Annotated in this window: 111 protein-coding genes and 4 tRNA genes (2 of these 115 cut by a window edge); 65 read left to right on the top strand and 50 right to left on the bottom strand. The window is 58.0% G+C overall.

Annotated features, from left to right (window positions below; genetic code table 11):
• The 4 genes from ACR0NM_RS11575 to ACR0NM_RS11560 all read left to right on the top strand — a co-directional run.
• Positions 1-910, top strand: partial view of an ABC transporter permease gene (locus ACR0NM_RS11575; protein ID WP_480614800.1) — the 3' end only. It extends 1,154 nt beyond the left edge of the window; only the last 910 of its 2,064 coding nucleotides appear in the window; the start codon falls outside the window, past its left edge; the stop codon is at positions 908-910.
• A gap of 105 nt (positions 911-1,015) precedes the next feature.
• Entirely contained in the window at positions 1,016-1,681 is a 666-nt protein-coding gene (locus tag ACR0NM_RS11570) for an NnrU family protein (RefSeq protein ID WP_480614798.1), read from the top strand.
• A 72-nt stretch (positions 1,682-1,753) separates the two neighbouring features.
• On the top strand, positions 1,754-2,290 hold the full coding sequence (locus ACR0NM_RS11565; protein WP_480614795.1) for a DUF2478 domain-containing protein: 537 nt from the start codon (positions 1,754-1,756) through the stop codon (positions 2,288-2,290).
• A 158-nt stretch (positions 2,291-2,448) separates the two neighbouring features.
• Positions 2,449-3,921, top strand: a complete 1,473-nt coding sequence (locus tag ACR0NM_RS11560; protein WP_480614792.1) for an ArnT family glycosyltransferase — start codon at positions 2,449-2,451, stop codon at positions 3,919-3,921.
• Between the two features lie 86 nt (positions 3,922-4,007).
• Here the strand turns inward: ACR0NM_RS11560 and ACR0NM_RS11555 are convergent.
• Positions 4,008-4,091 (bottom strand) — tRNA-Tyr (locus ACR0NM_RS11555).
• Positions 4,092-4,207: 116 nt separating this feature from the next.
• Between ACR0NM_RS11555 and rlmB the strand changes: the two genes are divergently transcribed.
• The 5 genes from rlmB (at position 4,208) to ACR0NM_RS11530 (ending at position 7,115) form a co-directional block, all read left to right on the top strand.
• A complete protein-coding gene (gene rlmB / locus ACR0NM_RS11550; RefSeq protein WP_170512293.1) occupies positions 4,208-4,981 on the top strand; it encodes a 23S rRNA (guanosine(2251)-2'-O)-methyltransferase RlmB in 774 nt (257 codons plus the stop codon).
• Between the two features lie 12 nt (positions 4,982-4,993).
• A complete protein-coding gene (locus ACR0NM_RS11545; RefSeq protein ID WP_255612144.1) occupies positions 4,994-5,269 on the top strand; it encodes a hypothetical protein in 276 nt (91 codons plus the stop codon).
• A 169-nt stretch (positions 5,270-5,438) separates the two neighbouring features.
• Positions 5,439-5,816, top strand: a complete 378-nt coding sequence (locus ACR0NM_RS11540; RefSeq protein WP_480614789.1) for a YHS domain-containing (seleno)protein — start codon at positions 5,439-5,441, stop codon at positions 5,814-5,816.
• Positions 5,817-6,107: 291 nt separating this feature from the next.
• A complete protein-coding gene (locus tag ACR0NM_RS11535) occupies positions 6,108-6,578 on the top strand; it encodes a CoA-binding protein (RefSeq protein ID WP_170392089.1) in 471 nt (156 codons plus the stop codon).
• A 120-nt stretch (positions 6,579-6,698) separates the two neighbouring features.
• Positions 6,699-7,115: a VOC family protein gene (locus ACR0NM_RS11530; RefSeq protein WP_170392087.1), complete on the top strand. Its 417-nt coding sequence runs from the start codon at positions 6,699-6,701 to the stop codon at positions 7,113-7,115.
• A gap of 53 nt (positions 7,116-7,168) precedes the next feature.
• Here ACR0NM_RS11530 and ACR0NM_RS11525 read toward each other — a convergent pair whose 3' ends face one another.
• The 3 genes from ACR0NM_RS11525 to hisF form a co-directional block, all read right to left on the bottom strand.
• Positions 7,169-7,717, bottom strand: coding sequence for a hypothetical protein (locus ACR0NM_RS11525; RefSeq protein ID WP_480586685.1), 549 nt, complete (start codon positions 7,715-7,717; stop codon positions 7,169-7,171).
• A 69-nt stretch (positions 7,718-7,786) separates the two neighbouring features.
• Positions 7,787-8,104 carry a phosphoribosyl-ATP diphosphatase gene (locus ACR0NM_RS11520; protein ID WP_223116789.1) on the bottom strand — a complete coding sequence of 106 codons (318 nt, stop codon included), beginning with the start codon at positions 8,102-8,104 and terminating at the stop codon, positions 7,787-7,789.
• A complete protein-coding gene (gene hisF / locus ACR0NM_RS11515) occupies positions 8,101-8,862 on the bottom strand; it encodes an imidazole glycerol phosphate synthase subunit HisF (protein ID WP_480614786.1) in 762 nt (253 codons plus the stop codon). Before hisF ends, ACR0NM_RS11520 begins: the two co-directional genes overlap by 4 nt.
• Positions 8,863-8,982: 120 nt before the next feature.
• On the opposite strand from hisF, the gene ACR0NM_RS11510 reads away from it, so the two are divergent.
• Entirely contained in the window at positions 8,983-9,429 is a 447-nt protein-coding gene (locus ACR0NM_RS11510; protein WP_480439179.1) for a DUF302 domain-containing protein, read from the top strand.
• A 1-nt stretch (position 9,430) separates the two neighbouring features.
• Here ACR0NM_RS11510 and hisA read toward each other — a convergent pair whose 3' ends face one another.
• The gene (gene hisA / locus ACR0NM_RS11505; RefSeq protein WP_480614783.1) at positions 9,431-10,150 is read right to left on the bottom strand and encodes a 1-(5-phosphoribosyl)-5-[(5-phosphoribosylamino)methylideneamino]imidazole-4-carboxamide isomerase; all 720 of its coding nucleotides are present in this window, start codon (positions 10,148-10,150) and stop codon (positions 9,431-9,433) included.
• Between the two features lie 134 nt (positions 10,151-10,284).
• Between hisA and ACR0NM_RS11500 the strand changes: the two genes are divergently transcribed.
• Complete coding sequence (locus ACR0NM_RS11500) at positions 10,285-10,686, top strand: DUF2147 domain-containing protein (protein ID WP_480614780.1); 402 nt, start codon at positions 10,285-10,287, stop codon at positions 10,684-10,686.
• 3 nt (positions 10,687-10,689) lie between these two features.
• On the opposite strand, the gene hisH is transcribed toward ACR0NM_RS11500, so the two are convergent.
• Together hisH and hisB are read right to left on the bottom strand one after the other, a co-directional pair.
• Entirely contained in the window at positions 10,690-11,328 is a 639-nt protein-coding gene (gene hisH / locus ACR0NM_RS11495) for an imidazole glycerol phosphate synthase subunit HisH (RefSeq protein ID WP_170401427.1), read from the bottom strand.
• Positions 11,329-11,916 (bottom strand): imidazoleglycerol-phosphate dehydratase HisB, encoded by a 588-nt coding sequence (gene hisB / locus ACR0NM_RS11490; RefSeq protein ID WP_170374919.1) that lies wholly within the window; start codon positions 11,914-11,916, stop codon positions 11,329-11,331.
• 153 nt (positions 11,917-12,069) lie between these two features.
• On the opposite strand from hisB, the gene ACR0NM_RS11485 reads away from it, so the two are divergent.
• Entirely contained in the window at positions 12,070-12,309 is a 240-nt protein-coding gene (locus ACR0NM_RS11485) for an Lrp/AsnC family transcriptional regulator (protein WP_170325761.1), read from the top strand.
• On the opposite strand, the gene ACR0NM_RS11480 is transcribed toward ACR0NM_RS11485, so the two are convergent.
• The 3 genes from ACR0NM_RS11480 to ACR0NM_RS11470 all read right to left on the bottom strand — a co-directional run bounded on the left by ACR0NM_RS11480 (position 12,306) and on the right by ACR0NM_RS11470 (position 13,440).
• Positions 12,306-13,172 (bottom strand): GNAT family N-acetyltransferase, encoded by an 867-nt coding sequence (locus ACR0NM_RS11480; protein WP_170512318.1) that lies wholly within the window; start codon positions 13,170-13,172, stop codon positions 12,306-12,308. The two genes, ACR0NM_RS11485 and ACR0NM_RS11480, sit on opposite strands and share 4 nt — an antisense overlap.
• Positions 13,173-13,257: 85 nt before the next feature.
• Positions 13,258-13,332 (bottom strand) — tRNA-Gly (locus tag ACR0NM_RS11475).
• A gap of 33 nt (positions 13,333-13,365) precedes the next feature.
• Positions 13,366-13,440 (bottom strand) — tRNA-Gly (locus ACR0NM_RS11470).
• Between the two features lie 119 nt (positions 13,441-13,559).
• Here ACR0NM_RS11470 and ACR0NM_RS11465 point away from each other — a divergent pair.
• Positions 13,560-13,742: a hypothetical protein gene (locus ACR0NM_RS11465; protein ID WP_170512283.1), complete on the top strand. Its 183-nt coding sequence runs from the start codon at positions 13,560-13,562 to the stop codon at positions 13,740-13,742.
• A 6-nt stretch (positions 13,743-13,748) separates the two neighbouring features.
• Here ACR0NM_RS11465 and ACR0NM_RS11460 read toward each other — a convergent pair whose 3' ends face one another.
• Complete coding sequence (locus ACR0NM_RS11460) at positions 13,749-14,132, bottom strand: MAPEG family protein (RefSeq protein WP_170401416.1); 384 nt, start codon at positions 14,130-14,132, stop codon at positions 13,749-13,751.
• Positions 14,133-14,203: 71 nt separating this feature from the next.
• Positions 14,204-17,641 (bottom strand): pyruvate carboxylase, encoded by a 3,438-nt coding sequence (locus ACR0NM_RS11455; RefSeq protein WP_480614777.1) that lies wholly within the window; start codon positions 17,639-17,641, stop codon positions 14,204-14,206.
• 293 nt (positions 17,642-17,934) lie between these two features.
• Here ACR0NM_RS11455 and ACR0NM_RS11450 point away from each other — a divergent pair, with 293 nt between their 5' ends.
• Positions 17,935-20,349 (top strand): ATP-dependent helicase, encoded by a 2,415-nt coding sequence (locus ACR0NM_RS11450; protein ID WP_480614774.1) that lies wholly within the window; start codon positions 17,935-17,937, stop codon positions 20,347-20,349.
• Positions 20,350-20,352: 3 nt separating this feature from the next.
• On the opposite strand, the gene ACR0NM_RS11445 is transcribed toward ACR0NM_RS11450, so the two are convergent.
• A complete protein-coding gene (locus ACR0NM_RS11445; RefSeq protein WP_170401405.1) occupies positions 20,353-20,643 on the bottom strand; it encodes a DUF1330 domain-containing protein in 291 nt (96 codons plus the stop codon).
• 374 nt (positions 20,644-21,017) lie between these two features.
• Positions 21,018-21,242: a DUF1127 domain-containing protein gene (locus ACR0NM_RS11440; RefSeq protein WP_170392061.1), complete on the bottom strand. Its 225-nt coding sequence runs from the start codon at positions 21,240-21,242 to the stop codon at positions 21,018-21,020.
• 900 nt (positions 21,243-22,142) lie between these two features.
• Between ACR0NM_RS11440 and mraZ the strand changes: the two genes are divergently transcribed.
• The 10 genes from mraZ to ACR0NM_RS11390 all read left to right on the top strand — a co-directional run bounded on the left by mraZ (position 22,143) and on the right by ACR0NM_RS11390 (position 32,215).
• Positions 22,143-22,646 (top strand): division/cell wall cluster transcriptional repressor MraZ, encoded by a 504-nt coding sequence (gene mraZ / locus ACR0NM_RS11435; RefSeq protein WP_170401403.1) that lies wholly within the window; start codon positions 22,143-22,145, stop codon positions 22,644-22,646.
• A gap of 4 nt (positions 22,647-22,650) precedes the next feature.
• Positions 22,651-23,643 carry a 16S rRNA (cytosine(1402)-N(4))-methyltransferase RsmH gene (gene rsmH, locus ACR0NM_RS11430; RefSeq protein ID WP_480615123.1) on the top strand — a complete coding sequence of 331 codons (993 nt, stop codon included), beginning with the start codon at positions 22,651-22,653 and terminating at the stop codon, positions 23,641-23,643.
• Positions 23,640-24,008, top strand: a complete 369-nt coding sequence (gene ftsL, locus ACR0NM_RS11425) for a cell division protein FtsL (protein ID WP_170392057.1) — start codon at positions 23,640-23,642, stop codon at positions 24,006-24,008. The genes rsmH and ftsL overlap by 4 nt, the downstream gene beginning before the upstream one ends.
• Entirely contained in the window at positions 24,005-25,792 is a 1,788-nt protein-coding gene (locus ACR0NM_RS11420) for a peptidoglycan D,D-transpeptidase FtsI family protein (RefSeq protein WP_170392055.1), read from the top strand. Before ftsL ends, ACR0NM_RS11420 begins: the two co-directional genes overlap by 4 nt.
• Before the next feature lie 22 nt (positions 25,793-25,814).
• Positions 25,815-27,296: a UDP-N-acetylmuramoyl-L-alanyl-D-glutamate--2,6-diaminopimelate ligase gene (locus ACR0NM_RS11415; protein WP_480614771.1), complete on the top strand. Its 1,482-nt coding sequence runs from the start codon at positions 25,815-25,817 to the stop codon at positions 27,294-27,296.
• On the top strand, positions 27,293-28,711 hold the full coding sequence (locus ACR0NM_RS11410) for a UDP-N-acetylmuramoyl-tripeptide--D-alanyl-D-alanine ligase (RefSeq protein WP_480614769.1): 1,419 nt from the start codon (positions 27,293-27,295) through the stop codon (positions 28,709-28,711). Before ACR0NM_RS11415 ends, ACR0NM_RS11410 begins: the two co-directional genes overlap by 4 nt.
• A complete protein-coding gene (mraY, locus tag ACR0NM_RS11405) occupies positions 28,711-29,793 on the top strand; it encodes a phospho-N-acetylmuramoyl-pentapeptide-transferase (protein WP_480614766.1) in 1,083 nt (360 codons plus the stop codon). The genes ACR0NM_RS11410 and mraY overlap by 1 nt, the downstream gene beginning before the upstream one ends.
• Positions 29,790-30,320 carry an AAA family ATPase gene (locus ACR0NM_RS11400; protein WP_480614764.1) on the top strand — a complete coding sequence of 177 codons (531 nt, stop codon included), beginning with the start codon at positions 29,790-29,792 and terminating at the stop codon, positions 30,318-30,320. Before mraY ends, ACR0NM_RS11400 begins: the two co-directional genes overlap by 4 nt.
• 13 nt (positions 30,321-30,333) lie before the next feature.
• Positions 30,334-31,728 carry a UDP-N-acetylmuramoyl-L-alanine--D-glutamate ligase gene (gene murD, locus ACR0NM_RS11395; protein ID WP_170625497.1) on the top strand — a complete coding sequence of 465 codons (1,395 nt, stop codon included), beginning with the start codon at positions 30,334-30,336 and terminating at the stop codon, positions 31,726-31,728.
• Between the two features lie 112 nt (positions 31,729-31,840).
• Positions 31,841-32,215 carry a glycine zipper family protein gene (locus tag ACR0NM_RS11390; RefSeq protein ID WP_255611713.1) on the top strand — a complete coding sequence of 125 codons (375 nt, stop codon included), beginning with the start codon at positions 31,841-31,843 and terminating at the stop codon, positions 32,213-32,215.
• Here ACR0NM_RS11390 and ACR0NM_RS11385 read toward each other — a convergent pair.
• Positions 32,212-33,390: a BaiN/RdsA family NAD(P)/FAD-dependent oxidoreductase gene (locus ACR0NM_RS11385; RefSeq protein ID WP_480614761.1), complete on the bottom strand. Its 1,179-nt coding sequence runs from the start codon at positions 33,388-33,390 to the stop codon at positions 32,212-32,214. The genes ACR0NM_RS11390 and ACR0NM_RS11385 overlap by 4 nt on opposite strands.
• A gap of 194 nt (positions 33,391-33,584) precedes the next feature.
• On the opposite strand from ACR0NM_RS11385, the gene ACR0NM_RS11380 reads away from it, so the two are divergent.
• From ACR0NM_RS11380 to ACR0NM_RS11300, 17 genes are all read left to right on the top strand, one after another.
• Entirely contained in the window at positions 33,585-33,920 is a 336-nt protein-coding gene (locus tag ACR0NM_RS11380; RefSeq protein WP_170392042.1) for a cupin domain-containing protein, read from the top strand.
• Positions 33,921-34,172: 252 nt separating this feature from the next.
• A complete protein-coding gene (gene ftsW / locus ACR0NM_RS11375) occupies positions 34,173-35,336 on the top strand; it encodes a putative lipid II flippase FtsW (protein ID WP_170392040.1) in 1,164 nt (387 codons plus the stop codon).
• Entirely contained in the window at positions 35,336-36,433 is a 1,098-nt protein-coding gene (locus tag ACR0NM_RS11370; protein ID WP_480614758.1) for a UDP-N-acetylglucosamine--N-acetylmuramyl-(pentapeptide) pyrophosphoryl-undecaprenol N-acetylglucosamine transferase, read from the top strand. Before ftsW ends, ACR0NM_RS11370 begins: the two co-directional genes overlap by 1 nt.
• The gene (gene murC, locus ACR0NM_RS11365; protein ID WP_480614755.1) at positions 36,430-37,836 is read left to right on the top strand and encodes a UDP-N-acetylmuramate--L-alanine ligase; all 1,407 of its coding nucleotides are present in this window, start codon (positions 36,430-36,432) and stop codon (positions 37,834-37,836) included. The genes ACR0NM_RS11370 and murC overlap by 4 nt, the downstream gene beginning before the upstream one ends.
• Before the next feature lie 4 nt (positions 37,837-37,840).
• A complete protein-coding gene (locus ACR0NM_RS11360; RefSeq protein ID WP_170512262.1) occupies positions 37,841-38,089 on the top strand; it encodes a DUF2484 family protein in 249 nt (82 codons plus the stop codon).
• Positions 38,086-38,352, top strand: a complete 267-nt coding sequence (locus ACR0NM_RS11355) for a DUF2484 family protein (RefSeq protein WP_170625286.1) — start codon at positions 38,086-38,088, stop codon at positions 38,350-38,352. The genes ACR0NM_RS11360 and ACR0NM_RS11355 overlap by 4 nt, the downstream gene beginning before the upstream one ends.
• A gap of 23 nt (positions 38,353-38,375) precedes the next feature.
• Positions 38,376-38,669 (top strand): hypothetical protein, encoded by a 294-nt coding sequence (locus ACR0NM_RS11350; protein ID WP_170392030.1) that lies wholly within the window; start codon positions 38,376-38,378, stop codon positions 38,667-38,669.
• Complete coding sequence (gene murB / locus ACR0NM_RS11345; protein WP_480614752.1) at positions 38,666-39,592, top strand: UDP-N-acetylmuramate dehydrogenase; 927 nt, start codon at positions 38,666-38,668, stop codon at positions 39,590-39,592. Before ACR0NM_RS11350 ends, murB begins: the two co-directional genes overlap by 4 nt.
• 108 nt (positions 39,593-39,700) lie before the next feature.
• Positions 39,701-40,618 (top strand): D-alanine--D-alanine ligase, encoded by a 918-nt coding sequence (locus tag ACR0NM_RS11340; RefSeq protein ID WP_480614749.1) that lies wholly within the window; start codon positions 39,701-39,703, stop codon positions 40,616-40,618.
• Positions 40,606-41,610, top strand: coding sequence for a cell division protein FtsQ/DivIB (locus ACR0NM_RS11335; RefSeq protein WP_170732913.1), 1,005 nt, complete (start codon positions 40,606-40,608; stop codon positions 41,608-41,610). The genes ACR0NM_RS11340 and ACR0NM_RS11335 overlap by 13 nt, the downstream gene beginning before the upstream one ends.
• Positions 41,611-41,618: 8 nt before the next feature.
• On the top strand, positions 41,619-42,953 hold the full coding sequence (gene ftsA / locus ACR0NM_RS11330) for a cell division protein FtsA (protein ID WP_170392023.1): 1,335 nt from the start codon (positions 41,619-41,621) through the stop codon (positions 42,951-42,953).
• Positions 42,940-43,359, top strand: a complete 420-nt coding sequence (locus ACR0NM_RS11325) for a hypothetical protein (protein WP_170392021.1) — start codon at positions 42,940-42,942, stop codon at positions 43,357-43,359. The genes ftsA and ACR0NM_RS11325 overlap by 14 nt, the downstream gene beginning before the upstream one ends.
• Before the next feature lie 348 nt (positions 43,360-43,707).
• Positions 43,708-45,309 carry a cell division protein FtsZ gene (gene ftsZ / locus ACR0NM_RS11320; protein WP_170818750.1) on the top strand — a complete coding sequence of 534 codons (1,602 nt, stop codon included), beginning with the start codon at positions 43,708-43,710 and terminating at the stop codon, positions 45,307-45,309.
• Positions 45,310-45,523: 214 nt separating this feature from the next.
• Positions 45,524-46,444: a UDP-3-O-acyl-N-acetylglucosamine deacetylase gene (gene lpxC / locus ACR0NM_RS11315; RefSeq protein ID WP_170392017.1), complete on the top strand. Its 921-nt coding sequence runs from the start codon at positions 45,524-45,526 to the stop codon at positions 46,442-46,444.
• A 126-nt stretch (positions 46,445-46,570) separates the two neighbouring features.
• Complete coding sequence (locus ACR0NM_RS11310) at positions 46,571-47,434, top strand: outer membrane protein assembly factor BamD (RefSeq protein ID WP_170392015.1); 864 nt, start codon at positions 46,571-46,573, stop codon at positions 47,432-47,434.
• 36 nt (positions 47,435-47,470) lie between these two features.
• A complete protein-coding gene (gene recN, locus ACR0NM_RS11305; protein WP_480614746.1) occupies positions 47,471-49,120 on the top strand; it encodes a DNA repair protein RecN in 1,650 nt (549 codons plus the stop codon).
• A gap of 92 nt (positions 49,121-49,212) precedes the next feature.
• On the top strand, positions 49,213-50,898 hold the full coding sequence (locus ACR0NM_RS11300; RefSeq protein ID WP_170392011.1) for a chloride channel protein: 1,686 nt from the start codon (positions 49,213-49,215) through the stop codon (positions 50,896-50,898).
• On the opposite strand, the gene ACR0NM_RS11295 is transcribed toward ACR0NM_RS11300, so the two are convergent.
• Positions 50,899-52,269, bottom strand: coding sequence for a DUF3179 domain-containing protein (locus ACR0NM_RS11295; protein ID WP_480614744.1), 1,371 nt, complete (start codon positions 52,267-52,269; stop codon positions 50,899-50,901).
• Between the two features lie 190 nt (positions 52,270-52,459).
• Here ACR0NM_RS11295 and speB point away from each other — a divergent pair, with 190 nt between their 5' ends.
• Positions 52,460-53,431, top strand: coding sequence for an agmatinase (gene speB, locus ACR0NM_RS11290; protein ID WP_480614741.1), 972 nt, complete (start codon positions 52,460-52,462; stop codon positions 53,429-53,431).
• A gap of 30 nt (positions 53,432-53,461) precedes the next feature.
• Here the strand turns inward: speB and ACR0NM_RS11285 are convergent, their stop codons facing one another.
• The 8 genes from ACR0NM_RS11285 to ACR0NM_RS11250 all read right to left on the bottom strand — a co-directional run bounded on the left by ACR0NM_RS11285 (position 53,462) and on the right by ACR0NM_RS11250 (position 62,726).
• Positions 53,462-54,682 (bottom strand): aminopeptidase P family protein, encoded by a 1,221-nt coding sequence (locus tag ACR0NM_RS11285; protein ID WP_480614738.1) that lies wholly within the window; start codon positions 54,680-54,682, stop codon positions 53,462-53,464.
• Positions 54,683-54,842: 160 nt separating this feature from the next.
• Positions 54,843-56,054: an ABC transporter permease gene (locus ACR0NM_RS11280; RefSeq protein ID WP_170392003.1), complete on the bottom strand. Its 1,212-nt coding sequence runs from the start codon at positions 56,052-56,054 to the stop codon at positions 54,843-54,845.
• A gap of 5 nt (positions 56,055-56,059) precedes the next feature.
• Positions 56,060-57,334 (bottom strand): ABC transporter permease, encoded by a 1,275-nt coding sequence (locus tag ACR0NM_RS11275; protein ID WP_170392001.1) that lies wholly within the window; start codon positions 57,332-57,334, stop codon positions 56,060-56,062.
• A gap of 70 nt (positions 57,335-57,404) precedes the next feature.
• Entirely contained in the window at positions 57,405-58,496 is a 1,092-nt protein-coding gene (locus ACR0NM_RS11270) for an extracellular solute-binding protein (RefSeq protein WP_170391999.1), read from the bottom strand.
• Between the two features lie 101 nt (positions 58,497-58,597).
• Positions 58,598-59,698, bottom strand: a complete 1,101-nt coding sequence (locus tag ACR0NM_RS11265; RefSeq protein ID WP_170401347.1) for an ABC transporter ATP-binding protein — start codon at positions 59,696-59,698, stop codon at positions 58,598-58,600.
• Positions 59,699-59,830: 132 nt separating this feature from the next.
• Positions 59,831-60,544: an aspartate racemase/maleate isomerase family protein gene (locus ACR0NM_RS11260; RefSeq protein WP_170391994.1), complete on the bottom strand. Its 714-nt coding sequence runs from the start codon at positions 60,542-60,544 to the stop codon at positions 59,831-59,833.
• Positions 60,541-61,686, bottom strand: a complete 1,146-nt coding sequence (locus ACR0NM_RS11255) for a M24 family metallopeptidase (protein WP_170391992.1) — start codon at positions 61,684-61,686, stop codon at positions 60,541-60,543. The genes ACR0NM_RS11260 and ACR0NM_RS11255 overlap by 4 nt, the downstream gene beginning before the upstream one ends.
• Positions 61,683-62,726 carry a pyridoxal-phosphate dependent enzyme gene (locus ACR0NM_RS11250; RefSeq protein WP_480614736.1) on the bottom strand — a complete coding sequence of 348 codons (1,044 nt, stop codon included), beginning with the start codon at positions 62,724-62,726 and terminating at the stop codon, positions 61,683-61,685. Before ACR0NM_RS11250 ends, ACR0NM_RS11255 begins: the two co-directional genes overlap by 4 nt.
• Positions 62,727-62,929: 203 nt before the next feature.
• On the opposite strand from ACR0NM_RS11250, the gene ACR0NM_RS11245 reads away from it, so the two are divergent.
• Positions 62,930-63,015, top strand: a tRNA-Leu gene (locus ACR0NM_RS11245).
• An 8-nt stretch (positions 63,016-63,023) separates the two neighbouring features.
• Here ACR0NM_RS11245 and ACR0NM_RS11240 read toward each other — a convergent pair.
• Complete coding sequence (locus ACR0NM_RS11240) at positions 63,024-63,521, bottom strand: hypothetical protein (RefSeq protein ID WP_480614734.1); 498 nt, start codon at positions 63,519-63,521, stop codon at positions 63,024-63,026.
• The gene (locus ACR0NM_RS11235; protein ID WP_480567185.1) at positions 63,514-64,275 is read right to left on the bottom strand and encodes a helix-turn-helix transcriptional regulator; all 762 of its coding nucleotides are present in this window, start codon (positions 64,273-64,275) and stop codon (positions 63,514-63,516) included. Before ACR0NM_RS11235 ends, ACR0NM_RS11240 begins: the two co-directional genes overlap by 8 nt.
• Before the next feature lie 613 nt (positions 64,276-64,888).
• Between ACR0NM_RS11235 and ACR0NM_RS11230 the strand changes: the two genes are divergently transcribed.
• The 6 genes from ACR0NM_RS11230 to ACR0NM_RS11205 all read left to right on the top strand — a co-directional run bounded on the left by ACR0NM_RS11230 (position 64,889) and on the right by ACR0NM_RS11205 (position 73,832).
• A complete protein-coding gene (locus ACR0NM_RS11230; RefSeq protein ID WP_480614731.1) occupies positions 64,889-67,336 on the top strand; it encodes a beta strand repeat-containing protein in 2,448 nt (815 codons plus the stop codon).
• A gap of 128 nt (positions 67,337-67,464) precedes the next feature.
• Positions 67,465-69,411 carry a type I secretion protein gene (locus tag ACR0NM_RS11225; RefSeq protein WP_480614728.1) on the top strand — a complete coding sequence of 649 codons (1,947 nt, stop codon included), beginning with the start codon at positions 67,465-67,467 and terminating at the stop codon, positions 69,409-69,411.
• Between the two features lie 36 nt (positions 69,412-69,447).
• Entirely contained in the window at positions 69,448-71,754 is a 2,307-nt protein-coding gene (locus tag ACR0NM_RS11220) for a type I secretion system permease/ATPase (protein WP_480614725.1), read from the top strand.
• A 3-nt stretch (positions 71,755-71,757) separates the two neighbouring features.
• A complete protein-coding gene (locus ACR0NM_RS11215; RefSeq protein ID WP_170391969.1) occupies positions 71,758-73,098 on the top strand; it encodes an HlyD family type I secretion periplasmic adaptor subunit in 1,341 nt (446 codons plus the stop codon).
• A gap of 72 nt (positions 73,099-73,170) precedes the next feature.
• Positions 73,171-73,563, top strand: coding sequence for a rhodanese-like domain-containing protein (locus tag ACR0NM_RS11210; RefSeq protein ID WP_480614722.1), 393 nt, complete (start codon positions 73,171-73,173; stop codon positions 73,561-73,563).
• A gap of 83 nt (positions 73,564-73,646) precedes the next feature.
• Positions 73,647-73,832, top strand: a complete 186-nt coding sequence (locus ACR0NM_RS11205; protein WP_170391965.1) for a hypothetical protein — start codon at positions 73,647-73,649, stop codon at positions 73,830-73,832.
• Here the strand turns inward: ACR0NM_RS11205 and ACR0NM_RS11200 are convergent, their stop codons facing one another.
• Complete coding sequence (locus ACR0NM_RS11200; RefSeq protein WP_170391963.1) at positions 73,833-74,591, bottom strand: alpha/beta fold hydrolase; 759 nt, start codon at positions 74,589-74,591, stop codon at positions 73,833-73,835. It lies immediately after the preceding gene.
• 89 nt (positions 74,592-74,680) lie between these two features.
• On the opposite strand from ACR0NM_RS11200, the gene ACR0NM_RS11195 reads away from it, so the two are divergent.
• Entirely contained in the window at positions 74,681-75,055 is a 375-nt protein-coding gene (locus ACR0NM_RS11195; protein WP_170391953.1) for a hypothetical protein, read from the top strand.
• A 68-nt stretch (positions 75,056-75,123) separates the two neighbouring features.
• Here the strand turns inward: ACR0NM_RS11195 and glyA are convergent, their stop codons facing one another.
• Entirely contained in the window at positions 75,124-76,419 is a 1,296-nt protein-coding gene (gene glyA / locus ACR0NM_RS11190) for a serine hydroxymethyltransferase (RefSeq protein WP_170648058.1), read from the bottom strand.
• Between the two features lie 168 nt (positions 76,420-76,587).
• Here glyA and ACR0NM_RS11185 point away from each other — a divergent pair, with 168 nt between their 5' ends.
• Positions 76,588-77,349 (top strand): NAD kinase, encoded by a 762-nt coding sequence (locus ACR0NM_RS11185; protein ID WP_170391948.1) that lies wholly within the window; start codon positions 76,588-76,590, stop codon positions 77,347-77,349.
• Positions 77,350-77,620: 271 nt separating this feature from the next.
• Here the strand turns inward: ACR0NM_RS11185 and ACR0NM_RS11180 are convergent, their stop codons facing one another.
• From ACR0NM_RS11180 to ACR0NM_RS11170, 3 genes are all read right to left on the bottom strand, one after another.
• Complete coding sequence (locus ACR0NM_RS11180) at positions 77,621-79,060, bottom strand: amidase family protein (protein WP_480614719.1); 1,440 nt, start codon at positions 79,058-79,060, stop codon at positions 77,621-77,623.
• A 180-nt stretch (positions 79,061-79,240) separates the two neighbouring features.
• On the bottom strand, positions 79,241-81,130 hold the full coding sequence (prpE, locus tag ACR0NM_RS11175) for a propionate-CoA ligase PrpE (protein WP_170594802.1): 1,890 nt from the start codon (positions 81,128-81,130) through the stop codon (positions 79,241-79,243).
• A gap of 287 nt (positions 81,131-81,417) precedes the next feature.
• Positions 81,418-83,691, bottom strand: a complete 2,274-nt coding sequence (locus ACR0NM_RS11170; RefSeq protein WP_480614716.1) for an NADP-dependent malic enzyme — start codon at positions 83,689-83,691, stop codon at positions 81,418-81,420.
• 61 nt (positions 83,692-83,752) lie between these two features.
• Between ACR0NM_RS11170 and ACR0NM_RS11165 the strand changes: the two genes are divergently transcribed.
• From ACR0NM_RS11165 to upp, 7 genes are all read left to right on the top strand, one after another.
• Positions 83,753-84,592: a hypothetical protein gene (locus ACR0NM_RS11165; RefSeq protein WP_480614713.1), complete on the top strand. Its 840-nt coding sequence runs from the start codon at positions 83,753-83,755 to the stop codon at positions 84,590-84,592.
• Positions 84,555-85,658: a cupin domain-containing protein gene (locus ACR0NM_RS11160; RefSeq protein WP_480614710.1), complete on the top strand. Its 1,104-nt coding sequence runs from the start codon at positions 84,555-84,557 to the stop codon at positions 85,656-85,658. The genes ACR0NM_RS11165 and ACR0NM_RS11160 overlap by 38 nt, the downstream gene beginning before the upstream one ends.
• Positions 85,659-85,762: 104 nt before the next feature.
• Entirely contained in the window at positions 85,763-86,155 is a 393-nt protein-coding gene (locus ACR0NM_RS11155; RefSeq protein ID WP_170391936.1) for a cytidine deaminase, read from the top strand.
• Positions 86,156-86,159: 4 nt separating this feature from the next.
• Positions 86,160-87,467 (top strand): thymidine phosphorylase, encoded by a 1,308-nt coding sequence (locus tag ACR0NM_RS11150; protein ID WP_480615121.1) that lies wholly within the window; start codon positions 86,160-86,162, stop codon positions 87,465-87,467.
• Positions 87,464-88,675 (top strand): phosphopentomutase, encoded by a 1,212-nt coding sequence (locus tag ACR0NM_RS11145; protein ID WP_480614707.1) that lies wholly within the window; start codon positions 87,464-87,466, stop codon positions 88,673-88,675. The genes ACR0NM_RS11150 and ACR0NM_RS11145 overlap by 4 nt, the downstream gene beginning before the upstream one ends.
• Positions 88,672-89,658, top strand: coding sequence for an adenosine deaminase (locus ACR0NM_RS11140; protein ID WP_480567173.1), 987 nt, complete (start codon positions 88,672-88,674; stop codon positions 89,656-89,658). The genes ACR0NM_RS11145 and ACR0NM_RS11140 overlap by 4 nt, the downstream gene beginning before the upstream one ends.
• Entirely contained in the window at positions 89,655-90,287 is a 633-nt protein-coding gene (gene upp / locus ACR0NM_RS11135) for a uracil phosphoribosyltransferase (RefSeq protein ID WP_170391930.1), read from the top strand. Before ACR0NM_RS11140 ends, upp begins: the two co-directional genes overlap by 4 nt.
• 3 nt (positions 90,288-90,290) lie before the next feature.
• Here the strand turns inward: upp and ACR0NM_RS11130 are convergent, their stop codons facing one another.
• Complete coding sequence (locus ACR0NM_RS11130) at positions 90,291-91,304, bottom strand: hypothetical protein (RefSeq protein WP_480614704.1); 1,014 nt, start codon at positions 91,302-91,304, stop codon at positions 90,291-90,293.
• Between the two features lie 147 nt (positions 91,305-91,451).
• Between ACR0NM_RS11130 and ACR0NM_RS11125 the strand changes: the two genes are divergently transcribed.
• Positions 91,452-92,390 (top strand): DMT family transporter, encoded by a 939-nt coding sequence (locus ACR0NM_RS11125; RefSeq protein ID WP_170625316.1) that lies wholly within the window; start codon positions 91,452-91,454, stop codon positions 92,388-92,390.
• Between the two features lie 209 nt (positions 92,391-92,599).
• Positions 92,600-93,376 (top strand): Hint domain-containing protein, encoded by a 777-nt coding sequence (locus ACR0NM_RS11120; RefSeq protein WP_255611709.1) that lies wholly within the window; start codon positions 92,600-92,602, stop codon positions 93,374-93,376.
• 53 nt (positions 93,377-93,429) lie between these two features.
• Here the strand turns inward: ACR0NM_RS11120 and ACR0NM_RS11115 are convergent, their stop codons facing one another.
• The 8 genes from ACR0NM_RS11115 to ACR0NM_RS11080 form a co-directional block, all read right to left on the bottom strand.
• On the bottom strand, positions 93,430-95,631 hold the full coding sequence (locus ACR0NM_RS11115) for a 3-hydroxyacyl-CoA dehydrogenase NAD-binding domain-containing protein (RefSeq protein ID WP_480614701.1): 2,202 nt from the start codon (positions 95,629-95,631) through the stop codon (positions 93,430-93,432).
• On the bottom strand, positions 95,624-96,112 hold the full coding sequence (locus tag ACR0NM_RS11110; protein WP_170420894.1) for a cupin domain-containing protein: 489 nt from the start codon (positions 96,110-96,112) through the stop codon (positions 95,624-95,626). The genes ACR0NM_RS11115 and ACR0NM_RS11110 overlap by 8 nt, the downstream gene beginning before the upstream one ends.
• Positions 96,112-97,323, bottom strand: a complete 1,212-nt coding sequence (locus ACR0NM_RS11105) for an acetyl-CoA C-acetyltransferase (RefSeq protein WP_170420896.1) — start codon at positions 97,321-97,323, stop codon at positions 96,112-96,114. Before ACR0NM_RS11105 ends, ACR0NM_RS11110 begins: the two co-directional genes overlap by 1 nt.
• A gap of 12 nt (positions 97,324-97,335) precedes the next feature.
• Entirely contained in the window at positions 97,336-97,974 is a 639-nt protein-coding gene (locus ACR0NM_RS11100; RefSeq protein ID WP_170420898.1) for a glutathione S-transferase, read from the bottom strand.
• A 31-nt stretch (positions 97,975-98,005) separates the two neighbouring features.
• Positions 98,006-98,218, bottom strand: coding sequence for a hypothetical protein (locus ACR0NM_RS11095; RefSeq protein ID WP_170391916.1), 213 nt, complete (start codon positions 98,216-98,218; stop codon positions 98,006-98,008).
• A 53-nt stretch (positions 98,219-98,271) separates the two neighbouring features.
• Positions 98,272-100,053 carry an acyl-CoA dehydrogenase C-terminal domain-containing protein gene (locus tag ACR0NM_RS11090; protein WP_170512231.1) on the bottom strand — a complete coding sequence of 594 codons (1,782 nt, stop codon included), beginning with the start codon at positions 100,051-100,053 and terminating at the stop codon, positions 98,272-98,274.
• A gap of 38 nt (positions 100,054-100,091) precedes the next feature.
• Positions 100,092-100,493 carry a MerR family transcriptional regulator gene (locus ACR0NM_RS11085; RefSeq protein WP_039536426.1) on the bottom strand — a complete coding sequence of 134 codons (402 nt, stop codon included), beginning with the start codon at positions 100,491-100,493 and terminating at the stop codon, positions 100,092-100,094.
• Between the two features lie 172 nt (positions 100,494-100,665).
• Positions 100,666-101,034: a MerR family transcriptional regulator gene (locus tag ACR0NM_RS11080; protein ID WP_170391912.1), complete on the bottom strand. Its 369-nt coding sequence runs from the start codon at positions 101,032-101,034 to the stop codon at positions 100,666-100,668.
• A gap of 117 nt (positions 101,035-101,151) precedes the next feature.
• On the opposite strand from ACR0NM_RS11080, the gene ACR0NM_RS11075 reads away from it, so the two are divergent.
• From ACR0NM_RS11075 to ACR0NM_RS11065, 3 genes are read left to right on the top strand one after another with little or no spacing between them, the layout of a single operon-like run.
• Complete coding sequence (locus ACR0NM_RS11075) at positions 101,152-101,571, top strand: PaaI family thioesterase (protein ID WP_010438901.1); 420 nt, start codon at positions 101,152-101,154, stop codon at positions 101,569-101,571.
• Between the two features lies 1 nt (position 101,572).
• Positions 101,573-102,091: a PaaI family thioesterase gene (locus ACR0NM_RS11070; RefSeq protein WP_170625319.1), complete on the top strand. Its 519-nt coding sequence runs from the start codon at positions 101,573-101,575 to the stop codon at positions 102,089-102,091.
• A 2-nt stretch (positions 102,092-102,093) separates the two neighbouring features.
• Positions 102,094-103,410 carry an MATE family efflux transporter gene (locus tag ACR0NM_RS11065; protein ID WP_170391909.1) on the top strand — a complete coding sequence of 439 codons (1,317 nt, stop codon included), beginning with the start codon at positions 102,094-102,096 and terminating at the stop codon, positions 103,408-103,410.
• Here ACR0NM_RS11065 and arsC read toward each other — a convergent pair.
• Genes arsC through ACR0NM_RS11045 form a run of 4 tightly spaced genes read right to left on the bottom strand, consistent with a single transcriptional unit; the run spans position 103,407 to position 105,566 of the window.
• Positions 103,407-103,748 carry an arsenate reductase (glutaredoxin) gene (gene arsC, locus ACR0NM_RS11060; protein ID WP_170420902.1) on the bottom strand — a complete coding sequence of 114 codons (342 nt, stop codon included), beginning with the start codon at positions 103,746-103,748 and terminating at the stop codon, positions 103,407-103,409. The two genes, ACR0NM_RS11065 and arsC, sit on opposite strands and share 4 nt — an antisense overlap.
• Positions 103,745-104,803 carry a quinone-dependent dihydroorotate dehydrogenase gene (locus ACR0NM_RS11055; RefSeq protein ID WP_170594833.1) on the bottom strand — a complete coding sequence of 353 codons (1,059 nt, stop codon included), beginning with the start codon at positions 104,801-104,803 and terminating at the stop codon, positions 103,745-103,747. Before ACR0NM_RS11055 ends, arsC begins: the two co-directional genes overlap by 4 nt.
• Positions 104,800-105,231: a DUF1330 domain-containing protein gene (locus ACR0NM_RS11050; protein ID WP_170420906.1), complete on the bottom strand. Its 432-nt coding sequence runs from the start codon at positions 105,229-105,231 to the stop codon at positions 104,800-104,802. Before ACR0NM_RS11050 ends, ACR0NM_RS11055 begins: the two co-directional genes overlap by 4 nt.
• Positions 105,228-105,566, bottom strand: coding sequence for a DUF952 domain-containing protein (locus ACR0NM_RS11045; RefSeq protein WP_480614698.1), 339 nt, complete (start codon positions 105,564-105,566; stop codon positions 105,228-105,230). Before ACR0NM_RS11045 ends, ACR0NM_RS11050 begins: the two co-directional genes overlap by 4 nt.
• Before the next feature lie 108 nt (positions 105,567-105,674).
• Here ACR0NM_RS11045 and ACR0NM_RS11040 point away from each other — a divergent pair, with 108 nt between their 5' ends.
• Positions 105,675-107,258: a bifunctional metallophosphatase/5'-nucleotidase gene (locus ACR0NM_RS11040; RefSeq protein ID WP_170732881.1), complete on the top strand. Its 1,584-nt coding sequence runs from the start codon at positions 105,675-105,677 to the stop codon at positions 107,256-107,258.
• Positions 107,259-107,310: 52 nt separating this feature from the next.
• Here ACR0NM_RS11040 and ACR0NM_RS11035 read toward each other — a convergent pair whose 3' ends face one another.
• Positions 107,311-108,963, bottom strand: a complete 1,653-nt coding sequence (locus ACR0NM_RS11035; protein ID WP_480614695.1) for a tetratricopeptide repeat-containing sulfotransferase family protein — start codon at positions 108,961-108,963, stop codon at positions 107,311-107,313.
• Positions 108,964-109,114: 151 nt separating this feature from the next.
• Between ACR0NM_RS11035 and mnmH the strand changes: the two genes are divergently transcribed.
• On the top strand, positions 109,115-110,167 hold the full coding sequence (gene mnmH, locus ACR0NM_RS11030) for a tRNA 2-selenouridine(34) synthase MnmH (RefSeq protein WP_480614692.1): 1,053 nt from the start codon (positions 109,115-109,117) through the stop codon (positions 110,165-110,167).
• On the opposite strand, the gene selD is transcribed toward mnmH, so the two are convergent.
• The 5 genes in view from selD to ACR0NM_RS11005 are tightly spaced (at most 7 nt apart) and all read right to left on the bottom strand, a layout consistent with a single transcriptional unit that may run on beyond the window.
• Entirely contained in the window at positions 110,158-112,317 is a 2,160-nt protein-coding gene (gene selD, locus ACR0NM_RS11025) for a selenide, water dikinase SelD (RefSeq protein WP_480614690.1), read from the bottom strand. The two genes, mnmH and selD, sit on opposite strands and share 10 nt — an antisense overlap.
• A 5-nt stretch (positions 112,318-112,322) precedes the next feature.
• A complete protein-coding gene (locus ACR0NM_RS11020; protein WP_170401276.1) occupies positions 112,323-112,709 on the bottom strand; it encodes a Na+/H+ antiporter subunit G in 387 nt (128 codons plus the stop codon).
• A gap of 7 nt (positions 112,710-112,716) precedes the next feature.
• Positions 112,717-112,986 carry a K+/H+ antiporter subunit F gene (locus tag ACR0NM_RS11015; RefSeq protein WP_170391889.1) on the bottom strand — a complete coding sequence of 90 codons (270 nt, stop codon included), beginning with the start codon at positions 112,984-112,986 and terminating at the stop codon, positions 112,717-112,719.
• On the bottom strand, positions 112,983-113,480 hold the full coding sequence (locus ACR0NM_RS11010) for a Na+/H+ antiporter subunit E (RefSeq protein WP_170392908.1): 498 nt from the start codon (positions 113,478-113,480) through the stop codon (positions 112,983-112,985). Before ACR0NM_RS11010 ends, ACR0NM_RS11015 begins: the two co-directional genes overlap by 4 nt.
• On the bottom strand, positions 113,480-113,633 hold the 3' end of the coding sequence (locus tag ACR0NM_RS11005; protein WP_480614687.1) for a monovalent cation/H+ antiporter subunit D. 1,385 nt of this gene lie beyond the right edge of the window; the window shows 154 of its 1,539 coding nt (coding positions 1,386-1,539); its start codon lies off the right edge, out of view; it ends in the stop codon at positions 113,480-113,482. Before ACR0NM_RS11005 ends, ACR0NM_RS11010 begins: the two co-directional genes overlap by 1 nt.

Here is a 113,633-nt window from a genome sequence, read left to right as displayed (position 1 = left end):
CTTCTATGTGTTGTTGCCCTTGCGGATCGGTCTGGACCAGGCTGTACTACCGTTCACCTGGGGGTTCCAGTGGACCCCGAGCATGAGCTGGGGTCTGTTCGCCGCTGGTGCGGCTATCGCTCTGCTGATGGCATGGCGCGGGCATCTGACCGGTGGACTGATCGTTCTTATCCTGATCGGAATGCTGGAAACCGGCATATCAAACCTGCCTTGGCCGTTTGTCCTGACGGGCGCGGCTGCGCTGGGTTGGGTCGCGGGTGGCTGGCGTCTTGCGGCGCTGTCGGTTGGGCTGCTGTGTACCATCCTCGTTTCAGGCCTGTGGGAGCGGGCACTCCTGTCGCTCTACCTCAGCGGTGCCGCAGTGTTTTCCTGCGCAGTGGTCGGAGGGATGATCGGTCTTGCCAGCGCAGTTTGGGGGCCGGTCTGGAAAGTGGTTCGCCCGATCTGTGATATGCTGCAGACGATCCCACTGTTTGTGTTCCTGATCCCAGTTCTGATGGTGTTTCAGATCGGTGAGTTCTCGGCCTTCCTAGCGATCTGCGCCTACGCCATCGTCCCGATGATCCGCTACACGCGACACGGGCTGGTCAACACACCCGAGGAAATGATGGAAGCCGCAATCTCCAGCGGCGCGACCGAGTGGCAGATCATGCGCGACGTCCGCGCGCCCTATGCCGCACCGACCATCCTACTGGGGCTGAACCAGACCATCCTCTATGCCTTCGCCATGCTGGTGATAGCGGCACTGATCGGGACAACCGGTCTGGGCCAGTCGATTTATCTGGCGCTGGGGCAGGCGGATGTGGGGCTTGGCATCTCGGCCGGTGCCGCCATGGCGATTTTAGCACTGATCGCTGATCGTATGGTGCAGGGTTTTGCCGAGGAACGCCGCAAGGCGCTGGGCCTGTAAGACAGGGCAGGGGCGGGTAACCGCCCCTTTGCCCTCACTTGATTTCGGACAAAGACCAGCGCGCTGTCACGGCCTAAACCGGGCGCAACACGTTCGGAGATTACGATGACTGGTTGGGGCCTCTTCCTCGCAGCACTTGCCACATTCCTTCTTAGCCACATGATTCCAGCACGCCCAGCAGTGCGCGGCTGGCTGATCGGTACGATGGGAAAGCGCGCATATTTCGCCAGCTATTCAATGATTTCGCTAGCAGTTTTGGCCTGGTTGATCATCGCCGCCGCAAATGCACCCTATGTCGAAGTGATCCCGCCGCTTCCAATCTTTCGCTGGGTGCCTTTGCTGGTCATGCCTATAGTCTGCTGGTTGGCCATTGCGGGCCTGTCGATCCGGAACCCGTTCTCATTCGGAGGGCTGGGGCACCGTCCGTTCGATCCCGAAAACCCTGGAATCCTGCACACGACGCGTCATCCGATACTTGCGGCGTTGATGCTATGGGCTTTGGCACATCTGTTGGCCAATGGAAGCCTGTCGCATGTCATCTTGTTCGGCTTGTTTGCTGGCTTTGCGGTGATGGGCATGGCGCTCATTGATCACCGCACCGCGCGCAATTTGGGGACGGAATGGGTACGCCTTTCCCACAATACCGCGCGCCTGTCACTTCGCGCACCCCGCCCTTGGCCCAGACTTTGGGTCTGGTTGACTGCTTTGGCTTCTTACGCGGTTCTCCTCCACTTGCACGCATCGGTGATCGGGCTTTCTCCGTTGCCTTAATGGATGAAGGTGGTCGGACAAGCCGACGCGTGCTATCTGAAACGTCATCGACTGAAATTTGAGGTCCAAAAAATGCATCTGGCCTATGTAACGACAACCGATCGCGGTGCGACTGACCGCCTGCTTAGCGAATTTGCGGATGGTCTTGTGCAGGCCGGAACAACGATTGCCGGGGTTGTGCAGACCAACACCGAATGTGCCGACGGATACAAATGCGATATGGATCTGAAAGTCATGCCGACCGGGGAAACCATTCGCATCTCACAATCCCTTGGCAAGAACGCTCGGGGTTGCCGTCTGGATCCGGCTGAATTGGAACGGGCCGTCGGCCTCGTGACGCGGTCGCTTGAGGATGGCCCTCAATTGCTGATCATCAACAAGTTCGGAAAGCACGAGGCGGACGGGCGGGGCTTTCGCCCAATTATCGCCGACGCACTAGAGCGTGAGATTCCCGTCTTGGTGGGCGTCAACCAGTTGAATATTGAAAAGTTTCAGGAATTCGCCGGCGGCATAGCCGAGGCGCTTGGCCCCGATGTCAGCAGCCTGACTGAGTGGTTTGACAAAATATCCCAAACCGACGTGCAACACGCCGCGGCATCTGGCGGCTGAAGCCCAGGCATCCATCTGCTGAGCCGCGCGCATTGTTTCACGCGCCCAACTGCCGCAAAAATGGTGGACTTGAGCCCACACATCGGGTCTAGCTTCGGTCAAAGTTGCAATCCGGCGGCCAGATATCCTGGGCGAGTGCCGACGAAATGGGCTTATCCATGATCGAAGATCAGTGCGCCTCAGATGAGCGATCTCTGGAAGCCGCTTGCGGAGTCGATGACCCGGCAGCGAAGCAATCCCGTCTCGATGGGTTGATGTCGACAGATCGCTTCTGGTTAAGCATAGTCACGGCTTACTTTCTGCTTCATGTCGTATTGCGAGTTGCAACCGGCGGCGCGCTTGGTCTGGATGAGGCTGAGATACTTCTTGATGCGCGCCGCCTGGAATGGGGCTACGGCCCGCAACTGCCACTTTATGCCTGGCTGCAATGGGGCATCTTTCAGATCACCGGTCCCGGCATATTAGGGCTGTCACTGCTGAAGAACGGGATGCTGCTGGCGACGGTTGTCGCGCTGTACCTGACCATACGAACCCGTCATGCGCCACTGTGGGCAGGGCTGTCGGTCCTGTCACTTCTGATGCTCTATCAGTTTAGTTGGGAGGCGCAACGCGCGCTGACGCATACCGTTCTGGCCAATCTCTGCTCGGTTCTGACCTTCGCGGTGATTTGGGGGCTAATTCGCAAACCGACGACTTGGGGATTCGTCTTGCTGGGCGTAGTCGTGGCAATGGGAAGTTTGTCAAAATACAACTATGCGATCGCGCTGCTGGCCATGTTGCTGGCGGCTTTCAGTGCATCTGAGACGCGCAAGCCTCTCTGGTCGCCTCGACTGCTGCTTTCGTTGGGTGTCGCCGCATTGCTTGTCACACCACCGATGCTATGGGTTCTGAACAATCCCGAACACGCATTTGCAAGCGCGCGCAAGTTGGACATGAGCAGCGATGGCCCAACCACATTGATCGCGCTGCAAGGCTTGGTTGAGCTGGCCTTGGCGTCGGCTGGGTTTGTATCGCTCTTGCTGATCGTACTGGGCGTCCTTTGGTCGATCTATCTCAGGCAAGGGGTGGCCGCCAAAGGCGATGATCTGTGGCGATTGATGACGCGTACACTGGTCTGGGCGTTGTTACTTATGGCGGCTGTAGTGCTTGTGAGCGGAAGCACCAACGTAAAGGATCGCTGGCTGCAACCGATTTTGATTTATGCCGGCCCCGTACTGTGTTTGTGGCTACTACCCAGAACAGGTCGTAAAGGCGTAAACCGATTTGCTCAGGTCAGCGCCGTTCTAGCGGTGTTTATCGGACTGGCGATGCTGCATCACAATCTGGCAGGGGATGCCAAACGTGCGGCCCCTTTCGCTACTTTGACCTCTGAGATAATCGCGCAAACAACGCCCGAAAGTGCAATTGTTGCTGACAATTGGATTTCCGGAAACATGGCCTATTTTGCGCCCAATCATCCTGTTTACAGCGATCGGGACCCGCGCGCGCCAAATGCTGCTCTTCGGGTTTGGGAATCGGCTCGAAATGTCCCGAAGGACGTCGACCCAGCACAGGTGAAAACCTTGGTTGCGCCATACCGCTTTGACAACAACGAAGAGATGACGCTGTCATTTGGACCTGTGACGCAATAGCGCGGGGACCATGGCAACTGACAGCGCGCGGTGCAATCAAACAGATATCGGCCTGAACGAATGGCCCAAATTTATCGGTGAGTAAGTGGTGGGCGACCCTGGAATCGAACCAGGCGTGCGTCTCCGCGAGGGAGTTACAGTCCCCTGCCACACCTTGCGGCCTGTCGCCCACTGTCAGGCGTTGCACCTGACGTGGAGGCGTGATTACTAGCGCGTCTAAAGGGCGTCAACAGGAAAATACCGCTTTGACGCAGGAAACCGAATTCCCGGCCCGGAGGCCCGTATTATGAAGAAACCAAAGTGGGTCGTTGAGAAGGAACAGGCGCGCAAAGCGGCTGCGGCAGAAACCGTCTGGCTGTTCGGTTTACACGCCGTACGCGACGCGCTGATGAACCCGAAACGGCAGAAGCTGCGCCTGATTGTGACGCGCAATGCCCGCGACAAACTGCTGGAAGCTATTGAATTTGCGGAGATTGTACCCGAGATGGTTGATCCGCGAAAATTCACCGCACCGATTGATCCGGGATCGGTTCATCAGGGCGCGGCACTTGAGGTCAAGCCGCTGGAATGGGGTGGGCTTGCCGACAATTGTATTGGGCAGGAAAACCCACGTGTGCTGCTGCTGGACCGGGTGACAGACCCACATAACGTCGGGGCGATTCTACGCTCGGCAGAAGTGCTGGGCGCCAGCGCCGTCATTGGCACCCGCCACCATTCAGCGCCCGAGACCGGCGCTTTGGCAAAAACTGCCAGCGGCGCGTTGGAACGACAACCCTATCTACGCGTGCGCAATTTGGCCGATACGATCATCGAGCTGCAGAACATGGGGTATTTAGTCCTGGGTCTGGATGGTGAGGCCGAACAGACGATAGAAGCCACGCTGGGTGACAAGCGTGATCGCCCGGTGGCGCTGGTGCTTGGGGCCGAGGGGCCTGGGTTGCGGCAGAAAACCAAAGAAACCGTCGATCAATTGGTAAAAATTGACGCGGCGGGGGGATTTGGTTCTCTAAACGTCTCAAATGCCGCGGCTATCGCACTATATGCATCCAAACCCAGATGACAGGAGGCCCCCATATCCACTCCACATAAAATTGCCACCTGCTGCTATTGCGGTACCCGTGCCGCATTGGTGCTTCGGGGAAAGCAACAGCACGAGCTGAGTTGCGCAAGCTGCGGCGCACCCCTGCATAATCTCAAAATGGTGCCAAAAGCCAAACTGGCAGATCGGCCGATCAAAAGTTACCAGCCGGCACAGAAGCACAAAAAATACAAAAAGAAGAAAAAGCGGGGCCTGTTCTCAAAGGTGTTGGACGAAGCCTGGGACGTGATCGAAGACGTTTTCGATTAACAACCGCACGCCCGTTCACATCGGCGTCATGGGGGTTTCAGATACGGTTTGAAATATGCATCTTGAAGCCCTCTAACCGCAATCCAGTGAATCACCTATGTTGTCTCGACGTTCCTTCTTGATCAGTCTCTCTTGTACCCCGTTTGCCTCTGTCGTCGGTGCGCAGGAAATGCCCATATTCTACGTGGACGATGGGATGGCGGTCTCAGGCTATGATGCGGTTTCTTATTTCAAGGCTGGAGCACCAGAGTTGGGTCAGCCCGACATAGCGCTGATGTGGAAGGGTGCGATCTGGCGGTTTGCGTCAGAGGAAAATCGCGATCGATTTGAACGCAATCCGCGCGCCTATGCCCCGCAGTTTGGTGGTTACTGCGCCTATGCGATGGCGAAAGGTCTGCTAAGCAGTACCGATCCCATGGCATGGCAGATTGTGGATGGGCGGTTATATCTGACCCACTCGGAAGCGATCGAACGTATCTGGGAACGCGATGTCACCAATTACATCCGCGAGGCCGAGGGGCATTGGCCTGCGGTTCTTTACCAATAAAGCCTATTGCTCTTGGCTTAAGATCGGCGCGCGGCTTATGTAACGAGCCGTTCTGACCATGATCGCCGAAGGAAATGCGCACGGTTTCATTCGGCGGCATTCCGCCTTTTGTGATGTGTCATCACAAAAATGCGCGCGACCTCTTTTTTTTAGAAAACTCATGCTTAAATGTCACAGTGACCGCGGAATGGAACTGCCGCGGGTCATTTCACTGTCCCTCGTTCCAACAACTGGCGCTCAGGAGTTTCCTGGGCGCTTTTTTCTTTGCATGCGCTTGCTTATGGTGTGCTCATGAATGACTACTCCGACGATGTTCTGACCCAAATCCTTAGGCGCACCAAAGTGGTTGCGGTGGTTGGGGTTTCTATGAACCCGGTGCGGCCCAGCTACTACGTCGCGCGTTATCTGTCGCTCAAGGGATATCGGGTGATACCGGTCAATCCGGGCCATGCAGGCAAGATGCTGTTTGGCCAAACGGTGCAGGCTTCGCTGTCCGATATTCCCGAGCCCGTCGATATGGTTGACATCTTTCGCCGTTCCGAGGCTGTGCCACCCATTGTCGACGAGGCGCTGGATGCGTTTCCCGACTTGCGCACCATCTGGATGCAGATCGGAGTTGAGCATGCCGAGGCCGCTGCCAAAGCGCAGGCCCGCGATATCGACGTAGTCATGAACCGCTGCCCCAAGATCGAATATCAGCGCCTGTTTGGCGAACTGCGTATGGGTGGGTTTGCGACTGGAGTGATTTCGTCCAAGCTGTGACAGCCCTGACGGTTGTGTCTACGCCCCGGCCTGAATTGAACAGAAATGGTGCATTTGTTGAGGGCGAGGTCCAATTGACCTATACCCATTCAGCAAACCAATAAGACAGGACCATGCGGAATGATTGCTTATGTGACTGTTGGTGTTGACGATATCACGCGTGCCGAGCGGTTTTATTCGGCGTTCCTGCCCGCCCTTGGTTATGCGTTGGAGCGGTATCACGGAGACTTGAGCTATGCGCTGCCAGTGCCGCCGGGGCAATCCCCGGTTCAGCCCGAGTTCTATGTAAAATCACCCTTTGATGGAGGCGCGGCTTCGGCTGGCAACGGGTCCATGGTGGCGTTTGAGGCGCGCACCCAACAGCAGGTTCGCGACCTTCACGCCGCTGCGCTTGCCGCAGGCGGGTCTGACGAAGGCCAGCCGGGCTTTCGCGCCTCGTATGGTCCGAATTTCTATGTCGGCTATCTGCGCGATCCTCAGGGCAACAAAATCGCGCTGTTTTCCAGCAATCCAAACGAGCCGGGGCGCGACGGGTAACGCTTTCGTCGGGTCGCTATGGCGCTTCGATCACTGCCCGCAGAAGCTCAGTCTCACGGGCTGGATGTTTGTTCCTGTCGCCGCTTTTCCAGAACCACTTCGCGTGGAACCCACTCGTAACGGGTGTCCTCAACCAGGGGCGACCAGAATAGCACTCCGCCATAGCGCCAGGGATCCAAGACAACGCCTTCGTACATGCTCTCTCCCTTGCGGCTGATAATGGCAGTGCTGTGGTCGATGCGGAACGGGTTATCCGCGTTGGCGATGGCGCGGTGCATTTCCAGAGTGCGGAACTGCTCCTGATCCAGTCGCCGCTCAATATCTTCAGCCCAGTGCCAGCACAGACCACGCGGACGCAGACCCTTGTTGACCTTGGCGTTGTGGATAAGCGGAGGGTCGGTGATCTCGTATTCCTGCGCCAGTTGCGCAGTATAGGCATAGGCGATGCGGGCGGCGCGGGTGGCCTCTTCCGGGTCGATATCGGGGCCGAGGCTTTGGATTTCAGCCGCCAGCCGCTGGACCTCATCTCCGGAAGACGGGGGAGGGGTGGCACAGGCGGCGAGGGTGGCAAGCGCTGCCGCGAACACCAAAGCTCTGATCATCTGCGCGTCCTTTGCCTCAATGCACCCGAAGCCGCAGTATAGCGGGCCGGGTCATCGCACGAAACCCGCTTAGTCTTTTGGTCGGGATGCCTTTTCCGTGATGCCGCTGGTGCCCTGTCGACGGGCCAGTTCGCCGAGCACATCATCCAGCGCAACATCGCGCGCAGCCAGCATCACTAGCAGGTGATAAAGCACATCAGCCGCCTCGGAGGTCAGTTTTTCCCTGTCCCCTTTGGCGGCTTCGATGATTGCCTCAATGGCTTCTTCGCCGAATTTCTCGGCACATTTCTCGGGGCCTTTGGCCAACAGCTTGGCGGTCCAGCTGCTGTCTGGATCTGCCCCTTTACGGGCCTCAATCGTAGCCGCCAGATCGTGCAAAATACTCATGTCAGCCTCATCGGTATGCCAGCGGCGGCCATATGCTCTTTGGCCTCGTGGATGGTGTATTCGCCGAAATGGAAGATCGAGGCGGCAAGCACCGCGCTGGCCCCACCTTTGGTCACACCTTCGACAAGATGGTCCAGATTGCCTACGCCCCCGCTGGCGATGACCGGCACTTCCACCGCGTCACTGATCGCTCGGGTCAGGGGCAGGTTGAACCCGGCCTTGGTGCCATCGCGATCCATCGAGGTTAGCAGGATTTCACCTGCGCCCTTTGAAACGACGGTTTTGGCAAATTCAACGGCGTCGATGCCTGTTGGTTTGCGTCCGCCATGGGTGAAAATCTCCCACTTGCCGGGGCTGACCGTCTTGGCGTCAATGGCGCAGACAATGCACTGGCTGCCGAACTGATCCGCTGCTTCGGCGATGACGTCCGGATTCGCGACGGCGGCCGAGTTAAAGCTGACCTTATCAGCCCCCGCCAGCAACAGGGCCCGCACGTCATCTTTGATGCGCACGCCACCACCTACAGTCAGAGGCACAAAGCACTGCTCTGCCGTGCGTTGGACCACATCGAACATCGTGCCGCGGTTCTCATGCGTCGCATGGATGTCCAGAAAGCAGATCTCATCCGCTCCGGCGGCGTCGTATGCCTTGGCCGATTCCACGGGGTCACCAGCATCGCGCAGGCCAACGAAATTCACACCTTTGACCACACGGCCATCGGCGACATCCAAACAGGGAATGATGCGGGTTTTCAGCATGGGCTTTCCTTTGCTCGGGGCACCTGTACCGGCAAAGCCCCGCCGATGCCAGACTTGTGATTGTGATCTGTCGCGAAGCCATGGAAATTAGGGGTGAAATTTATGAAAAGGATTACGCAGATGCGACAACTTCTTTTGGCTTCAATTCTCACATTCGGAGGCGCCCTGTCCGCCATGGCTGACGACATCATCAAAGTGGAAACCAACAAATCCGTGGCCGAGGCGCTGGACGCGCTGGAAGCCGCCGTGGGCAATGCGGGCGCTACCGTGTTTGCCCGCGTGGATCACGCGGCGGGGGCGGAAAAGGTCGGAACGCCTATCCCGGCCAATCAGGTGCTGATATTCGGCAACCCGGCTCTGGGCACTCCCGCCATGCAGATCGACCCGCGCGCGGGGCTGTTCTTGCCGCTGAAGGTGCAGGCCTACGAAGACGCAAATGGACAGGTCTGGCTGGCTTATGAAGACCCGAAAGAGACGATGGACGAGCTCGACGAGGTCGAGAAATCCCCTGTCATTGAAAAGATGCGCGGTGCTCTGGCGAAACTGACTGCCGCAGCTGCTCAATAACTCAGTTCAGGGCGCGAATGGCCTCTTTCAGGTCAATCGCGCCATCATATAGCGCGCGGCCAGAAATTGCGCCGTTCAGCGCGACACCGCAATCGCGCAAGGCGATCAGGTCGTCCAGCGAGCTGACACCGCCCGAGGCAATTACCGGAATCGAAACCGCCTGCGCGAGCGCCGCCGTGGCTTCGATATTCGGACCCTGCATCGCACCGTCGCGGTTGATGTCTGTATAGATGATCGCTGCCACGCCAGCGTCCTCGAAACTGTGCGCCAGATCGGTGACCTGTACGTCGGTCTCTTCGGCCCAGCCCTTGGTGGCAACCATGCCGTTTCGTGCATCTATTCCGACGGCTACCTTGCCCGGGAAGGCTTTGGCAGCTTCGCGCACCAGATCTGGGTTTTCGACTGCAACGGTGCCCAGAATCACCCGCGCCAGACCTTTCTCGATCCAGGTTTCGATCGTGGCCAAATCGCGGATGCCGCCGCCTAGCTGCGCGGGCACGTCACAGGCTTTCAGAATTGCCTCAACGGGTGCCGCATTAACAGGCTCCCCGGCAAAAGCACCGTTCAGATCAACCAGATGCAGCCACTCGCAACCAGCCTCGACAAAGGCGCGGGCCTGCGCAGCAGGGTCTTCGTTAAAGACCGTCGCCTTATCCATTTCACCACGCAGCAGGCGCACGGCGTTGCCGTCTTTCAGATCGATGGCGGGGTAGAGGATCATGTCGGGCGGCCCTATATCACTGTTACACGCGCGGGATATCGCACAGGCAGGGCAGGGGCGCAACGCGACGCTAAGTCATTCTTGCCCGGTGCCGAACGGCAGGTCAGACTGACCGGAAAGACAGGGAGATAACCATGAAGAAATATTCTCTTGCAGCGGTCTTCGCTGCGATGGCCACCACCGCCTTTGCAGCCGATCCGGTAGACGGGCTGTGGAAGACCGCTCCGGGTGACACGGGCGGCTATTTGCATGTGTCGATTTCGGAATGTGGCAGCGCCATCTGCGGCACTATCGACAGCGCATTTGATGCCCAAGGTAACCAACAGCTGGAGTACGAAAACCTTGGCAAGCAGATCATCTGGGACATGATCCCCGAGGGCAACGGCAGCTATGACGACGGCAAAATCTGGGCCCCGGATCGCGACAAAACCTATAGCTCGAAAATGACGCTGGACAGCCAGAACAAACTGACCGTTAAGGGATGTGCCGTTGGGGGTCTGGTCTGCCGGGGTCAGGTCTGGACACGGGTTCAGTAAATCTCAGGGCTTCCAGGTCAGGAAATTGCCGATCATCCGCAGGCCAACGTCTTGGCTTTTCTCAGGGTGAAACTGCATCCCAACCATAGTGTCGCGGCCAATCACGGCCGTGACCTCTTGCCCGTAGTCCACATAGGCCAGCCGTTGCGCCGGATCCATCACCCGGAAGTGGTAGGAGTGCACAAAATAGGCGTGATCGCCTGATTTTATCCCGTCAAAGACCGGATGGTCGCTTTCCAGAATCAGATCGTTCCAGCCCATATGTGGCACCTTGAGCGCGCTGTCCGAGGGCTCGATCTTCACAACATCACCTGCGACCCAGCCCAGACCGTCGGTCTCAGCATATTCATGGCCCTTGGTCGCCATCAGCTGCATTCCGACGCAGATGCCCAGAAACGGGCGGCCTTTCTGCTCAACGGCTTCTACCATAGCGTCATAGATGCCTTTGTGGCCGCGCAACTCGGCGGCGCATGCCGGGAAAGCGCCATCACCGGGCAGAACCAATCGATCAGCCCGCGCGACAACATCTGCATCCGATGTCACGACGACCTCGCCCGCATCCAGTTCGCGGGCCATCCGTTGAAACGCCTTCTCCGCCGAGTGCAGGTTACCGCTCTCGTAGTCAATGATGGCTGTCAGCATCTACAGCGCGCCCTTAGTCGAGGGAATCGCATCCGCCTTGCGTGGGTCGGTTTCGACCGCATCGCGCAAAGCACGGGCAACGGCCTTGAAGGCGGCCTCGGCAATGTGGTGGCTGTTGAAGCCATGCAACTGATCAATATGCAGGGTGATCCCGCCATGGGTGCTGAGCGCCTGAAAGAACTCGCGCACCAGCTCGGTGTCGAACGTGCCGATCTTTTGCGTCGGCAGGTCCACATTCCAGATTAGGAACGGACGAGCCGACAAGTCCAGCGCACAGCGTACTTGTGCGTCATCCATGGGCAGATGGCACTCGCCATAGCGGCGAATACCCTTCTTGTCCCCTAGCGCCTGCGTCAGCGCCTGACCCAGCGCGATTCCGGTATCCTCGACCGTGTGGTGGTCGTCGATGTGATAATCACCCTTGGCCCGGATCGTCATGTCGATCAGCGAATGGCGCGCCAACTGGTCCAGCATGTGATCAAAGAACCCGACACCGGTCTGGTTGTCATACTGGCCGGTGCCGTCCAGATTGACCTCGACCGAGATCTCGGTTTCGGCGGTCTGACGACTGATCTTAGCGCTGCGCATGGGCGAATTCCTTTTGCTACAGGGCGCTTATAGACGCGGATGAACGGCCTATCCAGACCGCTTTAAGCCTTCGCTGCAAACTGTTGCAGGGGATTGCACCTGGGCGCGGCCCGTGCCAGCCTGCGGGCAACACGAACCAACAAGGCCCGGCCCATGTCCACCTGCGTTTTCATCCAGATCCGTTGTAAACCCGGCACCACTTACAAAGTCGCCGAAGAGATCGCGCTGCGTGAAATCCATTCCGAATTGTATTCCACAAGCGGCGAATACGACCTGCTGCTGAAGCTCTACATCCCCGAAACCGAGGATGTGGGCCATTTCATCAACGAAAACCTGCTGGTGATTCCCAATATCGAACGCTCGCTGACCACGATGACGTTCAAGGCGTTCTAGCCCAGTTCAAACGTCGTGATGCCATATATCCGGTCAAGGTCGATGTCTGGCGCGTGACTGGAATACATGCGCCCCGTTTCAAATACCTTGGTCAGCCCCAACTGTTTGGCCAATTCCATGGCTTGTGCGTTTGGATTAGGCTTGTCGATGAATACCTCGGCCTTTGCCTGATCGGCGGGTAGCGTCGTCAGAAGGGAAACCAAAAGCGCCTGCGCGATTTGTGGATTGTTGGCAAACAGAGGCCCGACCTTGTACCCGCTCAGGCAGCGCCGCAACGTTGCATAGCCTTTGATCCGCCCATTTTCCTCAAACACCCGCGAAACGTGGCTGGGTGCCTCCAACCAGCCGCGCAAGAACGTGTCGCGCGCGGCGGGGAACAGGCCTCGGTCATACGACTTTAGATCATCGGTTAGTGCGTTGATTGGACGAACCCGAGTGTCCTCCACGCGACCCAGGGCATCCAGGATGCCGCCGACGGTGCCCGCGAATCGATAATTGTCATACGCCAGTTCAAAACCGAATTTCCGATAGTTGTCCTGCTGTTCGACCACACCATCCATGCCCATGTTACGATCCTGGCAATGTGCCTTGACCGCTTCGGCGACCTGCAATCCGTATCCCGAGCCGCGAAACTCGGGACGCACGATGTAGAAGCCAAGAAATGCGTAGGCATCATCGTAGTTCACGGCGGATGCGGACGCGATCATCTGGCCGTCCAGGAAACCGCCCTTGAATCCTTCGGGGTCCGAACTGCGAAAACAGACCGCGTCGTGCAGCCCGGGGTTCCAGCCTTCCTGTCCCGCCCAATCTACAGCGGTTTGAAGTTCGTCTGCTGTTAAGGCGCGAATGACGTAATCGGGCATATCCGCATCTCCGTCGTAATTTCATGTGCAGCAAAGATGCCGTAGCAATCGCGAAAGAACCAGCATGTTCGGAGAGTTTGGTATCTGGAGCGGGCGAGGCGATTCGAACGCCCGACCCTAACCTTGGCAAGGTTATGCTCTACCCCTGAGCTACGCCCGCATCAGATACTTATATGGTCCGTAGACCTCTCAATGGAGCGGGCGAGGCGATTCGAACGCCCGACCCTAACCTTGGCAAGGTTATGCTCTACCCCTGAGCTACGCCCGCGCCGTTGAGTGAGGAGGGATGTATAAATTCCCACACGAGGCTGCAAGCGGAAAAACACAAAAAACAGCAAAAAATCTTTCGACGGAAATTCGGGGCTGCGGTGTTCAAGAGATATAGCAATGAACGAAATAAGGGATTGGGCAGAGGAAATGAAAGATATTGCAGACATTAAAATGGCGGCATTGGCGGCGCTGATTGTTCTTACCACCGTGATCTACAGTCAGAGCGATGAAACACTGGCAGAGGCGCAGCCTAGCCTCCCGCATGCTCCTTTGATCGAGACGCAGGTTTTGACGGGCTAAACGTTCTCATACAGCCAGAACAAGATTCGCCATGGCCGCCAGCAATATGGCCGTAAAGGTCAGACCCATTCCGATCTGGCGCAGGATGATGATCTGTGGGGTCTTGCCAAAACCATAAGCGTGCAGAAGCCTGCCCGCCAAAAGTAACATCCCCAGCAGGTTCACAAGCCAGCCGCCAGCATCTTGCAGTTCGACCATGGCGATAAGCAGCAAAGCAAAGGGAGCGTATTCGGCGCAGTTCGCATGCGTTCGCATTGCCTTGATCATGGCCTTGTCGCCATGATCCCCGACCGATATTTTGCCCACCCGGCGTTGCCGAATGACATTCACGCTGAGTGCGACGTACAGAAATGCGATCAACGCGGCGTAGATCGGGGTGATGGTCAGCATGCGGCCTCCTGATGTTGAAAGGGCCGCCCGGTTCCCCGAACGGCCCTTATTAGCTTAGAAGGCTAAACCGGTTATTCCAGTTCGACCAGCAGATCCTTGGCGTCGATTTGACCTCCGGGCTGGACGTGAACGGCCTTGACCACCGCGTCGCGCTCGGCGTGGATACCTGTTTCCATCTTCATCGCTTCGATGGTCAGCAGCAGATCGCCTTCTTTGACTTCTTGACCTGTGACAGCGGCAACAGTTGCAACGACACCCGGCATTGGCGCGCCGATATGGTTGGGGTTACCAACTTCGGCCTTTGGCCGCTGAGCGGTTGATGCTTTCACCAAACGGTTCGGCACGCGGATCACGCGGGGCTGACCGTTGAGTTCGAAGAACACGCGAACCTCGCCATTCTCGTCCGTCTCGCCGATGGCCTGACAGCGAATCTCCAGCGTCTTGCCGGGATCGATCTCGGCGGTGATCTCCTCGCCCGGCTCCATGCCGTAAAAGAAGGTACGCGTGGGGAGGGTACGGACCGGGCCATAAGTGCGGTGACGGCCCATATAGTCGAGGAACACCTTGGGATACATCAGATATCCGTTCAGGTCCTCGTCATCGATCTCTTTGCCCTCAAGCTGTTTGGACAAATCAGCTCGCGTGGCCTCGAGATCGACCGCTTCGACATGCTTGCCGGGGCGTTCGGTGTTGGGGGCCTCGTCCTTCAGGACCTTCTGGATGATTGTATCGGGGAACCCGCCCGGAGGCTGACCCAGATTGCCGCGCATCATGTCCACCACCGAGTCGGGGAAGGCGACATCAGTGTTCGGGTCTTCGACCTGCGCACGGGTCATGTTCTGGCTGACCATCATCAGCGCCATGTCACCGACCACCTTGGACGACGGCGTCACCTTGACGATATCGCCGAACATCTGGTTCACGTCCGCATACATCTGAGCAACCTCGTGCCAGCGTTCTTCCAGTCCAAGCGAACGCGCCTGTGCCTTGAGGTTGGTAAACTGACCACCAGGCATTTCGTGCAGATATACCTCGGAGGCCGGGGCCTGCAGGCTGGACTCGAAGGCTGCGTAATGGGCACGCACCGCCTCGAAATAGTCGCTGATCTCGCGGATGGCCTTGATGTCCAGCCCGGTGTCTCGCTCTGTATGGCGCAACGCCTCGACCACGGTGCCGAGCGTTGCCTGAGAGGTGTTGCCGCTGAAACTGTCCATCGCGCAATCCACCGCGTCCACGCCGGCCTCGGAGGCGGCCAGAATGGTGGCGCTTGCAATGCCTGCGGTGTCGTGCGTGTGGAAATGGATCGGCAGACCGACCTCTTCCTTCAGCGCCCGGATTAGGATCTTGGCGGAGGCCGGTTTCAGAAGCCCCGCCATATCCTTCAGGCCCAGCACATGTGCGCCCGCGTCACGCAGCTCCTTGGCCATGCCGACATAGTATTTGAGGTCATACTTGGCGCGGTCCGGGTCCAGAATATCGCCGGTATAGCAAACGGTGCCTTCACAGATCTTGTTGTTTTCGATCACCGCGTCCATGGCGACGCGCATGTTCTCGACCCAGTTCAGCGAATCGAACACGCGGAACACGTCGACACCCTTGGCCGCCTGACGCACAAACTCCTGCACCACGTTATCGGGATAGTTGGTATAGCCAACCCCGTTCGCCCCGCGCAGCAGCATCTGGGTCATCAGGTTCGGCATCGCCTCACGCAGATCACGCAGGCGCTGCCAAGGGCATTCCTGCAGGAAGCGATAGGCGACATCGAAGGTAGCACCGCCCCAGCATTCGACGCTGAATAGCTGCGGCAAGTTCGCAGCATAGCTGGGTGCTACTTTGATCATATCGATCGAGCGCATCCGGGTTGCCAGCAGCGATTGGTGCCCGTCGCGCATGGTGGTGTCGGTGATCAGCAGCTGACGCTGCGCCTTCATCCAGTCAGCCACCGCCTGCGGGCCTTTTTGCTCCAGCAGGTTGCGGGTGCCCATCTGCGGTTCGGCCTTGGGCGCGGGGGGCCTGGCCTCTTTCAGGTCGGGGCGCGGCATCGGGCGATCCTTGGTTTCGGGATGCCCGTTCACAGTGATGTCGGCGATATAGTTCAGAACCTTGGTGCCCCGGTCGCGGCGCTTCTTGAACTGGAACAGGTCCGGTGTCTCATCGATGAACTTGGTGGTGTATTCATTCGACAGGAAAGTCGGGTGCTTTAGCAGGTTTTCGACAAATGCGATGTTGGTGGAAACACCGCGCACACGGAATTCCCGCAGCGCACGGTCCATCCGTGCAATCGCCTTTTCTGGCGTTGGGGCCCAAGCGGTCACCTTGGTCAGCAGAGAGTCATAATACCGCGTGATCACCCCGCCTGCATAAGCGGTGCCGCCATCCAGGCGAATGCCCATGCCGGTGGCCGAGCGATAGGCGGTGATGCGGCCATAGTCGGGGATGAAGTTGTTTAGTGGGTCCTCGGTGGTCACGCGGGTCTGCAGCGCGTGGCCGTTCAGGCGAATGTCGGACTGCGTGGCCTTGCCGGTGGCCTCGGTCAGGGTCTTGCCCTCGGCGATCAGGATCTGAGCCTGCACGATGTCGATGCCGGTGACTTCCTCGGTGACGGTGTGTTCCACCTGCACGCGCGGGTTCACTTCGATGAAGTAGAACTTGCTGGTGTTCATATCCATCAGGAACTCGACGGTGCCCGCGCATTCATAGTTCACATGGGCGCAGATACGGCGGCCCAGCTCGCAGATTTCGGCGCGCTGTTCTTCAGTCAGGTACGGGGCAGGCGCGCGTTCTACGACCTTCTGGTTGCGGCGCTGGACCGAACAATCGCGTTCATAGAGGTGGTATATCTCACCGTGCTTATCGCCGAGAATCTGTACCTCAACATGGCGGGCACGGGTGATCATCTTTTCCAGATAGCCCTCACCGTTGCCAAAGGCGGCCTCGGCTTCGCGGCGGCCTTCCAGCACTTTCTCTTCCAGCTCATCCTCGGACAGGATCGGGCGCATCCCGCGTCCGCCACCGCCCCAAGACGCTTTCAGCATCAGCGGATAGCCGATCTCGGCTGCCTCGGCCTTGATGGCTGCCATGTCGTCACCCAACACCTCGGTCGCCGGGATAACCGGAACGTCGGCGGCAATTGCCACTTTCCGAGCGCTGGCCTTGTCGCCAAGCGCGCGCATGGTCTCGGCCTTGGGTCCGATGAAGGTGATGCCGTTCTGAACGCAGGCATCCACGAAATCCGGGTTTTCGGACAGCAAACCGTAACCAGGGTGGATCGCATCTGCGCCGCTTTCTTTGGCCACCCGGATGATCTCGTCAATCGACAGATACGCCGCAACCGGTCCCAGATCTGCGCCAATGCGATAGGCCTCATCCGCCTTGAACCGGTGCAGGCCCAACTTGTCCTCCTCGGCGAAGACCGCGACGGTGCGCTTGCCCATCTCGTTGGCTGCCCGCATCACACGGATGGCAATCTCGCCGCGATTGGCAATCAGGATTTTCTTGAAGTCTGTCATTTCAGGTCCCGGTCTTAATGGCTGTGGCCTTGTGCATAGGCGGACAATACGGCCACGTACATATGTAGTTCTGGGTAGAACCGGCATGTTAACGCTCGCAAACGCCGCCCTTTTGCGCAAACTTATTGCACATGCTGCATTGCGGCATCAATCCCTCGTAGAAAAGAGCAGATTATGCCCGTTTCCCCGAATATCTTCGCTGCGCCCTTTGGAGGGATGATTCTATTTGATTTGAGCGAACAAGCCGTGAACAAACCCTTTCCCTCCGCGCCCATCCGACGTAGTTTAGAGCCATGAGCAGTTTTGACGAATTGGACGCCTTCGAAGGCGCATCGCTGTCGGCGCGGGCGATGCCTGCGACCTCGGCTGAGTACCTCAACGATCTCAACCCGGCGCAGCGCGAAGCGGTTGAGCGGCTGGATGGTCCGGTGCTGATGTTGGCTGGTGCGGGCACGGGCAAAACAAAAGCTCTGACCGCTCGGATCACCCATCTGCTCAGGACACATAGGGTGCGCGAGAATGAGATTCTGGCGGTGACCTTCACCAATAAGGCCGCGCGAGAGATGAAAGAGCGGGTAGGGCGGATGCTGGGCCGACCCGCTGAGGGGATGCCGTGGCTTGGCACCTTCCACGCAATTTGCGTCAAGCTGCTGCGTCGCCATGCGGAACTGGTCGATCTGAAATCGAACTTCACAATTTTGGACACTGACGATCAGAAACGGCTGCTGAAACAGCTGACTCAAGCCGCCAACATTGACGACAAGCGCTGGCCCGCTCGGATGCTGGCCGGGATCATCGATGACTGGAAAAACCGAGCGCTGACGCCCGACAAGGTGCCTGCTGCGGATGCGGGGGCCTATAATCACAAGGGCATCGAGCTTTATGCCCAATACCAGACCCGCCTACGCGAGCTGAATGCGGTGGATTTCGGCGACCTGTTGCTGCACATGGTCACGATTTTCCAAACCCACCCGGACGTGCTGGAGCAATACCAGCGCTGGTTCCGTTACATCCTTGTGGACGAGTATCAGGATACCAACGTCGCCCAATATCTCTGGCTTCGTCTGCTTGCAGGGGGCCACAAGAACATCTGTTGCGTCGGCGATGACGATCAGTCGATCTATGGCTGGCGCGGGGCCGAGGTGGGCAACATTCTGCGGTTCGAAAAGGACTTCCCTGGCGCCTTCGTGGTCCGGCTGGAACAGAACTACCGCTCGACCCCGCATATTCTGGCCGCTGCGTCCAACGTCATTCGTGGCAATGAAAGCCGCTTGGGCAAAGAGCTTTGGACCAACCGCGAAGAGGGTGAAAAGGTCCGACTGATCGGCCATTGGGATGGCGAGGAAGAAGCGCGTTGGATCGGGGAAGAGATCGACGCGATGCAGGGCGGTACACGCGGCGTGCGGCCGATGAACCTCGATGAGATGGCGATCCTCGTACGGGCCTCACACCAGATGCGGGCGTTTGAGGATCGGTTTTTAACCATCGGTCTGCCTTACAAGGTGATCGGCGGCCCTCGATTCTATGAGCGGATGGAGATTCGCGATGCCATGGCCTATTTCCGGCTGGTGGTCAGCCCCGAAGATGATCTGGCCTTCGAGCGGATCGTAAACACGCCCAAACGCGGCCTTGGCGACAAGGCGCAACAGACTATTCAGCTGACGGCGCGGAAGCATGGGGTGTCGCTGGTAGAAGGCGCTCGGATTGTCGTTGAAGAAAAACTGATCGGCGCGAGAGGTGTCAAAGCGCTGCGCGAACTGATCGACGGGTTGGCGCGGTGGAATGCGATGACACGTGGGCCTCGGATCGAGGTCGATGATGACACGGTCATAGATGATGGTGTGTCGCCGATCCGCTATGGTGCGCCTGAGCATACGCATATCGAATTGGCACAGATCGTTTTGGACGAATCGGGTTACACCGCGCATTGGCAGAATGAAAAGACCCCCGAGGCACCCGGGCGGCTTGAGAATCTTAAGGAACTGGTCAACCAGCTTGATAATTTCGAGAATCTGCAAGGGTTTTTAGAACATGTCAGTCTGGTGATGGACAATGAGCAGGACAGCGACGGGGCCAAGGTCTCGATCATGACCTTGCACGCGGCCAAGGGGCTGGAGTTTCCGGCGGTGTTTCTTCCGGGGTGGGAGGATGGGTTGTTCCCGTCTCAGCGCTCAATGGATGAATCTCCTCGCAGTGGTTTGGAAGAAGAGCGGCGGCTGGCTTATGTGGGCATCACGCGTGCCGAAGAGGTCTGCACGATTTCTTGGGCTGACAGTCGAGTGATTTACGGTCGAAGGGAAGACAGGTTTAAGTCCCGATTCATAGATGAACTAAAAGGGGGCTTCAGCGTTGAATCGGGTGAGCACTTTGAAGATGTCACGCCTCCAAGCCTTTATGGTGGATATACTTCTCAAAACATCGAAACCCGCGCGGCTGAGGCAAATGTCTATAATTCTCCCGGCTGGAAGCGGATGCAGGCGCGACAGGGGCAGTACGGGATGTCTCAGCCGAAAGAAAGCCGGAACACGGTGATTGATGCAACTGCGGTCGCCAGCTTCACGTTGGGTGAACGCGTGTTTCACCTGAAATTCGGTTATGGCGCAGTGATCGGCATCGAGGGCGATAAGGTTGAGGTCGATTTTGACAAGGCGGGGAAGAAGAAAGTGGTCTCGCGCTTTCTGACCAACAAGGATGACGTGCCGTTCTGAAGCTTACAACCCTTCGACCAGCACAAGATTCGCCGTCGCCGTTTTTTGCCTGATCTTGGCCAATTCGACATAGTCCGGATCGTCCTTCCACGCGTTTGCGGCAGCCATATCCGGAAACTCCATCAGGACGATCCCATCTTCTTCCCAACTGCCTTCGATCACTTCAACGGGTTTTGAGGATACGGTCAGAAGCCTTCCGCCATGCCGGTCAAAGATCGGCATGAATCCTTCGAGGTATTTCTGGTACCCATCCGGGTCATGAATGGAAATCTGGGCGATGAAATAAGCGGCCACGGGAGACTCCTGACAAATCGTTCACGACCCCAGCCTACATCTTGTGCGCAAAAAACGAAAAACGGCGGTTCCCAGGGAGGAGGAGGGGAACCGCCGTTCTTTTCTACATCAGGGCAGGGAGGAGGAAGCCCCGATGTATCCGAACCCGGGTTTGATCCCGGTATGAGGAAGACGCGGCGACGTCAGGGAGGAGGAAGACGTCGCCGCGCGCTTTCAACATCGAGGCAGGGAGGAGGAGAGCCCCGATGTATCAGGTTCCGGCGGTCAGGGCCGGTATTAGGTGCGGCAACGTCAGGGAGGAGGAGAGACGCTGCCGCTGAAATACAGGTCCGAAAGGGAGGAAGACGGACCTGATCTCGGTGTTCTTGTTGCGCTTACCGCGCGATCTGCTCTTCGGTGGCCTGTTGGGCCAGCCGGCGGATCATCGAGCGGTGCAAGCCAAGATCAGCCAATTCCCGATCTGACAGTCCCGACAATTCGTTGACTGTCTGACGGTACAGGCGATAACGAGCAACCCGGGTTTTTACGGTCTCAACCAGCGTTGAGATTCCATTTGCCGGTGTGCCTTTCAGAGCCGTTTGTGTGCTTGCGACTGCCATCTTCATGATCCGTTCATTCTTACTGTTGCCGGCATCGTCCGGCGTTTGCTTGAGACTGAAGATAGGCAAATGCTGCGATTGCACAATAGTTCGCGTCGTCAATGCTGCTATGCAGCAAATGCATGGATTGGCAGGATAATCCGGTACGCCCCAATAATCGCCTTTAAAATACTGGTTTTCACGTGTGGTTGACGTTTCGTGTGTCCAGACCCTGTGATGGTGACCGCTTATCTATTGAGCGGAATTGGTGTTTGTTTGGGCATGTTGTGTCAACTCAAGAGGGGCAAATCTTCTCACGGCAGGTCCGGCGTCTGGGGTGATGGTGCTATGGGAAAGCATGGGGCGACTATGGGAAAGGCCCTGTAAAGGGACCGCGATTCGTCCTCTTCGGCTGTCATTCATGAGTGTCTGCGCCAAATAATCCATAATTCTGAAAATTATTGGGAATTCATGGGAGGAATAATTTAGGCGTCAATTCTTACATATTTAGTGTTGGTGAGCATCAGGGGCACAATTTGTGGCATATTTGATCCAAGTTTCGATTGTATTAGTCTTGATCTGAAGCCTGCATCAGGCCTCCATATGCAAATTTCCTATTGATTTCCATGAATTCCCATGGCATCCCTTGTGTACCCGATGAGGGCGAGGACAGTTAAGGGGCGCCAAACGACCCCGAACCAAAAATACAAAAACAGGTTTCATACAGGCATCTCGCTTTCATCACTTAACAGATCCGGCGCGCGGGCGAGCAGACATCCCCCCAGGTGGCGCGCGCAGCTGGACATCCCGCAAAGCGGGTCAATGCGGCGGGTTGATCAGTGGCAGCAGATCAACCCGCCGTTTTACTTCCGGGGGGAACGTGAATTTTGAGGTGGGGCGCAAGCGAAAGGGACAGTCGTCTTGGCGCGCAGGTTTAGAGGCGAAAGCCAGCATAAGGTGGATACGAAGGGCAGGGTCTCGATCCCGGCCTCGTTTCGTCGTGTGCTTGAGGCCTCGGACCCCAGCTGGCAACCCGGTGACAATCCTGAACTCGTGATTGTCTATGGCGACCACCGCCGCAAATACCTTGAATGTTACACCATGGAAGCGATCGACGAGGTGGATGCCAAGATCGATGCGCTGCCACGTGGCTCGATGCAGCGTCGGATGCTTCAGCGGATGTTCCATGGCCAGTCCTTCCCGACCAATGTGGACGAAACGGGTCGTTTGGTGCTGCCCGCAAAGCTGCGCAACAAGATCGACCTTGAAAACGAGGCGTTCTTTATCGCCGCCGGTGATACCTTCCAGATCTGGAAGCCCGAGACATACGAGGCCGAAGAACTGGCCACCACCGAGGAATGGCTGGACGATCTGCCAGATGACTTCGATCCGATGCAGTATCTCGATGGCATCGGGGATGGGTGACGGCATGGCCGGCGCTCAGACCTCATCGAACAAACCTCATATCCCCGTTCTTCTGCGCCCGTTGTTGGCCGCCGTGGCGCCGGTATCCGGTGCCTGGCTGGACGGCACATTCGGCGCAGGCGGCTATACTCGCGCGTTGCTGGAGGCCGGGGCCGAGAAAGTCATTGGCGTCGATCGCGACCCGCTGGCCTTTGAAATGGCCGCAGACTGGGCTGGGGAATACGGTGACCGGCTGGTGATGCAGCAGGGCGTGTTCTCTCGCATGGATGATTATGCACAGGATCTGGACGGCGTGGTGCTGGATCTTGGTGTCTCATCCATGCAGTTGGATCAGGCTGAACGCGGTTTTTCCTTCATGAAAGACGGTCCGTTGGACATGCGGATGAGCCAAGATGGTGAAAGCGCAGCTGATCTGGTGAATACGGCAACCGAGACGCAATTGGCCGACATCCTGTTCCATTTCGGTGAGGAACGCGCCAGTCGTCGTATAGCAAAGGCCATCGTCAAGGCGCGGGCCGAAGAACCGATCACAACAACTCTGCGGCTGGTCGAGATTATCGAATCCTGCCTGCCGCGCCCCAAACCGGGCCAATCGCACCCGGCGACGCGCAGTTTTCAGGGGCTACGGATCGCGGTGAACGCAGAATACGAAGAACTGTTTCAGGGGCTTATGGCCGCCGAGCGCGCTTTGAAGCCGGGGGGGCAACTGGCCGTTGTGACTTTCCATTCCATAGAAGACCGGATGGTGAAGCGGTTCTTCCAATCGCGCGCGGGCAAAACCGGACGCGCCAACCGTTATGCGCCTGAGATGGAGCAGGAGAAGCCGCAATTCACACTCAAGACCCGCAAGGCCGTTGGGCCGGATGAGCAGGAACTTGAAGAAAACCCACGTGCACGCTCGGCAAAATTGCGTGTCGCGATAAGAACGGATGCCCCGGCAGGGGAAATTGAGGCCCGGGCCATCGGCATGCCGCAATTGGGGGGAAGGGCAAGATGAAGAGTATTCTGTATGTGTTGACTGCACTATCCGTGTTCGGGCTGGCGCTTTGGGCTTATCAAGAGAACTACCGCACGCAGCAGGTGCTGAAGGAAACGCAGTCGCTGCAAGGCCAGATTGGTATGGCGCAGGCGCGACTCGCCGTGCTGAATGCTGAATGGGCCTATCTAAACCGGCCTGATCGTTTGCGTGAGCTGGCGGACTTGAATTTCGAACGTCTCAGCTTGCTGCCTCTGCGGGCCGAGCAGTTTGGTCGCGCCGATCAGATTTCCTATGGTGAGGACCCGGATCTGCCCATCGTCGACCCGCTTGAAATACAGGACGTCACTGACATTCAGGCACTGATCGAGGTGCAGGTCCCATGACCCGTACACCACTTCGCCCTCTGGCCCGAATCCTCGACGCCCGTGCAAAGGGTGAAAACCCCAAGGCGATTGAGCGAGAGAACATCCGCAAACGCCACGAAGACATGAAAGACCGCGCCCGCGCGCGCGCCGAGGGCCGCCTGTTGGTGTTGGGTCTTTTCTTCTTTTGCGCCTTTTCGGTCGTAGGCTTTCGTATGGGCGTTCTGGCGACATCCGAGGCGCAAGAACCATTGGCAAGTGCGCCGGGGGCCTCCATCGCCATGCAGCGCGCCAATATCGTGGATCGCGAAGGCCGTATTCTGGCGACCAATCTGGACACCTATTCTGTCTATGCGCAGCCACCGCTGATGATTGACCCGATCGCCGCAGCCGAGCAACTGGTCGCTATTTTCCCTGATCTGGAAAAAGAGCGTTTGGTCAAAGACTTCACCGGTAAGCGAAAATTCCTGTGGATCAAGAAGCGCATCTCGCCCGAGCAGAAGCAGGCGGTGCATGACATCGGTGATCCCGGCATCCTGTTCGGCCCGCGCGAAATGCGGCTATATCCCAATGGCAGACTCGCGGCGCATATTCTGGGCGGCTCGGGCTTTGGCCGCGAAGGTGTCAGCGCAGCCGAGGTGATCGGCGTAGCTGGCGTCGAAAAACAGTTCGACGGCTATCTGCGCGACCCGGCCAACGGCAACAAGCCGCTGCAACTGTCGCTGGATCTGACCGTTCAAGCGGCGGTAGAACAGGTGCTTTATGGTGGCATGAAGATCATGAACGCCAAAGGAGCCTCGGCGGTTTTGATGAACGCCCATACGGGCGAGGTCGTCTCGGCCGCGTCGTTGCCGTCTTTTGACCCCAATGACCGTCCGCGCCCCCCGACCTCGGGCTTTGATCCCTCGGACAGCCCGCTGTTCAATCGCTATGTACAGGGTGTCTATGAGCTGGGTTCGGTGTTCAAGATCTTCACCGCCGCGCAGGCGGTGCAGCTGGGTCTGGTGAACTCCAACACCATCATTGACACTTCCGGCCCGATGAAAATCGGGCGCTTCCCGATTGGCGAGTTTAACGGCAAGAATTATGGTGAGATCAGTGTCTCGGATGTAATCAAGTACAGCTCGAACCGAGGCACCGGGCGGCTGGCCTTGCAAATCGGGGCCGACCGGCAACAGGATTTTCTGAACGCGCTAGGCATGTTCGACCCAACGCCATTCGAGATTGTCGAGGCCAAGGGCGGGCAACCGCTCAAGCCCAAGAAATGGGGTGAGTTGAGCACCGTGACGATTTCTTATGGCCACGGCCTTTCGACCAGCCCCATGCATCTGGCCGCTGGTTACGCAGCGATTGCCAATGGCGGGTACTATGTCAGCCCCACGATCCTGCGTCGCAATGGCCCGCAATACGGCCCTCGCGTGATGTCCGAAAACACCGCCAAGCAGGCGCAAAATATGCTACGCAAAGTGGTCACGGATGGCACCGCCAGCTTTGGTGATGTCAAAGGGTACGACGTGGCGGGAAAAACCGGTACTGCCGATAAACCCAAGCCGCGTGGCGGGTACTATGAGGACAAGGTGATTGCCACCTTCGCCACCATCTTCCCGGCTTATGATCCGAAATATGTGCTAATCGTCACGCTGGATGAACCGTCCATCGTGGCCTATGGCGAAAAGCGCCGCACGGCGGGTTGGACTGCCGTTCCCGTTGCTGCCGAACTGATTGGACGGGTGGCGCCGCTATTGGGTCTCAGACCCCGGCTTGAGCCTGAGGCGCGCGCTGCTATAACGCTGACCTCAAATTAGGCTGTCCAGCGAAAGGTGGGTCATGGGCAATCGGTCAAAGAAACTCAGCGAACTGGCCCTGACCGCACGGGGAGGGGCCAATCCCGAAATCACCGGTCTGGCTGTTGACAGCCGCGAGGTCAAAGACGGTTTCCTCTTTGCAGCCCTTCCCGGCACCCGAGTCCATGGTGGAGACTTCATCCAATACGCCTTGCGCATGGGGGCCGCCGCGATCCTGACGGACGCGAAAGGGGCCGAGATCGCCACCGACGAACTGGCCGCATCCGATGCTGCGCTGATCGTCACGGAAGACCCCCGTCAGGCACTGGCAGGGGCCGCCGCCCTATGGTTTGGCGCGCAACCGCAGACTATCGTGGCGGTCACCGGCACCAATGGAAAAACCTCGGTCGCCAGTTTCGTCCGCCAGATCTGGACCGAGCTTGAACTTGCCGCCGTCAACCTAGGCACCACCGGGGTCGAGGGCGCATGGACTGCGCCGCTGGCCCATACAACACCCGAGCCGGTCACTCTGCACCGCTGTCTCGCCGAAGCTGCCGAAAATGGCGTGACCCATGCGGCGATGGAGGCCTCCTCGCACGGGCTTGAACAGCGTCGCTTGGACGGGGTGCATCTGACCGCTGCCGGTTTCTCGAATTTCACGCAGGATCATCTGGACTATCACGACACGTTCGAGGCCTATTTCGCAGCCAAGGCGGGTCTGTTTGATCGTGTGCTGCCCGAAGACGGGGTCGCTGTGGTCAACCTTGGTGATCCCAAGGGTGCTGAGATGCGCAAGATCGCCGAGGCACGCGGCCAGAATATAATCACCGTGGGCCCTGAGGGTTCTGATCTTTGTCTGCTGAATCAACGCTTTGACGCGACCGGGCAGGATTTGCGCTTTTCATGGAAAGGCAAGGCCTATCAAGCCCGCCTGAATCTGATCGGCGGCTTTCAGGCCGAGAACGTTTTGCTGGCTTGCGGATTGGTCATCGCGGCGGGCGAGGACCCCGACCGCGTGTTCGATACCTTGCCGCACCTGATCACCGTGCGCGGGCGGATGCAGCTGGCTGCCACACGCGACAACGGCGCGGCGGTGTTTGTCGATTACGCTCATACGCCGGATGCCGTGGCCACTGCACTGAAGGCGATGCGCCCGCATGTCATGGGACGTCTGATCGCCATTGTTGGTGCAGGCGGTGACCGAGACGCCACTAAACGCCCATTGATGGGGCGGTCCGCTGCTGAAAACGCCGATGTGGTCTTTGTTACCGATGACAACCCACGCAGCGAAGACCCGGCCACCATCCGCGGTGCTGTCATGTTGGGCGCACCCGAAGCCACGGAAGTCGGGGACCGGGCCGAGGCCATCCTGCGCGGCATCGACGCGCTGCAACCGGGCGACGCTCTGCTGATTGCGGGCAAGGGACACGAAACCGGCCAGATCGTCGGAGATCAGGTCCTGCCCTTTGACGATGTGGAACAGGCCAGTATCAGCGTTGCCGCGCTGGACGGGAGGGTCGCATGACGCTCTGGACCGCAGCCGAGGCCGCAAAGGCCACCAACGGGCGCGCCACCACCGATTGGCAGGTGAACGGCGTCTCCATCGACACGCGCACCCTGCAGCCGGGTGACCTGTTCGTTGCGTTGAAGGCTGCCCGCGACGGCCATGATTTCGTCGCCCAAGCGCTTGAAAAAGGCGCAGGCGCAGCGCTTGTGTCGCATATTCCCGAAGGCGTGCCCGAAGATGCACCGCTGTTGATCGTCGACGATGTGCAGACGGGTCTAGAGGCGTTGGGGCAGGCGGCTCGCGCCCGGACAGGTGCGCGCGTGGTGGGGGTGACTGGCAGCGTGGGTAAGACCTCGACCAAGGAAATGCTGGCCAGCATTCTGGAGACGCAAGGCAAAACTCATGCCAGCGTCGCCAGCTACAATAACCATTGGGGCGTGCCTTTGACGCTGGCGCGAATGCCGCGCGACACCGAGTTCGCGGTGATCGAGATCGGCATGAATCATCCGGGCGAAATCGCTCCGCTGGCGCGTCAGGCGCAACCGCATGTGGGGCTGGTGACCACAGTAGCCGCCGTCCACCTCGAAGCCTTCGACTCGGTTGCGGGTATTGCATTTGAAAAAGCTGCGATCTTCGACGGGCTGGCCGAGGGCGGCACCGCTATCGTCAACGCCGATATCGAACACGCGGGCATCTTGCGCGACTGCGCCGCTGCGCATGGTGCAAGGATCGTCGAATTTGGCCACAAGGCGCGGGACTATGCCCTTACCAACGTGCTCCAAGGCCCTGACTCGGTGCGGGGACACGGTATTGTCGGCGGCGCAGACATCACATTCGATGTCCAATCCGCGGGAACTCACTTTGCTATGAATGCGCTGGGCGCTCTGGCGGCCTGTGTCGCGCTGGGGGTCGATCTGGATCAGGCGATTGCCGGTCTGCGCGGCTGGTCTCCGGTCAAAGGGCGCGGTGTGCGCGAGGTGATCGCGCTGCCAGATGGCGGGCAGATTGAACTGCTCGATGACAGCTACAACGCCAATCCAACCTCGATGGAGGCCGCTCTCGACGTGCTGTCTACGTCGGCGGGCAAACGCAAGATCGCGTTTCTGGGCGACATGAAAGAGCTTGGTGCGCAAGAGCAGGCGATGCACGCCGCCATGGCCGAGGTGCCTGCGATGGCGCATGTCGATCAGGTTCATTGCATCGGCCCGTTGATGCAAGCGCTGCATCAGGCTCTGCCCGAGGGCAAGCGCGGGTTGTGGACGGAAACCAGCGATGAGTTGGCCGCCCATCTGCCGGAATTGATCCGTAGCGGCGATGTAGTGATGGCCAAGGGCTCCCTCAGCATGGCTCTGGCGCAGATCGTTGACGGTCTGCGGCAAATGGGGCATGGCAGCGCGCCAGAGAGCCGCCGTATTGTAAGAAAGGTTTTGTAATGCTCTATTGGTTAACCGCCCTGTCGGACGGAGGGGATTTCTGGAACCTCTTCCGCTATATCACCTTCCGGGCAGGGGGCGCCTTTCTGACTGCGCTGATCTTTGGGTTTTTGTTCGGAAAACCCTTGATCAACGTATTGCGCAAACGGCAAGGCAAAGGTCAACCGATCCGCGATGACGGCCCCGAGGCGCATCTGTCCAAGGCTGGAACCCCTACCATGGGCGGGCTGCTGATCGTGGGTGCGCTGGTCACCTCGACCCTGATCTGGGCGCGCTGGGACAATCCATATGTCTGGATGGTACTGTTCGTGACGCTGGCCTATGCGGCCATCGGCTTTGCGGACGATTATGCCAAGGTCTCAAAGCAGAACACTAAGGGCGTTTCCGGTAAGATGCGGTTGGCGCTGGGAATCATCATTGCCGTGCTGGCGTCACTCTGGGCGACGCTGCACCATCCCACCGATTTGCAAAACCAGCTGGCTCTGCCGGTGTTCAAGGATACGCTGATCAATCTTGGCCTTTTCTATATCCCTTTTGCGGTGATCGTCATTGTGGGTGCGGCCAACGCGGTGAACCTGACAGATGGTCTGGACGGGCTGGCGATCATGCCCGCGATGATCGCGGCCTCGACCCTTGGTGTGATTGCCTATGCGGTTGGGCGGGTCGACTTCACCGAGTATCTTGATGTTCACTATGTGCCTGGCACCGGTGAAATCTTCATCTTCACTTCAGCGCTGTTTGGTGCGGGGCTGGGATTCCTGTGGTACAACGCCCCTCCGGCGGCGGTTTTCATGGGTGATACCGGATCACTGGCTCTGGGCGGTGCGCTGGGCGCGATCGCCGTGGCTACCAAACACGAGTTGGTATTGGCAGTCGTGGGCGGGCTGTTCGTGGTTGAAGCTTTAAGTGTGATCATCCAGGTCCTTTATTTCAAACGGACCGGAAAGCGCGTGTTCCTGATGGCACCGATCCATCACCATTATGAGAAAAAGGGCTGGGCTGAACCCACCATCGTGATCCGGTTCTGGATCATTTCACTGATCTTAGCGATGATCGGGCTGGCGACGCTGAAAGTCAGATGAGCCCACGTTGCATCGTGCTTTCTGGATGCTCCGGTGGTGGCAAATCAACACTGCTGGAGGAGATGGCCCGACGCGGATATTCAACAGTTTCCGAGCCGGGTCGTCGTGTCATTGCCGAGGAAAGACAAGGTGGTGGTCGCGCTCTGCCTTGGGTCAACTCCGAGGTATTCTGCCGCAGGATCATTGAACTTGCGATATCTGACTTCAGCAATGCCAAAGATGATCTTGTGCTATTTGATCGTTCGGCATTGGACGCGCTGATTTGGTTTGATCGAACCGGTACACCGTTGGAGACCAAAGTGCGTGAACAGATACTGCACTTGGGCTACGACTCATGCGTGTTTCTCTTTCCTCCTTGGCCTGAGATATTCGAACAGGATGATGACCGGCGGCACAACTTGGCCGCAGCTATTGCGGAATACGATGCTTTGTGCGACCGGTTACCAGACTATGGGTTCGTAATAGAAAACGTTCCAAAAGGGCCGGTCTCTTGGCGGGCGGACTGGCTGGAAGCGCGGCTCGGATAGAAGGTGTATGGCAATGATCCCGGTCAAAGGGTTTTCAGGGCAGAAAGTAGCGGTTCTGGGGCTAGGTCGGTCGGGTCTGACCACCGCACGAGCGCTGCGCGCTGGCAGGGCTGAGCCGATCTGCTGGGATGACAACCCCGCCGCGCGTGAAGCGGCAGAGGTCGAGGGATTCTCGTGTGTCGATCTGCGCCGCCACGGGGCGTTTGACGATATTGCCGCACTAATTGTCTCGCCCGGCATCCCTCATCTCTACCCCGCGCCGAACCCGGTTGTGGCCGCTGCGTTGGCAGCCGGAGTTCCGGTCGACAATGATATAGGTCTGTTCTTTCGCTCTTTCGCAGGCCCTGAATGGAACAACTACGACATCCCACCGCGCGTCATCGCGGTGACGGGATCGAATGGCAAATCAACCACCGCTGCGTTGATCCACCATATCCTGACCGAGTCCGGACGCGACTCGCAACTGGCGGGCAACATTGGGCGCGGCGTGCTGGACATCGACCCAGGTGGCGATGGATCTGTCGTGGTACTGGAGCTATCGAGCTACCAAACCGAACTGGCCCGCGCACTGACGCCGGATGTGGCGGTTTTCACCAATCTTTCACCTGATCACTTGGATCGACATGGTGGAATGGGTGGTTACTTTGCCGCCAAACGTCGCCTGTTCGCCGAAGGAGGCCCAGACCGCGCAGTGATCGGGATAGATGAGGCCGAGGGCGCGTTTCTGGCCGGGCAACTGGCCGAGGGACCGTCAGATGACCGGGTGATCCGCGTCTCGGTGGCGCGCAAGCTGACCGGGTCGGGTTGGCAGGTCTTTGCCCGCAAGGGTTTCCTGTCGGAATACCGCAAGGGCCGTCAGGCCGGATCGATCGACCTGCGTGAGATCAAGGGCCTGCCCGGCGCGCATAATCACCAGAACGCCTGCGCCGCCTATGCCGCCTGCCGTTCGCTGGGCCTTGCTCCGCGCGTGATCGAAGACGCGCTGCACAGCTTCCCGGGTCTGCCGCACCGCAGTCAGATCATCGCCGAGGCGGACGGCGTGACCTATGTGAATGACTCGAAAGCCACCAACGTAGATAGCGCCCTCAAAGCCTTGAGCGCGTTCAAGAAGATACGTTGGATCTGTGGCGGGCTTGAGAAAGAAGGCGGGCTTGAGGCGCTGAACGGGGCAGGGGACCACGTAATCAAGGCCTACGTCATCGGGCGTGAGGCGGCGAGCTTTGCAATGCAGTTGCAGGCCGATGCGCAAGTCTGCACCACTATGGAAGCGGCGGTTATGCAGGCCATGGCCGATGCGCAGCCCGGTGAAACCGTTCTATTGGCACCTGCTGCGGCCAGTTTCGACCAGTATGACAACTTCGAACAACGTGGCGATGACTTCGTGGTTCAGGTTAAAAAACGCCTCTGAAAGCAATGCGTTTGCAATAGATCGCCGGTTCGGCGAAGCTGTGGGCCTATCTGCTTGACGCACTGCCTGCATTGGTTTTTGCCTTCAGGAAATTCAACACGAGGTCATGAATATGCCAAACCGTAAACTTCTTCTGGTCGTTCCAGCGCTGCTGGCTGCTGCGGCTTGCACCAATACCGGGGCCAACTATCAGCCCGTGATCGATGGCCCGGTAGGCCCTAACTACAACTCGGACCTGTATCAGTGCCAGCAACTTGCAGCCTCGCAGGCCAGCGTTGACGGATCGACCGCAGGTAATGCCGCAATCGGCGCTGCAGGTGCTGCAGCCGTCACCGGCATCGTTCAGGACAGCAGCGACAACCTGGGTCGCGCCGCCGTTGCCGGTGCGTTGGTTGGTGCAGGCGCTGACGTGATCAACAAGAACCAGAACAAGGAAGTCATCGTGCGCAACTGTATGCGCGGACGGGGTTACAACGTCGTAGGCTAACGGCTTGCGATGGCACTTCCGGCGGCGTGGCCCGAGGACCACGCCCATTGGAAGTTGTAACCGCCAAGCCAGCCGGTGACATCCACCGCTTCACCAATGACATAGAGGCCGGGGACATCCCTGGCCTCCATGGTTTTGGACGACAGCCCGTCAGTGTCGATTCCGCCCAGAGTGACCTCGGCGGTGCGATAGCCCTCGGTGCCCGACGGCGTAAGCCGCCAGTTGGACAATGCGGCGATCAGTTCCGACAGCGCCGTGTCGGACTGATCCGCAAGATTGCCCTTCATCGGGATATGGTGTGCGAGGTATTCCACCAGACGCGTGGGCAGGTGGCGTGCCAATTCGGTGGTCAGCGCCTTGCGCCCAACAGCCTGCCGCTGATCGCGAAGCAGATCGTATAAAGGCAAATCGGGGATCAGGTTGACCCATATTGCCTCACCCTCGCGCCAGTACGAAGACAATTGCAGTACCGAAGGACCGCTCAACCCGCGATGGGTGAACAACAAAGCCTCGTCGAAACTGCTGCGCTCGTTTGATAGTCGAGCGGGCAGGGAGACGCCGGACAGATCCTTGAACCGACCGTCCGAGAAGGTGAACGGCACCAGCGCCGCCCGTGTCTCGGTTATCTGCAGCCCGAATTGCTGCGCGATGTCATAGGCCAACCCCGTTGCGTCCATTTTGGGGATCGATTTGCCACCCGTGGCCAGAACCAGATTGCGACAGGTCAGAGGGATGTGCTTGCCATCGCGTTCGACATCCAAAGCGAAACCGCTTTCGGTTTTGCGCAAGTTGCGCAGCGACGTCTGCACCCAGAGCTCGGCCTCGGCCTTGACCATTTCATTCAGCAGCATCTGGACGATCTGTTTCGAAGACCCGTCGCAGAACAATTGCCCAAGCGTTTTTTCATGCCATGCAATGCCATGGCGATCGACCAGCTCGATGAAGTCCCACTGTGTATATCGCGCCAGCGCTGATTTGCTGAAATGCGGATTCTGAGACAGGAAATTGCCCGGTCCCGCATACATATTGGTGAAATTGCATCGTCCACCACCCGAGATGCGGATCTTTTCTCCGGGAGCTTTTGCATGGTCGATCACCAGCGCCTGGCCACCGCAATGGGCTGCGCACATCATGCCGGCCGCGCCAGCACCGAGGATGATCGTCTCGAAATCCATATGCTGCGCATGGCGTGGATTGTGAGCGATGGCAAGAGCGCAAACCAAAAACGGTGTAGGTTTGGCCTTCAGAATTTCTCAGCGGCACTTGGGTTTGTGCCATATGGTATGTGGATTTTTAGTCGTAGTGCATTCTGACATGCTAGGCTCTGTGCTAATGCTTGCCGGTTAGATCCATTTAAAGGGATAAAAATATGCGCTTTCCAAACTTCATTACAGACTTTCCAAGACTAGACGTGCCATTTCCCGAAGACGTCGTGCAGACGGCAGTCATTCGATCTGATGCTGGTTTGGTCGCCTTCTTTACTTTTCTTAAAGAAATGGAACTCCCACTACATTCTCATGGTGCCCAATGGGGTACGGTGGTGGAAGGAGAAATTGAACTCACCATTGGCGGAGAGACGAAAGTTTATCTACCCGGCGACAGTTATTCGATACCAGCCGGAGTGGAGCATGGCGGGCGCATCAAGGCGGGTTCCCGAGTGATCGATGTGTTTGAAGAGCCTGACAGATACCCCATCAAAGACTGACGATTTACTTTTTAAACAATGACGTTGGGCGCGGTTGATATTCCGATGAACTTAAGCCGTGTCTCAACTGGCCTTCGATCAGAACAGGCAGCTTGCGCTGCTTGAATGCATGCGCGTTTGTCAACGTCGGCTCATTGTTCCGGAATTCCAGTTCTGCCTGTCATTCTGCTAGCCCAAATGTAAAAATCCCTGTAGACTCTCAATCAGATCCCGAAAACGGGACGTTAACGAGGCAGATAGTGGCGGTATCTCATGACTGAGATGGTGTATGGCGCGGTCCAGGACCAGCGCGGAGAACCGATTCTTCCGAAGTGGTGGCGAACGATTGATCGCTGGACGATGTCCTGCGTCCTGATCCTGTTTGTCATCGGGCTTTTGCTGGGGCTAGCCTCGTCGCCGCCACTAGCGGGGCGTAACGGGTTCGATCCTTTTCACTATGTAGAACGTCAGGCGATCTTTGGCGGGCTGGCGCTGGTCGCGATGCTGCTGACCTCAATGATGTCGCCGACACTGGTGCGGCGGCTGGCGATTCTGGGCTTTCTGGCCTCGTTCGTGGCGCTGGCCTTCCTGCCGGTCTTCGGTACAGACTTTGGCAAAGGCGCGGTGCGCTGGTATTCGCTGGGTTTTGCCTCGTTGCAGCCATCCGAGTTCCTCAAGCCCGGTTTTGTCGTGGTGGCCGCATGGCTGTTGGCCGCATCACAGGAAATCAACGGCCCGCCGGGGCGGTTGTGGTCCTTTGCACTGTGTATGTCCATCGTGGCAATGCTGGTGATGCAGCCCGATTTCGGGCAGGCCTGCCTTATCCTTTTTGGTTGGGGTGTGATGTATTTTGTCGCCGGAGCCCCGATGCTATTGCTGGTCGGAATGGCCGGAGCCGTGGTTCTGGGCGGAATGTTCGCCTATTCCAATTCCGAGCACTTTGCCCGTCGTATCGATGGTTTTCTTAATCAGGAACTCGATCCCACCACCCAGCTTGGGTATGCCACCAATGCCATCCGCGAAGGCGGTCTGTTTGGCGTCGGCGTGGGTGAGGGGCAGGTCAAGTGGTCTCTGCCTGATGCGCATACGGATTTCATCATCGCGGTCGCGGCCGAAGAATACGGGCTGATTCTGGTGCTGATTATCATCGCACTGTACTCGCTGATCGTTGTGCGTTCGCTGCTGCGGCTGATGCGCGAACGCGACATGTTCATCCGTCTGGCTGGCACTGGTCTGGCCTGCATGTTCGGCGTGCAGGCTATGATCAACATGGGCGTCGCCGTGCGTCTTCTGCCCGCCAAGGGCATGACGCTGCCGTTTGTCAGTTATGGCGGATCGTCCCTGATTGCTGGCGGCATCGCGGTTGGCATGTTGCTGGCCTTCACCCGAACCCGCCCGCAGGGCGAGCTGGGCGACATTCTGCGCGGACGAGGCTGATGGGCAAACCTTATCTACTAATCGCAGCAGGTGGCACCGGGGGCCACATGTTCCCCGCGCAGGCGTTGGCCGAGGCGATGCTGCAGAAAGGCTGGCGTGTGCGCCTGTCCACCGACCCGCGCGGAGCGCGCTATACCGGTGCGTTCCCTGCAGACGTCGAGATTGTCGAGGCATCCTCGGCCACCTTCGCCCGAGGCGGTTTGGCGGCCAAGATGTTGGTTGGACCCAAGATTGCTGCTGGAGTCACTAGCATGGCTGCGCAGATGATGCGTGACAAGCCGGATGTGGTGGTGGGCTTTGGCGGCTATCCGTCGATACCGGCGCTGGGCGCGGCCATCCTGCTGAAGCTGCCGCGTATGATCCATGAACAAAATGGCGTTCTGGGCCGGGTAAACCAACTGTTTGCCACGCGTGTGGCTCAAGTGGCCTGTGGTGTCTGGCCCACCGATCTGCCTGAAGGGTCCAAGGGCATACACACTGGTAACCCGGTTCGCGCCTCCGTTCTTGAACGCGCTGCTGCCCCCTATATCCCGCCTGGGGAGTACCCGATGTCCGTCCTGGTGATGGGCGGCTCTCAGGGCGCACGTATCCTCAGTGACGTGGTGCCGGGGGCCATCGCTGCGCTGCCTGAATATCTGCGCGGGTATATCCGCGTCTCGCATCAGGCCCGCGATGAGGATGGTGAACGGGTCAAGGCCTTTTACGCCGATCACGGCATACGCGCCGATGTACAGCCTTTCTTTGACGACGTACCTCGCCGTATGTCCGACGCGCAGCTGGTTGTCAGCCGGTCGGGTGCCTCCAGTATCGCCGACATTTCCGTGATTGGCCGCCCGTCGATTTTGATCCCGCTTGCCACGGCTGCCGGAGATCATCAAACAGCCAATGCGCGTGGATTGGTTCAGGCAGGCGGTGCGATCATGATCCCCGAAAACGCCCTTGACGTTCCCGCGCTGACAGAGCAGATGACCACGGTTCTCACCAACCCCGAAGCCGCACAGCAAATGGCCCATGCCGCGCTATCGGTCGGGGCACCGGACGCCACCGAGCGTCTGGTCGCCCTTGTCGAGCAACTGGCGCAGAAGGAGACCTCATGAATCCAGCAACCAAACTGCCGCAGGACGTTGGACCGATCCACTTCGTGGGCATCGGCGGGATCGGGATGTCGGGCATCGCCGAGGTGCTTTTGAACCTGGGCTACCGAGTGCAGGGGTCGGACCTGAAAACCTCGAAGATTACTGATCGGCTGGCCGCGCTTGGGGCCGAGATTTTCGAGGGCCAGCGCGCCGAAAACCTTAAGAATGCCGCCGTCGTTGTCGTCTCGACCGCGATCAAACCGGGCAATCCGGAATTGGATGAAGCACGCGCGCAGGGCCTGCCGGTGGTGCGCCGCGCCGACATGCTGGCCGAACTCATGCGGCTGCGCTCGAATATTGCCATTGCCGGAACCCACGGAAAAACGACTACGACCACAATGATGGCCGAATTGATGGTTGCCGGCGATTTCGACCCCACCGTCATCAATGGCGGCATCATCCACGCCTATGGCAGCAACGCCCGCATGGGGCAGGGCGAATGGATGGTGGTTGAAGCGGATGAGAGCGACGGCTCGTTCAATCGGCTGCCCGCAACCATTGCCATTGTCACCAATATAGACCCCGAGCATATGGAGCATTGGGGTGATTTCGACAAACTGCGCGACGGGTTTTTCGAATTCGTCTCGAACCTCCCTTTTTATGGCCTGGCCGTCTGCTGCACCGATCATGCTGAGGTTCAGGCTCTGGTCGGTCGCATCTCGGACCGTCGCGTGCGCACCTATGGTTTCAACGCTCAGGCCGATGTGCGTGCCGAGAACCTGACCTACAAAGGCGGCGTTGCCCATTTCGACATCCATTTGCGCTACGAAGACACGGTGATCGAAGGTTGCACCTTGCCAATGCCCGGCGACCACAATGTCTCTAATGCGCTGAGCGCCGTGGCCGTGGCCCGTCATCTGGGCATGAAGGCCAGTGAAATCCGCGATGCGCTGGCCAATTTCGGCGGCGTCAACCGCCGCTTTACCAAGGTCGGCGAAATTAACGGCGTCACCATCATCGACGATTACGGCCACCACCCGGTCGAAATCGCCGCCGTTCTCAAGGCCGCACGTCAGGCCACCGAGGGCCGCGTCATCGCCGTCCACCAGCCTCACCGCTATTCCCGCCTGTCCGACCTGTTCGACGATTTCTGCACCTGCTTCAACGACGCCGACGTGGTCGCTATTGCGGAGGTCTTTGCTGCAGGCGAAGATCCGATCGAAGGTGCCAGCCGTGACGATCTTGTGCAGGGCCTGATCCGCCACGGCCACCGCCACGCGCGCGCGATCTTGAACGAAGAAGACCTGGCCCGCCTTGTCCGTGAACAGGCCCGCCCGGGCGATATGGTTGTCTGCCTCGGCGCAGGTACGATCAGTACCTGGGCCAACGGTTTGCCTGACCGGTTAATCGCCAAAGCGAGCTAACCTCGTGGCGCTATCGCTCATACTCGCCTGCGTCTGGGTCTTCGCTTCCACCATTGTGGCGATGCTGCCGATGCACCTGCAATTCCCGCCGGGTGTTGTACTGTTTGCCAGCGCGCCTGCTCTGATTCTGTGGCTGAGTTTAGACTATGGCTGGTTCGTCGGAATCCTGGCTGCTGGCGGTTTTGTTTCGATGTACCGCAACCCGATCCGCTACTACTGGCGCAAGTGGACGGGTAAAGAGGTGTCGGAATGAACTGGTCGATTGCGCTTGCCGGTCTGTGGGGTGTTGTCGCCAACGTGTTGGCGATGTTGCCCAGCAAGGACAACCATTGGCGGCGCGCCTATTTCCTGATCGCCGTTGGCGTCCCTATCCTAGGCTATGTCACCTATGAAAATGGTCCATGGATCGGGCTGCTGGTTCTGGCGGCAGGTATGTCAGTTCTGCGTTGGCCGGTGATTTACCTCACCCGTTGGACAAAGACGAAAATGCAGGGCATGAAGGCGGCGAACAAGTAACTGGCCATTTTCAGGAGGCCCCCATGGTCGACATCGCCACTTTCGCCTATTTGCCGCTGATTACCCTGATCCTCGGGACGCTTGCGGGTTTTGTCGCCGCGCGCTGGATCGGCCTCAAGGCACTGCTGTGGCTGATCGGGCTGACCTCGGCCCTTGGTCTGGTATTGATCATAATGCTGGCCAGTGTCGGCACCGGGGAAGAGGAACAGGCGTTCGGCCCCTTCGTCTGGCTGACCGGTGCGGTCCTGCCCTTCCTGTTTGCGGTGATCATGGGTGGAGTAGGCGGGCGCAGCCTTGCATCCCGGGAAGGCGCATGAGCGGACTGCCCGACGTCCGTGGCCGCCTGTCCGCGGCGCGTTCTCTTTCCGAACTCACCTGGCTGCGCGTCGGCGGACCAGCGGATTATCTGTTTCAACCCGCCGATACCGAAGACCTTCAGTCGTTTCTGCGTGATCTGCCTGCGGATGTTCCCATCTTTCCTATGGGTGTCGGATCCAATCTGATCGTCCGTGATGGTGGTCTGCGGGCGGTGGTGATCCGATTGGGGCGCGGGTTCAATGGTATCTCGGTCGACGGCAATACCGTCAGCGCGGGTGCCGCCGCACTGGATGCGCATGTGGCGCGTAAAGCAGCGGATGGAGGTGTGGACCTGACTTTCCTGCGCACGATACCCGGGTCGATCGGCGGGGCCGTGCGCATGAACGCGGGCTGTTACGGCAGCTATACGGCGGATGTGCTGCAAAAGGCTACCGTAGTCACCCGCGCCGGAGAGATCGTGGACCTGACCCCGCAAGACTTCAGCTTCCGCTATCGCCAGTCCGACCTGCCCGAAGGCGCGGTGCTGATCTCGGCGACGTTTCAAGGCCCCTCAGGCGATCCGGCTGAGCTGCACGCTCGCATGGAGGCGCAGCTAAAAAAGCGCGACGAAACTCAACCCACCAAGGACCGCAGCGCCGGGTCGACCTTCCGTAATCCAGCCGGGTTCTCGTCGACTGGGCGCGCGGACGATGTGCATGACCTCAAGGCGTGGAAAGTGATCGATGACGCGGGTATGCGCGGGGCCACAAAAGGTGGCGCGCAGATGAGTCCCAAACACTCGAATTTCATGATCAATACAGGCGACGCCACCGCCGCAGACCTCGAAGGTCTGGGCGAAGAGGTGCGAAAAAAGGTTTACGAAACAAGCGGCATCACGCTAGAGTGGGAAATCATGCGGGTCGGCGATCCGCTGGAAGAATAAAGCCCCGACCGTCAGACCATAACAGGCAAATTAGGACGACGGATCAAAGGCATAAACGCAGTACGGACCACCACATAAGGTCCGGGGACATTGAGGCGCACATTGGGTATGTCGAGCAGGACAAACCCCAAAGTGGCGGTGTTGATGGGCGGCCCCTCGGCAGAACGCGAGGTGTCTCTCAGCTCTGGGCGCGAATGCGCAGCCGCTCTTGTGGGTGAAGGCTTTGAAGTGGTCGAACTGGACGCAGGTCCGGACCTTGTTGCTCGCCTTGCCGATATCCAACCCGATGTGGTGTTCAACGCCCTGCATGGACGCTGGGGCGAGGATGGCTGTGTGCAGGGGCTACTGGAATGGATGCGCATTCCTTACACGCATTCCGGTGTGCTGGCTTCGGCCCTTGCAATGGACAAGCAACGCAGCAAAGAGGTCTACGCCGCCGAAGGATTACCCATCGTACCCAGCCTGATCGTTCCCAAGGTCGAGGTGGTCGAGGTCCATGTGATGGAGCCGCCCTATGTGGCCAAGCCCAACAACGAAGGTTCCAGCGTCGGCATCTATATCGTGCATGAAAATGCCAACGGCCCGCCGCAACTGGACGAGGCGATGCCTGATCAGGTGATGGTCGAGAAATACGTCGCGGGCCGTGAACTGACCGTGACCGTGATGGGCGATCGCGCCCTGACGGTGACCGAGATCATGACCGATGGCGGTTGGTACGATTATGATGCCAAGTACAAGCCCGGCGGCTCGTGGCATGTGCTGCCCGCCGAGATCCCGCAGGATATCTTTGACCGCTGCATGGACTATGCGGTTAAGGCGCATAATGCGCTGGGGTGTCGCGGCGTGTCCCGCACCGATTACCGCTGGGATGACAGCAAGGGTGCCGACGGGTTGTTTCTGCTGGAAACCAACACCCAGCCTGGCATGACGCCGACTTCGCTGGTACCCGAACAGGCCGAGCATCTTGGCATCAGTTTCGGCCAGCTCTGCGCCTGGATGGTGGAGGACGCCTCATGCGACCGCTGACCGCCACCCGCGCGCCGGTGATTCACCGGACCAAACCGTTGGCGGGGCCGGATGCCGATTTCACCGCCGCGCCAAGGCCCGAGCCCAAAACCGAACCTAAGCTGCATTTGCGCGGGGCGCGTCTTTTTGGCCGCGCGCGCAACGTGGACCCCGCGCCCTCGCGCCTCAGCTACCGCTTTCAGCGCTGGATGCTCACCCCCGGCATCCGGCGCGGGCTAAAAATTGGCCTGCCGGTTCTGACCGTCGTTGGTTTGGTGGGTGGCTTCTTTGCCGCCGAAGAACGTCGTGAGGCGGTCAGCACCTATATCGCCGACATCAAGACCTCGATCCAGGAGCGCCCCGAATTCATGGTCAACCTGATGGCCATCGACGGGGCAGGAACCGCACTGTCTGAGGATATCCGCGAGATCGTGCCGCTCGATTTCCCGCTCAGTTCGTGGGATCTGGATGTGGAGTTGATCCGCGACACCATCACCGGGCTTGACCCGGTGAAATCGGCAACCGTACGCATTCGCCCTGGCGGGATTCTTCAGGTTGATGTGGTCGAACGCCAGCCGGTCATCGTCTGGCGCACCCGAGACGGGATCGAGCTATTGGATGAAACCGGAGCTCATGTCGACCGTGTTTCAGCACGCGCCGATCACGCAGCCCTGCCACTGATCGCAGGGAAGGGCGCGAACAAACATGTCCCCGAGGCGCTGCAAATCCTGACCACAGCCCGCAGCTTGGGCGAACGCGTGCGCGGTTTGGTGCGCGTTGGCGAACGGCGCTGGGATCTGGTGCTGGATCGAAACCAGCGCATCATGTTGCCGACCGAACGTCCGGCGCGCGCGCTGGAACGCGTGTTGGCGGTGAACGAGGTGCAGGACCTTCTGGAACGTGACGTGGCCGTGGTCGACATGCGACTGGGGCAGCGACCGACCATCCGAATGAACAAAACGGCCAGCGAAGACTGGTGGAACACAAAAGTAGATGTGAGTAGCGGGCAGTAACGACCATGATGACCGATCTTTATCAGTCCCAACGCGCCATGCGGCAGATGCGCCGGCAGGCGATGCAACGCGGCGTCGTCGCCATTCTGGATGTGGGCAGCTCCAAAATCGCCTGCCTTGTCCTGCGCTTCGACGGGACCGGGCGGTTGTCCGAGGATAACTCGATCGGCTCGATGGCCGGACAAACCGGTTTCCGGGTCATTGGCGCTGCGACCACCCGTTCGCGCGGGGTGCAGTTCGGCGAGGTTACCGCGATGCAGGAAACCGAGCGCGCCATCCGCACCGCGCTGCAGGCGGCGCAGAAGATGGCCGATATCCGCGTCGATCACGTGATTGCATCCTTCTCAGGGGCGAACCCGCGTTCCTACGGGCTGGATGCGCAGGTTGATCTGGAAGGCCAATTGGTTACCGAAGCCGAGGTCGGTCGTGTCCTGAACGCCTGCGACGTGCCCGATTACGGCGAAGGGCGCGAGGTACTGCATGCGCAACCGGTGAATTTCGCGCTCGACAACCGCTCGGGACTAATCGATCCGCGTGGGCAGTTGGGGCAGAGCCTTGCAGTGGATATGCACATGCTAACCGTCGATGCGGTGGCGATCCAGAACATCGTCCGCTGTATCAAGCGCTGCGATCTGGAGCTGGCGGGGATTGCGAACTCGGCCTATGTCTCGGGCATTTCCGCATTGGTCGAGGACGAACAGGAGTTGGGCGCGGCCTGTATCGATCTGGGCGGCGGCACCACCAGCATCTCGATCTTCATGAAGAAACACATGATCTATGCCGATTGCGTGCGCATGGGCGGGGATCACGTGACCAGCGACATTTCGATGGGCCTCGGCGTGCCCGCAGCGGTGGCCGAACGGATCAAGACCTTCAACGGCGGCGTTCACGCGACCGGAGCCGATGATCGCGACCTGATCGACATCGGTGGCGATACTGGCGATTGGGAGCATGACCGCCGTACCGTCAGCCGTGCCGAGTTGATCGGCATCATGCGCCCCCGCGTCGAGGAGATTCTCGAAGAGGTGCGTACTCGTCTGGACGCTGCCGGTTTCGACCACCTGCCAAGCCAGCAGATCGTTCTGACTGGTGGTGGCAGCCAGATCATGGGGCTAGACGGGCTTGCCAGCCGGATTCTGGGTCAGCGTGTTCGTTTGGGCCGCCCGCTGCGTGTTCATGGCCTGCCGCAATCCGCGACCGGGCCCGGTTTTTCTTCGGCAGTGGGGCTTAGCCTGTTTGCGGCGCATCCTCAGGACGAATGGTGGGATTTTGAGATCCCGGTCGACACCTATGCCGCGCGCCCGTTCAAGCGCGCCGTGCGCTGGTTCCGTGACAATTGGTAATGCCCTGCGTGGTGCAGCCGTTGGCGCGGCCCTTGGACCCGCTGCGGCCCCGGCTCAAACCCTGATTACGCCAGAGGCGTTTCTGAGCGCCGTCGTTGGCAAAACGATCACCTTCCATGAAATCCGAAGCGGTATGTTGGTCGGAACTGAGGAATTTCTCAGCCCGACTCTCTCGGTCTGGCGGATGGAGGGGCGGGGCTGTGTCTATGGCCAGATCACCACGCCAAATGGCCAGATCTGTTTTCTGTACGATGATGCGCCCGATGGCCTGCCAGTCTGCTGGTGGCCCTACCTGTACAATGACCGGTTGATGGTGCGGCTGGCGCGCTTCGTCGGCAGCGAAATGCAAGAGGTCCGTAGCATCTCTGAAGATGGCCTGAATTGCCCAAGTGCCCCGGTAGGCTAAAGAAATCAGTTGCGGCAACTGCCAAATTGCCGCAAAATAAGGCTCAAGGCCCGGCAGAGGCCCAGCGGCAGGACATTGAGCAGTTTTCCGCGACCAAACGAGTGACTAAAAGTTTTACACCCCCCTCAAGGTGGGCGGGGTCTTTCCGTGTGTAGTAGCGCATGAGTCCTTCGCCGCAACATGTCGCGGTAACAGCGAAATGCCGCTGTTTGCTGCCTTATTTCCTCCATATTTTGTGGATTCGTGCGATTTTTCTGGTGACGTTTCCGAAATGACACAGTAAAATCGACTGTGGATAGGTCAGAAAAACCGCATTTTGCGGCAACATAAAAAACAGGCGGACAGAGCATGACATTAAATCTTTCGATGCCCGGGCACGACGAACTCAAGCCTCGGATTACCGTATTTGGCGTTGGCGGCGCTGGGGGCAATGCTGTCGACAACATGATTGAAAAACAGTTGGACGGCGTAGAATTTGTCGTCGCCAACACAGACGCACAGGCGCTGCAGCAAAGCCGTTCGTCGGCGCGGGTGCAGCTGGGCGTCAAAGTCACCGAAGGGTTAGGTGCAGGTGCGCGTCCGACCGTGGGTGCTGCAGCAGCTGAAGAAAGCATCGAACAGATCGTCGATCACCTAGCGGGTGCGCATATGTGCTTTATCACCGCCGGCATGGGTGGCGGCACAGGCACCGGCGCAGCCCCGATCATCGCGCAGGCAGCGCGGGAGCTGGGTGTCCTGACCGTTGGCGTTGTCACCAAGCCCTTCCAGTTCGAAGGCGCCAAGCGTATGCGTCAGGCCGAAGACGGCGTTGATGCGCTGCAGAAAGTCGTTGACACGCTGATCATCATTCCGAACCAGAACCTGTTCCGTCTGGCCAACGAAAAGACCACGTTTACCGAGGCGTTCTCGATGGCCGACGATGTCCTGTATCAGGGCGTCAAAGGCGTAACCGACCTGATGGTGCGTCCGGGTCTGATCAACCTCGACTTCGCCGACGTTCGAGCCGTGATGGACGAGATGGGCAAGGCGATGATGGGCACAGGCGAAGCGACCGGTGAAGATCGCGCCATTCAGGCAGCCGAGAAGGCCATTGCCAACCCGCTGTTGGACGAAATCAGCCTCAAGGGTGCCAAGGGTGTGCTAATCAACATCACCGGTGCGCACGACCTGACCCTGTTCGAACTGGACGAGGCCGCCAACCGCATCCGCGAGGAAGTGGACCCCGAGGCCAATATCATTGTCGGTTCGACCCTGGACACCGAGATGGAAGGCGGCATGCGCGTTTCAGTCGTTGCCACCGGTATCGATGCCAGCGAGAAAAGCGAAGATGTACCGGTCGCCCGCCGTTCGATGTCGGCTCCGCTGACACGCTCGGTTTCGGCAGAAGACTCCACGCCTGAACAAATCGCGGCAGATGAGGCCCCGGCTGAGGACAACATTGCGCCCACGCTGTTCGAGTCCATCGAAGATGTCGAGTTCAATGAAGGCTGGCAAGACGAACAACCCGCTGCCGAGCAGGACGATGACGGGCTGCCTCCGCCCGCCTATCAGCCTCAGGTGGCGCAGTTCGAACCGCAACCCGAAGTCGAAGAGACAGTCGACTCCTACGACGCACCGCGTGCCCAGACCCCCGGCACACCGTCTGCGGAAGCGATGCAGCGGTTGCAGGCCGCAGTTCAGAAAGTACCTTCGAACCGGCTGCGTCCGACGCCTGAGGCACCTCGCGAACCGGCCCCTCAGCCGCAGCAAGCGACCGAGGATCGCCCGCGTTTTGGCTTCAACCGATTGATTGACCGGATGACCGGCCATGCGGCCGATACGCCCGCTCAACCGGTACGCCAACAGCCTGCGATGCGGTCGGTTGACGCAACGGCACCTGTTCAGGATGAAGCCGATCCTGATCAGGAGCGCATCGAAATTCCCGCCTTCCTAAGGCGTCAGGCCAACTGATCGCGGTAACAAAATCATCCCGAAGGGCCGCCATCGCGCGGCCCTTTTTTGTGGAAACACAAAGTGTTGAGCTGGTGTAAGCAGGGATTTGCCGATGTGTCACATTCATGTTTCATTCGGTTGCAAAAGGTGAGTTGAGCCTTAACGCCCCCTTCCTTAGTTGAGGGTGCAACACAGCCCCTGATAGGCTGGACACAACTCACCGAGGCTCACATTGCAACATACGCTCAAATCTTCAGTCACGTTTGTGGGCACTGGGCTGCATAGCGGCAAGCCTGCGACGATGGTTCTGAAGCCTGCAGCGGCAGGTCATGGAATCTGGTTCAAACGGACTGATATCGAGCTGGGCAATGCGTTGATCCCCGCTATCTATGATGTTGTTGAGCGGACGCCTCTTTGCACACGATTGGTTAACGATGCGAATGTGTCGGTATCGACTGTGGAACACATCATGGCGGCACTTGCCGGATGTGGTGTGCATAATGCACTGATTGAAATCGACGGTCCCGAAGTCCCGATCATGGATGGCTCGTCCGTGGCCTTTGTTCAGGGCATCATGGCCAAAGGCGTTCGTCGTCAGGCCAGTCCGGTACTGGCTTATGAGGTGCTTAAACCCATCTCAGTTGAACGCGAAGGCGCAAAGGCATCGATCGCGCCTGCGGAAGGTCTGGAGATCGAGTTCCACATTGATTTCGAAGATGACGCCATTGGCAGCCAGACAAAGGTTTTGGACATGCGCAATGGTTCGTTTGCGCGTGAACTCTGCGACAGTCGCACGTTTTGCCGCCGCACAGATGTTGAAGCGATGCGTGAAAACGGATTGGCCTTGGGCGGCACATTGGACAATGCGGTAGTCGTACAGGGCGACGAAGTCCTGACCCCGGGTGGCTTCCGTCACACGGATGAAGCGGTGCGCCACAAAATGCTGGACGCTCTGGGTGATCTCTATCTTGCAGGCGGTCCGATTCTGGGGCGCTTTGTCGGCGAGAAGTCGGGGCATTCGATGACCAACACATTGCTGCGCAAACTGTTCGAAACACCGGGCGCTGTGCGTCCGATCCTTTGTACCCCTGAACAAGCCGCGCGTCTGCCCGGCCAGGGCCTTGTGCGGAGCGAAATCCCGCAGGTTGCGTGATCTGATCAACTCTGACGACATTTGCGCCATGAGGGTGGATAAGGCGTTTTGCACTGGAATTTTATGTGCTAGACCAAGGCCCGATCGGGGGTAATTCCCGCTAAGTAGACGACAAGGATGGGCGGAATGGTTGGCAGCAAAGCGGCAGTCAGAATCGCAGGTGCGCTTCTTCTGGCAGCAACTTTGACGGCATGTGGCAATGCCGGAGGTCTGTTTGGTAACCGTGGGGCAGACCGCAGCCAAAACCTCGAAGGTTTCACGCCTGAACAGATTTACACCCGCGGTGAATACGAGCTGTCGCAGAATCGCTCGGACGACGCGGCTTGGTATTTCTCTGAAGTAGAGCGGCTTTATCCTTATTCCGATTGGGCGAAACGTGCGCTGATCATGCAGGCGTTCTCATTCCATTCGGACCAGAACTATGAAGAAAGCCGCGCCGCCGCGCAGCGCTATATCGATTTCTATCCCACTGACGAAGACGCCGCCTATGCCCAGTATCTTCTGGCGCTCAGCTACTATGATCAGATCGACGAAGTGGGTCGTGATCAGGGGCTGACCTTTCAGGCACTGCAGGCGCTGCGCACGGTGATCGAAGTCTACCCAGACAGTGAGTATGCCACATCTGCCGTACTGAAATTCGACCTTGCCTTCGACCATCTGGCTGGCAAAGAGATGGAGATCGGGCGCTATTATCTGCGTCAGGATCACTTCACTGCGGCGATCAATCGATTCCGCGTGGTGGTCGAGGATTTTCAGACCACATCTCATACCGCCGAGGCGCTCTATCGCCTGATCGAGGCGTATCTGGCGCTGGGACTGGTGGACGAGGCGCAGACCGCGGGTGCGATTCTGGGTTACAACTATCAGTCCTCAGAATGGTACGACGCGGGGTACACGTTGCTGACGTCGCGTGGTCTCGATCTAAAGAGCCGAGGTAACAATTGGCTCAGCACGATCTATCGCCAGACCGTCAAGGGTGAGTGGTTGTAACGGCCATGGCTAAAGGCTTGGGACGCTAAAGACCCGATGCTGCGCGCCCTTGATATCCGCGACATGCTGATCATCGACCGGCTGGAGCTGACGTTTCAGCCGGGCTTGAATGCTTTGACCGGTGAAACCGGCGCGGGCAAGTCGATCTTGCTGGATTCGCTGGGCTTTGTGCTGGGCTGGCGCGGGCGCGCCGAGCTGGTTCGTCAGGGGGCCGCGCAGGGCGAAGTTGTGGCCGAGTTTGAACTGCGTGACGATCACCCTGCCCATTCGATTCTGGCCGAGGCGGGTCTGCCCGGTGGCGAGGAGCTGATCCTGCGCCGCGTCAACACCGCCGAGGGACGTAAGACTGCATGGGTCAATGACCGCCGTTGTTCGGGCGAAGTGTTACGGGCGCTGTCGGATACTCTGATCGAACTGCACGGCCAACATGATGACCGAGGCCTGCTGAATCCACGCGGGCATCGCGCAATGCTGGATGCCTATGCCGGGGCAGGGGATCAGTTGGCCGCCGTGCGTGCCGCATGGGGCCAGATGTCCATCGCCCGCAAAGCTCTGGCGCAGACTGAGGCAGCGCTGGAGGCTATGCGTGCCGAAGAAGAGTTCCTGCGTCATTCCGTTGCCGAGTTGGATCAGCTTGACCCGCAGCCGGGCGAGGATGCAGATCTCGACGCCCGCCGCCGCATGATGCAAGGGGCCGAGCGGATTCGCGATGACGTGGCCCGTGCCTTTGCCTTGCTGGACGGCGACGGGGCCGAGGGCGCGATGGCCGATGCCGTGCGCTGGCTGGAAGGCGTGTCGGACAATGCGGGTGGCCAGTTGGAAGGCCCCATTGCAGCGCTGGGTCGCGCCCTGATCGAACTGGGCGAGGCGCAGGATGGGGTCAACGCCTGTCTGCAAGCGCTCGATTTCAACCCAGCGGAACTGGAACAGGCCGAGGAACGCCTCTTTGCCATTCGCGCGCTGGCACGGAAACACGATGTGGCCCCCGATGATCTGGGCACCTTCGCCGATACCTTGCGCGACCGCCTGAACCGGCTGGATGCAGGTGACGCCGACCTCAGCAACAAACGCGCTGCTGTGGACGCGGCACAAGCTGCGTATGACAACGCGGCCACCGCACTCGGCGAAACGCGCCATAAGGCCGCCAGTGCGTTGGACACCGCAGTAATGGCTGAACTAGCGCCCCTGAAAATGGAACGCGCCGTGTTCCGAACCGAGGTCACCGCGACCGACGCAGGCCCCGAAGGCATCGACGCGGTGGCCTTCACCGTCGCCACCAACCCGGGGGCGCCGTCAGGGCCGCTCAACAAAATCGCCTCGGGCGGCGAGCTCAGCCGCTTTCTGCTGGCGCTTAAGGTCTGCCTAACGGGCGAAGACAGTGCCCGCACGATGATCTTTGACGAGATTGACCGCGGTGTCGGCGGTGCCACGGCGGACGCGGTGGGCCGCCGTCTGGCCGCACTCGCGCAGGGCGGGCAGGTGCTGGTCGTCACCCACTCGCCGCAAGTGGCCGCACGGGCGGCGCATCACTGGCGGGTGCAGAAACAGGTCACCGGCGATCAGACCCTGTCCACCGTGATCCCGCTGGCCGACCCCGACCGCGTCGACGAAATCGCCCGGATGGTCGCAGGCGACACCATTACGGATGAGGCACGCGCCGCTGCCCGTGCCCTGTTGGATGCATGACGCGTATTCTGTGAGCATCTTGTCGTGAACCGACTTTTCTAAGGCGCGCGCGTGGCTTACTAAGGGTCAGGCGACCACCCCAACGAGGGCCAATGACCCAATCGACCCGCACCGTGCTGCGCAATCAGCTCAATCAAGCCCTCTCGGCGCTGCGGGATGCATGGCGGGTAATGCTTCATCGTGGCCCCAGCCAGATTCAGTTCTGGTTTATCGCTCTGGTCATCGGGATCGCTGCAGGCTTCATGGCGCTGGGATTCCGGATGGCGATCTCGTCGTTGCAGGCTTATCTCTACAACACCGAAGATATCCTATTCCTGCACAGCCATGCTGAGAAGCTGCATTGGCTCTGGATTTTCCTTACACCTGTGGTCGGCGGGTTGGTCGTCGGGATCATCCTGAACAGGTACACCGATGATGGCCGTGTGCGTTCGGTAGCTGATGTGATCGAGGGTGCGGCCATCACTGATGGACGGGTCGAAAAGAAGGCCGGTATCGCATCTTTTTTCGCTTCGCTGATCACGCTCAGCTCAGGCGGATCCACGGGGCGGGAAGGACCTGTTGTGCATATGGCCGGGGTCATCTCGACTTGGGTCAGCGACCGTATCCACGCCGACGGCATCACCGGGCGCGACCTATTGGGTTGCGCTGTGGCCGCTGCTGTTTCGGCCAGTTTCAACGCCCCTATCGCCGGGGCCTTGTTTGCGCTTGAGGTTGTGTTGCGCCACTTCGCCGTTCATGCCTTTGCGCCCATTGTCATCGCCTCGGTCGCGGGGACCGTGATCAACCGGCTGGCTTATGGTGACGTGACCGAATTCACGCTGGATACGCCCGGGTCGTTGCAATTCTATGTCGAGCTGCCCGCCTTCCTGATCCTAGGCCTGATTTGCGGGCTGGTCTCGCTGCTGTTGATGCGATCGATCTTCTTTGCCGAGGATATCGGCACGCATATCCAAAACCGCTTGTCTCTGCCGCGCTGGCTGCGCCCCGGTGTTTCGGGCGCGATGCTCGGCCTGTTGGCGGTCTGGTTTCCGCACATCATCGGCGTGGGATACGAAACCACGATCCGTGCCTTGACCGGGGACCTCGTGCTGACGACCGCGATCCTGTTCGCGGTCATCAAGACCGTCGCAGTGGCGATTACCATGGGCGGTCGCATGGGTGGTGGTGTGTTTTCCCCGTCATTGATGATCGGAGCGCTGACCGGGTTGGCCTTCGGCCTGATCGCCACCGGATTGCTGCCAGATGTGTCAGGCACCCATACGCTCTATGCCTTTGCCGGGATGGGCGCGGTGGCTGCCGCGGTGCTGGGCGCACCAATCTCGACCACGCTCATCGTGTTTGAATTGACCGGAGACTGGCAGATCGGCCTCGCCGTGATGGTTTCGGTCTCGATGTCCACTGCGCTGGCCTCGCGCCTTGTGGACCGGTCCTTCTTCCTGACCCAGCTGGAACGACGCAATGTGCACCTTGCCGCCGGGCCGCAGGCCTACTTGCTGGCAATGCTGCGCGCAGGCGCAGTAATGCGCCCGCTGGGGGACGCGCGTTCGATCTCCAAGGAAGACGCGCAGGCATTGATCGAACAAGGCCTATGCGTCAAGGCCAGCGCCACGCTTGAGGCCGCGATGCCATATTTCGACCGCGATGACATCCCTTGCATCCCGGTGGTGATCATCGACAAGGACGGCTGTGAAAACCCCGTTGGCGCGCTCTATCACATCGACGCGCTGAAAGCTTACAACCGCGCGCTGGCCGCCACAGCGGCCGAGGAACATTCTTGATCAGCGTCCGTAAACGCTGGCTGCGTCGCCCAGATAATTGTCCCAGGCAAACCAATACGAGATATGTCCCGCGACGCGCGGCAACTCTGCGCCATCCGGGCCAATCAGTGCCTCTTCGGTGACGCGCCACTTGTTGCCCGTTTCGTCCAGCAGCCCGCCATCGGTGGTCGCGCGGAACTGGCGCGACCCACGCTCGTAGGCGCGCACGCTGCGCTTGTCCGGGTCGCCCATCAGCATCAGTGCCCGCCCGCCAATCGCATCGTTGATCACCGGCTTGCCCTTGAACGCGTCCAACGGCCACGCCCGCGCCGCGCCGAACTGGCGCACGGCGAACACGTAGTCCTTCTGGCGATGCCTACTTTGATCGACCAAGGCCGGGAACATCAGATCGGGTGAGGCAAAGTAATCGCGATACACAACGCCCGAGCCATAGTTGCGCCGATGACCGGTGCTGAGCGACAGCACCTGCGTATCCGGATGCGACGCCTTCCAGCTGTCCCAGCGGGTGATCACCACAGGACGCTGCTTCAGCTCGATCCCACTGTTGACCAGCGGTCCGACCACGGGCTTACCTGTGTACTGGTTCCATAACGAATGCGTCTCACGGTCGAACATCAATTTGTTCGACCGATACAGGAACCCGGACGAGCCAAATACAAACGGCTTCCGCCGCCCCTCGACCTGCGTTTCAAACAAAATCCCCGATCCGCACAGCGTACAATAGGCCAGTGCTACCGGAACGCCTCCGATCACCTCGTTGAACATCTCGTGCCAGCCCATGATGCGCAGCGGATAAGCGCGTACATCGCCGTTGATCGAGACGCCAAAGACCAGATCGTCGTCTTTCATGTATTCCGCCCGCGCCGCCGGGATCAGCTTGGGATTGTCCAGCGAAGGGATACCGTCCTTGAGCACACCACCCCAACTGATCTCTTCCAGCCGAATCTTCATCTTGTCGCGTTGCAAATATTCGGGTTTCAGGAAAACATCGAAGTTCTGATCGATGCCCAAAAGAACTTCGCGTTTGAACGGTATCAAAGATGGATGAGGTACAATCTGAGCGTTCCGTTCTTGCCATAGCATCCATTCGAACCAGTCTGTGCCGTGGCGCGCGCCGCTCAACGCTTCCATGACTTTGGCAATGTCTCGCTCTCGCCGTCTGCCATAGCGCATCGCCGTCAAAAGAGCGGGCACAACGTCCGGGTTGCCGCGCTCGGTCAGGAACGCCATCCCGGCTTCGAAATCGGTCCGACTGCCATACAAAGTTGAACGTACGGCATCGTAAACAGGGTCATCCTGCGCCCAAAGAGCGCGAGGTGCTACAGCGCTTGCCCCCAACAGGCCGACAAAGCTGCGACGTGGAATCGACATGGCATCCTCCGATCGGGTTCATATTCGATCTTGCCTGCAAAGCAGATCACATACACGCAACACTCGCGTGAGTGGCTCGAAATACTGAAGCTGCACGCCGGGCATCTCGACATTGGTCCATCCTGAGCACAAGATGCTGCTGCGATTGATGTCATCGAACGTGACAGTGGCAATGAAAAAGGAAATACCCATGCAAGACCATGGTTATAAGGCGGGGCGACTAAACCTGCCTTTTGTCGGCATCTCAACCTTCGCCAAATCTCCATATGTTGAGAATTGGGATGAGATAGAGGCGGATATCGCCGTTCTCGGCGCGCCCTTCGATTTCGGGACCCAATGGCGACCGGGGGCGCGGTTTGGACCTCGGGCCGTGCGCGAAGCCTCGACCCTGTTCAGTTTCGGCCACGCTGGGGCTTATGATCACGAAGATGACGCAACCTATCTGGATGGCTCGGTGCGGATCGTTGATCTGGGGGACGCGGATATTATCCATACCAAGACCGACGAGAGCCATGCGAATATCGCCTTGGGGGTGGGCAAGATCCTGAAAGCAGGGGCCTTGCCGGTGACAATTGGCGGGGACCATTCGATCAACATCCCCTGTATCAATGCCTTCGCCGAGGATTGCACGCAGAACGGCCCGATCCATGTGGTGCAGATCGACGCGCATCTGGATTTTGTCGATGAACGCCACGGAGTGACCGCCGGACATGGCAACCCGATGCGGCGGGCGATTGAGAAAGACTATGTCTCAGGGATGACGCAGCTGGGCATCCGCAATGTCTCATCCACCGCGAAGGAAGGCTATGACGACGCCCGTGCGCGCGGGTCGGACATCCTGTCTGTGCGGCAGGTGCGCAAACTGGGGGCCGAGGCAGTGCTGGCGCGTATCCCGCAGGGGGCACGGTATTACGTAACGATAGATATCGACGCCTTCTGTCCTTCGATTGCCGCGGGCACCGGGACGCCCAGCCATGGCGGGTTTCTCTACTACGATGTACTGGAAATTCTACAGGGTCTGGCCAAACGCGGGGATGTTGTGGGCATCGATCTGGTCGAAGTCGCACCTGCTTACGACCCGACGGAAAGTACCCAAATTCTGGCGGCGCAGCTATTGCTGAACTTTCTGGGCGTCATCTTTCACGAACGCGCCCAGCGATAGAAGGTGGGGCATGTCGCCCCACCCGTTTTTTCATGCATCGATGATGTTGTGGCCGGGACCATAGGGGAAGCCGGTGATGTTCTCGGCCCCGTCTTCACCAACCACAAGGATATCGTGTTCACGATAGCCGCCCGCGCCGGGCTGGCCTTCGGGGATCCACAGCATCGGCTCGATCGAGACGACCATGCCGGGTTCCAGCACCGTGTCGATATCTTCGCGCAGCTCCAGACCGGCCTCGCGCCCGTAATAGTGGCTGAGGATGCCGAAGGAATGGCCATACCCGAACGAGCGGTATTGCAGCAGGCCCTCATCCGCGAAGAAGCGGTTGATCTCAGCCGTGATGCCCGAACAGGTCGCGCCGGGTTTGATCAGGCTCAGGCCCAGCTCATGCGCGGCAACGTTGGCCTTCCACAGGCGCAGGCTGTCTGCGTCGGGCTCGCCCAGGAACAGGGTGCGTTCCAGCGCGGTGTAATAGCCCGAGATCATCGGGAAGGTGTTCAGCGACAGGATATCGCCCTTTTGCAGCGCGCGTTTGGTGACAGGGTTATGGGCGCCATCGGTGTTAAGCTCCGACTGGAACCAGACCCATGTGTCGCGGTATTCGGCATCCGGGTATGCGCGGGCGATTTCCTCTTCCATCGCGTCGCGTCCAGCCATGGCGATCTCGATCTCGGTGGCGCCTTCACGGATCGCTGCGTGAATGGCGGCCCCACCCACGTCAGCGGTGCGCGCGCCGCCTTTGATCAGCTCGATCTCTTCTGCGGATTTCACCATGCGGGCAAACATCGTGTCAGGTGCGATATCGATCAGTTCCGGTCCGCCCAGCATGTCCAGCGCCGTGTTGCGCGCCGCCAATGTCATGTGGTCGCCTTCGATCCCGATCCGTTTGGCCCCGCCGATCAGGCTGGCCACTGCGCGCCAGTAATTGTTGCGCTTCCAGTCGGTGTAGATGACGTTGTCCTCAACCGAGCGCCGCCACGGTTGGCCCGCGTCGATGTTTGCCGAGACAGTGGTGCAAGCGTCCTGTGTTACCACGCAGCCGTAGGGGCGGCCGAAAGAGCAGTACAGAAAGCCGGAATAATAGGCGATGTTCTGCATCGAGGTCAGCAGTACGGCGGGGATGTCATGCTTGGCCATGATTGCGCGCAGGGCGCCAAGGCGGCGGTCGTATTCGCCCTTGCTGAACGGCAGGGGCGCCTTGTCGCCATTGTGGCAGGTGAAGAATTCGGGGCGTTTTGTTGTGTCTGTCATGACTTGGTCTCTCATCATTGCCGGGCGGCAAACCCGGCCACTTGTCCCGGCGTTCAGGACAGGCGGTCTCGGGGTCCGAGAGCCGATCATCCCAGTGCGTCCGCGACGCCATCGCGGCTGGGATGAACAGGTGAATCGTTAGATCAGACCTAGGCCTGCGTCAAGCGGGGGAAAGGCCTCGCAGGCGCTCGGACCGACGGCGCAGCAGCTCGACCGTGGTCAGCAGCGCAATCGAGATCACCACGAGGATCGTGGCCACCGCCAGAATGGTCGGGCTGATCTGTTCGCGCAGGCCGGTGAACATCTGCCATGGCAGTGTTTTTTGGCTAGCCGAGCCGACAAACAGTACCACGACCACCTCGTCGAATGAGGTGATGAAGGCAAACAAGCCGCCTGAGATCACACCCGGCAGGATCAAGGGCATCTGAATCTTGAAGAATGTCCGCACCGGACCCGCGCCCATATTCGCAGCCGCCCGCGTCAGCGAGCGGTCAAAGCCCACTAGCGTTGCGGTCACGGTGATGATGACGAATGGAATACCCAGAACGGCGTGAGCGAGGATCACTTTCACATAGCCCACAAAATTCTTGTTCATGCCCAGTGTTCCCTCCATGAAGCGGCCGATATCGCTGTAGAAGAAGAACATGCCTGTGGCTGAAATGATCAGCGGCACGATCATTGGCGAGATCAGGATGCCCATGATGGCGCGGCGGCCTGGAACGTGGCTCTGGCTGAGGCCAATGGCCGCCAGCGTGCCCAGCGAGACCGAGATGATCGTCGCAATTGGAGCAATGATGAGTGAGTTCTTGAAGCTGCGCTGCCATTCATTGTTGGTGAAGAAATCGCGGTAGTGCTTGAGCGAGTACCCTTCCGGGTCGAGCCGCAGCATTTCTGGCGTGAAGGTAAAGAAGTCCTGCGCGTTGAACGAAAGCGGCAAAACCACGAGGATCGGGGTGATCAGGAACACGAAGATCGCGCCGCAGATCACCCGGAACAAGTAGTGATAGAACACTTGTTTCGCGGTCAGATAAGGCAACAGTTTTTGGCGATATCGACCTTCGTACAGCCAAAAGATAAACCAGACGAAGAACCATCCACCCAACAGGCCCAGAACGCCGCCCATTGGGCCAGAGAACAGAAAACCGACGATGCCAAAGCCAAGGATATTGATCCATCGTGCCAGCTTTTCGTTCTTGAGTATCGTGATGTAGACCCAGGCCACAGCGGCGATCAAGGCTGCACCGCCAATGATGCCGAGGAAGACCGAGCCATTGCCCGCGCCGACAAAGATACCGGCGAAGGCGCCTGCCAGCGCAACGCTTGGTAAGACCATGGACAAAGGTTTGCGGGATATCGGAGTAAGTGCGGCCATGTCGATTATCCCAGCTTCACGTTATCAATGCCGACAATCTTGTCGTAGCACCAGTAGAGCAGCAGTACGACGCCCAGAAGGATCGTTCCCAATGCCGCGGCCAGCCCCCAGTTCAGTGAGGACGAGATGTGATAGGCAATCCGGTTCGAAATAAAGACACCTTTGGTGCCGCCAACGATTTCAGGCGTGATGTAGTAGCCGATCGCCAGAATGAACACGAGGATTGAGCCCGCGCCAATGCCAGGAATGGATTGCGGGAAGTAGATGCGCCAGAATGTCGTCCAGTTGGTCGCGCCCATGGATTTTGCAGCGCGGGTATACGAGGGCGGTATAGTCTGCATCACCGAATACATGGGCAGGATCATGAACGGCAGCAGGATATGCGTCATAGCTATGATCGTGCCGATCTGGTTGTTGATGATCACCAGCCTGGCGTCGTCGGCCACCAGTCCCAGCCAGACCAATGTTTCATTGATCACGCCCTGTTGCTGCAACATCACCTTCCACGCCGAGGTTCGCACCAACAATGACGTCCAAAAGGGCAACAACACGAGGATCATCAGCAGGTTCGACACCCGCATCGGAAGCGTCGCCAGCAAATAACTGACCGGATAGGCCAGCAGGATACAGGACGCGGTGATCACCAGCGACATGAACAAAGTGCGCCCGAACAGCTTGATCAGGATCTGCTTGTCCTCGGGCTGCGCCTGCGCGCCCTCGGGCGTGCGGCGCATGTCCACAGCGTTCAGGAAATAGCCATTGGTGACAGCGGGCGAATGCGTCTTGATAACCGCCCATGTCTGCGGTTCACCCCAGCCGTCGTGAATCTCGATGACCTGGTCTTTGAACGGCCCATCGGTTTCGGGGTCCAGCTTACCCATTTTCCGACCCGAGCGGCGGAACATCGAAGACATGCCTGTCTCTTCATAGTTCAGACGCGAACCCAGCCGGGTGTGTGTCTTGTTATCGACGGCCACGACCATGTCGCGGACAAAGGCGTCATAAACGGCCTCGTCGGGCAACTCGCCGCTGGTTTCATCCCAGCTTTGCAATGCTTCGACCGTCAAGGGCAGTGTCTCTTGTACGATGCTGTTTTCCACGGATCGGAACAGCATCGCCGCAATAGGCACGATGAACGAGAACATAACGAACAGCAGCAGTGGGGCGACCAGCATCAGGGCCCGCAGCTTTTGCCGTCGCAGAGACCGGGCCAGCGATTGCTTGAGTGGCGTGCCGTCCGCGGCCAGCATGGGACCAGTATTTTGGGTGGCGTCAGTCATCGTTACCCCTTGGGTATTTTTGGGGTCGGGGGCGATAGGCCGCCCCCGACAATCTCAGGAGATCAGACGCTTATTGCGCCAGCCAAGCCTGGAATTTGGCGTCGATATCGTCGCGGTAATCCGCCCAGAACTCGTAGTTGTACAGGAACGTGTTCTTGGCGTTTTCCGGATCGGTCGGCATGTGTGGTGCCATGTCGATGCCCAGATCGGCGTGCTGCCCCACCAGCGGTGCAGAGGAGGCACGAGCCGGGCCGTACGAGATGTACTTGGCCTGATCTGCCAGACGCTGCGTGTCAGTTGCGAACATGATGTAGTCCAGCGCGCGCTGTTGACGCTCTTCGCTCAGGCCAGCCGGAATGATCCAGCCATCAAGATCGAATACCTGAGCATCCCACAGCATCGCTACCGGCTGCTTTTGTTCTTCGATCACGCTGAACAGGCGACCGTTATAGGTCGAACCCATGACAACTTCACCATCAGCCAGCAATTGTGGCGTGTCGGCACCGGCAGACCACCAGACGACACTGTCCTTGATAGTGTCCAATTTGGCCAAGGCCTGGTCCTGACCTTCAGCAGTGGCCAGAACGTCGTAGACGTCGTCTTTTGCAACGCCGTCACACAGCAACGCCCATTCCATGTTGTTGATCGGGCGCTTTTCCAGCGAGCGCTTGCCGGGATAGGCTTCAAGATCGAATACTGCGCAGATGTCGGTTGGCGGAGTATCACCGACCAGATCTGTGCGATAACCGAAAGTGGTTGAATAGACGATCTGCGGGATAAAGCAGTCGCTGACCAGAAGGTCACCGAAATCTTCGGAGGCAGGCGTGCCATCGGGGGCAGGGGCCAGTTGAGTGTCGAAATCGATCTCAAGTGCCAGACCTTCGTCGCAGAGGCGGATCGCGTCCGCCGCAACCACATCAACCACGTCCCATGTGATGTTGCCCGCTTCGTTCATCGCGCGCAGTTTGGCGACGGCCTCGTTCGAGCTGTCATCATTCAGGATGGTAACGCCGGTCTTCTCCGAATAGGGCTCGTGATAAGCCTTGAGCTGCGATTTGGAATAGGCGCCGCCCCACGAGACGATGGTCATCTCTTCGGCGGAAACGCCGCCAGCCGCTGTCGCAATAGCAGCTGCTGTCAGCAGTGTTTTTGTAGTTTTCATGTGTTACTCCCAGTACTTCCCGTTTGTTGTTTGGTCAGCTGACGCACGGGTTTTCGCCAGCTGGTCCCTCGGTAAGCCACGTTTGTATCGCGCGGCTTGGTCTATGCGTCGAGCGCACGACAATCCTTTGCAAGCCAGCCGATCTCGATTTCCTGTCCGGGATTCAGACGGATGGCGTCGGGGGCATTCCGTGTTTTGACGATGAACTCGTCATTGCCCGCCACCGACATGCGGAAGCGGAACACGTCGCCCATATAGATGAATTCCTTGACCGTTGCTTTCAGCGTATGTGCATCGGCATGCAGTCGGTCTTTATTGAATTCTACGCGCTCGGGCCGGATCGAGACCTTGGTACGTTCGCCCGGATTGTGCACGTTGATCGGCACCGCATCGATTTCCGAGCCGTCATCCAATTGCACAAGGCAGGTATCTCCATCGATGGATTTAACAACACCTTCCAGGGTATTGTTTTCACCGATGAATTGCGCCACGAAACTGTTGTCGGGTTCTTCATACAGCTGATCCGGCGGGGCCAGTTGCTGAATGCGGCCATCGTCAAACACCGCAACACGGTCGGACATGGTCAATGCCTCGGTCTGGTCGTGGGTCACGTAGACGGTGGTAATGCCCAGTTCATGCGCCAGACGGGTGATTTCGAACTGCATATGCTCGCGTAGTTGTTTGTCCAACGCACCCAGCGGTTCGTCCATCAACACCAGTTCGGGCTCGAAAACCAGCGCACGTGCCAGTGCGATCCGTTGCTGCTGACCACCCGACAACTGCGCGGGGCGACGATTGCCGAAGGCACCCATCTGCACCATGTCCAGCGCGCGTTTGACTTTCTCCTCGCGCTCGGACTTGCCCAGCTTGCGGACTTCCAGCGGGAATGAAAGATTCTCGGCCACAGTCATATGCGGGAACAGAGCGTAGTTCTGGAACACCATCCCGATGCCACGTTTGTGCGGAGGGATATTATTGATGGGTTTTCCATCCAGAAGAATCTCGCCATGTGTGGCGGTTTCGAATCCGGCAAGCATCATCAGGCAGGTCGTCTTACCTGATCCGGACGGCCCGAGCATGGTCAGGAATTCGCCCTTTGGCATTGCCAGGTTGAGATCTTTGACGACGAGGTTCTCGCCATCATAAGACTTTTGAACGCGCTGAAATTCAACAAACGCGGCGTCGCTATTTGTGTCGGTCACAAGACCCCCTGTTGCGTCAAATGATTACCCGGTTGGTCCGGGCCTCATTGATCTTCTCGTGCATTGATGACGAGGCTAACAAATGGTCGCAAGCCCGTAAAGCAATTGGAGTCGCGTAAACGCCGCATTTGCCTAATTTTGCGACACGTTCAGTTGTTTCATATGCCAGGCCAAACTCTGGTTGCTTGACAGGACAGGCTTACCGATCTGCGCTTCGATCCTTGGGATAGCCGTCAGTGTCCGAAGGTTCGTACAACTTAGGAATACGGCGTCGACTGTTGAATCTCTTCCCAGTCGCACGGCGGCATCGACCACGGAATCGGTTGAGATCCGCACAACTTTGGCTTCTTCGGATTCGCCGAAAGTGCCAAACACATCCATCGAGATGCCTTGTTCTGCAAACGCGCGTCGCAACGGAGTGTTTACTTCTTCAATGTAAGGCGACAGCAGCGCAAATTTTGAGACGCCCAAATGTCTCGCGCAGGCAGAGGCTGCCCGCAACGGGTTGGTGACGGTCGATGTATTACAGGACTGCATGACCATCTGCTCAACCCGATCCGAGCCGATAACCGAACTGGCTGACGTACATCCATAGCCAACAACTCGATAGGGCCGCGCCTTTGGCAGCAAATCAGCCGCTGCAGGCAAGTCGGTCTCCATCTGCGCCAGCGTGTCGGTGTTAACCTCGGTCCCGCTGGGAATGCGGCTGACATAAAGCGGGCTTTTGTCATCGATAAAAAGGCTACGAAACTCAGGTTCGATTGTCTCGTCAGTCTGTAAAACGATCAGCCCCATTGGTACGGCCGAGGGATCGTCAGGATCCAGTGTGTACGGCAACGTGCTCATATCTCGGCGATCTCTGGTCCGGTGCGGGGGCTGAGGAATTCGGGCGCGCCTTCGGTTACCAGGATGTTTTCTTCGTGCACGAGAATTTTGCCATCGACCGCAATACCCGGTTCAAGCGTCAAAACCATTCCCGGTTGCAGTTCAGTATGATCATCGGGAATAAGCGAAGGCCATTCGGTCAACGACATTCCTAACCCGTGGCCCAGTCTCCCGGCATCGGTACCCGCGCTGCCATCGGTAAGTATTCTGTTCATCGTATGAAAAAGCTGAGAAGCCGGCACGCCGGGACGGGCTTGATCAAACGCTGCATCCGAAGCCTCGACCAGTCTGGCATGTGCATCGCGTACCGCCTTGGTCGCTGGGCCGACGGACCAATTGCGATCATAGTCGCAAAAATAGCCATCGTGGACGAGGCCGGTGTCGAGCATAAGCACATCGCCTATACGAAGCGGGGTCTGTGTCGCGGGTGAGATTACATCCGAGTACCCGCCTTGCTCGGCCCCTCCGGCCAGATAGGGCACCCAGTCGGCACCTTCTTCAAGGCAGAGTCTCTGAAAGTTTCGAAACACCTGATCCAACGGTGTCCCTGCTGAGGCAATCTCGGGCACTCGTGCAAAGGCGTGGGCACCAATCTGACAGGCAGTTCGAATCTTTGCGATCTCGGCGTCAGATTTCACCATCCGCAGCGCCCGCAGGATGCCATGGTCACCCGTAATTTGGCGCGCTCCAATTGCGGATTCGAGATGCCTTAGATCGGCCAGTGGCATCCTTACATGGGTCTCATGCCCGTCGGGGCAGCCGATTGAGGCGTTTTCAGGCGTCAACTCTCTCAGTGTATCGGCCAGCAGGGATACCCCATCATCTTCAAGGTCGGGTGCACTCCAGGTTCGAATGTCGTCGATCCATGTCTGCGCCATCAATGCAGCACCGATGGATGGGATTACTGCAACCGGCTTGCCAGAAATCGGAACGATCAGAAACCAAGGCCGCGTTGGGCTTTCCCAGAAACGGGTCAGATAACCTGTGAAATAGCGAAGCTGGGGCTCAGTCGTAAGCAACAGGGCCGATAGCCCGGTTTCTTGCATCCGATGCTGGGCGCGCGCAACGCGGGTCGCGAATTCCTCTGGTGCGAAACCTCTCATGCAGGTTGCTCGCTCAAGATGCAGAGCACTTTGGAATTCGGTCCAATACCCAGTTCACTACGGATCGCGTCGTTCAGAACGGCCGCAATGCCAGCACCGCCCGAAGCGCTGGTTTCCAACCCGGCCTTCGCCATAGCCGGAAGCTGTGCTTCGACAGTGTCATCCTCGATTGTCACAAACAGATCGGCATCTCGGGCCAAGCCGTTCAAGGCGATCAGCGAGGGCTCTTTGCAATCCAGTCGCCCCATGATGCTGTCGGGCCCGTCAGCAAACACACAATGCCCCGCTTCGATACTGGCCTGCAGCGCCGGGGCAGAGGTTGGCTCGACAACGATGATCTGCGGAGCATCTCCCCAAACGACCCGCGCATAGGCAGCGACGGCTCCGGCCATGCCGCCAACACCGGCTTGCAAAAGAACGTGCGTTGGTGCCTCAGTACATTGCTCGGCGGCTTCGACCGCCATTTGCAGATACCCTTCCATCAGCAAGTACGGTAGTTCAGTATACCCCTCCCAGGAACTGTCCGAGAGCAAAGTCCAGCAATTGTCCTGCGCCGCCTGACTGGCTGCTTCCATGCTGGCGGCGTAATCCGCACCCGCCCGGACCACTTGTGCGTTTTGAGCGCGCAGGCGATCTGCAAAGCTCTCTGGCACTGTTTCTGCGATGTAGACAACTGAATCAGCTCCGAAGGCGCGCGCGCCCGCGGCCATGCTCATCCCGTGATTGCCCGCGCTTGCCGTAACATAGGTGCGCCCTTTGAGCGTGTTACCATCTGGCGTTACCGAGATGTCATTTGCTTGGCAGGCGATCACATAAGCCGCACCCAGTGCTTTGAACGACCCCAGGCCCATGCGGCTCCGCTCATCTTTAACCCAAAGATTCGCAACGGGTGCCAGCGCCGATGCATCCGCAAGGGGCGTTTCGACAAAGTCAGGGCAGAAGAATCGATGCCGGCCCAACCCATCTGTCTCTACGGAGGGATAAGGGGCCTGATCCGAAAGCTTAGAACCACCTCGAAACGGGTTACTGACTAGTTTCATCGCTCGCTCCCTGATCTTGTGTTGCGCCGACGTGAACGAATTGGCCAAAGGCTGTCAAGCTCGGCCTTGATTCAGCAGGATTGTGTTGGTGTTCTGCATGCATCCCTGGATCTGATGAATGAGTATCTTTTCAATCGTTTTGGTTGGTTGTAAGTGTCTGCACACGACATCGGCGCGGTGAGACAAAACTTCGACGATGATGTGCGGGCGTGATGGAATGGTAGACATATCGGACTTAAAATCCGAAGGCCTTAGTGCCGTGTGGGTTCGAGTCCCACCGCCCGCACCAGTACCATCTCAGACAGGGAAACCCAGCTGGGTGATCAATTTCCAGATATCCCTGTTGGCATTCGAGAGCTGAGTGACAACATCCTCGATTTCTTTCATTGCTTTGTCGTCAACTGTGTCTTCACGACCAAGTTTGATGTCGGTCTTGCGATCAGCAATGCGCATCAGGATGGTCTTTGGATTTCCGCTTTCCTGATCGAAAGAATAGATGCAGTGATTGTACTTGTTTCGAATAGAGGACAGGCGCGACAACCGCTGGGTGTGTTCGAGAATCGGATCGCGGATTTCAGGGGGGCGACCCTCCATCTTGGCGAGACGTTCGACCAGATCGATACGGGCACGTGTGGTGTTAAGCGTCAGGAATAAGATGACCGCAACATCTTTGTTGGCCCCGGTCAGACCTGCGATCAGGTGGATCAGCAGGCTTTCCGTGTTCGTCCACATATAGTTGAGCCGACCCACCAACAGAATGAGCCGGTCGAACCGGGTTTCGAATGCCTCATCCAACGGGCGCGTTGCGCGCTTCGTTCGGCGCGACCTCAAAGTAGAAATGCGCAGCTTCAGTCCGGTTGCTCACATCGATCTTGCCTGAGACATTGTGCATATGCAGTTTGACGGTGTGTTCGGTGATGCCCAGATTCGACGCAATGGTCTTGTTGCTCTTGCCTTGCGATACCAGCCTCAGGACTTGCTTTTCGCGGCGCGTCAGCTTTGAGTATCGCAACAGTTTGTCAGGCGACCGGGTTCTGGTTGCAGGCTGTTTTTCGATAGGTGTGCCTGGCGCACTTTGTGTTGCGGTCATGCTGTCGGCCAGAAAGCAGGGCAGGTGTAGCTCTTCGTGCATCAGAAGGCGCAGTATTGCGCGCCAAACATCCGGCGCCACGTTCATTGGCAAATACCCGACACTGCCGAAACGGGTACGATCCCAGCGTTCGAACAGAACCCGGGCCGGACTTTTCTTGCGATAGGCGAAGGCTAGACATCCTGTCTCGGCGAGCCGGGAGTAATCAGCGGGCCGCGCCAACAGATCTTCGAGCATCATCTGATCCACGACAATGATGCGCTCGGAGGGAATAGGGTTCCCACTCTCGGAAAGCAGGTCGTCAAGGCTTTCATATCTTGACGCACGAACGCCGAATTCGCTTTGAACACTTCTCAGGGTTTGGTTCGAGTAGAACAATTCCTTGCCGATAAAAATGATCGACAGCTCTTCGGGATATTCAATCTGATCACGGGCGTCTTCTTGCAATGAAATATTCATTGATCTTCCCCCCACTAATACAAACGCCGCCCTCTGAAACTTTAAATCGGGCACAGAACTGGGTGGCGCGAAACATTAACTTTGAACTCAAATAGTACCTTATCATAGCTGAAAGTACGTGTTTCAGCAACCAAAGGCGGGTTCCGCAATACCGCCTACTAGAACCTTTGATCAGGTTTTTCGTATATAGTTTTAGCGTAACTTTATGAAATTTCAGGGTTAATAATCCTATATGTTTGCGCATGATTGTTTCTGAGGCAAATCTGGTGCGAAATACGCCAGATTTCGAAAAATATATATATTAAACAGCTAATTACGGAAAATAGCCCTTTCGGCCAGCTATGCACATCCCCTTATCGCTGCAACCATGCCCAAGCTTCAATTTGTGAAGTGATCTTAGACCTGACGTGCCTGCGGTCCGCGTATTTCTGCGAATTCTCCGTGGTCATGGAATCGGCTTAGCCGAGAAAGGGGGGCAAACCAAACAGAAGACCTTCACGGCCGCGCGAGTGTCCAGATTGACACGTTGCGCGCAAAGTCTGTTTCAAACCGCGCCTGTTACCGCTTTGTAGATGAATGGCGGTCTGGTGCTTCAGCAAAAGTGGAACTTATTATGGAACGCAGATTAGCTCCAATCACCGATGTCCAAGAAGTTATCGACGATCAGGATCCTGTTGTAGACGAACCGCAGCTGGAAGAAGAAGAGATGGCTGTTGAAGATTTGAACCAACAGCAACAGCAGCAGCAACAACAGCAGGGCGACGACAGCAACACCAACGGTGGTAACGACAGCAACACCAATGGTGGTAACGACAGCAACACCAATGGTGGTAACGACAGCAACACCAATGGTGGTAACGACAGCAACACCAATGGTGGTAACGACAGCAACTCACAGACCAATGGCGGTGACGACAGCAACACCAATACCGCGACCGTAGATATTGACTTCGGCGGCGGAGAGTGGATTCCGCGCGACGATGACAAAGTCGACGTTGATATTGAGGACGTTGAAGGTGATGTCGGCGACGTTATTACTGCCGGTGACGATGTAAACTACGATCCCGGCGACGACGTCAATATTGATATCTCGCAAGACGGGCCCGGAAATGATTTCGCGTCGATCAACCAGCAGTTTGCCAGCCTGGAAGACAATGACAGTTTGGGTACAGCAAGTGTCGAGAATTCAGGTGATTTCACACAAAGCGGTGACGCCAACGGCGGTGAAGCCTATGCTGAAGATGGTATCGACGTAAACAACGACGGTGGCTCCTCTGGCGATGGCGGCATGAGCTATGGTGGTGAAGCCTATGGCGACACCAATGGCAGCCATTCGCTGGCCTTTGGTGGTCATTCAGGAAATGCTGATAGCGCTGCGACAGGTGGAGATGGCGCATCTTCGGGTGATACCTATAACGCAAGCCTGGGTCTTGGTCATTCGAGTGCCAGCGCAGACGGTGACAGCACCGGCGGCGAAGGCGGCGCAGCAGACAGCGAGTCCAATGCCGACAACCACGGCGAAGCGAGTTCCGATAGTGACTCGACTGGTGGTAACGGTGGTAATGCCGGATCGATTGGCCTTGGTCTTGGTCTTGGTTTGTCCGGAGCGAACGCCGATGGCGATGCAGACGGTGGTGACAATACATCTGGGGCATTAGCTGCTGGCCTTGGTCTGGCAGGCACCGATGCTTCCAACGACGGTGCCGATGGTGGCGCTGGTGATGCCGATAACGATGGTTCGGCAGACAACTCTAGCGACGGAACCAACGAAGCCAACGAGTCTTCCTCTGGAGGCAATATTGGTTTGGGTTTGGCTGGCGCTGGCGCGATGGGCTGGAATGATGCCGATGGCGGTAGCGGTTCCGGCGGCGAAGGCTCCGGCGGCGAAGGCTCAGGGGGCGAAGGCTCAGGCGGTGAAGGCTCAGGCGGTGAAGGCTCAGGCGGTGAAGGCACTGGTGGCGAAGGCTCCGGTGGCAATGCCAATGGTGGCGACGGCACCGGCGGAGATTCCGGCTCGGTAGAAGAAGCCTTCCCATTCCCGGTACTCCTTGTGGAAGAGGAAGATCCTGACGGAGACGAAGAAGCTGCAGCAGCTGGTAACTCGAACGGTACCGGCGGAGACGGTGGTACTGGTGGTGCAGGTACCGGCGGTACGGGTACTGGCGGTACAGGTACTGGTGGTACGGGTACTGGAGGTACTGGTACTGGTGGCACAGGTACTGGCGGACCGGGTGCTGGCGGTACAGGAACCGGTGGTGCAGGCGGCGGCTACGTTGACACGGATGCGGATGCGCAAGGTGTTGGTGACCAAGATGCTGTCGGCCCTGTAATTACGCAGTCACCTGGTGATATCGATGGCTCTGCCGACAATGATCAGGACGTTGACGGTTCTGGTGGTAATGGTGGTACCAACACAAGTAATGGATCAGCAGACGCCAGCGGCGATGGAATGGCATCGGCCGAAGGTACTGGTGGCGCTGGCGGTACGGCCAACCCCGAGGCAAGCTCGGCCGGAAGCGGTGCTGGTTCAGCTGACGCAACCAACGAAGCCGGAAACGGCGGTGACTCTGAAGCATGGGCCGATTCAGCCAACGATGGTTATGCCGAAAGCCTTGCCGAAGCGATTGCCGGATACGGTGGAGATGCTTCGTCCGATAATGATGCGGACTCGATGGCTTCAGGTGATGCAACAGGTACTGCGATGTCAGGTGACGGCGGTGCCGGTGGTGCAGCGGCATCGACTGGCGGTACCAGCGGCGACGTCATGGGCTCGTCTACTGGTGGTGCAACCACAGGTGCAATGAACACCGGTGGTGAAGCATCCGGTGCATATTCGGGTGCCGGTGGTGCTGGCGGTAATGGCGGTACCTGGGGTTCGGATAATGGTGGCGATGGTATCGTCAACGGCGAGTCTTATGCATCCGCAGCAGCAGTCGTCGATACGAACGCGTTCAACCAATCGATCGTACAGGGTGCCAACGTGCTTGGTAACTCGGTCGATACGACCATGGTTGGCGGTTCGATGACCTCGACTTATTCGAGCGACGACACCGAGGTCTAAGACCAATTCGCGGGGGCCGCATTATCGGCCCCCGTTCAATGAAATCGCCGGGGCCGCGTAATGTGGCCTCGGCCCAGCAAATCCCGAACCGGAAATTTTAGTCGGCAAGGGGGTAAGGGATCATCGAAATGTCATTCGATAGTGTTACCGAAAAGATTGCACACTTTATTGGATCTTTTGATCTTACGATTGAAAAAGCCCGGTTGAGGGATCAGTACGAAGAGTTCACCGCCATGCGGCGCAAGGCGGAACTGGACGAACTGGAAGAACCCGCAAAGTTCCGGATCAAGGCAGATCTTGAATTGGACCCAGGCAAATATGGTCCGCTTTCCTATCGGTTTGACACCCCCCCCGCCACTCCTGAACTTCCACCCCCAACCGACGGCCCTGAATTTGAAACGGTCGTTATACTTGAACCACCACTCTCAGACGGTCCGCCGTTACCCGAAGCGACAACCGGCCTAGGTGCAACGTTTGTGATCGAGCAGCAGCTGGAGATTGTGACAGAGCTTATCGGGTCTGCCGTGACCTATACGTTCCAGACGATTTTCCTACGCGACAATGACGTTGTCGGCGAGGGAGATTTCCGCGATGTCGATCAGTTGATCGCATTGGCCGAGGCGGCTGCGCAGGTCGCAGCATCGATGCACGCGTTTGCCGTGCCCTCGTTCTCGATCTCGGACTACTTGTCGGTTGAATACGTCGAGTCTTTGGCCGAAGCGATGTTGGCCCCGATCAATGTCGAAGTTGAAGGCGCAGTTGTTTATCAGTTCCACGGCGAAGACGCGATGGGCGTGATCGTCAATGGTGAGTATGTGGACGAAGCCCCGGAATGGGAAGATCTTCTGCCTGCGCATCATAGACCGGACGAGGAAGAAGAAGACGAAACGCCCGATATGATGCCCGCCGAATGGGCTCAGGACGAGGAAGACGAATTTGCCGAAGGTCACACGGTGATCGCTGGCGGCAACCTTGCGATCAACGAGATGAACGCAACTGTGGCCTGGGTCGATGCGCCTTATATTGCGGTCGGTGGAAAAGCAATCGAACTGGCCATGGTGAGCCAGGTCGCCGTTGTATCTGACACAGACAAGGGCACGAATGGCGGCTCGGGCACCAATGTGGTGCACTCGTCGACGATCGAGGTCGAAGGCAACTCAGCCCCTTGGCTTAAGACAGGTTCAAGTGAAGACGATGCCCCGGCATATGTGCATGTTGATTGGATTACGACCGACCTGATCGTTGCTAATTTTGTCAAGCAGGACATCGACGCAACGGATATCGATCATATTGATACCGAGATTAACGCGACGACCACGCTGTACGCATTGGGCGACAACGAGTTGATTGATGTCACCAATATTCTTCAACTTGGCAGTTATTATGACCTGATCATGATCGAAGGTGACATGATATCGGTCGATGCGTTTGTCCAGACGCACGTATTATTGGATGACGATGTGGTGATGGGCGGATTGCCCGGACCCATCGATGGATCGGACGAGAACCTGGTTATGAACGAGGTTTCTCTCAAGAAAGAAGGCGAAGATACGTATCAGGCGATGCACGACTCCATGGCCGACGCCATGACCATGGGCGAGGACGACATGGCAGCGCTGGAAGAGGCGCTAATGAACGATCCGATGTTTGCTGGCATGGAGCAGATGCGGGTCCTCAAGATCGATGGATCGCTGGTTCAGGTCAACGTGGCCGAGCAATCGACGATGCTTGCCGATCAGGATGACGTATATCTGAATGGTCCCCACGCGGACGAGACCGAGGTTCTGGCAGGCAGCAATGCGATGCTGAACGCCGCCAATGTAACCAAGGCCGGCGTGGATTCGGTTGTTATGGCTCAGGATGGGGCATTTTCTGACCTGCTACTGCATCAGGCAAGCCTGCTTGACATGCCCACGAATGAGGACATCGCCGAGATGACCAACGAGGCAATCGCCGCCATCATGGAAGAGGCGGGTATGCCAGGTCACGACAATGGCATTGGGCCTAACGGTAACGATCTCACGCCAAGCGAAATGGCGAATTCCTCCGATGGCCTGCAGACCATGCTGGCCTAATATTTCCTGATTTACGAGTGACCGGAAGGTTAGTTTATGTCGATCGTTTTTTCGTCGCGCCGCACCCGTTTTGCAAGTCCATTGGACCGGCACGGAGGCGGAGGCCCATTGACCCTGGAACCCCGAAATCGGGTAGCAAAACCAAATGAAAGTAAACTTGCAAAAACAGCGTCCCGCCTGCGTTTGACAAGTGATATGCAACTGGCGGAACCCGAAAGCAAACCAGAGACCCCGGAAGCAAGTGACACCCCGGTTGCCGGGCCCGCGAAACGATCGCGGCAATCAGAAGCGCCTCAGGCGACGACACAACCGGATAATCCGGGGCAGACCCAGGCAGAGCAGTTGGATCAAACATCACAACCGCGCGCTGGTTCTCCCCTTCGGCGCGCGTCGTCGCGGCCCGCGCAAGATAAGGATCCTGCGGGTGGCGACACTGGGGTGGCCGATACCGAAGCCCCCGATTGTGAAACCGCCGACCAATCGACTGCACGCATGACCCCCTCTGCGCCGTCGGATGGTAAAGACCGCATGGGCACCACGATCGAGGCCAAGGCCAACCAACCCTTGCTGCGCCCGGGGACGGGTGGTGGCGATGGCAAGGGGCCACCCCAAACATTCCACAAACGCACGCCGCCTGAAGATTTCCAGAAGACGCTGCGTACCTCACTGCGCGCGATTTGGCGCAATCTGGCCTTCGTGCTGGTACTGACCTGCGCGACCAACGTCCTGATCCTAGCGATCCCGATCTACCTGTTTCAGATCAGTGACCGGGTTCTGACTAGTCGCTCGCTGGATACGTTGATCATGCTGACGGCAATCGTTGCCGGAGCAGTCATTTTTCAAGCCGCATTTGATGCCGTTCGTCGGTTCATGCTGATGCGTACAGCGGTCGAGGTCGCCGCCCGTCTTGGGGCCCCGGTTCTTAGCGCTGCGGCCCATGCCTCGCTGCACGGCAACGGACGCGAATATCAGACACTTGGGGATCTGCAACAGGTGCGGGGCTTTCTGGTCTCGGGCACTCTGATCTCATTTCTGGATGTACCATTTGCACCGCTGTTCATCCTGATGATCTTTCTGGTGCATCCGCAACTTGGGATGATTGTGGTGACGACGGCCGTGATTCTGATGATCATCGCGCTGATCAACCAGAAAATGACCGCCAAGCCCTTTGCCAAGGCCAATCAGGCGCAATCAATGGCGAACCAGCATCTGGATTCAATGTCGCGCAACAGTCAGATCATCAACGCTTTGGCGATGATCCCCGAGGCAGTGCGCATCTGGGGGCGTGACACCGCACAATCGTTGACATGGCAGGTCAAGGCGCAGGATCGTAACGTGATCTTCGCGGCCATTTCACGTGCCGTCCGTCTTTTGACGCAGATCGGCATTCTGGGCTGGGGCGCATTTCTTGCGCTGCAGGGCGAAATTACCGGCGGTATGGTCATCGCCGCCTCGATCATCGCGGGGCGGGCTTTCGCGCCGATCGAAGGATCAATCGAGGGTTGGAATACCTTCCTGCTTACGCGCGGCGCTTTTGGGCGGATCAAGGCTCTGCTGTCGAACTCGGCCCTGCAATATGAAAAACTGCGCCTACCACGGCCTGAGGGGCGGTTGGATGTCGAACGCCTGCTGTATGTCCCAGGCGGCACCAAGCGGGTGGTTCTGAACGGGATTACCTTTGCGCTGAACCCAGGTGAAACTCTGGCGATCATCGGGAATTCAGGCGCAGGCAAAACGACACTTGGTAAAACGCTGGTGGGTTCGATCCTGCCGACCTCGGGCAGTGTGCGGCTGGACCTGATGGATATCCGCAACTGGGATCCCCGCCAGTTTGGCGAAAATATTGGCTATCTGCCGCAAGACGTACAGCTGTTCCCCGGCAGCATCAAAGACAATATTGGCCGGATGCGTGCCGATGCCACGGATGAGCAGATCCACGATGCCGCCGTTTTGGCCGACGTGCACAACATGATCGCTACACTGCCGCAGGGGTATGAGACGGTGGTTGCTGCGGACGGCTCACCTCTCTCAGGTGGCCAGAAGCAGCGTATTGCTTTGGCGCGTGCCTTCTTCGGCAACCCGCGTTTGGTTGTTCTGGATGAGCCGAACTCGAACCTCGACGTGGCAGGTGACAAGGCGCTTGCGCGCGCAATTCAGCAAGCAAAGGAAAGCAAGATCACCGTTGTGGTGATTACGCAAAAGCCGACTCTGTTGAATGTTGTCGACAAGATCATGCTGCTGACCGATGGGCGCGTGGCGCTGTTCGGGCAGCGCGAACAGGTGCTGGAACAGCTCAACGGGCCGCGCCAGCAACCGCCCGAAATACAGGGCAAGGGGGATTAAGCGATGAACGACGTGGCACGCACCGATGAAGGCGGTCTTTGGTACTCTGAGGTTCCGCGCTCGATCACCAAATTCATCGTGATTGGCTTTATCATGCTTATTGTCTGTTTTGGCGGCTTTGGCGTCTGGTCCTTCCGTGCACCTCTGGCCGCTGCAGTCATCGCGCAAGGCAGCTTTGTCGCGACCGGCCGCAACAAGATCGTGCAGCATTTGGAAGGCGGTATCATCGAGAACATTCTGGTCTCGGAAGGTGAATCTGTTCAAGCCGGACAGATCATGATGACTTTGGACCAGACTTCGGCCGAGGCGAGTGAACGCGAATTGTTCATCCGCAAACTTCGCCTTCAGGCTATGACCGAACGGCTATTGGCCGAGCACAGCGAACAGGAAACCCTCGTGTTTTCGCCCGGATTGATCGAAGCATCGGACGACGTTGAGGTCATGACGATCCTCGACAATCAGAAACTCAGCTTTGATGTATCGCGCAAGACACTGCTGAACGATATTGCTTTGCTGCAGCGCAACATGGAGGCGTTGAAAATTCGTGCGTCAGGATTTGAAGCACAATTGGTCAGCATGGAAAGGCGATCAGAGATTCTCGAGGAAGAATACGAGACCAAATATTCGTTGTTTGAAAAAGGATTAGTGCGCAAAGGTGATCTGAATACGATCCGCCGGGTGCAGGCCGAAGCCGAAGGTCAACTGGCGCGTCTGCGCGCTGAAACGGCCGAGGTAAACCAGATGCTGCTGAAGTATGAAGAGCAGATTCTGCGCACCCGCTCAGCCTACCGTGAGGCCGCGCTGGACGAGTTGGGCGTGATTGAAGCCGACCTTGAAAGTGTGCGTGAAAAAGCCCGCCAGGCCCGTAGCGTTCTGGCCCGTGCGGTTGTGCGTGCCCCGGTGACCGGCACAGTGGTGCGACTTCATCACCACACGCCGGGCGGGGTGATCGAAACTGGCGAACAGATTGCTGAGATTCTGCCCGCCGATGCACCGCTAATCATCGAGGCGCAGATCCCTCGTACCGAGATCGACAGCGTGGTCACCGGGCAGATCGCGACGGTGCGCCTAGTCGCGCTCAATCAACGGACAACCCCAGTGCTTGAGGGCGAGGTCTATTACGTCTCGGCTGACTCGCTTGTCGAGGATTCTGCCGGTATGCCGCAAGAGGTCTATCTGGCGCGCATTTCTCTGACCACGGAAGAGATGGGGCGCGTGCGGGGCTTCGTGCCGACACCCGGAATGCCCGCCGAGATCATGATCCAGACCGAGGAACGCACCTTTGCGGCCTATATCGCCAAGCCAGTGGTTGACAGTATGTCGCGTGCTTTCCGCGAACATTAAGCGTCTGAACGTCTACACCTTCAATTTTCTGCATGTTAGCCTTTCACGGATTCATTTCCTGGAGGGGTGCAAATGCCATTGACGGTCAAAGACATGATGCAAGCTGCGAACGCGGTGGTTGAACGTATCGATACCAGCCGGGCGAAAGAACTGATCGGGCAGGGTGCCTTGTTGTTGGATATTCGCGATGCGCCTGAACTGGAAAGGACAGGGCGCGCGGTCGGTGCGCATCATATCCCGCGCGGTATGCTGGAGTTTCGGGCCGACCCCGAGTTGCCTTCCCATGATGCAGAACTGCGCAGGGATCGGGTGATCATCCTGCATTGTGCGTCTGGCGGAAGGGCAGCGCTGGCTGGAAAACTGCTTAAGGAAATGGGATATTTACACGTCTACAATCTGGGTGGCTTTGCGGATTGGGTGAATGGCGGTGGTGAGGCGACCGGGCCCATGGATCGCGGGATGTAGCTACATATCTGACCCAAATCAAAGTCACACATATTCCGTTGCTGTAATGTAAAGGCCAGAAGCTTAAACACAGGATACTGGCCATGATACGCCTAGCAGCCACGCTTTATTCTTTGATCGCCACAGCCATCGCGGGTTCTGCCGTGATTGCGGTCCTAGCGGTTGGAATGGTGACCTGGATGGCCATCGTTTCCGCCGCAGCAGCAGGGGCGGTTGTTGCCGCGCCGGTGTCGTGGCTGGTGGCAAAACGCCTGTATCAAGGCGCTTGATTAAGCGTTCAAGAAGGTCCTGACTGCAGCTTCGAATTCGCGGGGTTTCTCGGCATGCAGCCAGTGCCCCGCACCGGGAATTTTGGCGAAGCGAGCTGCAGGAAACAGGGTGCGAATCTGCTCTCGGTATTCGGGCTGCACATAATCTGATGCTGCGCCGGACAGGAACAGAGCGGGGCCGTCCCAATGGGTCGAAATCTCGGGGAAGCCCATGATCTTTGGCATTTCGCTGGCCAGTACATCTAGGTTCAGCCGCCAGCGGCTTCCCTCAACATCCAAAGACTGCGTAAAAAAGCTCTGCAGCGCCTTTTCGACGCCCAGATCGGCCAGCTGTGCTTCGGCATCTGAACGACGCTGAACGCGGGACATATCGACCGCCCGCATTGCCTCGATGAATTGAATCTGGCTGTGGCTGTATGCCACTGGTGCGATGTCTGCGACGACCAGCTTGCGCACCAGATCGCCATATTCCAGCGCCAGCACCATCGAAGCTTTTCCACCCATGGAATGCCCGACGATATCGGCGATGCCGCCAACGCTGTCGATGACCTTTGCCAGATCATGCGCCAAATCTGGGTAGCCATGCTGAGCATCCCAAAAGCTGTAGGCGTGATTGCGCATATCGACGGCAATCACCTGTCTTTCGTCCGACAGTCGCCGCGCAATGACTCCCCAGTTGCGCGCCGAACCATAGAGGCCATGCGCTATCAGCAGGGGCGGATGATCAGTCGGGTCGCCATGGATGATCGTATTCAGCATGCTTCTGTGATACGCGTCACCGCGCGGAACAACCAGCCCCATTGTCGCCGGTGTGACGCGCGGCTACATTGTTCCGTCAGGAGGCGCCAATGACGCAGGAAATCGATATCCAGACCCGGATCGCAGAGACCATTCGGTTGCTGCGTAAAAAGCTTGGCGTGAAAGACAAGACCCTGATTGCCTCGGTCCGTCGCGCGAAGCGGCGTTTGCCGCGCAAGGTCTATAAACAGGCCTTGGTTCTGGCAGAGGCCGAGCAGATGGCCGAGCATCCCAAACTGCGGATGGTTTTGGATATGCCCCGGCTCGAAAAAGCGTCGGACGAGGTGCAAGGCCACCTGAACGCGATCAATCTGGCAGATCGACGTTGGGGATGGTTCCTGAGCTTTCTTGGCTCGCTTGCGTTGGGCCTGATCGTGTTGGCGGCGTTGGCTGTATTCGTACTACGATGGCGCGGGTATATCTGAACGCTGCTGGCCTCAAAGAAAAACGGCGCCGATCAGGGCGCCGTTTTCTGTTTTAAGTCCGTATCGGATCAGAGATTCGGATAAAGCGGGTAGCGCGCGCAAAGTTCGGCGACTTCGGCTTTGACTTTGGCTTCGACCGCACCGTTTCCGTCTTCGCCATTTGCGGCCAGACCGTCGACCACTTCGATGATCCAGTCTGCGATCTGGCGGAACTCGGCCTCACCAAAACCGCGGGTGGTTCCGGCGGGCGAGCCCAGACGGATACCGCTGGTGATCGTCGGCTTTTCGGGGTCGAACGGCACACCGTTCTTGTTGCAGGTGATATGTGCCCGCCCCAAAGCTTTCTCGGTTGCGTTGCCTTTAACGCCTTTGGGGCGCAGGTCGACAAGAACCACATGGGTATCGGTGCCGTGGGTCACAGTGTCCAGGCCACCCTTGATCAGCTGATCTGAAAGGGCCTGCGCATTCACAACGACCTGCTTGATATAGTCCTTGAACTCAGGACGCAGTGCCTCGCCAAAGGCAACGGCCTTGCCAGCAATCACATGCATCAGCGGGCCACCCTGAATGCCCGGGAAGATGGCCGAGTTTACCTTTTTGGCAATCGCTTCATCATTGGTCAGGATCATGCCGCCGCGCGGGCCGCGCAGGGTTTTATGCGTGGTGGTGGTGGCCACATGCGCATGCGGGAAGGGCGAAGGGTGCGCGCCTGCGGCAACCAGACCGGCGATATGGGCCATGTCCACATGCAGATAGGCGCCGACCATATCGGCGATTTCACGCATGCGGGCAAAATCGATGACGCGCGGGATGGCCGAGCCTCCGGCGATGATCAGCTTGGGGTTATGTTCCTTTGCCAGCACTTCGATCTGATCATAGTCGATCAGGTTGTCCTGCTTGCGCACGCCATAATGTACCGCGTTGAACCACTTGCCCGACTGGTTCGGCGCCGCACCATGGGTCAGGTGACCACCTGCATCCAGCGACATTCCTAGAATGGTGTCACCGGGCTTGATCAGCGCCTGAAATACACCTTGGTTCGCCTGCGATCCCGAATTCGGTTGGACGTTGGCAAACTCACACCCAAACAACTGCTTGGCACGGTCGATAGCCAGGTTCTCGGCAATGTCGACGAACTGACAACCGCCATAGTACCGGCGGCCCGGATAACCTTCGGCATATTTGTTGGTCATGACCGAGCCCTGCGCCTCCATCACGGCGGCAGAGACGATGTTCTCCGAGGCGATCAGTTCGATCTCGTCGCGCTGGCGGCCCAATTCAGATGTGATCGAGCCGAACAGCTCGGGGTCACGATCCGCGAGGGACTGGGTGAAAAATCCGTTGTCACGAAGATTGGCGTTCATGTGCGCTCCGCATGGCTGGGGTGTATCTGGCGGATTTCCTATCGGAAACGACGTGTGTCAGAAAGGTTGTAAAGCGACGAAATGGCCCTCTATGGCGTCAACTCTGGCCTATTGCGGAAAGGTATGTTTGTTTCGGAACCAAATGTGCAGCACTGGAAACTATAAAACATGACAAAGAGAATCGCCTTTCTGGCCAGCGATGCCAAGGTTGCGCAGACCGCCCGGGATGCGCTTGTCGCGCGCTACGGAAATGCAGCGCCGAGAGACGCAGATGTTGTGGTGGCGCTGGGTGGTGATGGCTTCATGCTTCAGACGTTGCAGGGCGTCCAGCACCTGGATAAGCCGGTTTACGGAATGAATCGCGGTACCATCGGGTTTCTGATGAACGAATATGCCGAAGTTGATCTGATGGCCCGGCTAGCAGAGGCAGAGGAAGAAGTCATCAATCCACTGGCGATGACTGCAATGGACCAGGCGGGCCAAAAGCACCAAGCACTTGCAATCAACGAGATTTCGCTGCTTCGCGCGGGGCCGCAGGCAGCGCGGCTGCGGATCAGCGTCGATGGGCGGGTACGTATGGCCGAACTCGTGTGTGATGGTGCATTGCTTGCCACGCCGGCGGGTTCAACCGCATATAACTATTCCGCTCACGGACCCATTGTACCCATTGGCGCGGACGTTCTGGCATTGACGCCAATCGCCGCGTTTCGCCCCCGGCGGTGGCGTGGCGCCTTGCTGCCGAAAGTTGCGAAAGTCAGATTCGATGTGATCGAGGCTGACAAACGCCCGGTTATCGTTGCGGCCGATTCCATATCGTTTCCGGATATCGATTGGGTCGAGATCAGGTCTGAGATTGCGATCCAGCATCGTATTCTATTTGACCCTGGCCACGGCCTGGAAGAACGGTTGATCTCTGAACAATTTACTTAAATCTCAGCGTGTTGATCATTTTTCCACCGCTTGTGTGAACCAGTTCACATGCAACGCGATAAGGGTTTGTTAACTTCAAGTTGCCCGGAGAACACGCCGAGGTGGAAGTGAGTGGCCATCTAAAGGTGTTTTCGAATGGTTGCGCAGTTTTCGCGCTGGCGAGGGTGGGTGGTGCTACGCTCGTCATCTTAATCCGGGCATATTTTAGTATGCGGACCCCGGGACAAAATCCCGGGGTCTATTTCATTTGTGAGGCCTGAGTGACGATGTCTCAGGTTTGCGCGCTCATTCGATCCCACAGAATCGGAGCCATCTGCCCCACACGCGCTTCGATCGCGACCGCTGCATCCACCGCCATATCCTCACGCCAGCGTCGAGCAGCAATCTGAACATTGATCGGTTGCGGCCCATTCGGCAATTCGGCCAAGCGTGCGGGAACGCTGGCGGCGGGCAGCCCGAGGAAATTCATCGCATAAGAATAGACCGCGCATCCTAACACCTCATGAACGCCTTCGGCACCTTCGGTATCGCGATCAGGTTTAAAGAACGGCTGCGGCAGGAATGGAGACAGGACCAAAGGATATTTCTGCATGAATAGCGACCATTGGCGCGCATAATGGCTGCGTTGCGCCAACGCCTGAATCAGTTCGTCGCCTACGATCGGAGGAAACTCCTGAAAATAGACCTCGAAAATATCACGGATGGTTTGAGACCCGACTGCCTCGATATCGTTTTTCATCAACGTCAGCACTTCACCCATCAGCGCGCGATAGCCGATGCGCCCGCATTCGAACACATCCGGCGGATCAATGTCTTCAACTATATATCCGGCATCTACCAGCGCCTCCCGAGCGGTACTTAGCGCTTTGTCCACTTCGGGGTGCAAAGCGTATTCGAACGTATTTTTGGTGAACGCAACTTTGATTGGGACGTCCGGCCCCGCGCCGCGCCAAGGCATTGGCACATGGAAGGGGTCGCGGGCGTCCGGGGCGATCAGGCTGGGCATCGAAAGGTGCAGGTCCTTTGCGCTTCTTGTGATCAAGCCCTGTACCGACATCGATTGTGCCAGCATCCCGCGTTCCACCTTCTGGCTGGGGTTCCAGGCCGGTACGCGGCCCAGCCCCGGTTTCACTGTAACCGCACCATTGGCTGCAGCAGGGAACCGCAAGCTACCTCCGATATCGTTGCCATGAGCCAGTGCGCCGATTCCCGCCATGACCGCAGCCCCCGCGCCCCCGGACGACCCACCGGGCGAGATGTGGCGGCCCCAAGGATTGTGAGTGCGCCCATGAAGTGGATTATCCGTGTCAGCGCGGAACGAGAATTCGGGCGTATTGGTCCGCCCGATGACAATGGCCCCCGCCTTATGCAAGTTTGAAACCACCGGTGCGTCATCAGGGGCAATGACATCCTTCAAGGCAACCACACCATTTGTGGTGGCATGGTTCTTCTGGTCGACATTCACTTTTATGGTCACGGGGACCCCATGCAGCGGCCCAACCGAGGCACCATTGCGGCGCGCCTGATCAAGCGCAGATGCACGCTCTAACGCTTCTGTGCCCAGATCGTCCACGACAGCATTCAGCGAGGGATTTACCTGATACATCCGCTCCAATGCATCACTGATCACCTCTTCTGCGCTCAACTCGCCAGCTTGGGTCAGCGCAGCCAATTCTGTTGCATCAAAACGCCAGATATCGCCCTGTGTCATGCTCGTCCTCCTCACCTCAAACTGAGGTGAGGAGGACCCAATGACAAGCCCCGCAATCGCAAAACGGATCCAACCTTCATCTGGCCAAGAATATCTCGGAGCGCGAGGCAGAGCCTCGCACACGCGCGACAGCGCAAATCGGTTGCGCCGTAAGGCGCTCCGCTTGATCGTACCGTGAAATTACTGCGCGTAGCCGATAGTTTGCAGGGCCACCGTGATCTCGTCCAGAATTGCTGGGTCATCGATTGTGGCAGGCATTTTATACGCCTTGCCATCCGCGATCGACACCATCGTACCACGCAGGATCTTGCCCGAGCGTGTCTTGGGCAGACGATCCACCACTACGGCTTTCTTGAACGCAGCGACTGGGCCGATTTTGTCACGAACCATCTGGACCACATCGGTTACCACCTCCGCGTGATTCCGATCGGATCCGGCATTCAGGCACAGGAAACCGACAGGCATCTGGCCTTTCAGTTGATCAGATACCCCAATCACAGCGCATTCTGCCACATCGGGGTGAGCGGCCAACACCTCTTCCATCCCGCCCGTCGAAAGTCGGTGCCCGGCGACGTTGATCACGTCATCGGTACGGGCCATGATATAGAGATACCCATCTTCGTCGATCATGCCCGCATCACCGGTTTCGTAATAGCCGGGAAAATGCTCAAGATAGGATTTTCTGAAGCGCGCCTCGGCATTCCACAGGTTTGGCAATGTGCCTGGCGGAAGCGGGAGTTTGACTGCGATCGCGCCCAACTCGCCCGGTTTCATAGGATGGCCGCCCTCGTCCAGAATCTGAACGTCATAGCCCGGCATAGGTTTGGCAGGTGATCCCAGCTTGACCGGAAGCTCTTCGATTCCAAGCGGGTTGCCAGCGATGGTCCAGCCAGTTTCGGTTTGCCACCAATGATCGATGACCGGAACTTTCAGCGCATCCTGCGCCCAGATGATCGTATCTGGATCAGCCCTCTCTCCTGCAAGATACAGAGCCTTAAGGCAGGATAGATCGTAATTCGCCATCAATTCTGCGCTTGGGTCTTCGCGTTTTACGGCACGAATGGCGGTTGGGGCGGTGAAGAAGCTTTTGACCTTGTGTTCGGATATCACGCGCCAGAAAGTTCCGGCGTCAGGTGTTCCGACGGGCTTGCCCTCAAAAACAATCGTCGTGTTGCCGTGGATCAGCGGGGCATAACAGATATAGGAATGGCCAACGACCCAGCCGACATCCGAAGCCGCCCAGAACACATCTCCAGGATCGACATTGTAGATGTTTTTCATCGTCCAGTTCAGTGCGACCAGATGGCCGGCAGTCGGGCGCACGACGCCTTTGGGCGCACCAGTGGTGCCGGATGTATAGAGGATATAGGCTGGATCATTGCCGCTGACTGGTACACATTCTGCGGGCTCCGTACCGTATTGGAAACCGTGCCAGTTGACGTCGCGCCCCTCGATTAGTTGTGCGACTTCCTGCTCGCGCTGGAATATTACGCAAAACTCAGGTTTGTGGGTGGCCAGATCGATCGCGCCATCCAGCAGAGGTTTGTAGTGCACAACGCGTCCCGGCTCCATCCCGCACGAGGCGGCGATGATCGCCTTGGGTTTCGCATCGTCGATACGTACGGCCAGTTCGTTGCTGGCAAAGCCGCCGAATACCACTGAATGCACTGCTCCTAGCCGGGCGCAAGCCAGCATTGCCTCCAGCGCTTCGGGGATCATAGGCATGTAGATGATGACGCGGTCACCTTTCTCGATACCTTTTGCACGGAGCGCGCCGGCCAGATTAGCAACCCGATTGCGTAACTCGACGTATGAGATTTCGCGTTTGGTATGAGTAATGGGGCTGTCATAGATGATCGCGGTTTGCTCACCACGACCATTTTCCACGTGGCGATCAACGGCGTTCCAGCAGGTATTTACCTTGGCATCGCTGAACCATTCGTAAAGAGGCGCATTGTCGTCAAACAGAGCTTTGCTGGGCGCTTGAACCCAATCGATCCCCTTGGCTGCATCCATCCAGAATGCTTCGGGGTCGTTCTTCCAGCTCTCGTAGACGTCCTGATATGCCATGATGGCCTCCTCCCAAATTCCTTGAGCTATGTGTTAGGCATCGTGGATGTTTCGAGCAAGCGATGCGCATAACGGCGCGTCAGTTTATCGCAAAATCTTTGCAGAACCTTGCAGTTTGGCTTGCAAATTTTTGCAAATCCTCTGATCTGAGCAGATTTCTGAGTGTCACACGCAAAGATTTGCAAATCTGCAAATTTATTGCTGCAAATGTTCTGGCGCTAACAGAATCAAACCGGGCACCTAATCTGGTGCCCGGTCATGTATACGTAATGATATAGGCGCTGGGCTTATCCGTAGTGCGCGACTGGCGTACCTGCGATGGCCGCCATGTTCAGCAGTCCCCTGGCCGTAATCGAGGGCGTTACGATATGCGCCTTGTTTCCCATTCCCATGAGGATTGGACCTACCTCAAGCCCGTCCGCTTTCATCTTCAGGATATTGCGCACACCGCTTGCCGCATCCGCATGGGCGAAGATCAGGACATTTGCAGAGCCTTCCAAACGCGAGTTCGGGAAGATACGTGCACGCAATTCAGGATCCAAAGCCAGATCAAGGTTCATCTCGCCTTCATAGCTGAATTCGCGTGGCTCGGAATCGAGAATCTCAAGCGCAGCCCGCAGCCGCTTGCCTGATCCCTCGGCCTGATTGCCGAATTGCGATTGCGAACAAAATGCGATCTTGGGTTCCAACCCGAACCGCCGCACGTGACGAGCAGCTCCAATGGTGGATTCGGCAAGTTCTTCTGGTGTCGGCAATTGTCTTACATGCGTGTCTGCAATGAACAGAGGGCCATCTTCCAGAATCATCAGCGAAAGCGCGCCATGGGGGCGCAAATCGCCATCATCCAGAACCTGTTCGACATAGTTAAGATGCCAGCGATACTCACCAAAAGTGCCACAGATCATGCTGTCCGCCTCACCGCGATGCACCATGATTGCTGCAATGGCGGTGTTGTTGGTGCGCATGATGGCTTTGGCCAGATCCGGAGTGACCCCCCGACGCTGCATTATTTGATGGTACGAATTCCAATAATCGTAGTAACGGGGATCGTCCTGAGGGTTCACGATTTGAAAATCCTGCCCCGGTCGTACTGTCAGGCCTAGCCTTTCGCAACGTGCGCTGATCACGTCCGGTCGCCCGATCAGGATCGGGGTTTCCGTGGTTTCTTCCAATATCGCTTGCGCAGCCCTTAAAACACGTTCGTCTTCGCCTTCTGCGAAGACAATTCTACGCGATGCGACGGCTGCGGCTTCGAACACTGGCCGCATCAGCAGCGCAGATTTGAACACGGTCTGGTTCAGGCGCTCTTTGTAGGCCTCGAGGTCATCAATGGGTCGTTTTGCGACCCCGCTCTTCATAGCAGCCTGTGCAACCGATGACGAAACGACCCCCACTAGGCGCGGGTCAAAGGGTTTTGGGATCAGGTAATCTGGACCAAAAGTCAGCTGCTCACCCTTATAGGCCGCCGCGGCTTCGGCGCTGGTCGTCGCGCGGGCCATGTCGGCGATGCCGTCGACGCAGGCGATCTGCATCTCGTCGTTGATTTCAGTCGCGCCTACGTCCAGGGCACCTCGGAAGATAAACGGGAAGCACAACACGTTGTTCACTTGGTTCGGAAAGTCGCTGCGACCGGTCGCAATGATCGCGTCAGGAGCAACTTCGCGCGCCGCCTGTGGCAGGATTTCCGGAGTTGGGTTGGCCAGCGCAAAGATGATCGGGGTCTTGGCCATCTTCTCGACCATCTCAGGCTTGAGCACATTTGGTCCGCTCAAACCCAGAAACAGATCGGCACCTCCGATCACATCATCCAGAGTGCGCAGATCGGTTTTCTGTGCAAACTGGTCTTTGTGCGGGTTCATATCCTCGGCGCGGCCTTCATAGACCAGCCCGTGAATGTCGCACAGCCAGATATTCTCACGTTTAACGCCGAGCTTAACCAACATGCTGAGGCAGGCGATCCCGGCAGCACCGCCGCCGGTCGAAACTACTTTGATATCCTCGAAGCTCTTTCCTGCCACATACAGGGCGTTTTTAGCTGCGGCACCAACAACGATTGCCGTGCCGTGCTGATCGTCATGAAACACCGGGATGTTCATCCGTTCCCGGCACAATTTTTCGACAATAAAACAATCCGGTGCCTTGATATCTTCAAGGTTGATCGCGCCAAATGTGGGCTCCAGAGCACAGACGATATCTGCCAGCTTTTCTGGGTCAGGCTGATCCACCTCGATATCAAAGCAATCGATGCCTGCGAACTTTTTGAACAGGACGGCCTTGCCTTCCATCACCGGTTTCGAGGCCAATGCGCCTATATTCCCAAGGCCTAGAACTGCGGTGCCGTTTGACACAACCGCAACAAGATTGCCGCGGGCCGTGTATTTCTCAGCATTGGCGGCGTTGTCCTTTATCTCAAGACTGGCTTCGGCGACGCCTGGCGAATATGCCCGTGCAAGGTCCCGACCATTTGCCATTGGTTTGGTTGCCTTGATCTCAAGCTTTCCGGGCTTTGGATGCGCATGATAGTCAAGCGCGGCCTGTCTCAGGTTCGGTGTGTCAGACATCGGTAATACAACTCCGTTCCAATATTCGTTTGATGGTTAAACTATTTCTCAGCGCTTGGCTATGTCGCCTCGGACCGCAGTCAGAGACAGGCCTCACGGATACGTTAACGAAACGTTGGTTGAGAGTTGCCGCATCGTTTTTATGTACAGCCAATTCCGGGGAACCTTACGGACACCAGAAGCGGCGGACCTTATCATGCGTCATGAAGACAAAGCTTGTGCTAGTGCGCAATTTGCCAACCCTTCAATCAGGATTGGTGCCAATCGGAATGTCTTCTTTGTTGTGCTTGTTTCGGCGGTTTCATTTCTTTTTGTGGTTATGATTTGGCCCGAAGCGGCTGCGGCTTTCAACCAAGAAGGTGGGTTGATTGAGACGATATCGGCCACTGCGTTACTGGTTTCCGGGCTGGTCGCGTTGACGCGTTTCCGAGGCATCTCGCGGCTGTATATCGGATTGGTCTGCCTGCTGTTGGCCGAGCGCGAATTGGAGGCAGAGGTGTACACAGAAGGCAGCGCGCCTTTCGTGGTGCTAAACTGGATTGATTTATTGCTTGATGTGACTGCAGTAAGGATCGCTTTGGCTGCGATCGTCATTGGTGGATTGCTCTGGCATGGGATACCGAACGGAATTAAGGCACTTAAGATCCGCGCGCCTTTTTTGATGATTTTTTTCCTGGCCGGAAGTGTTGCGGTGCTGGCTCAGCTTCTTGAGGAAATCAGCGGATTGTTCGACGAATACCTTTCGGTTGCGATGGCTACACGTTTGTTCGTGATGGAAGAAACGCTGGAGATGTACTTTTCGATTGGCATTTTGGCTGCTGTTCTGATCGGATGGCCAAAACCAAATTCCGAAGAGAAACAGAATGACCAGCAATACCGGCGACTCCCTCACGCGCGCTGAAATCCGACTGCCGACGCAGGAACTGCGCAACGATATCCCGTTTTATACCAAGGTACTGGGGATGCGGATGGATATGATCTATCCGGCAGATGACCCTCGGGTTGCCGTGTTCTCTGGTCACGGTCTGCGCTTGCGGGTCGAGAAAGATGCAGCTGAAGCGGCGGGAACGTTGCGCATTCTGACAAACGATCCAGATGGTTTTGCCGAGGGGCAGCGCAGCCTTGTCGCGCCGAACGGCACCCGGATCGAGATTGACGAGTTGAACCCGCCGCTTGTCATGCCGAACACGGTGCACTCATTTGTAGTCCGTAGGCTCAAGGATCAGGCGCCGTGGATCATAGGGCGGGCAGGGATGCACTATCGCGATCTCGTGCCGGACCGGCTGGGCGGATCGATTATCGCCAGCCATATACGTATCCCAGATGGCGGTCCTGTGCCTGATATGGTGCATTTCCACAAAGTCGGATTTCAGCTGATATTCTGCATCCACGGCTGGGTCGATGTGGTCTACGAGGATCAGGGCGACAAGATGCGCCTGACGGCAGGCGATTGCTTTATTCAGCCGCCTGAAATCCGCCACCGCGTGCTGGAAGCGTCAGACAACGTTCAGGTGATCGAGATTGGTGTCCCAGCCGAGCATGTCACGGAGATTGATCATGAGATGGAACTGCCCACCCCGCATTTCCGTCCGGATCGGGAATGGGATGGGCAGCGGTTCGTTTACAATCAGGCGAACGGGGCAGAATGGGTGCCATTCCGTTTGCCCGGTTACATCTGTCGTGACACGACGATTGCCGAGAATACCAAAGGCGTGGCGGGCGTTCAGGTCGTGCGCCGGGGCGAGGGTAACCCTCAATGGGCCAGCCACGACACCGACATACACTTTACCTTCGTGATAACCGGCGAGGTGACACTTGAGGGTGAAGGGCGCGAGCCCTATCAGTTGGAACAGGGCGATGCCTTCGTCATCCCGCCGGGAATGCGAACGCGGCTGTCGGAGCCCTCGCAGGATGTGGAACTGCTTGAGGTGACTTTGCCGGGGACCTTCAACACGACGTTGGGTTAGGGCCATGAAGAAGTGGATAATGGCGTCAAGGGGGCTTCAATTCCCCCGTCGCTTTCCAGTAGGGTATGATATTCTGACCAGATGATCAAAAATTGGGATTCGCCATGTCTTTGAAAGATGCAGCTTTGGCCGTTCGGGAAAATGCCCACGCGCCTTATTCGAATTTCAAGGTCGGGGCGGCGATCCGGTCCAGTTCAGGTGTGATCTATTTTGGCTGCAATGTCGAAAATATTGCTTACCCCGAAGGTACGTGCGCCGAGGCCGGGGCAATCGCGGCAATGGTCGCCGCTGGTGAAAAAGAACTGACCGAGGTCTACGTGGTCGCCAGCAGCCCGCAGCCGGTGCCCCCATGTGGTGGATGCCGTCAGAAACTGGCCGAATTCGGCAATGGGGATGTGGTCGTTACGATGGCGACGGTTGATGGTCTGGAAACCAAAACCACGATTGCCGATCTATTGCCCGGTGCGTTCGACGCGTCGCATATGGAGGATGTCTGACTTCATGGAAGCGCGCTCGATCATCGCCAAACTTCGCCGTCAGGAAGTACCAACTGGCGACGAACTAATGTGGTTCGCGCAAGGCCTGGCCGATGGTGGCGTCAGTGACGCGCAGGCCGGGGCCTTTGCGATGGCTGTCTGTATGGGCGGTCTGGGGGCCAATGGGCGGGCTGATCTGACTGTTGCCATGCGCGACAGCGGCGAGGTGCTGACGTGGGATTTGGACGGGCCGGTGGTCGATAAACATTCGACCGGTGGCATTGGCGATTGCGTCAGCCTGCTGCTTGCCCCGGCTTTGGCGGAATGCGGGGCGTATGTGCCGATGATCTCGGGGCGTGGTCTGGGCCATACCGGGGGCACTCTGGACAAGCTCGAGGCCATACCGGGAGTCACCACTCAGATCGGTCAGGCGCGACTGACGCAAGTGCTGAAAGACACAGGGGCAGCCATCGTGGGGGCAACGGGCCAGATCGCCCCTGCGGACAAGCGGCTGTATGCGGTGCGCGATGTGACGGCGACGGTGGAGAGCCTTGACCTGATTACGGCATCAATACTGTCCAAGAAGCTGGCGGCGAGCCCGGATGCGTTGGTTCTGGACGTTAAGGTGGGCAGCGGCGCGTTCATGAAGACGCTGGATGAGGCACGCAATTTGGCACAGGCCTTGACCGAAACGGCTAATGCCGCTGGTTGCCGTACATCCGCAGTGATCACCGACATGAGTCAGCCCCTTGCGTCCGCGCTGGGCAATGCGCTGGAAGTGGCCGAGGTGATGAAAGCTTTGACCAGCGGGCAGGGATCGCCTTTGGCGGAAATCTCGGCCGAGTTGGGGGGCGTTCTCATGGCGGATGCCGGTATGTGCGCTACGGCAGAGGAAGGAAACGCCAGTATAGCCCAAGTGATCCGCGATGGTCGTGCAGCCGAACGGTTCGGACGCATGATGGCTGCCGTGGGTGGACCGGTGCATTTCGTTGACACATGGGATCGGTTTTTGCCGGAGGCCAATGTGATCCGGGAAGTTCACGCTCCGCATGGCGGATATGTCTCGTCCATTGATGGCGAGGCGCTGGGCCTCGCAGTCGTGGCCCTAGGCGGTGGGCGCCAGATCGAGAGCGATGAGATTGATCCGGCAGTTGGCCTGTCGGGCATTCTGAGGGTCGGGGATAAGGTGACCAAAGGCGCTCCGTTGGCGGTTGTTCATGCGGGGCGCGAAGATGCAGCGCAACGGGCTGCCGCGGTGGTGCTAGATGCCATCACGCTGAGTGACGAACCGGTAGCACAACCGCCGCAAATCCATGAAAGGATCTGCGCATGAGCCGCGCTTTCCTTGTGGTGATGGACTCGGTGGGTATCGGCGGCGCGCCGGATGCCGATCAGTTTTACAACGGCACCAAACCCGATACAGGCGCGAATACATTGGCCCACATAGCACAAGCTTGTGCCGAGGGGCGTGCGGAAGAAGGGCGGAGAGGACCGTTGCAACTGCCCAACCTGGATGCCATGGGGCTTGGGGCGGCGACCCGTCTGGCCTCGGGCGCACCGACGCCGGGCCTTGAGGCCGCGCCGACGGGCTTGTGGGGTTGCGCACGTGAATATTCTCCGGGAAAGGATACGCCCTCAGGGCATTGGGAACTGGCGGGTTTACCTGTGCCATGGGACTGGCGTTATTTCCCGGATCGCCAGCCAGCGTTTCCCGAAACGCTAAGCAAGGCTGCCGCCGAGGCAGCGGGGACCGACGGAATATTAGGCGACTGCCATGCCTCGGGGACGACGATTATCTCGGAACTGGGGGCCGAGCATATACGTACCGGCTGGCCGATCTGCTACACGTCTGCCGATAGCGTATTCCAGATTGCCGCGCATGAAGACAGCTTTGGGCTCGACCGACTGCTGGATATGTGCCGCTCACTGGCGCCTCGATTGCACGAGTTGAAAGTGGGCCGCGTTATCGCCCGACCGTTTGTCGGAACGCCCGAAAAGGGGTTCACCCGGACAACCAACCGCAAGGATTTTGCCATCGTTCCGCCAGAACCCGTTCTGACGAATTGGGCACAGGATGCCGGTCGCCGTGTGCATGCGGTGGGCAAGATTGGCGATATATTTTCAATGCAGGGGATCGACACGCTGCGAAAGGGTTCGGACGAAGAGTTGATGCGTCACCTTTCGGACCTCGTTGATGAGGCGGAAGAGGGCAGCCTGACCTTTGCAAACTTTGTCGAGTTCGACAGTCTGTATGGCCATCGGCGCGATATCAGCGGCTATGCCCGTGCGCTGGAATGGTTCGATCGTGAAATTGGCGCGATCCTACAAAAACTGCGCCCCGGTGATCTGTTGCTATTGACCGCAGACCACGGCAACGACCCCAGTTGGAGCGGCACTGACCACACCCGCGAACAAGTGCCTGTGCTGATCGCCGGACAGGGGGCGGGTGAGATTGGTGCAGTGAACTTTGCCGATATCGCCGCCAGTATCGCGCACCACCTGAACATACCGGCGCAAGGGCCGGGAAGGACTTTTCTATGACAGTCGCTGACCTGCCTAAGATCGAATTACATTTGCACCATGAAGGCGCCGCTCCGCCTAGCTTCATACGCCAACTGGCCCATGAGAAACGAGTGGACCTGAGCGGGATATTCAAACCCGACGGCTCTTATGATTTCCGCGACTTTGCCCATTTCCTTAGCGTTTATGAGGCTGCGTGCGAGGTGCTGAAAACGCCTGAAGATTTCCGCCGCCTGACACTGGCCATTCTGGAAGAGAGCGCCGCGAATGGTGTGGTGTATTCCGAAACGTTCCTTAGCCCGGATTTCTGCGGCGGTGGCGATTTGCATGCATGGAAGGATTACCTGACTGCGATTCAGGACGCCGCAGACGAGGCCGAGCGCAAATTCGGGATCACCCTGCGTGGTGTCATCACTTGCGTGCGCCATTTTGGACCCGAGCAAGCCAAGGCCAGCGCCCATTGTGCGGCTGAAACTGCAGGTGACTGGATTACCGGATTTGGTATGGGCGGCAACGAATCCGTCGGAATGCAGGGCGATTTCAAATGGGCCTTTGATTGCGCGCGCGAGGCTGGGTTGCGATTGACGACCCATGCCGGTGAATTTGGCGGTCCAGAGAGTGTTCGGGATGCCGTCCGTGATCTGGGGGTCGAGCGCGTAGGCCATGGCGTCCGCGCCATCGAAGACCCGGATCTTGTGTACGAGTTAGTTGACCGGGGCATAACGCTTGAGGTCTGCCCGGGTTCAAACGTGGTACTGGGCCTGTTTCCTGATTTTGCCGCCCATCCCATCGCGAAATTGCGTGATGCAGGCGTCAACGTCACGGTATCCACTGACGATCCGCCGTTTTTTCATACCACGATGCGGCGCGAATATGAGATGCTGAATGCAGCGTTCGGCTGGCAAGCCGAAGATTTTGCTGCCCTGAATGAAACAGCCCTGAACGCGGCCTTTTGCGATGAAGAGACCCGCGCGCGGGTCAAGAAAAGACTGGAGACATCATGAGCGATCACCTGACCGTCGTCGACCACCCATTGGTGCAGCACAAATTGACGCTCATGCGGGACAAAGGCACCTCAACCGCTGTGTTCCGGCAGTTGCTGCGCGAGATCACGCTTTTGCTGGCTTATGAGGTCACCCGCGAGATGCCGCTGACCACCCGCCATATCGAAACCCCGATGGAAGAAATGGACGCTCCCATTCTGGCGGGCAAAAAATTGGCGCTGGTATCGATCCTGCGGGCTGGAAACGGGATGTTGGACGGCGTGCTGGAGCTGATCCCCTCTGCCCGAGTGGGGTTCGTGGGGCTTTATCGGGATGAAGAGACGCTGAAGCCGGTCCAATACTATTTCAAAGCTCCCGAGGGTTTGACGGACCGTTTGGTCATTGCTGTTGATCCGATGCTGGCAACCGGCAACAGCTCGGCTGCGGCCATTGATTTGCTGAAAGAGCAGGGGGCGAAAGATATCCGCTTTCTGTGCCTGTTGGCTGCCCCCGAGGGCGTCGCGCGCATGAAAGAGGCGCACCCAGATGTCAAAATCGTCACGGCCGCGCTGGATCGTGAGCTGAACTCAAAGGGTTACATTATGCCTGGACTAGGTGACGCTGGCGACCGGATGTTCGGGACCAAATAGGTGCTATTGCCCGCAGATATTCTGTAGCCGGACCCAATCGCGGTCGGGCAGTACCTGTTCCAAAGTATGACCCGCCATCGGATCGGCTTCTATCAATCCAAGAACGGACTCGCCTGTGATATCAAGCGCATAGGCGTATGGGGTCGAGGGCAGGGCGGTCTGTGCAAAAACCGCGAGCAGCACGTCATCGCTTAGCTGCGGCTGTGGACCGGATAGAACCTGCTCAGTGTAGGTGTCCACGATCTCTGGCGTCAATTCGCCGGTGGTCAGCAACCGAAATGCGGCACTCGGGCCTGTACGGTCCAACAGATCGTCCAGCGGTTCCTGCTGAGTTGCCCGCGCGCGCGCGGCTATGATGTATCCGGCGGCAACGGCTGGGTCTTCGTGATCTTCGACCAGTGCCCGGTTTAGCAGTACGGTTCCACCCGGCAGGCTCAGGCTGTCAGGCAGACCTGCTGGTAGGATCACAATTTGGCGGACACCGGTGCGGCGCGCCAGCTGATCCAGCGACGCTTGCGCATCAGGCGAAGAGCAAGCCTTGCCTGATACCCTTTCGATCCGCTGCAGGATTGCATCGCCGATTTCTTGTTGCTTGACCTCTGGCACTACCGAAACAACATGGCGCTGCAATGCACTGGGTAGCCAGAACAAAAGCACCGCCAAAACCGCCAGCACAACCCCTGCAACGCTGAGCCAACGCAGCCGTCCGGGATGTGGTCTGGCACGGTCGATGGCGCGCTGCAGCCGGTCAATTGCTTCGATCATTGTGGTTTCAGATTCTGCAAGCTCCAGTGTTTCGCCGGGATCGCCGTCGGGATTGAATATCGCGGGATAGGTTCCGGGGTTTTGTCGCTCTAGCGCCGCCAGCGACCAATGGGTCAGCGCGCTGTCATTGAAGTCAGAAATCGTCAGAGTGGCTTCACCAATCGATACGACTACTTCGCGCCGTTGCTCATCGGGCGAGGGACGCCACAGACCGGTGGCTTCGATCCGCTGGTACTGTTTGAGTGCGGTCATCGGGTAATGCTGCTCGAATATTATTTTGCGCCAAGCTTAGCATGGCGAAAACCAGCGGCGCAAACCTGTTGCTCAGTGTTTGTGAAATGTGCTGAGTGTGCCGGGTAAGTTTCGAACAGAACGGGCTGATTAAGGGCAGAGGCGCGGATGCAGTCACAACAACAAACCCATTCAATCATGGCGTCGTTGCTGATGGTTGCGGCCATGTCCATTATCGGCGTGATCGACAATTTCGTGATCCGCGTGGCCGAGAGCGTGGGGCTTTGGCAGTTTCACCTAAGTCGCGCCTTACTGATGCTGCCGCTGATCGCGGTGTTGTCGATATTGGGTTTGGGCACCTTGAGGCCCCGGCGGATTGGTGTCGTCGCGGTGCGCAGCGTGTTGATCACGCTGGCGATGCTCTTCTATTTCAGCGCGCTGGCATTGATGCCCATCGCTCAGGCGCTTGCCGGGTTATTCACATCGCCGATATTCGTGCTGTTGATTTCGGCCCTTTTGTTGAAACAGCGCATAGGTCCCTGGCGGATCGTGGCTGTTTTATTGGGGTTTTCGGGAATTCTGTGCGTATTGCAACCGGACCCGACATCGTTTGATGTAAAGACGCTGCTGCCAGTCGCTGGTGGCTTCTTTTACGCACTCAGCGCTGTTGTAACGCGCACCCACTGTTCCGATGAAAGCACTGTTGCGCTGCTGGCGGCGATGGTAGTCACACTGGGGCTTGCGGGGGCGATCGGACTGATCTGGCTTGCCCTGTTTCCGGTTGGCGTGCCAGTCGGGCCGGATGGCTTCGCGATGCGCGGTTGGGTTTGGCCGATGCAAGACGCGTTGCCTTGGGTTGTGGTTCAGGCCGTGGGCTCAACAATTGCCGTTTTTATGCTGATCAAAGCCTATCAACTGGGTGAGCCATCATATGTCGCAGTCTTTGAATACTCGGTCATGATATTTGGCCCGCTCTTTGCCTGGGTGGCGTTTGGGCAGTCCGTCGGGCAGATGCAAATCATCGGCATTGGCATGATCGCCTCTGCCGGAGTGCTGCTTGGGTGGCGGGAGCGGCGGTTATCCTCGCTACAGCATGCGGCGCAGTAAGAACGGAATAGAATCGGCTTGTATCCGTCATAGTATCGTTTCGAGATGCATATCAAAGCCCGTTCGGAATACTGATTTGTTTATTCAAAACCAGTAAATTGCGGCGAAACTGACCTAATTTGGCCTCAAATGTGGCAAAACTAAGCCCAATTGAGGCACAACTCTAAGACCTTCTGAGTTGTTTGAAGGTGCCAACAGGGGGACGGCACGTGTTAGAGTTAGTGAGTGTTTCGGGGTATTCGAAACGTGAAGTTAAAGGCCGACAGGCCTTTGTGGGACAGGCCGCATCAGCGCGTCGTGGGGGATTGCTGCACGGAACCAAAGTGTCCACAACAGGGGGCTGGAAACGGGTCGAAAGACTAGTTGCAGGCGATCTGGTGCGGACACGGGACCATGGGTTCAAAGAACTGAGGCGCGTTTGCGTCGACCGGATCGTGGTGCCGGGAGACGAACGCAGGCCCGAGCATCTGCCGATCCTTGTGCCATCCCGAGCAGCTTATAATGGGCGCCCAGTCTGGCTGATGCCGGAACAGGGTATGGCATTGGATCAAGGCAAGCTTGGTGTTGGAATCGAGGGGGTCTCGATCATTCCAGCTCGAACGCTCAGCGGGGTGGGGCGTATTGAGTCCAGCACGCCTGCGCAGTCCTTCGATGTCACGTCATTATTCTTTGACGAGGATGAGCTGGTTTTTATCGAGGGCGGATTTCAGGCTTATTGCCCGTCCGGACGCATGAATACCGGGTCAAGTCGAAACCCTGAGGCCTATGAAGTCGCGGATGCTGAACACGCCGATCTTCTGATCGAGGCCGTGACCGGCAAAGGGAACCTTTCGGCTTTGACCAACCCGTTGGCCGCGTTACCTGCACCCATTCCGCAAGAACCGATTTTCCCGATTCGGCCTGCGTTGGGCGTACGTCGACCCGGGCGACCGGGGCGGCCCAATATGCCTGCGCTGTTCTTGCGGCCTGAATGGCAGCTGCAATAGTACGTGTATAAGAATAAAGCAGGCGCATGGGTTCATGCGCCTGCTTTGTCTGTTCAGGCGGCCTGTGCTTCGGGGTTGAAGCGGCCATAGAAGCTCTGACCTTTTTCCGCCATCTCACGCAGCAGCGGCGGGCAGGTAAAGCGCTCACCATAGGCTTCGGTAAGTTGATCGCAGCGTTCGGCGGCGTAGGGCGTACCAATGATGTCCAACCAGCTGAGCGGGCCACCGGACCACGGCGCAAAGCCCCAGCCAAGTATCGCACCCACGTCGCCCTCGCGGATATCTTCCAGAACACCTTCTTCCAGCGCACGGACGGCTTCCAGAACCTGCGCGAACATCAGACGTTCCTGCACTTCGATCAGGTCGGGCTGGTTTGCGGCATGTGGGTATTTGTCCTGCAGGCCCTTCCAATACTCGACGCGTTTGCCCTTGTCGTCATAGTCGAAGAATCCTGCATTGGCCTTGCGACCCAGACGACCTTGTTCTTCCATCCAAAAGATCAGATCATCGCCCGGATTTTCCGGGTAAGCGTTGCCCATAGCTGCCTTAGTAGCGCGGGCGATCTTGGCCCCCAGGTCAATCGAGGTTTCGTCGTTCAGCTGAATGGGTCCTACGGGGAAGCCCAACTGACGCGCCGCATTGTCGATCAGAACAGGGCTGACGCCTTCGGTGATCATCCGCAGACCTTCGTTGATGTAAGGAATAATGCAGCGGTTGGCGTAGAAGAAGCGCGCGTCATTGACCACGATCGGTGTCTTGCGGATTTGGCGCACATAGTCCAGCGCCTTGGCGACAGCACGATCACCGGTTTCCTTGCCTTTGATGATTTCGACCAGGAACATCTTCTCGACCGGTGAGAAGAAGTGGATGCCAATGAATTGCTCGGGCCGTACGCTTGCCCTGGCCAGATCTGTGATCGGTAGGGTCGAGGTGTTCGACGCAAAGATGCAATCCTCGGGAATGATCGCCTCGACCTTCTTGGTCATTTCAGCCTTGACGCCGGGGTCTTCGAACACCGCTTCGATGATCAGGTCGCAGCCTTTCAGGTGCTCCAGATCGGGCGTGGCGGTGATACGGGCCAACAGGGCTTCTTTCTTCTCAGCCGTCGCTTTGCCGCGTTTGATCCCCTTATCCATATAGTTTGCGCTATATGCCTTGCCCTTGTCGGCGGCCTCCTGATCGCGGTCGATCAACACAACCTCCATCCCGGCCTGTGCCGAGACTAACGCGATACCGGCACCCATCATACCTGCACCCAGAACGCCGACTTTCTTGACCCGCTGATCGGGTACATCCTTGGGTCGCACTGCGCCTTTCTCCAGCGCCTCCTTGTTCAGAAACAGCGACCGGATCATCGCCGACGAGGACGGGTTCATGAGCACATTGGTGAACCAGCGCGCCTCAATCTTCAAGGCGGTGTCGAAGTCAACCAGCGCGCCTTCATAGATCGAACTCAGTAGAGCCTTGGCTGCCGGGAAGGCACCTTGGGTCTTGCCGTTCACCATGGCGCTTGCGCCCACGAAGGTCATGAAACCGGCGGGGTGGTAGGGAGCGCCGCCGGGCATCTTGTAGCCCTTGGCATCCCACGGCTTTACCAGATCGGCTTCCTTGGCGTTCAGTACCCATTCCTTGGCTGCCGCAACCGGATCATCCGCCACCGCGTCGATCAATTGCGCGCCTTTGGCCTTCTTCGGGTCCATCATCTTGCCTTCAAGCAGCACCGGAGCTGCAGCCATCGCGCCGACCATACGGCTGTAACGCATGGTGCCGCCGCCGCCGGGGAAGATCCCCAGAAGAATCTCGGGCAGGCCGATCTTGGCCTTGGCGTTCGAGGTCATCACGCGGTGATGACAGGCCAGTGCGATCTCGGTACCAATCCCGGCACAGGTACCGTTGATGGCACAGGCGACCGGCTTGCCGCCTTTTTTGGACTTGGGGTCCATGCCTGCCAGTTCCAGCCGACGCAGGATGTTGTGGCCACTCATGACGAAATCGAACAGTGCCTGCGCGGGTTCGTCGCCGGCCTCCTGTCGGATCGTGGCGAGCGTGCTCAAGTCCATGCCGCCTGCAAACGACCCTTCTTTGCCACTGGTGATAACGATGCCCTTGATCTCATCATCCGCCAGCGCCTGATCGATCAGATCACCGACCAGAGTGAAGGCCTCGCGCGACAGGACGTTCATGGATTTGCCGGGAACGTCCCAGGTGATGAAGGCGACGCCATCGGCGTCTTTGCTGAGGGTGAAATCAGTCATTGTCATCTCCAATCTGGTCAGCCGTCAGCGGGCTGCCATCCTTGCGAGTGAAAGAGAATCCGTTCTCATCATCTTTCACCATCATGTCTATATCGCTGTAATAGCCGGTCTCGGTCGGGGTCCGGGTGCCCACCACCAGAAAGGTTGCGGGCGTGTCGGTTTTGTTCACAAGGTGATGGCCATTGGCCTCACCTGCAGGCCAAGCGGCGCAGTCACCGGGCAGCATCTCATGCTCGCCATCATCATCGATCAGCATGCATTTGCCGCTGAGCATGATGGCAAACTCGTCCTGCTCCATGTGGTAATGGCGCAGCGAGGATAGCCCCGAGGGCTCCAAACGTACGATGTTGACCCCGTATTGGGTCAGCCCGCCTGCATCTCCGACGCGCTGGACAAAACGACCCGCGGTGGCCTCGGCTAACTTGCCGGGATAAGATGAACCGCCTTTGAACGGTATCTGAGAAAGATCCAGTTTGGGCATCAGACGCGCTCGATAATTGTTGCCGCACCCATACCGGATGCGATGCAGAGTGTGGCCAGACCGGTTTCCTTGTCCTGACGCTCCAGCTCGTCCAGCAGCGTGCCGATAATCATCGCGCCGGTTGCACCCAGCGGGTGACCCATCGCGATCGAGCCGCCGTTGACGTTAACCAGCGCCGGATCAACATCAAACGCCTGCTGGAACCGAAGCACGACCGAGGCGAAGGCTTCGTTGACTTCGAAAAGGTCCAGATCACCGATTTTCATTCCGTTGTCGGCCAGAATTTTCTCAGTCACCGGAACCGGACCGGTCAGCATTATGGTCGGATCAGTGCCGATCTTGGCAGTTGCCTTGATGCGCGCGCGCGGCTTAAGGCCATATTTCTCGCCGAACTCCTTATTGCCGATCAGCACAGCGGCCGCACCGTCCACGATGCCCGAGCTGTTGCCCGCGTGGTGTATGTGGTTGATCCGCTCAAGATGCGGGTATTTGATCATCGCCACCTTGTCGAAGCCCGGCATCTGCTCACCCATCATTGCGAAAGACGGGTTCAGCGCGCCAAGCGACTGCATGTCTGTGCCGGGACGCATGTACTCGTCGCGGTCCAGAATGGTCAGACCGTTCTGATCTTTGATGGTGATCACCGACTTTTCAAACCGATTGTCTTCCCAAGCCGCTGCTGCGCGTTTTTGGGATTCAACGGCCAGAGCATCGGCATCATCGCGGCTGAACCCATATTCAGTTGCGATTATGTCAGCCGAGATACCTTGCGGCACAAAATAGGTTTCCATCGCCAACGACGGGTCAACGGCAATCGCCGCACCATCGCTGCCCATGGCCACCCGGCCCATCATCTCGACACCGCCTGCAATATAGGCTTCACCCGCGCCGCCTTTGACCTGGTTTGCCGCCAAGTTCACAGCTTCCATGCCCGAGGCGCAGAAACGGTTGATCGCCAGACCGGGGATCGATTCATCTAGATCCGAAGCCAGAACTGCCGAGCGCGCCAGACAGCCGCCTTGCTCCATCACCTGCGTGACGTTGCCCCAGATCACGTCTTCAACGGCGTGACCTTCCAGATTATTGCGCTCTTTCATTGCGTTCAGGGTCAGGGCGGACAGGCGCACCGAGGTTACCTCGTGCAGGCTGCCATCCTTGCGGCCCTTGCCGCGCGGAGTGCGCAGGGCGTCATAGATATAGGCTTCGGTCATGGGGTCTTCTCCTTAAGCTCGATCCGACGGGTTGCCGGGCATCAGGTCGTAGGGGTGTTTCCAACCGGGCTGTTCGCTAAGGCGCGTCAGCCAGGCATCGATGTTGGGCCAGTCGGCGCGATCAAAGCCAAATGGTTCGGGATAATAGAGGTAGCCGCAGCAGCTGATATCAGCATTGGTCACGCCGTCACCAACGATCCAGTCGCGGCCTTCAAGATGGGCGTTCAGTGTCTGATAAGCAGCCTTAAGGCGACCCTGATTGAACGCGATCACATCCGGGTTGCGGTGCTTTTCGGGCAGGAAGTTGATCAGGAAACGGGTCAGCCCGGCCATTGAGCTAAGCTTGTGATTGTCCCACAGAACCCATCGGAAAATCTCGTAGTTCTCATCACGATCCTTGCCGCCGAATTTGCCCGACTTCTCGGTGACATAGGCCTGGATTGCCCCAGACTGACTGGTGCGAAAATCGCCATCGACCAGTACGGGTGCTTCGCCCATTTCGTTCACTTCGGCCCGGAATTCAGGGGTGCGCGTTGCGCCGTTGAAAAAGTCGACAAAGACCGCCTCCCACTCCAGACCTGACATCTCAAGCGCCAGAGCGGCTTTGTAGCTGTTTCCGCTTTCACCGAAGCAATGCAGTTTGATGGTCATTTGGGCGCCCCTCCCAAGGCGTATTGCGCGTTCAGCGCTTTCTTGCGTCCAGCTCGGAGTTGAAGATGCGCAATCTGTGCGTCAGGTTCTCGTGATCAATCACGCTATTGAAATTCTCGAACAGGAACGACAAAGCCTCACCTTCGTCCAATCCCGCCTCTCGCGCGAATCCGCGGAGTTTGCGATAGCCATCCTCGGTCATGGCGACGGGAAAGCGGCGGGTCAGGCGAAAGCGTTTTGGCATCTTGTCTCCTCCAAGGGTGGGTTCGGGCTACGACGCCCGAGCCCACACTGAGATCAGAAGTTCGCTGCGTCCAGCGCCATTACCGTGTCCGCTCCGGTTTGGATGCGCGCCAAATGCATGGCTGTCGCGGGCAGGCGACGGGCCATGTAGAAGCGACCGGTATTGATCTTGGTCTCGTAGAACTCTTTGTCCGAGGCGCCACCATCCAGCGCTTCGCGAGCGGCTTTCGCCATCTGAGCCCACATCAGGCCCAGGCAAACATGACCAAACATGTGCATGAAGTCATACGAACCGGACAGCGCGTTGTTAGGGTTCTTCATGCCTTCCTGCATGAAATACATGCCAGCGGCCTGCAGGTCCTTGGACGCGGCCTTCAGCGGTTCGATGAACGCTTTGTCATAAGCTTCATCCTTGCCGGCATTTTCCTTGCAGAAGGTTTTAACCATCTCAAAGAACGCCATGACATGCTTGCCGCCATCCTGCGCCAGCTTCCGGCCAACAAGATCCAACGCCTGAACGCCGTTTGCCCCTTCGTAGATCATCGCGATACGGGCGTCGCGGGTGTATTGCGACATGCCCCATTCTTCGATGTAGCCATGACCGCCATAGACCTGCTGCGCCTGAACGGTCATGTCGTAGCCTTCATCCGTCAGGAAGCCCTTGATGACCGGCGTCAGCAGCGAGATCAGCCCGTCCGCATCCTTGTCACCCGAGCGGTGCGCCTTGTCGATCATGGTCGCGCCCCACAGGATGAACGCACGTGCTCCCTCGGTGAAGCTTTTCTGATCCATCAGGTTGCGGCGGATGTCCGGGTGCACGATCAGCGGATCGGCCGGGCCATCCGGGTTCTTCACACCTGTTACGTCGCGGCCCTGCAGGCGGTCTTTGGCGTATTCGACGGCGTTTTGATACGCTGCCTCGGCCTGGGACAGGCCTTGCATGCCCACACCCAGACGCGCTTCGTTCATCATCGTGAACATAGCGCGCATGCCTTTGTGCTCGTCGCCCAGCAGCCAGCCGGTGGCCTCGTCATAGTTCATGACGCAGGTCGAATTGCCGTGGATGCCCATCTTTTCCTCGATCTTGCCGACCGAAACACCATTCCGCTCGCCCGGAGTACCGTCTTCGTTCACGATAAACTTCGGGACAATAAACAGCGACACACCTTTGATGCCCTCGGGTCCGCCTGGAATTTTGGCCAGCACCAGGTGAATGATGTTGTCGGCCATGTCGTGATCGCCCGCAGAGATAAAGATTTTCTGACCGGAAATCTTGTAGCTGCCATCGTCCTGCGGCTCGGCTTTGGTACGCATAAGCCCCAGATCGGTGCCGCAATGCGGTTCGGTCAGGTTCATGGTGCCGGTCCATTCGCAGCTGACCATATTGGGCAGGTACGTGTTCTTCTGCTCGTCGGTTCCGTGCGCCAGAATGGCTGAGGCTGCGCCGTGGGTCAGGCCCTGATACATCACAAACGCCTGGTTCGCGCCCGAGAACATTTCGCCTACCGCAGTACCCATCACATAAGGCATGTTCTGGCCGCCATACTCTTCCGGCATGTCGAGGCCAGTCCAGCCGCCTTCTTTCATCTGCTCGAAGGCATCTTTGAAACCTGTTGGGGTGTACACAATCCCGTTTTCCAACCGGCACCCTTCGATGTCCCCAACCACGTTCAGCGGGTGCAACACATTGGTGGCAACTTTGCCCGCTTCTTCCAGAACCGCGCCGGTAAACTCGGCCTCCAGTTCATCATAGCCGGGGATATCCGACTGCGAGACTTTCAGAACATCGTGCAGGATGAACTGCGTATCTTTGGTTGGCGCGTTATAGACGGGCATGTGAAGCTCCCTTAATTCATATGTCCGAAAGGCCGGGCTTATTCGGCGGCCTTCTTTTCCTGTTTCATCGAGGCGATAACCTTTTCGCCCCAGCGCAACTGCTCTTTTAGTTCGTCAATGGCCTGCGTCAGCTCTTCGCGGCGCGATTCCATGTCAGCAAGGCGCTCGCACGCGATTTCATAAGTGCGGGACATCTGGGTCAGCTGCTGGTCACCCACGTGGTACAGGTCCAGAAGCTGGCGGATCTCTTCGAGGCTGAAGCCAAAGCGCTTGCCGCGCAGGATCAGTTTCAGGCGTGCACGATCCCGTTTGGTGAACAAGCGCTTTTGGCCCTCGCGGATCGGAAACAAAAGCTCTTTGGCCTCGTAGAACCGCAATGTGCGGGGCGTGACATCATAGGTCTCGCACATTTCGCGGATGGTCAGCAGATCTTCGGTCATGGTTCAAACTCTCATCACTGGCGTCATGCAATCTGAGTTGCGCAGTCGATGAGCGTTTTACAACACACAAGTGACGTTTACGTAATGCGGACGCTGCGTCACAAAATAGTTGACGTAACATCCAGTCGCGTAAGCAGGGGTTTCGGCAATTTTCTTGCCGTAGGGGAAGGGGCTATTTCAGCAGGCCGACGGTCTGATCGCGCAATTGCTGAAGCGCATCCATTGCTTCATCCAACTGCGCGCGCTGCTGGCGCAGCTCTTCCATTTGACGATCGGCCATCTCGATAAAGGTCGCCATCTGCGCCTGATTGCCCTGATCTTCGTAGATCAGCAGCCACTGACGAATCTCTTCCAAAGGAAATCCAAACTTTCGACCACGCATGATCAGTTTCATCCGGGCGCATTCACGAGGCCCGTAAAACCGCGACCTGCCTTCACGGTCAGGCTGCAGCAATTCGATGTATTCGTAATAGCGCAGGGTGCGTGGGGTCACGTCGAACTCGGCGCACATTTCTTTGAATGACAAACGGGTGTCGGACATTCCGGGTCTCCTTGGCAGCAACCTAGGGCGTCGTTGCGGCAAGCGCAACAGGTGGGCTTGCCCTTGGTGTAAACGCAGGCCCATAAAGGGGCAGGTACAAGGACAGGACCCAACCCCATGGTCGATAAGACAGTTTTAGCGCGGCAATTCATCGAGGCGATTCCGCACGCCAAGGCCTTGGGGCTTGATCTGACCCACATCGGAGAGGGCGAGGCTGAAATCTCGATGCCCTATAACGAGCAACTGATCGGCGACCCTCGGACTGGCGTGATCCATGGCGGGGCTGTGTCGGCCATGCTGGATACCTGTTGCGGTGCCGCAGTGATGAGCCACCCCTCAGCCCCGGGAGGAACCGCCACCATCGATCTGCGTATTGATTACATGCGGGCCGCAACGCCGGGTCAAAGTATCCGGACCCGCGCGACCTGCTATCACATCACGCGCAACGTGGCTTTTGTGCGGGCGACGGCGACGGATGATGACAGCGACCGTCCCGTTGCCACCGCTTCAGGTGCCTTCACCGTGGAGGGTCGCTGAAATGGCAAGACCTCGCCCCGAACCCATGCAGGTGGTCAAGCAACGGCGTGATGCCGCTCTGACCGCGCTGGTCGAAGGTGTGCCGTATGTACAGTTCCTCAATATAACATTCGACCGGCGGGGGGACGAACTGACAGGCGTTCTGAATTTCGATGAGAAGTTGATCGGTAATCCTTTTCTGCCCGCTATCCACGGTGGGGTGACAGCGGCGTTTCTGGAAGTCACTGCCGTAATCACGCTGAGTTGGGAACATATGTTTCCCAGGATTGAAAGCGGTGAGATCGATGCGGAAGACATCTTGACTGACGTGAATATCCGCTTTCCCAAAACCATCGACTTCACGGTCGACTACCTGCGGTCGGGCCTGCCGCGAGACGCCTATGCGCGCGCTTTCATCAACCGCTCGGGTCGACGTTATGCCTCTGTCCGGGTCGAAGCCTGGCAAGACAATCACACCAAACTCTTTGCGCAAGGTACGGGGCACTTCCTGATGCCGCAATCTCCGACATCGAAAGACTAAGGATGGAGGACGCCTCAGCGCCCATTACCCATCGGCGCGTTTTGAAAATCGCGTTGCCGATCGTGCTGTCGAACGCGACCGTACCGATCCTCGGGGCAGTGGATACCGGCGTTGTCGGTCAGATGGGGCAGGCCGCCCCCATCGGGGCTGTGGGCATGGGTGCGGTGATCCTGTCTGCGATCTACTGGATTTTCGGCTTTCTGCGGATGGGCACCACCGGGCTGGCGGCACAGGCGCGCGGTGCAGGTGACACTGCAGAAACCGGAGCGTTGCTCATGCGAGGCTTGCTGCTGGGCGGAACAGCAGGATTGGTCTTCATTGCCGCGCAGGTTTGGGTATTCCTTGGAGCTTTTGCACTGTCGCCCGCCAGCGCCGAAGTCGAGTCTCTGACGCGCGCCTATCTGGAGATTCGCATCTGGGGCGCTCCAGCCACGATTGCCCTTTATGCGGTGACAGGCTGGCTGATCGCAGTCGAACGCACGCGAGGTGTATTCATCCTGCAGATATGGATGAATGGGCTGAATATAGCGCTGGATCTATGGTTTGTGCTTGGCCTGGGCTGGGGTGTCGAGGGCGTTGCCATCGCGACACTGATTGCCGAGTGGACGGGTCTTGCCCTGGGTTTGTGGCTTTGTGGTGATGCGTTTGGCGGCAAGCAATGGCGGGATTGGCCGCGTATTTTTGATGCCGCACGGCTGCGCCGGATGATGCAGGTGAATGGCGATATCATGGTGCGCTCGGTTCTGTTGACCGGAGCATTCACCACGTTTTTGTTTGTCGGTTCCGATCTGGGCGACGTGAATTTGGCGGCCAATCAGGTGTTATTGCAGTTTCTCGAAATCACCGCGTTCGCTTTGGACGGCTTTGCTTTCTCGGCAGAAGCTCTTGTTGGAGGAGCCGTCGGTGCTCGCGACCGCCGGAAGGTCCGGCGCGCGTCGGTCATGGCTTCGCAATGGGGCGTTGGCGGGGCCATCGGGCTTGGGCTGGTGTTTTACCTGGCAGGGCCCGCGCTGATCGATCTGATGTCGACATCGCCTGAAGTTCGTATGACGGCACGCGAGTATCTGCTCTGGGCTGCTCTGGCACCGATCATCGGAGTGGCAAGCTGGATGTTCGACGGTATCTATATCGGCGCCACCTGGACCCGCGATATGCGCAACGCGATGATCCAGTCAGTCGCGCTGTACGTGGTTGCGTTGTTCGTGCTGGTGCCAACGATGGGCAATCATGGGCTTTGGGCCGCGCTGATGGTGTTGAACATCGCACGGGGCCTTACGCTTGGTTGGCGCTATCCACGACTTGAGGCACAGATCGCCTAAAGCAAGTCCAGCAGGTTCTCGGGCGGGCGTCCGATAGCGGCTTTGTCGCCCGCGATGGCCAGCGGACGTTCGATCAGGATCGGGTGTTCGGCCATGGCCTGAACAAGCTCCTCATCGGGCGAGGTCTTGGCCAGACCAAGCTCTTTGAACGTTTTCTCTCCGGTGCGCATCATGCTGATCGCCGGGATATTCAGCTTGGCCAGAACCGTCCGGATTTCATCGGCCGAGGGCGCGTCTTCGAGGTATTTGCGCACCTCAGGATCTGCGCCGTTTTCCTGCAGCAACGCCAACCCCGCGCGGGATTTGGAACAGCGCGGATTGTGCCAATATTCGATCATAGCCAGTCCTCTCGTTTGCTGCCCACCGCTTGCGCGACCGAATCGAAGCCGTCGCGCTCCAGCAGCGTGTCCAACCCCTGTGCAATGTCAGCGGCCAGGGAAATCCCGCCATAGACCATCGCCGTGTAGAACTGCACTGCGGACGCTCCGGCACAGATCTTGGCATAGGCCTGTTCTGCCGTGCTGATGCCGCCAACCCCGATCAGCGGGATATCTGCGCCGGTCAACTGACTAAGCTGCGCCAGCACCCGCGTCGATTTCTCGAATAACGGCGCGCCGGACAGGCCTCCGGCCTGATCCTTGTGCGCACTGCGCAGGCCATCGCGAGACAGTGTGGTGTTGGTGGCGATCACCGCGTCCACACCGGTTTCACGGGCGACATCGGCGATGTCCTGCAATTCGGCCTCGGTCAGGTCCGGGGCAATTTTCAGGAAGATCGGGATTGGGCGGGGCAGGGCGTTTCGGGTTTCGATCACACCGCTCAGCAACGCAGTTAGCGCCGCTTTGCCCTGCAGATCCCGCAGCTTTTCGGTATTGGGCGAGGATACGTTGACGGTGGCAAAGTCCAAGTGCGCAGCGCAATGGGCAAGCACTTTTGCGAAGTCTCCGGGCCGATCATCACTGTCTTTGTTGGCCCCAAGGTTCAAACCGATCACCGCGTCCTTTGGACGCTGCGCCAGACGCGCGGCCATGACCTCCATTCCCTCGTTGTTGAAGCCAAAGCGGTTGATGGCGGCGCGATCTTCGGTCAGGCGGAACAAGCGCGGTTTAGGATTGCCGGGTTGCGGACGGGGTGTCACCGCCCCGACTTCGATAAACCCGAACCCGGCGCGTGAAAGCGGCAACAGTGCTTCGCCATTTTTGTCAAACCCTGCGGCCAGTCCGACGGGGTTGGGCAAATCCAGACCCGCGACTCGGGTCTTCAGTCGGTCCGATGTGACCGGCCCAGGCGTCGGTGCAAGCCCCGAGGTCAGGGCCTTGATCGAAAGCCCATGCGCGGTTTCCGGGTCAAGACGGTGCAGCGCAGCGAGCCCAAGTTTTTCGGTCAGTTTCATCCGAAGGAATCTCCACCCTCTGTCGGCGCGCAGCGGATCAGGCGCGAGGTTTCAACGGCGGCCTGCCGGTGTATCACCGCGGCGCGATAGGCAGGGTCGGTCACCATCTCAAGAAATGCGTGGGCGGTGGGGTAGCGGGCGATGAACACAGCATCCCAAGCCTCATTTTGTGGACCGATCAGCATAGTCTGAAATGCGCCGCGCCAAAGGATCGACGCTCCTATGCGGGCGACGATAGGCGCGGTTTCAGACCCGTATTTGCCATAGGCCTGTGCGCCGGTCAGATGTGCGCCGGCCAGTGCGTGATCGGACGGATACTGAGCTGTTTCGCGAAACTTCACCAGATTGAGCATCTCGATAGGATGGTCTCGATCGAGGGCCTTAAACGCCTCGAACTGTTCGCGTTCGGGATCGATGAAGCGTGTCATTCCATCCCCTCCGGGAACCGGTGGGTTTGACCATCAAAGGGCAGATCGCGCGACCAGACCACATCCGACATTCGAATCTGGCGGTAGAGATGGGGGAACAATGCGCCGCCACGGGAAACCTCCCATTTCAGATCGTCACCCATCGCCTGGCTGTTACAGGCCAAGAGGGTCAGGCCCTCGACCCCGGCAAAATGCTTGGCAGCGGTTTCAGCGGCCTGTTCTGCGGTTGAGAAATGAACGAACCCGTCCGAGATATCAATCGGCGCTCCATCCGAGGCCCCTTGCGCCTGCAGGATCGCCCATTCGTCGGCGCGGAAAATCTTGTAAATCAGCATGAAGCCCTGATGCCCCGCGCGACGGGTAGAATCAAGCCGGATTTCCCCCTTTGACTCTTCGCCGCGCAACGCGCACCATCGCGCAAAACAATCACAGGGAGTTTCAAGATGTTCACGCGTTTTCTGGCTTCGGCTGCGGTACTGGGGCTCAGCGCCGGTATGGCGGCTGCCGAATACAAGCTTACGATTCTGCACACGAACGACATTCACAGCCGCATCGAGTCGATCAACAAATACGACTCGACCTGCGACGCGGAAGGTGAGGCCGAGGGCAAGTGCTTTGGCGGCGTCGCGCGCCTGAAGACCATGGTGGATTCAAAGCGTGGCGAACTGGCAGATGAAAATGTCCTGCTGCTGGACGCTGGTGATCCGTTCCAGGGTTCGTTGTTCTACACCACCTACAAGGGTGCAGCCGAAGCCGAGTTCATGGAGGCGATCGGCTACGACGTTATGGCGGTTGGCAACCACGAATTCGACGACGGCCCTGCGGGCTTGGCCGCATTTGTTGACACAGTCAGTTTCCCGGTGATTTCGGGCAATCTGGACCTGTCATCTTCGGCGGAACTGAAAGGCAAAGTGGATAACCACGTCGTATTGGATGTTGGCGGCCAGAAAGTTGGCATCATCTCTGCTCTGGCCACGGATACCGTGGAAACTTCGAGCCCCGGCAAAGATGTCGTCTTTCAGGATGAGATCGAAAGCCTTCAGGCCGATGTGGCTGCCCTGCAGGACGAGGGCGTGAACATCATCATCGCACTGACCCATGTGGGTCTGCCCAAAGATATCGAGATCGCCGAGAAAGTGCCGGGTCTGGATCTGGTGGTCGGCGGTCACTCGCACACCTTGCTGTCGAACACGGATGAGGACGCCGCAGGCGCATATCCGACGATGGTTGGCGACGTTCCGGTCGTTCAGGCTTATGCCTATTCGAAATACCTGGGTGAGATCACGCTGACCTTCGACGATGACGGCAACCTGATTTCGGCAGAGGGTGAGCCGATCCTGCTGGACGCCTCGGTCACGCCGGACGCGGATATCGCGGCGCGCGTTGCCGAAATGGGTGCCCCGATAGAAGAGATGAAACAGCGTGTTGTGGCCAATTCTGGTGCAACTATCGAAGGCTCTCGTGATGTTTGCCGTGTGCAGGAATGCGAAATGGGCAATCTAGTCGCGGATGCCATGCTTGCCCGAGTGGCGGATCAGGGTGCTCAGATCGCGATCGCCAACGCGGGTGGGTTGCGTGCCTCGATCGATGAGGGCGAAGTGACCATGGGTGAGGTGCTGACGGTTCTGCCGTTCCAGAACACGCTCTCGACCTTCGAGATCAGCGGTCAGGGTGTCATTGACGCGCTTGAAAATGGCGTGAGCCAGGTTGAAGAGGTCAAAGGCCGCTTCCCTCAGGTGGCAGGAATGACATTTACCTGGGATCCATCGGTTGCCCCGAATGAGGGCCGGATTGTTGAGGTCATGGTCGCCAAGGATGGCGGTTTCGAAGCTATTGATCCAGCTGCGACATATCTGGTGGTGACAAACAACTATGTCCGCAATGGCGGCGATGGTTACTCTGTGTTCTCAGGTGATGACAAGAACGCCTATGATTTCGGGCCTGATCTGGCGGATGTTACGGCGGAATATCTAGCCGAGAACGCCCCGTATCAGCCTTATCTGGACGGGCGCATCAAACAGAAGTGATGTGACCGGAGAAGCAAAAAAAGGCCGTCTCTCGGGGCGGCCTTTTTTTTGGTCAATCGAACCTGTATTCGGGCCACAACGCCTGATCCAGCCCATCCAACATCGGCTGAATTTGATCCGCAACCTCTTGCCAGCCACCAATTGACCCGGTTGAGATTTTCTTGCGCACCTGATCGGTGCTGGCGGTGCGGACTTTCATGGTATTTTTCTCAGGGGTCATCATCCGCTCATCCCAGTCGATACCGCAGAAGGCGGCGACTTGCTGGATACAGGTTTTGGGGTCGACTACCAGGTCCTCATATCGAACCGTCAGAATACGATCACCGAACAGCTTTTCCCAATGAGAAAGATAGCACCGGTACAGGTTGGCCGAGTGGGCAATCGATTCAAGATTGGATGCATAGCGCATACCTGGTGAGTGAAAACGCCTGATCCATTTTGATAGCCCCACATCCCTTGGATCGCGCAACATGTTGATCACGCGGGCATTCGGGAACGCTGACAATATGAAGCCGAGCCTTTGATAGTTGTGTGGCATCTTGTCAACGAATGCGGTCGAGCTTTCGGGTAAGGGTGGCATCAGCCTGCGAAACTCTGCTGCACATTCAGCAGCTGCGTCTGCGTCAAATGGTTTGCCGCTCTCTCTGACCTTCTGGGATAATTCACCTGCAATCGTCAGCTCTCCACAGCCGGCGATATCCGGTGCCGAACTAAGCATCATTTCCATCAGTGTTGTGCCTGATCGTGGCTGTCCGACCACGAATATCGGCTTGGGCCCATCGCTTACGCCTGCAGTCGCAGGGGGTACATTCAGGGGAAAAAACGCGCTGATTTCTTTGAACCGTTTCTCTTCTTGCGTACTGTCATAGGGATTCACGTTGTGTTGAATGGCATTGGCCCGCGCAAGGTGGGGGAGCGCCGAAAACAGCCCATCACGTTTGGAGATCAAGTGCGCCTTTGCGAATTCAAGCACCGAGTTGGCGTGATCACTTTCTGAAATTGCGGTGTCGACAGCACGCGCAAGGCTCTCGGCATGGTCATTGTCCACCATTAGAGACATTTGGTAGAGTGCCGCCGCGCAAAACTTGTTTCTCTCGAGTACAGCGCGCAAAATGGTTTTTGAGCCCTCTTTGTCGCCCGTTTGATACAAGTCTACGGCTTTCGACAATGCGATTTTTTCATTTTCAGGTGCGATCCCATAAGCGCGGGCAATGTCCTGAGAGCTGTGATCGGAGAACCCGACCTCTCCGTAGGCGCGGGCCCGCAACCAAAGCAAATCTGCATTGTCAGGGTCTTTTTCCAGTTTTTTCGTCGTATGGTCGATGATCAGGCGCCAATTCTGTCCCTTGAGTTGTATTTCATCAATGACGCGGACCAGTTCTTTGTTATTCGGGAAGCGTTCAAGTTTCTGCTCGGCATAGGATAGCGCGCGCGAAATTTGACCTGTCTGCATCAACGCGTTGGCGAGGTTTTCGACAAATTGAGCATCGTCCGGTTTCATTCGCGATGCTTCAGCAAAGTGTGGAATGGATTGCTTGTACCGCTTCATCTCGGTCAGGACAAAGCCTGCGATTGCTTGGTAATCGGCATCCTTGGGGTGTTTCTTGATGCCAAGCTGCGCTTTTTTCAAGGCCTGCGGCAACTTCCCTGTCTCCAGATCGGCCAATGCTTTGCTCTTGAGGGAATTTGCGGTCTGCTGTGCCATTTGTGCGCACGTCCCATGCCATTAAGAAACCAGTATCGATGGTTCATTACCCAAGCGAAGATGGTTTGCAATGGCTGTTCAGTATTATGGTCTGGTACCTTCAACGGCGGCTTGGGTTTTCTTCCGGCACCATGCGGGATAGACCGTTGATATGGTTTTGAAAGTCTCCAGCCTGCAGCAATTCTACAACCACACGTTTGATACGATTATCGACGTGCGTAGCCCGGCTGAGTTCGCCGAAGACCATATGCCGGGCGCTATCAATCTGCCGGTTCTGAACAATGAAGAACGGGCACGGGTCGGTACTATCTACGTCCAGCAAAGCCCGTTTCTGGCCCGCAAGCTGGGTGCTGCGCTGGTGTTTCGCAACGCGGCAGGCCATATCGAGGATCACCTGAGCCATCATGAGGGCGACTGGAAACCGCTGGTCTATTGCTGGCGTGGCGGGCAGCGATCAGGATCATTCACCTGGATGTTGCAACAAATCGGCTGGCGCGCCGAGGTGGTTGAAGGCGGCTATCGCAGCTATCGCCGACTGGTAAAGCAGTTCCTCTATGATGAAGTGTTGCCATATCGATTGGTCGCGCTGGATGGTTATACCGGGACGGCCAAGACAGACCTGTTGGGCCATCTAAAGGCGCAAGGCGCGCAAGTGCTGGACCTTGAAGGGCTGGCCAATCACCGAGGCTCATTGTTGGGCGAAATGCCGGGTGGGCAACCCAGTCAGAAAGCCTTCGAATCCGCGCTCGCCGCTTCCTTGGGCGAGCTGGATGCAGCGCGTCTTGTGGTTGTTGAAGCAGAATCATCCAAGATCGGAAACCTGATCCTCCCGCCCAGCCTGTGGTCGGCCTTGTGTTCTGCACCTCGCATCCAGATCACAGCACCGATTGCTGCGCGCACCGCGTATCTGGTGTCTGCCTACGATGACATCCTGTCGGATAGCGAACGGCTACGTGATCGATTGTCTCCACTGCGCATTCATCGCGGTCATGAGGTTGTGGATGGTTGGCTGGAATTGATCAATGCCGGCGACAAGCGTGGACTGACACAGGCATTGATGGAACAGCATTACGACCCGGCCTATGCCAAATCGCGTAAGGCGCAGCGTGCCGAAGTGATCGCGCAGATTGAGCCACCGTCACTTGATGATACCGGGCTGTCGGCGACGGTGGCTCGGATCAAGAAGGTGCTGGATCAGCTTTGAACACGCAGGCCCGGTGCCGCGTCGATGTGACCAATCAAGGCGGCAGGGTAACCGGCGGCGCGTAGTTCCGAGCATACTTGCTCGGCTTCGTTGGCATCGACGGCCGCCAAGAGACCTCCCGCAGTCTGAGGATCGAATAACAAATCCGCCTTGCCGCCGGTCGGAAGGCCTGGGGCGATGGCACGGTTGTCGGTGTAGATTGTAGATCGAATGCCCTGATCACTGAGCTCTGCCGCACCTTCCAGAGCTGGAATCGCGTCCAAAGACAGGGTTGCCCCGCAGCCAGACGCTTCGCATACCCCTTGCAGGTGACCCGCCAGACCAAAACCGGTGACATCCGTCATCGCATGGGCATTTTTCAGGATGCGGGACGCCTCACCCTGCGGCTGTATCATTTGCGCGAAAGCCGCCGCGACCCAAGCGCCTTCCGCCTTGCCCGCCATTTCGGCCGCCATCAAAATACCGCTGCCCAACAGCTTTGTCAGGATCAAAGCGTCATTAGGTTTTGCGCCACCCAGCGTGATCGGTTCAACATCACAGAGCCCGGTCAGAGTGAACCCGATGGTCATTTCGTCGCCCATTGAGCTATGGCCGCCGACGATCTCAGCCCCGGCTTGGTGCATGACGTCGCTGGCAATATGCATGATCTCAGCCATTGTGCGCTGCTGCAACTCAGCTGACATGCGCGGCAGGATGATCGTTGCTGTCGCAGCCTGCGGACGAGCGCCCATTGCCCAGATATCACCAAGCGCGTGGACAGCGGCGATGCGCGTCATCACGGCGGGATCGTTGGTGAAGCTGCGTAAGTGATCCGATGTCATAACCTGTCGCGTGCCACCGGTTAGCAGCACCGCCGCATCGTCACCGGGCAGGGGTGTAATGTCGGGCCTGTCGAGCTGCGGCAACTCCTGCAGTGCGGCCTGCAAAGCGCCTCGACCCACCTTTGCACCACACCCGCCGCACATTGGTTTTTCTCCCAACGCCTCTTGCAGCCCTGCTGCGTGATGACGGGGCAATGCGGTGGTGGGCATTTGGGGCAGTTCACGGAACCGGTTCATGAACTTCTGATCGATATGGTTTTTCCATTGCCACATGAGCGGCCCGCTGAATGATGTTCCCAAGCGCTCGGCCAGTGCGGATTTTCCACCCAGAGAGATGAGTTTCAGGTAATCCTTCTGCGGCACGTAACGCCGCATACTCCCAGACCCTAGCGCGGCGCGCAAATTGTCATACAGTATTGGTGCCTCGCGCACTGCGTAGACCCCTGCCTTGGGGCGCGGGTTCTCGGACAGATGGGCACAATCCCCGGCGGCGAAAATCGCCGGATCACTGGATTGCAGGGACGCGTTAACCTTGATGAAACCGTCATGCAGCGCGAGGCCGGTATTGGATATCCACTCATAGGGCCGCGCGCCTGCAGCACCGGTGATGAAATCGGCTGGTATCTGGCGACCGTCCGTTAGCTCGATTTCGCCCGCAGAAATCTTCTGGATTGATGTGTTTTCCAGAACTTCGATCCCCAGTTGCGCCATCGCCTGCCGGATGGTGGCGGATGCCTTCGGGACAGTCGCTGTCAGGGCTGTTGCGCTGTCGATCAAAGTAACCTGCGCTTCACGTCCTTTGGAACGCAGTGCATGGGCCATCGCCATGACTAGCTCTACTCCCGCAACGCCACCGCCGATTACCGCGACTGAGGTGCGGCCCGTCCCTGAAAGATAGCTTTGCCATTGCGCGGCGAAGAGGCCGAGCGGCTTGGCCGGAACGGCATGCTCGGCGAATCCCGGCAATGCTGGCATGTCTGAGGTGATCCCGACATTGACCGAGGCCACATCAAACGCCACCGGCGGGCGTCCGGGCACATGGATTTGGCGTGTGTCCGGGTCGATACCTTCAACTGCGCCCAGTATCACCCGCGCACCGGCAAAGCGGGCCAGACGCACCAAATCAATATCAAGCTCCCACCGCTGATAGTGACCAGCGACAAATCCTGGCAACATGCCCGAATAGGGTGCGGTGGGACCGGGGTTTATCACCGTAACCCGCGCGCCGGACAGCGGTTTCATACCCCATTTGCGCAGCAGTAGCGCGTGCGTGTGTCCTCCGCCTATCAGAACCAGATCGCGGGTTAGGGGCAGCAGAGGTTTGTGCATAGGTCTCAGTTCGTACTGTGGTCCGGGACGTCCTCGACCTGTTCGACCGCGTGGGTGGCCCAAAGCTCATCCTCGCCTGCGTCAGGTAGATCACTGGGTTTTTCATGGCGATGAATGTGCCATTTGGCAATGAACAGGGCCGTGATCGGGGCCGTCAGGAACAGAAAGAGCGTGATCAACAACTCGTGCATCGACAGTTTGCCCTCAAGCAAAACCGAATGCGCGATCGAGGCCAGTAGGACGCCGCCCACGCCCAGCGTAGTTGCCTTGGTGGGTGCGTGCAGGCGGGACATGGGGTCTTTCAGCTTGATCATGCCGAATGATCCGACAAAGCCGAAAATGCCCGATACGATCAGGAAGAATGCGATGAGCAGTTCGAAGATAAAGGTCATGCCACGCTCATTCGATGATATTGCCACGCAGCATAAAGCGCGCATAAGCCACGGTTGAGACAAAGCCGAGCATGGCGATGATCATGGCGGATTCAAAGAAGATTTCGGTCTCGATACTCAAGCCGTAAAGGATAAGCAGAGCGATGGTGTTGATCACCATTGTATCTAGGGCCAGAACACGGGTACCGACACCGTCGGCTGTAATGATACGCCACAAGCACATCATGATCGCAGCGCCGAAGCAGGCAAAAGCAAAGTAGATCGCATAGGTGATCATTCGAAAATCTCCTTCAGGCGGCGCTCATAGCGTTGTTTGATCTGGTCGCGCACCTCTTCGGGGTTCGGTGCATCCAGACAATGAACCAGCAGGTAGTGCCCCTGTGCGGACAAATCGCAACTGACGGTGCCAGGGGTCATGGTGATGGTTCCGGCCAGAACTGTGATGGCCTCGGGCGTGCGCAGTTCCAGCGGGACGCTGACAAAGCTTGGCTGGCGGTCTGCGTCGCGTTTGAACAGGATGATCCGGGCCACCGCGATATTGGCCATCACGATATCCCATAAGACAACCAACATGTATTCCGCCACCATCGGCCAATTGCGCAGTTTCGGGCGATCCGGCCAATAGGGCTGAGTGATAAACGGAATGATGATGCCCAGTAGCAGGCCAAAGACCACCGAGTTCAAAGACCCGGTGTTTGCCAGAAACACCCACACCAGTGTAAGTAGTGCGGTCAGATGGGGATGCGGAAATATACGGTGCAGAAGCTTCATCATTCTTCCCCTCCCAGCACGGCCGAAATGTAATCTTCCGGCGCGAACAGTTGCACGGCCGTGTTGCTGGCATATTGCAGCGCCGGACCTGCAAACAGTGTCAGCAGCACAAGTCCCAGAAGCGCCCCGAACACCGAAGTAAAGGCGAGGCCC

This window comes from Ruegeria sp. AF2 (assembly GCF_056542025.1).
The sequence above is the reverse complement of the archived record's forward strand: the minus strand, read 5'-3'. Positions and strand labels throughout refer to the sequence as shown.

Bases quoted from the DNA above. Each gene is read 5' to 3' on its own strand.
- ACR0NM_RS11140 (WP_480567173.1), top strand. From the start codon at position 88,672: ATGACAGTCGCTGACCTGCCTAAGATCGAATTACATTTGCACCATGAA.
- hisH (WP_170401427.1), bottom strand. From the start codon at position 11,328: ATGCTGACAGCCATCATTGACTACGAGAGCGGTAACCTGCACTCGGCG.
- ACR0NM_RS11145 (WP_480614707.1), top strand. From the start codon at position 87,464: ATGAGCCGCGCTTTCCTTGTGGTGATGGACTCGGTGGGTATCGGCGGC.
- ACR0NM_RS11095 (WP_170391916.1), bottom strand. From the start codon at position 98,218: ATGCCAAAACGCTTTCGCCTGACCCGCCGCTTTCCCGTCGCCATGACC.
- ACR0NM_RS11040 (WP_170732881.1), top strand. From the start codon at position 105,675: ATGTTCACGCGTTTTCTGGCTTCGGCTGCGGTACTGGGGCTCAGCGCC.
- ACR0NM_RS11225 (WP_480614728.1), top strand. From the start codon at position 67,465: ATGTCATTCGATAGTGTTACCGAAAAGATTGCACACTTTATTGGATCT.
- speB (WP_480614741.1), top strand. From the start codon at position 52,460: ATGCAAGACCATGGTTATAAGGCGGGGCGACTAAACCTGCCTTTTGTC.
- ACR0NM_RS11510 (WP_480439179.1), top strand. From the start codon at position 8,983: ATGCGACAACTTCTTTTGGCTTCAATTCTCACATTCGGAGGCGCCCTG.
- mraY (WP_480614766.1), top strand. From the start codon at position 28,711: ATGCTCTATTGGTTAACCGCCCTGTCGGACGGAGGGGATTTCTGGAAC.
- ACR0NM_RS11185 (WP_170391948.1), top strand. From the start codon at position 76,588: ATGACAAAGAGAATCGCCTTTCTGGCCAGCGATGCCAAGGTTGCGCAG.
- ACR0NM_RS11455 (WP_480614777.1), bottom strand. From the start codon at position 17,641: ATGACAGACTTCAAGAAAATCCTGATTGCCAATCGCGGCGAGATTGCC.
- ACR0NM_RS11270 (WP_170391999.1), bottom strand. From the start codon at position 58,496: ATGAAAACTACAAAAACACTGCTGACAGCAGCTGCTATTGCGACAGCG.
- ACR0NM_RS11255 (WP_170391992.1), bottom strand. From the start codon at position 61,686: ATGAGAGGTTTCGCACCAGAGGAATTCGCGACCCGCGTTGCGCGCGCC.
- ACR0NM_RS11115 (WP_480614701.1), bottom strand. From the start codon at position 95,631: ATGACTGATTTCACCCTCAGCAAAGACGCCGATGGCGTCGCCTTCATC.
- ACR0NM_RS11380 (WP_170392042.1), top strand. From the start codon at position 33,585: ATGCGCTTTCCAAACTTCATTACAGACTTTCCAAGACTAGACGTGCCA.
- ACR0NM_RS11460 (WP_170401416.1), bottom strand. From the start codon at position 14,132: ATGCTGACCATCACCCCGATCTACGCCGCGTTGATCGCATTTCTGTAC.
- ACR0NM_RS11065 (WP_170391909.1), top strand. From the start codon at position 102,094: ATGGAGGACGCCTCAGCGCCCATTACCCATCGGCGCGTTTTGAAAATC.
- ACR0NM_RS11220 (WP_480614725.1), top strand. From the start codon at position 69,448: ATGTCGATCGTTTTTTCGTCGCGCCGCACCCGTTTTGCAAGTCCATTG.
- ACR0NM_RS11205 (WP_170391965.1), top strand. From the start codon at position 73,647: ATGATACGCCTAGCAGCCACGCTTTATTCTTTGATCGCCACAGCCATC.
- ACR0NM_RS11050 (WP_170420906.1), bottom strand. From the start codon at position 105,231: ATGACACGCTTCATCGATCCCGAACGCGAACAGTTCGAGGCGTTTAAG.
- ACR0NM_RS11525 (WP_480586685.1), bottom strand. From the start codon at position 7,717: ATGATCAGAGCTTTGGTGTTCGCGGCAGCGCTTGCCACCCTCGCCGCC.
- ACR0NM_RS11080 (WP_170391912.1), bottom strand. From the start codon at position 101,034: ATGTCCGACACCCGTTTGTCATTCAAAGAAATGTGCGCCGAGTTCGAC.
- ACR0NM_RS11390 (WP_255611713.1), top strand. From the start codon at position 31,841: ATGCCAAACCGTAAACTTCTTCTGGTCGTTCCAGCGCTGCTGGCTGCT.
- recN (WP_480614746.1), top strand. From the start codon at position 47,471: ATGCTGCGCGCCCTTGATATCCGCGACATGCTGATCATCGACCGGCTG.
- ACR0NM_RS11160 (WP_480614710.1), top strand. From the start codon at position 84,555: ATGACCAGCAATACCGGCGACTCCCTCACGCGCGCTGAAATCCGACTG.
- hisB (WP_170374919.1), bottom strand. From the start codon at position 11,916: ATGCGCAGCGCTAAGATCAGTCGTCAGACCGCCGAAACCGAGATCTCG.
- ACR0NM_RS11125 (WP_170625316.1), top strand. From the start codon at position 91,452: ATGCAGTCACAACAACAAACCCATTCAATCATGGCGTCGTTGCTGATG.
- ACR0NM_RS11100 (WP_170420898.1), bottom strand. From the start codon at position 97,974: ATGACCATCAAACTGCATTGCTTCGGTGAAAGCGGAAACAGCTACAAA.
- rlmB (WP_170512293.1), top strand. From the start codon at position 4,208: ATGAAGAAACCAAAGTGGGTCGTTGAGAAGGAACAGGCGCGCAAAGCG.
- ACR0NM_RS11520 (WP_223116789.1), bottom strand. From the start codon at position 8,104: ATGAGTATTTTGCACGATCTGGCGGCTACGATTGAGGCCCGTAAAGGG.
- ACR0NM_RS11440 (WP_170392061.1), bottom strand. From the start codon at position 21,242: ATGGCAGTCGCAAGCACACAAACGGCTCTGAAAGGCACACCGGCAAAT.
- ACR0NM_RS11385 (WP_480614761.1), bottom strand. From the start codon at position 33,390: ATGGATTTCGAGACGATCATCCTCGGTGCTGGCGCGGCCGGCATGATG.
- rsmH (WP_480615123.1), top strand. From the start codon at position 22,651: ATGGCCGGCGCTCAGACCTCATCGAACAAACCTCATATCCCCGTTCTT.
- glyA (WP_170648058.1), bottom strand. From the start codon at position 76,419: ATGAACGCCAATCTTCGTGACAACGGATTTTTCACCCAGTCCCTCGCG.
- ftsA (WP_170392023.1), top strand. From the start codon at position 41,619: ATGACCGATCTTTATCAGTCCCAACGCGCCATGCGGCAGATGCGCCGG.
- ACR0NM_RS11235 (WP_480567185.1), bottom strand. From the start codon at position 64,275: ATGAATATTTCATTGCAAGAAGACGCCCGTGATCAGATTGAATATCCC.
- ACR0NM_RS11090 (WP_170512231.1), bottom strand. From the start codon at position 100,053: ATGCCCGTCTATAACGCGCCAACCAAAGATACGCAGTTCATCCTGCAC.
- ACR0NM_RS11465 (WP_170512283.1), top strand. From the start codon at position 13,560: ATGAACGAAATAAGGGATTGGGCAGAGGAAATGAAAGATATTGCAGAC.
- ACR0NM_RS11535 (WP_170392089.1), top strand. From the start codon at position 6,108: ATGAATGACTACTCCGACGATGTTCTGACCCAAATCCTTAGGCGCACC.
- ACR0NM_RS11165 (WP_480614713.1), top strand. From the start codon at position 83,753: ATGTCGCCTCGGACCGCAGTCAGAGACAGGCCTCACGGATACGTTAAC.
- ACR0NM_RS11110 (WP_170420894.1), bottom strand. From the start codon at position 96,112: ATGCCCAAACTGGATCTTTCTCAGATACCGTTCAAAGGCGGTTCATCT.
- ACR0NM_RS11055 (WP_170594833.1), bottom strand. From the start codon at position 104,803: ATGAAACTGACCGAAAAACTTGGGCTCGCTGCGCTGCACCGTCTTGAC.
- murC (WP_480614755.1), top strand. From the start codon at position 36,430: ATGAATCCAGCAACCAAACTGCCGCAGGACGTTGGACCGATCCACTTC.
- ftsL (WP_170392057.1), top strand. From the start codon at position 23,640: ATGAAGAGTATTCTGTATGTGTTGACTGCACTATCCGTGTTCGGGCTG.
- mnmH (WP_480614692.1), top strand. From the start codon at position 109,115: ATGGTTTTGAAAGTCTCCAGCCTGCAGCAATTCTACAACCACACGTTT.
- ACR0NM_RS11450 (WP_480614774.1), top strand. From the start codon at position 17,935: ATGAGCAGTTTTGACGAATTGGACGCCTTCGAAGGCGCATCGCTGTCG.
- selD (WP_480614690.1), bottom strand. From the start codon at position 112,317: ATGCACAAACCTCTGCTGCCCCTAACCCGCGATCTGGTTCTGATAGGC.
- ACR0NM_RS11195 (WP_170391953.1), top strand. From the start codon at position 74,681: ATGACGCAGGAAATCGATATCCAGACCCGGATCGCAGAGACCATTCGG.
- ACR0NM_RS11280 (WP_170392003.1), bottom strand. From the start codon at position 56,054: ATGGCCGCACTTACTCCGATATCCCGCAAACCTTTGTCCATGGTCTTA.
- ACR0NM_RS11075 (WP_010438901.1), top strand. From the start codon at position 101,152: ATGGTCGATAAGACAGTTTTAGCGCGGCAATTCATCGAGGCGATTCCG.
- ACR0NM_RS11420 (WP_170392055.1), top strand. From the start codon at position 24,005: ATGACCCGTACACCACTTCGCCCTCTGGCCCGAATCCTCGACGCCCGT.
- ACR0NM_RS11260 (WP_170391994.1), bottom strand. From the start codon at position 60,544: ATGAGCACGTTGCCGTACACACTGGATCCTGACGATCCCTCGGCCGTA.
- ACR0NM_RS11350 (WP_170392030.1), top strand. From the start codon at position 38,376: ATGGTCGACATCGCCACTTTCGCCTATTTGCCGCTGATTACCCTGATC.
- ftsZ (WP_170818750.1), top strand. From the start codon at position 43,708: ATGACATTAAATCTTTCGATGCCCGGGCACGACGAACTCAAGCCTCGG.
- ACR0NM_RS11155 (WP_170391936.1), top strand. From the start codon at position 85,763: ATGTCTTTGAAAGATGCAGCTTTGGCCGTTCGGGAAAATGCCCACGCG.
- ACR0NM_RS11035 (WP_480614695.1), bottom strand. From the start codon at position 108,963: ATGGCACAGCAGACCGCAAATTCCCTCAAGAGCAAAGCATTGGCCGAT.
- ACR0NM_RS11485 (WP_170325761.1), top strand. From the start codon at position 12,070: ATGTCCACCTGCGTTTTCATCCAGATCCGTTGTAAACCCGGCACCACT.
- hisA (WP_480614783.1), bottom strand. From the start codon at position 10,150: ATGATCCTCTACCCCGCCATCGATCTGAAAGACGGCAACGCCGTGCGC.
- ACR0NM_RS11215 (WP_170391969.1), top strand. From the start codon at position 71,758: ATGAACGACGTGGCACGCACCGATGAAGGCGGTCTTTGGTACTCTGAG.
- ACR0NM_RS11300 (WP_170392011.1), top strand. From the start codon at position 49,213: ATGACCCAATCGACCCGCACCGTGCTGCGCAATCAGCTCAATCAAGCC.
- ACR0NM_RS11210 (WP_480614722.1), top strand. From the start codon at position 73,171: ATGCCATTGACGGTCAAAGACATGATGCAAGCTGCGAACGCGGTGGTT.
- ACR0NM_RS11150 (WP_480615121.1), top strand. From the start codon at position 86,160: ATGGAAGCGCGCTCGATCATCGCCAAACTTCGCCGTCAGGAAGTACCA.
- ACR0NM_RS11230 (WP_480614731.1), top strand. From the start codon at position 64,889: ATGGAACGCAGATTAGCTCCAATCACCGATGTCCAAGAAGTTATCGAC.
- ACR0NM_RS11570 (WP_480614798.1), top strand. From the start codon at position 1,016: ATGACTGGTTGGGGCCTCTTCCTCGCAGCACTTGCCACATTCCTTCTT.
- ACR0NM_RS11130 (WP_480614704.1), bottom strand. From the start codon at position 91,304: ATGACCGCACTCAAACAGTACCAGCGGATCGAAGCCACCGGTCTGTGG.
- ACR0NM_RS11275 (WP_170392001.1), bottom strand. From the start codon at position 57,334: ATGACTGACGCCACCCAAAATACTGGTCCCATGCTGGCCGCGGACGGC.
- ACR0NM_RS11370 (WP_480614758.1), top strand. From the start codon at position 35,336: ATGGGCAAACCTTATCTACTAATCGCAGCAGGTGGCACCGGGGGCCAC.
- ACR0NM_RS11105 (WP_170420896.1), bottom strand. From the start codon at position 97,323: ATGACCGAAGCCTATATCTATGACGCCCTGCGCACTCCGCGCGGCAAG.
- ACR0NM_RS11560 (WP_480614792.1), top strand. From the start codon at position 2,449: ATGATCGAAGATCAGTGCGCCTCAGATGAGCGATCTCTGGAAGCCGCT.
- ACR0NM_RS11565 (WP_480614795.1), top strand. From the start codon at position 1,754: ATGCATCTGGCCTATGTAACGACAACCGATCGCGGTGCGACTGACCGC.
- arsC (WP_170420902.1), bottom strand. From the start codon at position 103,748: ATGATCGAATATTGGCACAATCCGCGCTGTTCCAAATCCCGCGCGGGG.
- ACR0NM_RS11355 (WP_170625286.1), top strand. From the start codon at position 38,086: ATGAACTGGTCGATTGCGCTTGCCGGTCTGTGGGGTGTTGTCGCCAAC.
- ACR0NM_RS11045 (WP_480614698.1), bottom strand. From the start codon at position 105,566: ATGCTGATTTACAAGATTTTCCGCGCCGACGAATGGGCGATCCTGCAG.
- ACR0NM_RS11295 (WP_480614744.1), bottom strand. From the start codon at position 52,269: ATGTCGATTCCACGTCGCAGCTTTGTCGGCCTGTTGGGGGCAAGCGCT.
- ftsW (WP_170392040.1), top strand. From the start codon at position 34,173: ATGACTGAGATGGTGTATGGCGCGGTCCAGGACCAGCGCGGAGAACCG.
- ACR0NM_RS11500 (WP_480614780.1), top strand. From the start codon at position 10,285: ATGAAGAAATATTCTCTTGCAGCGGTCTTCGCTGCGATGGCCACCACC.
- ACR0NM_RS11530 (WP_170392087.1), top strand. From the start codon at position 6,699: ATGATTGCTTATGTGACTGTTGGTGTTGACGATATCACGCGTGCCGAG.
- ACR0NM_RS11335 (WP_170732913.1), top strand. From the start codon at position 40,606: ATGCGACCGCTGACCGCCACCCGCGCGCCGGTGATTCACCGGACCAAA.
- upp (WP_170391930.1), top strand. From the start codon at position 89,655: ATGAGCGATCACCTGACCGTCGTCGACCACCCATTGGTGCAGCACAAA.
- murB (WP_480614752.1), top strand. From the start codon at position 38,666: ATGAGCGGACTGCCCGACGTCCGTGGCCGCCTGTCCGCGGCGCGTTCT.
- ACR0NM_RS11285 (WP_480614738.1), bottom strand. From the start codon at position 54,682: ATGACAGACACAACAAAACGCCCCGAATTCTTCACCTGCCACAATGGC.
- ACR0NM_RS11085 (WP_039536426.1), bottom strand. From the start codon at position 100,493: ATGACCGAAGATCTGCTGACCATCCGCGAAATGTGCGAGACCTATGAT.
- ACR0NM_RS11310 (WP_170392015.1), top strand. From the start codon at position 46,571: ATGGTTGGCAGCAAAGCGGCAGTCAGAATCGCAGGTGCGCTTCTTCTG.
- ACR0NM_RS11540 (WP_480614789.1), top strand. From the start codon at position 5,439: ATGCCCATATTCTACGTGGACGATGGGATGGCGGTCTCAGGCTATGAT.
- ACR0NM_RS11200 (WP_170391963.1), bottom strand. From the start codon at position 74,591: ATGCTGAATACGATCATCCATGGCGACCCGACTGATCATCCGCCCCTG.
- ACR0NM_RS11170 (WP_480614716.1), bottom strand. From the start codon at position 83,691: ATGTCTGACACACCGAACCTGAGACAGGCCGCGCTTGACTATCATGCG.
- ACR0NM_RS11020 (WP_170401276.1), bottom strand. From the start codon at position 112,709: ATGACCTTTATCTTCGAACTGCTCATCGCATTCTTCCTGATCGTATCG.
- ACR0NM_RS11015 (WP_170391889.1), bottom strand. From the start codon at position 112,986: ATGATCACCTATGCGATCTACTTTGCTTTTGCCTGCTTCGGCGCTGCG.
- ACR0NM_RS11400 (WP_480614764.1), top strand. From the start codon at position 29,790: ATGAGCCCACGTTGCATCGTGCTTTCTGGATGCTCCGGTGGTGGCAAA.
- ACR0NM_RS11340 (WP_480614749.1), top strand. From the start codon at position 39,701: ATGTCGAGCAGGACAAACCCCAAAGTGGCGGTGTTGATGGGCGGCCCC.
- ACR0NM_RS11480 (WP_170512318.1), bottom strand. From the start codon at position 13,172: ATGCCCGATTACGTCATTCGCGCCTTAACAGCAGACGAACTTCAAACC.
- ACR0NM_RS11180 (WP_480614719.1), bottom strand. From the start codon at position 79,060: ATGACACAGGGCGATATCTGGCGTTTTGATGCAACAGAATTGGCTGCG.
- ACR0NM_RS11415 (WP_480614771.1), top strand. From the start codon at position 25,815: ATGGGCAATCGGTCAAAGAAACTCAGCGAACTGGCCCTGACCGCACGG.
- ACR0NM_RS11070 (WP_170625319.1), top strand. From the start codon at position 101,573: ATGGCAAGACCTCGCCCCGAACCCATGCAGGTGGTCAAGCAACGGCGT.
- hisF (WP_480614786.1), bottom strand. From the start codon at position 8,862: ATGCTGAAAACCCGCATCATTCCCTGTTTGGATGTCGCCGATGGCCGT.
- prpE (WP_170594802.1), bottom strand. From the start codon at position 81,130: ATGGCATATCAGGACGTCTACGAGAGCTGGAAGAACGACCCCGAAGCA.
- murD (WP_170625497.1), top strand. From the start codon at position 30,334: ATGATCCCGGTCAAAGGGTTTTCAGGGCAGAAAGTAGCGGTTCTGGGG.
- ACR0NM_RS11410 (WP_480614769.1), top strand. From the start codon at position 27,293: ATGACGCTCTGGACCGCAGCCGAGGCCGCAAAGGCCACCAACGGGCGC.
- ACR0NM_RS11010 (WP_170392908.1), bottom strand. From the start codon at position 113,480: ATGAAGCTTCTGCACCGTATATTTCCGCATCCCCATCTGACCGCACTA.
- ACR0NM_RS11250 (WP_480614736.1), bottom strand. From the start codon at position 62,726: ATGAAACTAGTCAGTAACCCGTTTCGAGGTGGTTCTAAGCTTTCGGAT.